A 115,343-nucleotide genomic window follows, 5' to 3' on the forward strand; every position below is an offset into this window, starting at 1 on the left:
GATGCCTGATAACACTTGATGACAACGGTCAAGCGTCAATGTGATTAAGCATTACTTTTCAAATACGCTAACATAGTGTCTGCATCTGATACTTCAAACGGGTCAGTCGGGCAGTTGTCGTCAAAACCAGCTTCTTTAAATACTTTTTTGATGGCTTTATTGTCGACATACATTGAATAACGCCATGAGCGCATACCAAAGCCAAGATTACTCTTATCAACAAGCATGCCCATTTTACGAGTGAACTCACCATTACCATCAGGAAGCAAGAAAACGTTTTCACGGTTTTGCTTTAGGCCCCATTGGTACATGACGAAAGCATCATTGACAGAAATACAAACGATTTCATCTACGCCTAACGCCTTAAACTCATTGTAAAGCTCTTCATAGCGCGGTAGATGGCTGGTCGAACACGTTGGCGTAAAGGCACCTGGTAATGAGAACACAACCACTTTTTTATTGGCAAATAACTCATTTGTGGTTAAGTCTTGCCATTTAAATGGGTTGTCTCCTCCGATAGATTCATCACGAACACGGGTTTTGAAAGTCACATCAGGTACATGGGTAATCATTATTTACTCCGATTTAGGTTATTGTCTTTTTGCTTTGTAAAATACTTCACTTATATGATAATAGTTATAGCAGTTCATAAGCAAATCTTTAAGCTTATATTCACTATATAAGCTATCAGAATAAATAGAAAGAGAAGCCTAATCCAAAAATAGACTGTGTGAGAATTTAAGTTTGTTATCGCTTAATCATAATATTAAACCACTTTTCATCTCTATCTGCTCTTTGGTCATTGGTAAGCCAAATTTTATCTTTGAACTCATGGTTGGTTTTTTGCTTGATAGTTTCCCAGCGTTTTTCATTCATATCGCAAAAAAAGCGGTTGTCTTTCACGTGCTCATTATCGCTATATTTAAAGGATGCGTAAAAAACTCCATCATCAGTTAGCATGTGTAGCAACCCATCTATTAATTCAGGCAGCTCCTTATAAGGTACATGGAGTAATGAGGCGCATGCCCAAATAGCGGTAAATTGACGTTGCCAGTTTTTTTGGATAATATCTTGAAAAGTAGCGCAGTGCCACTCAATCGTATCTTGATAGTCCATGCGCTTTTGAGCAGCCGCTTTTGCAAGGTCAAGTAATGCCGAGCTACTATCAATAGCAGTAACATTAAAGCCTAAGTTGGCAAAATGCATACTGTCACGACCTGAACCGCAGCCTAAGTCTAGTATATTTTGATTGCTTATTGGTCTGACAGGTAGATTATCTATAAAGGGTTGATATAGCAGACTCATATTCACATCGATGGTTTGCTCGATGAATGAGTGTGCATTACTATTATAAAAGGCTAGGGTGTTTGATTGGTTTATCATAGGTTATATATCGCTGTTTATTATCAGAAAAGACTACAGCCTTGTTGCTTAGGTTGCCAAACATGAATCAAACGTTCTTTTGAGAAGTTAAAGGACTTTTGCAAAAACTGTTGACGCATCTTTTGATTCTTACCCGTTTGATTGATTAAAGTCTCACGTAAGGGGTGGTGACTGCCAATCAAATATTCGTTGCGTATATGCAGTCTTGTTAATAATTCAATATTAGGTACTTGAGCAGATTTACCGTCTATACCACGGTTGCAATCAGAGCAAGCAAGCACTAGATTCCAAACGCCATCGACATTAACCGGACGACAGCAACCAGCGGTTGCTACTTGGGGTTTTAAAGTGTGTGGAAAGAAGTGGTCAACGTCTGCTAGCATCGGGTCATTAGGAGCAATACTGATTTCTTTAAAACAGTAAAAGCAGCGGCTTTTTTGATAACCGTTTAGGGCACCTCTTGAGCTGGTGATATCGATACGGCGATGTTTAGTATCTTGAGTAAATAGCTGCTTGGTATCTTGGTCAAATTCAACCGCAATTAAACCTTTACCAATATTGAGCTCCCAAGCTTTTTCCACCAAATTCCAACGTGATTCTGTCTCAAAATTCAAATTTTCAGCCGAGTGATCAAACACATAGAATAATTTAAATAAGTTATCTGTTAAACGTATACCTTTATTATGTTTACGCTCATCAATAAAAAACTCTTCATCAATCACATCATAAAACCGTTCTTGCACCGCTTTAGTATTGACCACATGAAATGCGTCCAAAACGTATTTAAATCCTTCTTTATTCGTGATATCAATGAGTTCGTCTTCGCTAATCTGATGATGGTTGAATTGAATGCAAGCATTGATAAACTTACCACTACCAAAAGTGCTTTGTTTAGGACTGTGTTTTAGATGTTCACACAGATGCATGGCGTAGGGCAGTGCCAAATCTTCTAATGAAATTAAATCAGAATCTCTTTCTAAGCTAACGTTGATCAGAGCTTTGGCAAGTGCGAATTTATAAGAAGCTGTATTTCTACCAAACAAAATAATCGCTCGCCAGTAGTTTTCTAGCGTGGCTTCAACGTCTATAAAGTTCATGAATGGCTCAATCTGTCGTTAATTAGAATGGACTGTACTGATAGTCGACTCTAATAGTACTATAACCTTAACGGTTGAAACGAGCTTTTGATTTAAGAAGTGGGGCACGGTTTGGGCACCGCACCGAAAATGAGCTTTTTGATTGAGTAGCTAAACTTAACTGGATTAGAAAAGATATTCCGAAATATCTTCTACAAGCCTTGAAAATTGGACAAAAAAAAGCCTCACCGCTCATATAAAGAGTAGTGAGGCTTTTTAAGTATTTGGAGCGGGAAAAGAGATTCGAACTCTCGACCCCAACCTTGGCAAGGTTATGCTCTACCACTGAGCTATTCCCGCTAATTATCAATTAACTATCGTCAGTTGATGAAGGCGTATTATACGCAGTTTTTCGAAGGTGTCAATACCTATCACGAAAAAAAGTAAAAGTTAGCACATTAGCTATGTCATCCGCCCCTCATCGTATGTTATAACAGATAGTTATATTCTACATTCCAAAAGCTTTGCATTGAATAAATAAGCTGGGATGCGGTTTATAGTGAACAACCATCATATACACCATTATCAATACTTATAATGATAAGTCATAAGGATAAAAAATGAGTCAACAATATACAATCGCTGATTACTTATTTGATCGTATCGCTGAAGCGGGTGCGACAGAAATATTTGGCGTGCCCGGTGATTTTAATTTAACGTTTTTGGATAACGTGATTGCTTCTGATAAATTGCGCTGGGTTGGCAACACCAATGAGCTAAATGCTGGTTATGCTGCTGATGGCTACGCACGCGAGCGTGGCTTTGCCGCTATGGTGACGACCTTTGGCGTGGGCGAGCTGTCGGCGATTAATGCCACGGCAGGCTCTTTTGCCGAGTATGCACCGGTACTGCATGTGGTCGGTGCTCCAAGCACGGCGTTACAAGATTCAAAACGCCGGATTCACCACACATTGGGTGATGGCGTATTTAATCATTTTATCAAAATGGTTGAACCCGTCACCGTCGCGCGCGCGCATATCACGCCTGATAACGCGGCCTCTGAGATTGATCGCGTCATTCGCTTGATTCTTAAAAAGCATCGCCCCGGCTATTTATTATTATCACCAGATGTGGCAAAAACACCGATTTATCCACCAACGACCAAGCTTGATGACAGCCAAGAAGATATTACTAGCCAAGCAGCATTGGCAGATTTTAAACAAGCATTGATAGATTTTTTACCTAATAAAACCACCACTTTGATGGCAGATTTGATGGTACATCGTTTGGGGTTACAAAATCAGCTAAAAGCCTTAATCGCTGATACCGACATTCCTTATACGACGTTATCATGGGGTAAAACCCTGCTTGATGAAAACAGCGAGCGTTGGGCGGGTACTTATGCAGGCGTGGCATCACGTCCTGTGGTTAAAGACGCAGTAGAAAATTGCGAATGCTTAATTAAAATCGGCGTGCAATATACCGATACTACTACTGCAGGTTTTAGCCAAGATATTGATGAAAAAGTCGTGGTCGATTTGCATTATGAGCGTGCGTCTATCAGCGGTCGAAATTTTGCACCGATTGCGTTAAAAGATGCTCTGCAAACCCTGCATGAAGTCATGACCTCGGGTATTGAGATTGTACCTAAGCAATTTTGCAAAGAGATGCAGCCCCATAAACAAAATGGCAAAGATGATGAGCCGATTCGCCAAGATGACTTATGGCATATCATTGCTGATGCACTTGATGATAAAAACCTTGTGTTTTCTGACCAAGGCACGGCGTATTTTGGTATCAGTGATGTGCGTCTGCCAGAAGGGGTCACGTCTTATGGGCAACCAATGTGGGGCTCAATTGGTTATACCTTGCCAGCGAGCTTGGGTGGTGCTATTGCCTCACCGCATAAACGTAGTATCTTACTGATTGGTGACGGCTCGGCTTTATTAACCATTCAAGAATTAGCGGTAATGATTAAAGAGCGCATCAATCCAGTCATTGTTCTGATTAACAATGACGGCTATACCGTTGAGCGGGCGATACATGGTGAAAACCAGCGCTACAATGACATTCCTAAGTGCGACTGGCAAATGATGCCAAAAGCCTTTGGTGCGACGGAAGAAAATAGCTTAATTATGAAAGTGGAAACCGCTGGCGAATTAAAAGCGGCGTTGAAAAAAGCGGCTGCCACCAAAGATAAGCTGGTGATGTTAGAAGTGATAGCAGATAAGCATGACATTCCACCATTATTGGCTGATATCAGCGCCGCCCTTAAACCTAAATAGCCTAAGTAATATGAAGGGTTTTAAATTAAAATAGATTAATACTTATTAATATTTTTATTCATTAAAACCATACATTAAAAAAGCTTATAAACAAATCCCTATTTGGCGTCATGCTAAATAGGGATTTGTTTATATTGTAGCATGGCAATTTTTATAACATTAATGATGTGTGTGGCTAAGGTTTTATGGCGCTAATGATTTATTATCGACCATTTTGCGTGGAGTATTCATTATCATGCTAAATTATGCGATTAACACGTGATAGGAGATAGGCCATCATGATTTGGCTAAAAATGCTTATTGGCGCTTTGATGGTATTACTGATTCAACTTTTTGCGCAGACGCGCTTCTTTTATTTGGCAGCCTTGGCACCGCTGTTTCCCACCTTTACCTTGATTAGCCATTTTATTGTTGGCACTGAGCGTAATCCTGCTGACTTAAAGGTGGCGTTGATTTTTAGTATGCTGGGTGTCATTCCGCATCTTATTTATACCTTGGTGGTGTTTTTTAGCATCAGTTATGTCAGTTTATATAAGGCGCTTTTATTGGGCGTGGTCGCTTGGACAGTGGCAGCGGCTATCTTAGTGATTGCATGGCAATATATTCAAGCTTAGTGGTGGTTGAAAAACGGCAATATTTTCTACTATTTGAACAATAGAGTAAAAGTGGCTTTTTATAAACTGATGTTTTAGAAGCTGATAAAGCAAATGAAACGATTAATAAATGATTTTAAGACGATTGCTATGAATATAGGTTCTCTAGCTTTGGTCAACGATGTTATTCTAAAGGACGGTTTTATTATTTTGTCTACAATATCAAACACGATGCTATCCGCCGCAAAATAAGGTCAATATCAATATAAAGGTTAGTACTTAGATCAATACTATCGCAATCATTCCACTCGTTATCACTGATAAAATAGGGCTTAAAAAAAGATGGATACCTTAAATATCCTGTATCTCGTAGGAGCAGTTTTAATTTTTGCCAGTATCATGGCAAGCACGTTATCGGCGCGTTTGGGCGTTCCTCTTTTGCTATTGTTTTTAGTCGTTGGGATGCTGGCGGGTGAAGAAGGCCTGTTAGGTATTGAGTTTTCTCAATACGGTCTTGCGAACTTTGTCGGGCAAGCGGCGTTGGCCTGTATTTTGTTAGATGGTGGACTGCGCACCTCTTTTAAATCTTTCCGAGTCGGGCTAAGACCAGCCATCACGCTTGCCACGTGGGGCGTACTGGCGACGGTCATGATACTGGGTGTGTTTGTCACGTGGCTACTCGATGTCGATTGGCGCTTCGGGTTATTGATGGCGGCTATTGTCGGTTCAACCGATGCGGCAGCGGTATTCTCATTGCTGCGTAATGGCGGGGTTAAGCTTAACGACCGCGTCCAAGCGACGTTGGAGCTAGAATCCGGTGCCAACGACCCGTTAGCTATTTTATTAGTGACAGGGTTGATTGCTTTAAATGTTGACCCTGCCGGACAGACAGTATTTGGCTTTTTAGGCTTGCTGTTACAACAGCTTAGCTTTGGCCTTGGTATGGGTTTGCTGTTTGGCTATTTATTGTCAAGGTTATTGCCCAAGGTACATCTGGCAGAAGGCATGTATGCCATCTTAATACTATCGGCTGGCTTGGCGGTGTTTGCAGCAACCAATTTAATCGGCGGTAGCGGGTTTTTAGCCGTTTATCTCACTGGGGTGCTGATAGGCAACCATAAAGTACGCTCAACCGAGCATGTCATGCGGGTGATGGATAGCTTTGCTTGGTTATCACAAGCGGTCTTGTTTGTGGTGCTGGGTCTACTGGTCACACCATCAAACGTGCTCAATGTTTGGTATTACTCGGTCGCCATTGCCGCCTTTATGATTTTGATTGCTCGTCCTATCGCCGTTTATAGCAGCGTCAAGCCTTTTAAATTTAAAGACAGAGAAATTGGTTTTATTTCTTGGGTTGGCTTGCGCGGTGCAGTGCCTATTACCCTTGCTATTTTACCGGTGATGGCGGGTATTGATGGCGCCTTTATGTTGTTTGATATTGCCTTTGGCGTGGTGGTTTTATCTTTAATTTTGCAAGGTACGACCATTCCCTTTATGGCCGATTTATTTAAAGTACGTATCCCCAATAATAAAGACCCCGAAGAAAAGCATGAGGTTTGGGTATCGGACAAAGCAAGCATTACGTTATATCAGTTCCAAGTAAAGTCAGGGGCGTTTGCAATCGGTCGCCATCCGATGGGCATCTCTAACCGCGTCAACCCTGATGAGATTAGTGTGTTTGCCTTGGTACGCGGGCAGCAGATTGTCATTGTCGATGAAAATACCAAGCTCAAATTTGGTGATAGCGTCTGGTATGCCATGCGCGGTAATCATGCCAGTCAGATAGCTAAGATTTTTAATGATACAACCTTAGACCGTAAAGCCATCGATGACTTTTATGGTGATTGGCTACTATCACCAAGTGTCAAACTGGGCGATTTGCCATTTTTTACCGGTGTTATGACCTCTGAATCTTTGGTCGATAAGTTAAAATCCAAACCAGAAGACCACGAAAAAAGCATGTGGGAGCAAACGGTTGCTGAATACGTCAAAGACAGCTTGGATATGGCGCCGGTATCGGGTGACACGGTGGCGATTAATGATGAATGGTCACTGGTTATCAAAGAAGTCGATGATAAGGGTAAGCTTAGAACCATAGGCTTAAAACGCGAAGAGCTACCCAAGGCGGGGTAGCTGTTTGCCATTGTTATTTATCGCTATTGTCTATACAAGGCTCGTGATTCTATAAAAGCCCAGTCATTTGCTGTAAAAAATCAGCGACGTGCTTATGTAGGTTTTCTCGATAAGCCCAATGATGCTTGACCTCGTAACTTGCCTCATTGGGCAACAGTATTTTCATCATCCCCATCTCTTCATAACGCTTTGCCAAGTCATTGGGCAAGTAGCCGACATGATGACCCGCCAAAATCAACTGCGCGGTCGCCTCCATATGGTAAGTGGTGGCGCTTAACGTTTTTGGGCGGACATGATTGATACTCAAATCGGTAATATAACCTCGTTTTATCCAAGGATAATTTTGTTCCAAATCCTCAAAGGTCAAACCTTCTGCCTCATAAAATAGCCGATGCTCGCGTCCGCAGCAGACGACCTGTTTTTCGATAAATGCGGGCTGAAAAGTCAATAGGGGTGGGAAGCTGCCAAAATAGCCCACGCCAATATCACTTTCATTGCTAAGTAACTTGTCGAGCATACTCTCAGGGCTTTGCACATCGATAGAAAAATGTATCAATGGATTATTACGATAGCTCGCAGCCAAGCACTGACGTAACGCATCATAAAAAACCGTCGGCATTTGATCGATAAGACATAATCGAATATGACCGCCGCGTACCGAATCTAATTGCCGAATATAATGCAGTTGATGTTGAAAGCTTGCCACCGCTTCGGTAAAACTTAAGCAAGCCTCGTAAACTGCTGCACCGTCCTCGGTGAGCTTAAAGCCCGCGCGCCCACGATGACAAAGTGTCATACCCAAACGATCTTCTAAATGGGTTAAATGACCGCTGATGACAGATGGCGTGACATTTAAGCGTGACTGCGCGGCGGTCACACCTTGACACTCCACGATGGCCATAAAGCTACGTAATGTTTTGATATCAATTTTTATTAATTCATCTAGCATCGAAAGTCATGTCCCCGTATCTATTGTCTTAACCGATTTTTTTATAAAACTTCTATAAATAACGAATAAATCAAAGTTACTACGAAAAATCAGAAGTTTACTTCTAAATTTTACCATGGTCTCGCCTCTGATATTTAGGTATTGTCAGAGCTATAGAAAAAGTGGCATAGATAAAAAGTAATATAGACAAAAAGTAATATAGACAAATTGTCTGTTTTGACCAATCGATACAAGGATGTGAGTGATGAAATTTAATCAACCATTAAGCGGCAACGATATGCCAAGATTTGGCGGCTTCGCTTCTATGATGCGCCTGCCAACCCAAGCCGATGCTGAAGGGCTAGATGTAGCATTTGTTGGGGTGCCTTTAGATATTGGCGCCTCAAACCGTAGCGGTGCAAGATTGGGACCGAGACAGATTCGCGATGAATCACGCATGATTCGCCCTTATAACGTCGCCACTCGCGCCGCTCCCTTTGAGTCCTTACAAGTCGCTGACATTGGCGACGTGCCTATCAATACCTTTAACCTGCTAAAAAGCATTGATATCATCGAAAAATTCTATACCGATAAAATCGTCAGTCATGGCGCTATTCCTTTAACGTTAGGCGGCGACCATACCATTGCCTTGCCTATTTTGCGTGCGCTTGCCAAAAAACATGGCCCTGTTGGTATGGTACATATCGATGCGCATGCCGATATCAATGATGAGATGTTTGGCGAAAAAATTGCCCATGGCACGCCGTTCCGCCGTGCTGTCGAAGAAAACCTCATTGATGGCAATCGCGTAGTTCAGATTGGCTTACGTGGTACGGGTTATAGTGCTGAAGAGTTTGATTGGTCAACCGAGCAAGGTTTTCGCGTAGTGCCTGCTGAAGAATGTTGGTATAAATCGCTGACACCTTTGATGGCAGAAGTGCGCGAAAAATTAGGCGCTGGCCCTGTTTATTTAAGTTTTGATATTGATGGTATTGATCCTGCTTTTGCACCGGGTACGGGAACCGCTGAAATCGGTGGCTTGACGTCAACGCAAGGTATCGAAATCATTCGCGGTATGCGTGGCCTTGATGTGGTTGGTGGCGATTTGGTAGAAGTGTCACCGCCGTATGACCCGTTTGGTAACACCTCGGTACTAGCCGCGAACCTGCTATTTGAGATGCTATGTATCCTACCGGGCGTGCGCTATGACGATAAGGTTAAAGCCATTTATTGAAAATAATTTATAAACCCAAATTGCTCTTTACAAGGAATTAAAGGTCAGTTTGGGTTTAGCTTGGATTTGATACTGAACGACTTATTTAATTGCTATTGAATTTTTTTAGGATGATTAACTCATGACGCATTCTCTACAAACGCCTTCTTCATTGCCAAATTCCGCGCCAACTGCCTCATCTCTAACTTGCGGTGAGCTGCTCGTACAGTGGCTAGAGTATTATGGGGTGGAGACGGTATTTGGTATTCCGGGCGTACATACGGTCGAGCTATATCGTGGCCTGCCCAATACCGATATTCGCCACGTGACACCGCGTCATGAGCAAGGCGCAGGCTTTATGGCGGATGGTTATTACCGCGCTTCTGGTAAAGTTGGGGTTTGTTTTATCATTACCGGTCCCGGCATGACCAATATCATGACGGCGATGGCGCAAGCATTGGCAGATTCTATCCCGATGCTGGTGATATCTAGTGTCAATAAAGTGCAGCATACCGGCAGCGGTGAGGGGCACTTGCATGAATTGCACGATCAGCAAGGTATGGTCAGTAAGGTTGCGCTCATGAGTAAAACGATTTGGCAGCCTGAGTCGCTACCCAAAGTCATTGCTGAAGCTTTTGCGTTATTTAATGGCGCGCGTCCAGGGCCGGTGCATATCCAGCTGCCCATTGATGTGATTACCGCCGATGCCAGTCATGTCGCCAAGCCGCCTAAGTTAAATAAGCTAAATAAGCTAGATGCTTCTCTAAACAGCCAATCTACTAATAATATTTTGACGCAACTACAAGCAAACAAACCGCTACCTCATCCTGCGCAATTGGATTTGATTATTGAGCAGCTTAAAAGCGCAAAAAATCCAGTCTTACTTTACGGCGGCGGCTGCGTTGATGTTAATCATGACGCACAAAAATTGGCAGAACTTATCGATGCGCCGACATTTTTGACCATTAATGCCAAAGGTTTACTGCCACCTGCTCATCCGTTGAGTTTGGGTAGCAATCAGTCATTGGACGCCGGTCGCGCCGTGATTAGCGAAGCTGATTTGGTATTGGCGATTGGTACTGAGCTTGGCGAGACTGATTATGACGTCTTCTTTAATGGTGGGTTCCAAATCAATGGCACGCTGATTCGTATCGACTGCGATGCTCAGCAATTACAGCGTCCGTTTAGAGCAGATATTGCGCTATTGTCAGATGCGCAAATGGCTATCAGCGGTTTATGTACGCGCTTAGAAAATCAACCGCTGAATCATCAAGCAGCACCGCGAGTAGCAAAGGTAAAGCAAGCGTTGATAGAAGAAATGACGCCAGATTTTTCTGGTCAAAACGCACTGCTACAGCTGATTCGAGATGAAGTAAAAGACGTCATTTTCGTTGGCGATTCAACCCAACCTGTTTATAGTGGCAACCTTGGTTTTGAGGCTTTAGCCACGCGTCGATGGTTTAACTCATCGACTGGCTTTGGCACTTTGGGTTATGGTTTGCCTGCCGCGATTGGTGCCATGATTGGCTCAAAAGCGCCAGTTATTAGTCTGATTGGCGATGGCGGCATTCAGTTTACCATCGCAGAACTAATTTGCGCCGCCGAGCTTGAGCTGCCATTGATTGTGCTGTTATGGAACAACCAAGGTTACGGTGAGATTCGCCGCTATATGGAAGAGGGTGGCCTGCCACTGATTGGGGTCAATATTAAAACCCCGCACTTTGAGCCATTAGCCGCAGGATTTGGGGCAGGTTATCGTCGAATCACCGCCAAACAGCAACTGCTAGACGCATTGCAAAAGGACATCAAAGGCAAGCAACCGATTATTTATGAGGTTGATGAAGCTGACGAATTTCTTCTTGAAATGGGCAAGACCTTTGCCTGTTTTAGCTGATTCAAGCATCATTTACACGAAAAATAACTAATAAAACGGCATTCAACTATTTGCTCAATTCGCTAAAACTAGGGATAGGTCAGACAGCGAAAGGAAGAAATTTGGCGATCGTCGCCTATCAAGGAGGATTAAATGACGAATTATATCGATAAGTCGCAGCAGCCGATTTTGGGAAATGACCCTGTCGATCTAGAAACGCCGCAAGGGGCGCAGTGGCAAGCATCCATGTGGAAGTTTTTGCTATTTTCAGCGCTGGGTATGGCATTATTTATTATACCTTTTCAGTGGGATGGCAAAATCACTATTTTATTGGGCGTATTAACCGATACCCTGCAAGCAGTGCTGGGAGGTTATGTTGTTTACGCGGTATTGGCAATTGTGACGACATCCTTTATTGGAGCGCTGGCAGTTAAGGTATTAAGACCCAATTTGCACGAAGGCTCTATGTGGGCAAAGCTTTTTGATGTGGACTGGTTTTGGCTTGGCGCGCGCTTTTTGGGCGCTTTGTTTGCATGGATGATTTACCTACAAGTTGGCCCTGAGTTTATTATTAACCGTAATACCGGCGGCGTGATTTTTGAAGACCTTATCCCTATTTTGATTCCTTTGTTCTTTTTTGCCATTTTATCTTTACCGTTTCTGACGGATTTTGGTTTGATGGAATTCTTGGGTACTTTATCCAGCAAAGTATTTGTTAAATTGTTTAAGTTACCTGGGCGCTCTGCGGTCGATGCGATGTCTTCTTGGTTTGGTGCCGCTTCCATTGGCTTGCTGGTCACCATGCAAGAGTACAATAAAAGCTATTATAGTCTGCGTGAGGCGGCAATTATTGCCACCACCTTTTCGGTGACATCCATCGCCTTTACCTATGTCGTTGCCAAAACCATCGGCGTCGATAATAACTTTGTTTTCTTTTATCTAACCATTGCGTTAACGGGCTTTATTGCCGCTATTATTATGCCGCGTATACCGCCGCTATCGCTAAAACCTGATACTTATCACTCTGGTAAAAGCATGCTGGATGAAGGTATTCCTGCTGAGTACTCTACCTACCAATGGGCGGTCAATCGTGCCGTTACGCGCGCGCATTCTATGCCAAGTTTGGGTAACGTATTCAAACACAGTTTAAAGAATTTATTTGATATCTACCTTGGCCTTATCCCTGTGATTTTCGCTATCGGTACCATTGGTCTTGGTTTGGCAGAATACACGCCGGTATTTAATTGGCTGTCGGCGCCGCTCGTGCCATTGCTTGAATTATTGCAGATTCCAGAGGCAGCAGAGGCGGCTCCAGCGATGATTATGGGCTTTGCCGATATGTATCTGCCTGCGTTGGTCGGTAAAAGTATCGAGAGTGAAATGACGCGCTTTATCGTTGGGGCTGCTTCTATTACCCAGATTATCTATATGTCTGAGGTGGGCGCGCTGATTTTGAAATCAAACATCAAGCTTAACGTGTTAGAGCTGTTTTTGATTTTCATCTTGCGGACGCTGATTAGCTTGGTGGTCATCACGTCAGTGGCGCATCTACTGTACTAAAACCTGCTGCTATATGACGCTAACGGCTATTGATTCTGATGTACAACGATACTACACCCTTAGTCGGTTTTGCCTTGATAAGGTAAAATCGACTGTTTAATTGGCAATATGAATAATAAATGAGCTTATCAATAAGCACCATTTAATGAAAATGACATTACTAATAAAGAGATTAAAAGGTCAGCGAAAATTATGGAAATGAATAATTCTACGTCTTTCACAAGAGATATCGCCATACAAACGATGCAAAATGAAGTTAGGTCAAATGCCGCCTATATCGATGGGGATTGGGTTACTATTGAAGCATCTGATTCAGCAGGTGAACATGCTTTATATGACCCAAGCTCAGGCGGGGTTATTGCAATAACTCGTTTGTGTAATAGCGCACAGGTAGAAAGCGCAGTTAATGCGGCGGCTCGTGCTTATCCGTCTTGGTCGCAAACCAGCGTCAATGAGCGGGCGCGTTATTTACAGGCTATTGCAGATACGATGGAGCAGCAGTTTGATAAGCTGGTTGGGCTGTCTGTATTGAATAACGGAAAGCCGATTGCAGAGGCGAAAATAGACGTTAGTGACGCCATTGCTTGTTATCGCTATTATGCCAATCTTATCAATGCGCAGACGACTTGGTCTGAGGTCACCACCAACGAGACAGGTATACGCTTATTAAAAACCTATGCACCCGTTGGTATTTGCGCCCTTATCGTGCCTTGGAACTTCCCGATGGTCACTACTGCTTGGAAATTAGCACCAGCATTAGCGGCAGGTTGCACCGTACTGTTAAAACCGTCAGAGGTGACACTACTACCGGAGTTGATGCTAGGCAATATATTGTCCGCTATTGAGCTGCCAAAAGGGGTGGTCAATATTCTACCGGGCGCAGCTGAAGTAGGCGCAGCGCTGACCAGTCACCCACTCATTGACAAGGTTTCTTTTACCGGTAGTAATATCGTCGGTGAAAAATTGATGCGCCAAGCAGCAAAAGGTATCAAGGATATCAGTCTAGAGCTGGGTGGTAAGTCCGCTATCGTGGTGTGCGCAGATGCTGATATTGATTATGCCTGTGATTTAATCATGGGCGGTATCTTTACCAATGCCGGTCAAATCTGTTCTGCAACCTCAAGATTGCTTGTCCATCAAGACATTGCCAAGTTGTTATTTGAAACACTGAAAACAAAAACAGAAGGTTTGAAAATTGGCGATGGTTTTGTTGCTGACACGCAAATAGGTCCATTGGTCAGTGCGCAGCAACTTGCGCAAGTCAAAAAATATATCGATATCGCGGTTGATGAAAATCTTAATTGCCTAACAGGTGGCGAGATACTAGAGCGCCAAGGATATTTTGCAACGCCGACCATTTATACGAATGTGCCAGTGAGCAGTCAGTTATGGACAGAAGAAGTATTTGGACCGGTATTGGTCAGTACCACCTTTGCAGATGATACGCAGGCGATTGAACTTGCCAATGATAGTAAGTATGCCTTGGCAGCAACTATTGTCAGCGCCAATGAGACTGCAGCGTTAGAGATGGCGCTACAAATCCAAGCGGGTCATATTTGGGTTAATGAGCAGCAAATTGTAGTACCTGAAGCTGGCTGGGGCGGGTTTAAACAAAGTGGCATTGGTCGCGAGTTGGGTACTGATGGCTTGTCTGCCTATCAGCAGAGTAAGCACGTTTTGCTACCGTCGTAATTGCTGATTTTAGCGCCCTATCATTTGAATCATTATAATTTGAATCGCTAGACTTTTCTGTGCATAGAGTGATTTTCTATTTCGCTAATAAAAATCCCCTGTTATAGATATTCTATACAGGGGATTTTGGTTAATGCTTAGCCATTAGCAATATGGTGAATAACTACTACCTACCACATTAAATCATCTGGAATGACATAAGCGGCATAAGGGTCATCTTCTGCTAGCTCAACCTCTGATTTGTCATTCGATACCACCATAAAGCCTTCTAGCTTGGAGTTGATGCGGTCAGCCAAGGGGCGCGGGAGCAGCGCGTAATCGTCTTCTAAGCGCGCAATCACCACATGACCTGCTACTATCTGATCATATAGCTTTTGGGTGATATAAATCTTTTTAATTTTAGCGTCGTCAACAAACTGATAGGTGACATCGCCTTGTGTCTCTGTGATTTGGTGTTGCTTAATCATCTGAATAACGTTGGCTCTTAGCATTTTTTCTTCTAAAAGTTGCTGTTTTTCCTGATTGAGCTTTTGGTCTTTTTCTATTTTTTTGGCTTGGGCTTCTGCCAAGGCTTTTTTAGCTTTAAGGTTTGATGCGTCGCCAGTACGCTTGGCATGCTGCGACTGTTTGCTGATTTTTTTGGCTTTTTTGCTATCCACCAATCCAGCTTTTAAGAGTTGTTCTTGTAGGGCATTTTTGGCCATGTCTGTATTACCTAAGTGAAATTGCCTAAATCTGAAATTATCTAAATTGTAGACTTTTAAAAAGTCATGGTAACAAATTTTGCCCAGACATGTCATCACATTGAGCGTGCTATTAATTATTTGACGTGGGACTCTAATAAGTGATGGTATAAATTTAGCGAGAGTTAGAATAAGTGTTTAGAATTAGATTTATTAAACCAATTTTTGGTCAATAAAAAAGGTTACCAGTTTCTTGAAAACCTCATATATTCAATAAGTATGGTGAATCTAAGATGAATTTAAGCTATAAATTCATCTTAGATAGTTCTATGGTTATATGGTAATTGACTCTCATATTTGACTTAGGCGGCCGATGTATCTAACTGCACTGCTTGTACTCGACTCTTTTTACCATCAACCGCAGCATTTAAGTTAACAAGGAAAATCGCAATAGCGGCAATAACACCGGGAATGGCGATAAATAAGAAGTTCGTTTGATGGCTTAGCTCAAGTGTCAGTAGCGCCCCAGTCAAGATAGGACCTACGATAGCACCAATGCGGCCGATACCTGATGCCCAGCCCATAGCCGTCGTACGTACAGCAGTCGGATAGTACTGAGCGACAAAGGTGTAGAGCAGTATCTGTGAGCCAATAGTGGTTGCTCCGGCGATCGCGATAAGAGTATATAGCACCACCTGAGGGCTATTGTAGCCAAGCAGTATCAACGACACCGCACCTAAAGCAAACATAACGGTTAAAACAGGTTTCAGGTGGAATCTATCAGCCAGCACACCGCCCCCGATTGCACCCACCATACCGCCGATATTGAGTGCAAATAAGAACAGCATACTAGCACCTAGCGAGTAACCGGCCTGAATCATAAGCTTTGGTAACCAGCTGGCGAGAGCATATACCATCAACAAGCACATAAAGAAGGCTACCCAAAACATAATGGTGGTAAAACCTCTGTTTTTTAGGAATAACGCTTTGATAGGAGCGTCATCGCCTTTGGTTGGTTCATCTAATATTAAGTTGGTTGAAGCCGTGATGGTCTCTTGTGGTGCAAGTTTGCGGACGATTTTTTTGGCTTCATCATGTCTTTTTTCTTTGACCAAATACATCAAAGATTCAGGCAGCATTTTCCAGATAATTGGCAATAGCAGGGTAGGTATTCCTGCAATATAAAACATAATCTCCCAACCGTAATCTACCACCAAAAACGATCCTAATAATGCTGATGCCATTCCGCCTATCGCGTAACCACTAAACATAATAGCGACTAGAGTACTACGAATACGCTTTGGCGCATACTCAGAGGTCAGTGCCACACAAATCGGCATTACGCCGCCGATACCAAGACCAGCAATGAAGCGTAAAGCAGCAAACTGCATCGGACCATTAGCAAAAGCACCGAAAAAGGTAAAGCTACTGAATAGACCAACGCAGATCATGATGGTCTTTTTTCGACCGATTTTATCAGACAAAGTACCAAAAATCATGGCACCAAACATCATGCCAAAGAGTGCTGCGCTAGCAAGAAAGCCTGCTTGTACCGCGGTCAATGACCACTCCTCCATGAGTAACGGTAGGGCCACGCCATAAATAATAAGATCATAACCATCAAAGATAATGATCAGTAGACACCAAAACAGTACCTTCCAATGAAAAGGAGCAAATTTGGCTTCATCAATAACTTTATTGATGTTTAAGGTTGGTGATTCCATTCGTATTTCTCCATGGGTAATATCTTTATAAGTGTCTAACAAGTTATTGTTTTCTAATGATCAAGTCAAAAACTATCTAAGTATTAGTTTATACCTAGAAGGTATGGCATTTTTTATTAACAGATAGAAGTATAAGAGTGTATAGATAGCTTTGATAAAAGAAGCAGAAAATGAAAAAGCGATTTTCTTTAAGCAAACGCCTTAATAACCAATCAGGCTACGGATATCCGTTATATTTATTTTTTATGAGAAAAATATGTGCTTATTATTAATAGCTAATATCTATTAATAGATAGGTAAAAAAAGATTGCTCATATATCTAAAAGATATATGAGCAATCTAAATGTAAAGAATAGCCGTCATACAAACACCGCCAACATTGCAAATGGCAGTGAGTGTATTTGGACAAAGGCCATAGCACCATTAATGTTTCAAATACTGTCGCACGAGTTGATTAAATGCTTCAGGTTGCTCAATATTTGAGATATGCGAGGCATCGATAGTAGCGAGCGTAGCGTTAGGGATGTGATCGACCATATATTGACCATCGGCAACCGTTGTCACTGGATCCTCAGAACCTGCAAGCACTGTGACAGGCACGCGGATGTTCTTTAACTGCTCGCGAGTATCAGCGACAGATAATGCCTCGCAGCAGCTGGCATAACCCTCGCTACTACCAGCTGCGAGAGCATCAGATAATGCTTTAACTACATCAGGATAATTATCGATAAAACTTGCTGTGAACCAACGCGAAGCAGCGGTAGCGGCGATAGGTTTTAGTCCTTGCTCACGTACCAATTGCGCGCGATCTACCCAAGCCGCCTCATTACCAATCTTTGCGGCGGTATTGCATAGCATCAAGTGATGGAAGCGCTCAGGATGATTGATAGCTAACCATTGACCAGTCATGCCGCCCATAGAGATGCCACAAAAAAATGCTTTATCAATGTTTAAATGATCAAGCAAATCAATCACATCTTGTCCAAGCTGATCCAAACTATAAGGACCTTTTGGTGCGGAAGACTTACCATGGCCACGGGTGTCATAGCAGATAATAAAATAATCGTTTTGTAAGGCATCGATTTGCGGCTGCCACATATGATAGCTGGTACCTAAAGAGTTAGAAAATATCAGAGCAGGATTGCTGTTATCACCAAAAGTGGCATAGTTTAGGGCAATTTCTTGGTTGTTAAATATAGGCATCATTATTATCCTTTTTAGTCCTGACGATGTCCGTGAAATAGTAATGGTGAGTGATTTAATTGATATTTATTAATAGTGCTGCTTAATTGTTAACAACCCGCTCAATAATCATCGCGATACCTTGTCCAACCCCAATACACATTGAGCATATGGCATAGCGCTTGCCAGTTTTCTCAAGTTGATTAAGTGCTGTTAAAATCAAACGTGCTCCTGAGGCACCGAGTGGATGACCAAGGGCAATTGCACCGCCATTAGGGTTGACGCGCTTGCTATCATCAGCTAACCCTAAGTCACGCGTACAAGCGAGAGCTTGAGCGGCAAAGGCTTCGTTTAATTCAATGACATCCATCTCATCAAGTGGCAGTCCAGTTTGCTTAAGCAGCTTTTTCATCGCTGGTGCTGGAGCAAAGCCCATAATACGTGGCTCAACGCCTACCGTAGTTGAGGCCACAATACGTGCACGCGGTTTTAGATTAAACTCTTTGACCGCTTGCTCTGATGCCACTAAAAAAGCCGCTGCGCCATCATTGATACCTGACGCGTTGCCAGCCGTCACGGTGCCATCTGAGGTGACGATAGGGCGCAGTTTGGTCAACTTCTCAAGTGTGGTATCAGCACGAGGGTGCTCATCGGTATCAATGATGACAGGCTCGCCTTTACGCTGCGGGATGCTGACTGGAGTAATCTCATCTTTGAAAAACCCTGCCTCTTGCGCCGCTGCGGTACGTTGTTGACTACGTAATGCAAATGCATCTTGGTCAGCACGATTGACATTGAATTGCTCTGCGACATTTTCAGCAGTTTGCGGCATGGTCTCCGTGCCATATAGCTCATCAAGCTTTGGATTGATAAAGCGCCAGCCCATCGTGGTATCTTCGAGCTTTTGACTACGACCAAACGCTTGATCTGACTTGCCCATTACCAATGGCGCACGGCTCATGCTCTCAACACCACCTGCAATAATTAGATGCGCTTCACCCGCTTTAATAGCGCGCGCGGCTATCGCTAACGCATCCATTGACGAGCCGCATAAGCGATTCACGGTAGTGGCAGGCACTTGATAAGGTAAGCCAGCTAGTAACGATGACATACGCCCGACGTTGCGATTGTCTTCACCGCTCTGATTAGCACAGCCGTAAATAACGTCATCTACTTGTACCCAATCGACATTGGCATTACGTTCCATTAACGCCTTGATAGGGATAGCTCCCAAATCGTCAGCGCGTATCTGTGCTAGAGCGCCGCCGTAGCGTCCAAAAGGGGTGCGAATGGCATCGATAATATAAGCATCATTTAAACCAGTGATTGAATCAGTCATCATCCTTGTCCTTTTTATTATTTTGAATTTGTAGCATCAATTAGCGTCGCACCCGTCAATGCTTGTAAGTCCGCAAAGCTTAAGCCATCGACCATTTCAGTGACGGCTAAACCTTTATCAGTGACATCAATGACACATAAGTCAGTATAAATACGATCAACACAGTTTTTGCCAGTCACAGGGTAGGTAAGCTTGCTAACGATTTTAGGGTCGCCAGTCTTGGTGGTGTGATTGGTCATCACAAAGACTTTTTTGGCACCGACGGCTAAATCCATAGCGCCGCCAACAGCCGGTATTGCATCTGTCGCACCGGTGCTCCAATTGGCTAGATCACCATTTTCAGCCACTTGAAATGCACCTAGTACGCAGATATCAAGATGACCACCGCGCATCATGGCAAAAGAGTCGCCATGATGAAAGAAGCTGCCGCCATCGAGCATTGTGACGTACTCTTTTCCGGCATTAATCAGCTCGGGATCCTCTTCACCTTTAGCAGGTGGTGGTCCAAAAGCTAATAAGCCGTTTTCTGAATGCAAAAAGACATCTTTATCATCCGGTAAGTATTGCGCAATTTTGGTCGGTAGTCCGATGCCTAAATTGACATAGGCACCATCTGGAATATCTTGTGCAGCGCGCTCGGCGATTTGATCGCGGGTCAAAACGGTGTAGGAAGTATGGTTCATGATTATGATCCTTATAATTAGCAGTATTAAGCGGTGGCTGTAGTAGCTGTTCTAGAAAGTTAAGCGCTAGCAGATTCAGTGCTAGCAGGCTGAATTTGCACCACATGCTGCACAAAGATACCCGGCGTAATAATGTGCTCAGGATCAAGCGCGCCAAGCTCAACCGTTTCGGAGACTTGGGCGATAGTAATATCAGCTGCCATTGCCATGATAGGACCAAAGTTACGGGCAGACTTGCGGTACACCAAGTTGCCCCAACGATCGCCTCTAGAAGCTTTAATTAAAGCAAAATCAGCCTTGATCGGATATTCAAGAACATAGTCTTTACCATCGATTTCTCGAGTCTCTTTACCTTCTGCGAGTAAAGTGCCAAAGCCTGTGGGCGTATATACCGCACCGAGCCCCATACCAGCTGCTTGAATACGGCACGCCAGATTACCCTGTGGTACTAGCTCCAGCTCAATCTTGCCAGCATGATAAAGCTCATCAAATACCCAAGAATCCGATTGACGCGGGAAAGAGCAAATGATTTTACGCACAGCACCCGTTTTTAAGAGCTTGGCAAGGCCATGGTCGCCGTTACCGGCATTATTATTAATGATGACCAAATCCTTTACGCCTAAATTAATAAGGCCATCAATCAGTTCAGCTGGTTGCCCTGCAGTACCAAAGCCACCAATCATGATGGTGGCGCCATCTTTGATTTGACTAAGTACGTCAGTGATATTTTTATCTGCTTTGTTAATCATGTTTATATCCTATAAAAAGTCATATGAGGTAGTGTCTTTAAGATTGATAAGCGGTGTACAGGTTGAGTCATTACTCTGACACTACTTAATTTTTTCGTAAGAGACTTGCTCTTAATTGGCTTCATTATTAGAGGTCGTTAATGAGATAGATGATGTTGGTAGTAGGCGTTTTTTGGTCAGAATATAGTGAGCAATCATGCCGATAACAATGCCCCAAAACACAGAGCTTAATCCCAAAAAGCTCATACCCGATGCTGTCGCCAAAAAGGTAATTAACGCTGCATCTCTTTGCTCATCATTTTTCATAGCAATGGTGATATTGGCAGAAATGGCACCGATTAATGCAAGGCCGGCTAGTGCCGCGACAAGCTCTTTTGGAAGCAAGCTAAATACCATCACGATACTGCCAGCAAATAAACCGCCAAATAAATAGAAGATGCCATTAGCGACACCTGCGATATAGCGCTTTTCCTTAAGTTCATGCGCATCTTTGCCAGTACAAAGCGCGGCTGTGATAGCGGCAAGTACGATAGTGATACCACCAACACATGCAACTGCTAACGAGGCGAGGCTTGTAACACTCACAATAGGCTTGGCTGGCGTGTCGTAACCGCTAAGATTTAAAATAGCCATACCGGGTAAAAACTGGCCAGTTAAGCTCACAAGGATGAGTGGTATAGCGAGGTTAAACGTTGAGTTCCACGACCATTCAGGGGCAATAAAAGTAGGTATGGTAACGGCTAAATCGAAATGGACAGGGTTCATTTTGCCAAGTAAGACGCTTAAGATAACACCGCATATCAATACCCAGATCATTGTATAGCGCGGCGAAAAGCGTTTGGCTAATAAGTAGCAACCGAGCATGCTAAAGACGATAAATGGCATGCTATCAGTGGCTTTAAATAATTCTAAGCCGAACTGAAATAGAATCCCTGCCATCATGCCAGCGGCAATACCGTTAGGAATCCATTTTAATATTTTGTCGAAGTAACCTGTCGCTCCAACAATAAATATGACAATCGCCGAGATGATATAACCGGCAACAGCTTCATTAATACTCATCTGTGGAAATAGGGTGACTAGTAAAGCGGTACCAGGGGCGGACCATGCTGTAATAACCGGTGTTTTATATTTAATAGATAAATAAATACCAGGAATGGCAGCACCGATGGAGACACCCCAAATCCAAGATGCCATCATGGCATCTGAGACTTGTGCGGCTTGTGCGGCCTGAAAAAAAATAATCAAAGGACCCGCATAAGAAATAAGAACCGCTAAGAACCCTGCAACCGATGCGGAGAGCGACCAGTCGTTTTTTAAGGTTTGGATTACAGAGGCCATATTGCTTCCTTGCAAATTAGCATTCGTTACGGGGTTGCAAATTAAGATGCATGCTACTAATTGGCAGATTTATTATTAGCCTTCGTCGCCACCGCCCACAGGAATGGTACTACCAGTAATATAAGAAGACTCATCGGATGCTAAAAACAAGATGGCATTGACTTGCTCATCAATCGTGCCGTAGCGTTTCATAAAGGTGCGATCAATGGTCTGATCAACCACCGCATTCATCCATGATTTTTCATCATCAGTTAATGGTTTGGCGTTACGTGGAATCTTTCTGGGTGGCGCTTCAGTACCGCCAGTTGCCACAGCATTCACACGGATACCATCGTTTGCATACTCAAAAGCGAGCGATGCGGTCATGGCGTTCACGCCGCCTTTCGCTGTCGAATAGGGTATGCGGTTGATACCGCGAGTAGCGATAGAGGACACATTAACAATAGTGCCTGATTGCTGTTTGACCATGGTTGGTAAAACAGCATGACAACACCATAATGTTGGAAATAATGAGCGGCTGATTTCCTTTTGGATTTCTGCTTCAGAGAAGCTGGTAAAAGGTTTCATCCATATTGCGCCGCCGACATTGTTGACCAATATGTCGATACGCCCATAGCTATCAAGTGCCTTATCAATAGCCTCTTTAGCACCTTGATGGGTTTCAAGGTCAGCTTGAATGGTAATTGCCTCTCCACCATCAGCGATAATTTCAGCCAGCACCTCTTCTACTAATGGAGAAAAGTCTGCCATGACGATTTTTCCGCCCTCACTTGCTAAGCGTAATGCGACTCCGCGCCCGATGCCTTGGGCGGCACCAGTAACGATACATACTTTATTATCAAATCTTTTACTCATGACAGTCTCCTAAAAATCTTGCTCATGCTTTGCTAGTAGAGTAATACGGCTAGGCTACGTTATTGTTCACTGGGCGTGAATTTTTCATAGTAAAAATTACTCGGTTTTAGATTGCTGCTGTCTAACCAGTTACTCACCGCATCCACCATCCCTAACGGACCACACAAGTAGACATCGACGTCACCATCGTTCAGCCACTCATTATCAACATGACCGGTAACATAGCCTTTACGCTCATGCTGGCTGTCTTCAGTGGCGACACAGGTGCGGTAGTCAAACCAAGGGTGGTTTTGTTTGACTTCTTCTAGTGTCTCAACTTCTATCAGATCAAAATCGTTGGTGACGCCGTAGACCATCCTGACAGGATGATGAGCACCAGACACCTCTAAACTTTTTAGCATCGATAAAAAAGGCGCGATACCAGTACCACCTGCTAGAAATAGGGTCGGGCGGATTAGAGGGCGCAGGTAAAAGCTGCCAAATGGACCCTCAAAATTAATCTCTTGACCTATAGTCGCAGTATCAGATAAAAAGGTGCTCATTTTGCCGTTAGGAATATTGCGGACGACAAATTCGGCCTGATTGGCACTAGGTATAGAGCTAAATGAATAGGAGCGTGTCTCGTTAGAGTCAGGAATACTGACATTGACATACTGGCCTGGCAAAAATACTAGTGCATCTGGATTGTCGACTTCGACGCCAAAGTGAATGGTAGATTCTGACAGTACATTCAGCTGTTGTAGTTTGCCTTTGAATACAGACTTGCCGACTTTACAGGCTTCAGAGGAGGTTGGTACTTTGATCACGCAGTCGCTTTCTGGAATCATCTGACAGGTGAGTACATACCCTTCAGCAGCTTCAGCTTCTGTCAGTGCATCTTCGATATACATATCAGGGTGCATGTCGTAGCTGCCAGATTCACAATGGCAACGGCAAGTACCGCAAGCACCATCAAGGCAATCCACAGGGATATTAAATTTTTGACGATAAGCGGCTTCGGCGACGGTTTCGTCGGCTTCACATTTGATGAAGCCTGTGACGCCGTCTTCGAACTGTAGAGCAATATTATATTCCATGAGAAATATCCCTTTTCAACACGTATTAATTAAAAGCTAGTGGCTAAATAATGAGTGAATAATGATTAGACGTGATAGACGTCCATGATTTGATGCACATAGTCGTCTTTTAAGACCACATACTTATCCAAAATTTTTGGTTGGTCTTGAGTCATGTCTATTTTGTACTGAGAGTAACCCCAATAGGTATTGGTCTCGTGATAGCGAAAGGACTTGTTGATCCAGTTGAAACGCACCGTCACAATACCGTCATTGTCTTCGAGCAATTCAATATTCGATAAATTGTGCGTGGTACGCGTATCAGGTATGGTCGCTGATGAGCGCTCAGTCTCGATGCGGAAGATGCGATCTTCAAGACCACGGCGATCCGGATAATAAATCAGCGAGATTTCTCGTTGTGGGTCGCTGATGAGTTGACCATCATCATCCCAACTTGGCATCCAGAAAGGGCAGTCTTCATCGTAATAAGTGAGCCATTCTTCCCATTTTTTCTCATCCAATAAACGCGCTTCACGGTATAGAAACTGTCTAATGTCTTCAATGTTAACAGTTGCATTTTTCATGATTGATATCCTTATTTTTTTGTCAGTTCTACAATAAATAGCAGAGTAATAATAAAAATGTATTAGTCGCTATTAGCACCGTGTAGCTGCTGCTCTTGCTCTAGAGCTTTTTTCATCTCTTCATGCCAGTAGCGATGTTGGACGGTATATAACCCTTCATCTTCAGTCTTAACACCACTCATCAAAGGTTTAAGGTCAATAGCGGCCGCGCCTTCATCTGCACCTTGAATCCAATGCTCAGAGCCTCGGCACATATCATTCCATTCAAGCTTGATACCGTTATAACCTTCTTGACACGAGCGGAACTCTTCTAAGTCATCAGGTGTTGCCATACCAGTAACGTTAAAGAAATCTTCATACTGACGAATACGGCGTGCACGTGCCTCATCGCTTTCGCCTTTTGGTGCGATACACCAGATACTGACTTCAGTTTTGTCAACCGCGATAGGGCGGAGCATGCGAATTTGTGAGCTGAACTGATCCATGATGTAGACGTTTGGATATAAGCATAAGTTACGTGAGCGCCCAATCATCCAGTCCGCCATGGCTTCACCGTAGCTGGCGACATACTCATCGCGATAAGCATAGTTTGGACGGTCTTGTGGGTTTTCCCATTGTGTCCATAACAGCATGTGACCGTTTTCAAAAGAATAAAACCCACCGCCTTGTCGACCCCATTTGCCAGCGTTCATGGCTTTGATATTGTCTTCTTTGACAGCTTCAGCTTCTTTACGGCGCGCAGTTGTCGCAGCGTAGTTCCAATGGACGGCTGATACGTGATAGCCGTCGGCACCGTTTTCAGCTTGCAGTTTCCAGTTACCATCAAAGGTATAGGTTGAGGTGCCGCGTAACACTTCTAGACCTTCTGGCGACTGATTGACAATCATGTCAAGAATTTTGGTAGAGCCGCCAAGCCAGTCTTCGATTGACTGAACATCATCATTTAAGCTGGCAAAGATAAAGCCTTTATAATTGGCCATCTTCACTTGTTTTAGGTCGTGTGAGCCTTCTTTATTGAAGCATTCTGGATAGCCTGCATGTCTTGGATCTTTAACTTTAAGCAGCTTACCTGAGTTGTTAAAGGTCCAACCATGGAATGGGCAGGTGTAAGTGGCTTTATTGCCTTTTTTATGTCGGCAGAGCTGTGCACCACGATGTGAGCATGAGTTAATCATGCAATGCAGCTCGCCTTCTTTATTGCGGGCAAGAATAACAGGCTGACGACCAATGTATGAGGTGTAGTAGTCGTTGTTATCAGGAACTTGAGACTCATGAGCCAAATATACCCAATTGTTTTCAAAGATGTACTTCATCTCAAGCTCGAACAACTCTTCGTTAGTGAAGGCGCTACGATGCAGGCGATAAATCCCTTTTTCACTGTTCTCTTCTAAAAAATCATCAATAGTGATGTCTGATCCTTCAGGTACTAGATTGATACGCTCGCTCATGGCTGCCTTCCTTGTATAATGACGGTATAAAATGAGATTAGAAGCTAACGTTTGATACGACAACTGAGGACATATCAAACGTAAGTCGCTAGTCGTTATTAATTAATGCTATTTAATATGAGTGCTCATTAACCTTGAGCACGGCGGCGTTCTACTTCGCTGCCTTGTATAGCTTGGTCAATGTCTTTTACTAAATGAAAGTCAAAGTCGATACTTGCGTAAGGCTTATCAAGCGCTTTTTCTTTTAGCTTGTCCGCGTCTTCGACCATCGTTACCTCTGGTACCAAGCCTTCGCGGCTTGCAAAAGCAAAGTCATCCCATAGGTACTCATCGCCATCGATGTTAATCTGCGTGGTCAGTTTGCGATGACCATCAGCACTGGCAAAGAAATGAATGTGAGCTGGGCGATGACCGTGACGTCCTAGCGCGCCCAATACCTTTTGCGTCATTCCTTCTGGTGGTACCGAGTAACCTAGCGGCACGATGCTGCGGAATGCATAATTTCCGTTTTCATCGGTAATGATGCTACGACGTAAGTTGAAATGAGACTGTGATTCATCAAAGAAAGAGTAGTTACCTAAGCTGTTGGCATGCCACACTTCAACTTTTGCATTTGGAAGAGGCTTTCCATCTTCACCATAAACAGTGCCTTGCATAAATAGCACGGTGCCATTGTCAAGGTCAGTGCCATCATCTAGACGCGCGAAGCCTTTTTCTTCTGGCGCACCAGCGACATAGAGTGGACCTTCAATAGTACGCACAGTACCACCGTCAAGACCGGCTGCTTTTAAATCCTCTTCAATCATTAAATCCATGAAGTGATCGAAACCCAAGCCTGGTGATAATAAACCAGCTTCTTTGCCCAAATCACCGATAAACTCAACGCCAGACCAATATTCATCTGCAGTGATTTTTAAGTCGTTAATGGTTTGCATAAGGTCGGTCACGATACGCAAGACAATCTCTTGTACGCGTGGATTGACTTGCTCAGGGAAGTCGATTTTGCCTTTGATGAACTGAGTGGCTAATGCTTCAATTTGGCTGCGTTCCATGTCTCTCTCCTTGTTGAGGACTGTTTTATTAAGGGGTAATTACAGTGAGTATTCTTACTCAGTTTTTATAGGTTCTGATATCAGCTGTACTGGCTTGCTTTAGCTGTCATCACTACGAACAGATGATGGATGACGTAACAATGGTGTCACTTCAACCTTCATGTACGGATAGAGCGGTAATGACATCATAATGTCGTGTAGCTCTTCATTACTCTCAACATCAAAGATACTGAAGTTAGAGTACTGACCGGCTATGCGCCAAATATGACGCCATTTACCTTGCTCTTGGAGCTTTTGTGATAATGCTTTTTCGGTGGCTTTAAGCTCGTTGACCTTGTCGGCGTCCATATCTGTTGGGATTAAGACATCCATTCTGACGTGGTATAACATAATTATTTCCTTATATTTGATGACGGGTAACTTTGTTAGCTGTTACAGTATTTCAGTTTGAGCATTAGTGGCAAATTGCGGCTTCGATGATTTAAGTGAATTATTTATTGCTTGTTTGGCGTAGTGATAGACTTTATCGCTATCTACTTCGATACCAAGACCTGCGCCCGTAGGTACATTTAAACCAAAATTTTGATAATCAAGAGGCTGTACTAAAACGTCTTCGGTTAATAGTAAAGGACCAAAAAGTTCTGTATCGAAATTTAAACTGGGATAGGTCGAGAATACATGGGCGGATGCGGCTGTACCGATAGGACCTTCAAGCATAGTGCCACCATAGAGCTCGATACCTGCTAGATGTGCCATTTGTCCGATTAAGCATGCTGCTTTTAATCCGCCTGCTTGATTGATTTTCACGGCAAAGACGTCAGCACAATGATCTGCTGCTAAGGTAAAAGCATTCTGAGCGTCTTGGACAATTTCATCCGCCATAATGGCCACATCAAAATGTTCGGTTAAGCGTTTTAGGGCGGCTTTATTGCGCATTGAGACAGGTTGTTCTATTAAATCAACGCCGCCAGCTTGCAATAGGTTAATACCTTGCATTGCTTCAAGCTCTGTCCATGCTTGGTTAACATCAACTGTAATGCGGCAATCAGGCAGCGCTTTTTTGATAGCCAATACGTGGGCAACATCATCAATAATCGGATTGCTACCGATTTTTAATTTAAAAATGCGATGGCGCTTTTGCTCAATCATGCGCTTAGCTTCGGCGATATCGGTCGCTGTATTGCCGCTGGCAAGCGTCCATGCCACTTCGATACGGTCACGAACACGACCACCAATCAGCTCACTTACTGGTAGGTTTAGGCGTTTACCTTCGATATCGAGTAGGGCAGTTTCAATCGCGCACTTTGCAAAGCGGTTGCCATTGATATGAAGACTTAGCAGCTGCATGGCTTTTGCTGTGCTAGTAGGCTGTTCTTTTAATAACAGAGGCGTAAAGTAGGTGTCGATATTAGTCTTGATGCTATGAGGGCTTTCTTCTGCGTAGCTTAGACCGCCAATGGTGGTTGCTTCACCCCAACCTTCATAGCCATCTTCTGTTTGAATGTGCACCAACACCAAAACTTGTTCGTTCATAACGGTACAAGCGAGCTTATGAGCTCTTATAGTAGGTATCGGTACCAATAAAGTATTAATTGAACGAATCATAACAGTCCCTATTAAGTTAATGCTGCTTCCTTATGCTTAATAAGAACTATAGTTGCTGTATAACGACATGTCTAAGACCCATTTAGTCTATTATTAATACCTTTTAGGTATTTTGATAACCAACCCGCACCATGTTATGTTCTTTAGGTATCGATAAGCTTATAGATCACTCAAGGAATAACATTCAATGGAATTGAGACATTTACGCTACTTTGTAGCAGTGGCAGAGGAAAAAAGTTTTAATAAGGCAGCAGAGCGTTTGTTTATTTCACAACCACCACTGAGCCGTCAGATAAAACAATTAGAAGAAGAGATAGGCGTCACGCTCATTGATAGGGACAATCGCCCTTTAAAACTTACTGAAGCTGGCGAGTTTTTTTATGATCATGCTCTGCAGATAATAAAGAAATCAGATGATCTGCGTGCTATGACTTTTCGTAAGGGTAATTTTGACAACTCACTCTCTATAGGTTTTGTATCGTCGATATTATATGGCATATTGCCAAAAGTGATTGCGCGCTTCAGAGAGGTCTATCCAAATATAGAAATTAAGTTATATGAGTTAAACTCTTGGCAGCAAACACAAAGCTTGGTAGAGGGTAAAATAGATGTTGGTTATGGAAGGTTATTATTCGAAGAGGCTTCTATTAGGCGATTACTATTAAGAGAGGAGAGCTTAGTTGTAGCTGTTCCTGTTAAACATCGTTTGGCACAAGAGAAGCAAAAGAGCATTCGTTTAATGGACTTAACCAATGAAAACTTATTGTTATATCCGATGGCACCTCGTCCTAGTTTTATTGACTATGTCTTAGAGTTGTTTGAGGCACGTAATCTAAAAGCAAACTATTTTACTGAGGTACGTGAGCTGCATATTGCGTTAGGGTTGGTAGCAGCAGGCGAGGGCTTGACTATCGTACCAAAAACGCTTGAGCATCTGCGGAGTCAGGAAGTGACTTATATTCCTTTCGAGGACGGGCTTTTAACCTCGCCTATTGTCATGAGTGTGAGACACTTTGACAAATCAGAGCTATTAAAAACATTGTTGGACGTGACTTATCAGATTTACGATGAAGAAGGGTTTGATTATAAGCGTGAGCAAATTTGAGCACACTCTGCACTCATTAAGAATCCTAATATGAACTCATAAAAGGGTGGTTTTATGCAAGAATTTCATTATAAAGCCTTACCAGTTGACGTTCATTTTGGCGTGGGAAAGTCAGCTGAAACCAAAGATATATTACTTCAGCATGGTTATCATAAGGTATTAGTGATTACGACAGCGGGTCAAGAAGAAGCGGGTCGTAAATTGGCAAAAGAACTACAAGAAATCTGTGTAGGCCTGTATCCGCATGCTGTCATGCATGTGCCAGTTGACGTGACAGATAAAGCAGTAGAATTTGCCAAAGAGAGTGATATTGATTGTTGTCTGGCTTTGGGCGGCGGCTCTACAATTGGACTTGCCAAAATAATTGCTTTAAAAACACATTTAGCTATCGTTGCCATACCGACTACCTATGCCGGTAGCGAGATGACAGCCATTTATGGTTTGACCAAAAACAATCTAAAAACCACTGGCAAAGACAGTCATGCCCTACCTAAGGTAGTGATTTATGATCCGAAGCTAAACCAAGCATTACCCGCTAAAATCTCAGCTTGCTCAGGTATGAATGCTATGGCACACGCTGTAGAAGCGTTATATGCTGAGGACAAAAACCCAATCATCAGCCTGATGGCGATTGAATCTATCAAAGCATTAAAGTCTTCCTTGCCTGTGATTGTCAAAGAGCTCACCAATATTTCAGCCCGCCAAAAAGCAAGCTATGGTGCATGGCTTGCGGGTGTTTGTCTTGGTTCGGTTGGTATGGCCATTCACCATAAAATCTGCCATACCCTAGGTGGCACTTTTAACCTACCGCATGCGCAAGCACATGCCATTACGCTTGCGTATTCAGTACATTACAATCGTAACGCTGATATTGAAGCGATGGATAGACTGGCAGAGGCTTTGGACGTCAGCAGCCGTGAAGAAGTTGGCTTGGCAATTTACCGTCTAAACCAGTCTCTAGATATTGAATTGGCTTTAAAAGATATTGGCTTGCCCAAAGAAGGCCCCGCTGATGTGGCAAGGATGGTGTGTGACAGCCCTTATTATAATCCTCGTGAATACAATTACGATGAACTAGAAGGCTTATTACAAAGAGCTTATAAAGGTTTGCCGCCTGCTTAAATATCATTATAAATCCGTAGATTTCAAAGTTGAACTACCTCAAAATTATCAGAGAGCACATATCAAACAAACAGGGTGCTGTGACAATATTATTCGCTAACAAATTGGCAAGTCCACTAACAACCAAATGAACTGCACTTGTATAAAGTAAGCCATCTCGCTGACAACGACTTTGCTGAGCTGTACACATAAGTAATTACCCATGCATACTCTCTCAGCAATTATTCAATCACGTCAGTCATTAACCCGTATTGCGTAGACCCGCTGCCAAAGCATTGATACTACGGATTAATGGATCTTCAACAGCAAGATCATCGTCATTATCTGTAGCGTCTTTTTGTCTGGCACGTTTTAACAACTCAATTTGGATGTAATTAATCGGATCTAAATAAGCATTTCGCCATTGTAGTGACGCGGCAAGGCTTTGCTGATGCGCCAATAACGATGTCTGATTAAGCAAAGAGTTCAAACCTGAGAAGGTTAGATGATGCTCATCGATTACCGCTTGCATAATCTTTTCACGTAATCCCTCATCTTCACATAACTGGCTATAAGCCTGAGCAATGCTCATCTCAGATTTGGTAAACGCCATTTCAATATTGCTAATAAATACGTTAAAAAATGGCCAGCAACTGTTCATCTCCCTCATTAAAGCTTCGTCTTCTTTAACGCTATGAAGAGCACTACCTACGCCATACCAAGCAGGCAGCGTAAAGCGCGCTAAAGACCAACCAAATACCCAAGGAATCGCCCGCAAGGTTGTCTTACTTGGCAGGCCTTTATTACGGTGCGCTGGGCGCGAGCCAATATTTAATAAAGAGATTTCCTGCACTGGCGTCACTTGTGAATAGAACTGATAAAACCCTTCGGTATGGTCCGTAAGCGTACGATAACTTTGTTCACCCGCATCTGCTAAACGTGCAAAGAGTGCTTCATAATTTGGTAGTTCAGGCGGTTGCACCACAAATCTTGTTGAGCACGCTTTAAGCGTACCAGTGATGCCCATGGTAAGCTCAAACACAGCAGTATCGGTGTTGGCATATTTGGCATAAAGGACTTCACCTTGCTCAGTGACTTTAATTTCTCCATGCAGTGTCCCTGCGGGCTGAGCAGCGATCGCCTTATGCGTTGAGCCGCCACCACGACTGACAGAACCGCCACGACCATGAAACAGGCGTGTTTTGACACCATATTCAGCAGCGATACGGTTAATGGTTTGCTGCGCGCTATAAAGCTGCCATGCAGACGTAATAATACCGCCATCTTTCGATGAATCTGAATAGCCTAACATGATTTCTTGGGTATTATCTGAGTGTTGTAGCAACCCTCGATACAGTGGGTTGTCCAACACGGCAGGTAAGATCTTATCGATATTTTTAAGATCTTCGATGGTTTCAAACAAGGGTGCGACGGGTAAGTCAGCAGACAACTGCCCCTTATCATCAATCTTACATAAGCCTGCAAAACGCATCAGTAGTAAGACTTCTAATAATTGACTGGCGTTGTTGGTCATCGAAATCACATAACTACCGAACGTGTCTTGTCCGACCAGTTTACGTAATGTGGCCACTGAGTTCATTAAAGTCAATTGTTCACGGGTTTTATCCGTTAAATTATCGGTATAGATGAGCGGTGTACCCGGCTTTGCAAGTAAACGCGTCAACCACTCTTGGCGCTCGGTTTCACCCAGAGTCTGATAGTCTGGTAAATTTGAGGCATTGGCGAAAATATCGGCGATCACTTCACTATGATAAGACGACTCTTGGCGGATATCGAGCGCTGCTAGATGAAAGCCGCAGGTTTTGACCAGACGAATCGTATCGAGTAATAGCCCTTCGCCATGAGCCTTGTCATGAGTATTGACACTTTTTCGAATGATGCGTAAATCTTCTAACAACTCTTGAGGGTTGGCGTAAGCATCGTGTGCGGCGTCGAGGTCTGTACCTTTGCTTTGAATATGACGATTGGTCGCTTTTATTTTGGCAAGAATAATCGACAACAATCTGCGGTACGGCTCATTGTTGTAATCGTCAGGATTATAATAAAATACTTTTTGATCGAGAGTGGCGTACGCTTTTATACGAGCATAAACGTCTGGCGCAATATTGATAATCGTATCGCTATGAATAAGTTCACGACGCAGTTTTTTTAGCAGTACTTGATAATGACGTAGCACGGTATCAGCATGCATCAATACCGCCATTTCTGTGGTGTCATGAGTGACAAAGGGATTGCCATCTCTATCGCCACCTATCCAAGAGCCAAAGCTCATGAAAGCAGGTAACGGGTAGTCTGTTAGCTCTGGATAGATATCAACAATGGCGTCTTTAATATTGCGATAAACCTTTGGAATGGCATTGAATAAACTGGCATTAAAATAATGCAGACCATTATTTATCTCGTCATAGACTAATGGCTTACGCGTACGCACTTCATCCGATGACCATAATAAATCAATCGTTTGCGCCGTTTTTTCTTTTGCTTGTTCGTAGGCAAAGCTGTCTTCTGCAAGATTGTTTAAGGCGTCGCTATGAGTAAATAGACTCTGCAATAGATTCATGGTCGTACGGCGGCGCGCTTCAGTAGGATGCGCGGTAAAGACAGGTATGAATTTTAGCTGTTCAATGAGCTCTTGCATTTGGGCAGGTTCAATATTGCGTTCGCGACATTCAAGCAAGGTGCGGCGAAACGAGCCTTCCCAGCTTTGATCGGATTGCATACGCAAGGCATGACGCTGCTCGCGTAAGTAATTTTCCTCACTTAGATTTGCTAAAAAGAAATAGATAGAAAAGCTGCGGATGACATTTTTTAAGGTTTGATTATCTAACGAGGCGATGAAGTCGATGAGTTGTTGTTTGTTCGCTTCGTTAGGCTCACGGCGTTGTTGAATAAAACCTTTACGCAGGGTTTCAATCGTATTAAGTGTTTCTTCGCCCGTCTGGCGAGAAATCGCATCTCCTAGGAATGAGCCTAATAAGCTGATGCGTTCACGTAATACGTCATTATTTATAGTCATCCTTAACCTTCTCGTTAAATTAGTGGGTGAAATAGTCGTGATAGGCTAATTTATATCGCAGTCTATTGTTTAAAACAATAGGTAAGACCATTATTTATGACCATGTTCATCACTGTAGCCTATCCAGAAGTCTGCATTATCCACGCCCGCCTTTCTAGGATCAAAGATAGGGTTAACCCCTAACTTCATCTGCGCATCGTAGTCTTTGAGCACCTTTAATGCAGTTTTGCTTAGGAGTAAAATGGCGATAAAGTTTAGGTAACACATACTGCCAAAGCCAATGTCGCCTAGCGCCCACATCATACCGACAGATTGGACACTGCCTGAGAAGCAAACAATTAAAAAAATCAGTTTTAGTAAGTGCTTAAGGATGGGGTAGCGCAATTTGTTATCCAAATAGACCAAAGTAGTTTCGGCAATATAGTAGTAGGCAATCAAACACGTGAATGCGAACAGGAAAATAGCAATAGCGACAAATCCACTACCGTATTGGCTAAAAACAGTAGATACCGCTGCTTGTGTAAATGCAGTGCCGGCCTCAATGCCAGGCATATTCTCGACCAGCGCCATCCCTTCTGGGGTAGTTACGTTATACATTCCGGTTGATAGAATCATCAAAGCGGTAGCGGTACAAACGAGTACGGTATCAATGTAGATAGAAAAGCTCTGTACCAATCCTTGCTTAGCAGGGTGAGAAACTTCTGCTGCGGCTGAGCTAAAAGTAGCTTCTCCAGCCCCTGCAACATTAGAGAATACAGCGCGACGTACGCCCCATGAGATAGCAGTACCGACCATGCCGCCGAATACAGCATCCATACCAAAGGCACTTTTGAAGATGAGCGCAAACATAGAAGGAATATTGTGAGCATTAAAGGCCAATACAATTACCATCATAACAATGTAGCCAATGGCCATTACGGGAACTACCTTGCCAGCGAAACTAGCGATACGCTTGACGCCACCAAATATGATGATGGCTAGCAGTATGACAATTATGATACCAGTCACAAATGGAGGGATATTAAATGCAGTGTTAAAAGAATCCGCGATAGTATTTGCCTGAACCCCAGGCACTAACACACCATAAGAGAGACAAGTCACGACAGCAACGACGATAGCAAAAGGCTTTAACTTGAGACCTTTTTCAATATAAAACGGCGAACCGCCTCGATATTGGTCGTCTACCTTATGCTTATAAACCTGTGCCAAAGTGGATTCAATAAAGGCACTGGCGCCACCTAAAACTCCCATGACAATCATCCAAAATACAGCCCCAGGGCCTCCAGCTGCTATAGCCGTTGCGACCCCTGCAATATTACCGACACCGATACGTCCGGATAGGGCCATACAGAAAGCCTGAAACGAGCTAACCCCTGCTGATGAAGTTTGTTTATCGAATAACAGTTTGATCATCTCTTTAAAATAGCGAATCTGCACAGCGCGGGTCATGATAGTAAAATAGATACCGACGCCTAGTGCAAGATATACCAGCGCGTCGCTCCAAATATACCCGACGATGGTATTAATGATGTTTTCCATAACTTTACTTCCTTGTAATGTTTTTGGCTACGCTGACATTAGTTCTTGGGACGTCCTTGCTTAATTTACCAACCAAATAGTTTTAGTTTGAGTGTATTGAGATAGTGCCTCAAGGCCATTGTCACGCCCACCGAAGCCCGACTGTTTATAACCACCAAAAGGCGTCGTAATATCCCCTTCAGAGAAGCCATTAATCGAGACGGTACCTGCTTTTATAGCGGCTGCAACACGGAAAGCACGGTGGATGTTTTGAGTATAAAAAGACGCAGCTAGGCCATAGCTACTTTGATTAGCAAGCGTGATGGCTTCTTCTTCAGTCTCAAAGCTGGTGATAGCGAGAATTGGACCAAATACTTCTTCCTTGAACAAGGTCATATCTGCGCTGACATTATCAAAAATGGTCGGTTCGATATACCAACCACTGCCAACTTCCTCATGAATACGCCCGCCTGCAATTAAATCAGCACCTTCGGTTTTAGCAGTATCAAGATAGGTAACTACCTTATCGAAATGTGCCTTTTCGATCATAGGACCAATAGCGACTTCGGGGTCATAGGGAAGGCCTACTTTCCATGATTTGAGCCCTTCTTGTAGCAGGCCCAGCAAAGCTTTCTTTTGGCTAGAGTGCACTATTAATCGTGAGCCACAGCTGCAGTTTTCGCTCATATTCCAAAAAGCCGCTGACAAAATATGCTCAACGGTTTGCTCATTGATGAGGGCATCGGCAAACACCACTTGTGGACTCTTACCACCACACTCTAAGACCACTTCTTTTAGGTTGCTTTGCGCAGAATATTGCAGAAATAATCGACCGACTTCGGTAGAGCCGGTGAAGGAAATCATATCGACATCCATGTGCTGCCCGAGTGCCGCGCCGACTTCTTCACCAAGGCCGCAAATCAGCTGTAAGGCCGCTTTTGGTACACCGGCTTCATACGCTAATTGCGTCAAGCGATAAGCTGATAGTGACGTTAGTTCGGCAGGCTTAACAATCACTGAATTTCCGGTTATTAGCGCTGGCGCGACCTTCCAAGCGTACATTTGTGCAGGGAAGTTCCAAGGTAATACTGCGCCAACCACTCCAATTGGTTCTTGTACGATAAGCCCTAGTGCATCAGATCCAGTAGGTGCGACCTTACCAAATACTTTATCAGCAGTTTCGGCGTACCATTCAAAGGTTTCGATCGTAGCGGGTAGATCGGTGTTGAGGCATTCTGTGATTGGCTTGCCTGCATCGACACAATCTAAGGCTGCAAGCTCATCAATGTTTTCATGCATTAACTGGCACCAGCGCTGCATTACAACTTTGCGCTCTGCAGGCGACATCCGACGCCATTCTCCATTATCAAAAGCATTACGAGCTGCAATCACCGCAAGGTCAACATCCTGATGATTGCCTTTAGCAATACTACCGATACAGTTATTGTCGATAGGACTATGGTTAGGCAGTGTAGCGTCTGAGACCTGCTCAGCGGCTATAAGATGGCCTGCCCAAAGTTGTTGTTTTTTTGAGAGTTCGAATACTTGCGCTGTGGTCATACTCATTAGACTGTCCTTTTATATAAAGTGGTATTGTCGATACGAAGATAGCTTAACGACTATGACAATAGCGTTAAGAACGTTTGGGTATCTTCATCTGACATGGGAATCAATGGTATACGTACAGATCCGACATCGATGGTACCGTTGATGCATCCGGCTTTAGCTTTTTGATTATAGTTGCCAGACTCCATAGAATGGATCGCAGGGTACATGTGAGTCATCAGCTCTTTAGCACGATTCCAATCGTTTTGTTGTGTCGCTTTAAATAGAGCAACCTGTTCACCAGGGAAAACGTTAGCCGCACCTGCGATCCAACTTTTTGCACCCCAAAAGAAGAAGTCAACCGGTTGATCATCACAACCACAAACTACTTCGAAATTGTCAAATTTTGCTTGTAGCATGCGCAGCGCATGGCTGAAATCGCCACTACTTTCTTTAATGCCTGCGATATTTGGGTGTTTGGCTAGATGAGCGACCGTTTCAAATTCAATGCTCACACCTACGCGCGCGGGAAAGTTGTACATAATGATAGGCAGGTCTGTCGCATTAGCGACTTTTTCGAAATGAGCGATAATACCTTCTTGATCTGGAAGGCTATAAGGATTGGCTGATAGCATTAAACCATCGTAGCCCAGCGCTTTTGCTTGATGTGCCAGCTCAATGGAATGATTAGTCGAAAGGCTGTTAATACCAGCGATTAAAGTGACTTTCCCCTTGGCAGTATCAGCAATAGTACTCAGGACGAGCTCGCGCTCTTCAGGTGAAAAAGTATAGTATTCGCCAGTGGTACCACAGGCTACGATACCGGTGACGCCTTTTTCTATAAAGACATTGACTAGTTTGATTAGAGTTTGCGTGTCAATATCACCATTGGCATCAAAAGGAGTAACGATAGGGACTAAAACACCATGAATGTTCATATAAATATCCTTATTTAATGATAAAAGTCGTTAGTAGGCAGCATGCCAATAGCGACAGTGAAGATTCTATGAATGATCATAGAAGTAAGGTCTTAATTATTTAAAACGATTTAAACGATAAGAAGCGGGGTCTATAATAGGAGTTTCATCGAAATATAAAGCTGTGATCATCTCGGCACTGACGACGGCTTGGGTTAATCCTAAGTGTTGGTGGCCAAAATTTAAAAGGACGGAACCGCACTTGTCGATAATGGGCAGCGAGTCGGCGGTCGAGGGTCTAAAACCCATCCACTGCGTGCCATTTTCACTATCGAGTGGGGTTTTTAGCATTGATTGTGCTTGTTTGAGCAACATTTGCGCTCGGATCATATTTGCCGGAGCCTCGAGCCCTGCATATTCTACTGTGCCTGCTAAGCGTAATCCTGTGTCCATGGGTGTCATTATAAATCGACGATCCATACTCGAAACGGGTAGGTTTAAGCGTGTGGTCTCGTTAGGGAGCATGAAGTGATAACCACGTTCCGTATCGAGAGGGACTGAGACGCCCGTTAACTGTTTGGCTAAAGCTTTAGAATGCGCGCCTGCCGCTAGCATGACTTTTTTGGCATTAATTTGTTGGTTGGCCGTCGTTAAAGTGAAGCCATCGGCTGTCACTTTCGCACCCAAAACACGGCAGTTTTCAAAGACTTGACCACCAAGCTGTCTGAATGTATCACTTAGTTTTTGAGTAATGGCTTCTAGATTAGTGATATGCCCGGTCTCTGGGAAAAACAAAGCACCCAGCTGGTTATCCTTTAACTCAGGCTCAAGGTTTAAGAGCGCTGTTTGAGAGAGCAGTTCGTTAGGCACGCCAATATCGTTAAGGCGCTTACCATGCGCTTTTAATTCGTACAGGCTAGTGTTCTTTTCGACCGTCAACAAAGATCCTTTTACCTTAATCCACGATGTTAGTTGCCATTTGTCGGCGAAATTCTGCCAAGCTTGTAGGCTTTGAGTATTGAGAGCTAATAGGGCTTGATGGCTATGAGCAAAAGGTTCTGGGCGCATATTTAGTAGCAGCTTAAAAGCCCATGGCATTAAGCGTGGTAGGTAGCGCCAGTCTATGCGTAGCGGTCCTTCAGGGTTTAATAACATGGCTGGTACATGCTGCAATATATTGGCATCAGCAATAGGAAAGACCTGCTCGGTGGCAATATGACCGGCATTACCATAAGAGGCCCCGCAAGCGACTTTGTCAGCTTCTAGGATAGCAACTTGTACTCCACGATCTTGCAGAGTCACGGCAGCGCATAAGCCAATGATACCGCCACCGATAATATGTAAATCAAACTCTTGATTGCCCATGCTGCTCTCACTTCCTTGTGATTATTAATATGCTGCGTCTTGATCGATCTAATACTGCTTTTAGTCCCTACTTAAAAATCTTATAAATGTCTCTTAGAAGAGGTTTGTAAAAGAACCAAAGCCGTTATAAAGAGATACCCCATTTAAATGGGTCGCTATCTTGGACAATTAGAGAGGTCTCTGCGCAGACATGAGCATAACCACGAATTGTAGGGATGATAGTATTGTCAGGATAAGGGTGAGAAACGGACTGATTTTCGCTAAACCTTTCAGCAGGTTGATAGCTGGCGCTAAATATACTACCGATAACGCTTTCTTGAACCCAAGTCTGCCCAGGAGCTAATAGGTTATCCGCTGCCAAACAAGCTAATTTGGCACTGGTACCGGTCCCACAAGGAGAACGGTCATAAGCGGCACCTGGGCATAAAACGAAGCTTTTGCTATTGGCGCTAGCGAGCTCACTCTGACCAAACAGCTCTATATGATCTATTTCGCCATTATTAGCGCCAGTAATGCCAGCTTCATGAAGTGCAGATTTGATTTGTAAGCTAAACTGGGTAAGCGATTGGACATTACTCGCTTTGATGGCTTGAGGATGCTCACTCACTAAAAAGAACCAATTGCCACCCCAAGCGATATCTCCATACACAGGGCCAATATTCGGGACTTGAACTGCGACTTGTTTTTGGTAGCGATAAGAAGGTACATTTTGTACACTACAACTGCCGTCTTCATGCAGAGTAGCTTTTACCAAACCAACAGTTGTCTCAAGGTAATGCTCGCCTGGAGTAATCTTTTTCTGATAAGCAAGTGAGGCAATTACACCGATAGTGCCATGACCACACATACCTAAATAGCCACAATTATTGAAGAAAATAACGGCAGCCTTGGCGCGAGGGTCAGTGGGCTCACACAGTAAAGCGCCAACAAGTACATCGTTGCCACGTGGTTCTAGAATGATGCTTTGGCGTAAATGATCAAAGTTTTGTTTAAAGTCGTGGAGTTTTTCTTGAATGGTATACCCATTAAGGTTTGGGAAGCCTTCGTACACCATGCGAGTAGGCTCACCGCCAGTGTGCGAATCAATGATTTTAAAATTAAAAAGTATGGCAGACATAATTAACTTCCCGATTCATCCATGAATTAAGGTGTGTTCGTAGCACTTAATTATTAATAAATAGTGCATAGATATAGAATGCCCCGTTTCGTAAAAGGGGTCTTGTTGTTTTTCCATGAATAAATGCGCATTTCTGCATAGGTTATAGAGCGATATAACGGTATAAAGGTCATATGTTATTAACCTAACGTGCTAAATAGTTATTAGGTTCTAGGGAAGCTCAGGGTAAAATGATTTTAAAGTTTATTTTTCTAATGAAGTATTTATGTACAGAGCCTAGATAGTAATAAGGTTTCTTTAAAATGTTTTTAGGGTTTAGCAGGAGAGCCCAAGAGAGGCTATATGGAAAATGTGCAAATGCTATCGTTAAGAGAGCCGACAAATGGATTGTCAAAACAGCTACAGGCTTATCGACCAAAAAACTTGCAGGAGTTTGTTGGTAACGTATCATTATTAATACCTTTGCTCGATACTATGGCGAACACGGTATTTTTTGTGAAAGACAGCCAAGCCTGTTATCAATTAGTAAGTAGGACACTGATTAAACGTAGTGGGCTCAAAGATAAAAAAGAACTTGTAGGGCTAACTTCAGAGCAAGTGTTTTCAGAGCCTCAAGGCAAAGATTACCTTAATCAGGATATGAAAGTGCTGAAAGAGGGCAGGGAGATTACTGATAGACTGGAGTTACATAGCTATGCTTCTGGACAGCTAGGGTGGTGTATCACACAAAAGCTACCGGTATATAATACAGAACGGCGTATTGTAGCAATGGTGGGCATATCGGTCGATATCGATGAAGATAATGAGCGAATATTGCGTAAGCACGCTCGCTTGGCAAGTGTAGAGGAGTATGTACGAAACAACATTGATCAAAAGATTCATATTGTGCATTTAGCGACGCTGGCGAATCTTAGTCAATCACAACTAGAGCGTACTTTTAAGGCAGTACTTAATATGTCGCCGATTCAGTTTGTACAAAAACTTCGTTTAGAGCATGCCATTCGTCTTTTGGCAGACCATAAGCTCACAGTGACGCAAATATCTTTAAATTGTGGTTATGGTGATCATAGTGCTTTTAGTCGGCAGTTTAAGCAATTTACTGGAATGTCACCTATTAAGTTTCGTAAGATGCATTTTAAAATATAGTGACCAAGGTTTTCCTTTCGTATCATATTACAGAATTTCATCTCAGTAATAGAAGGGTGAACAGGTATATCGAATTTTAACTCTTAGAAATCGTAAGTATGATGAAAATCTAAGTACGACTGGTTTTTTGTTTTATAAGACTGGCCACTATTTTATGTAGCGCAAGGTTTAGCTCTACTATAGGCTCACGTTTTACTATTAACCCAGAATATAATCATTGATGCCTCTGCTGAATTTAGAAATATCTTAGCAATTATACTTTTGGCATCCACTGCATTTTTAAGCCTCTGAAGAAACGTTCATTTCTTGGGTTAACATCTTTATCAATATTGACTTGATCATCGACTCCTTTCATCCACCTCTAGAGAAAACAACATTATTCCTAGGCAAATGTATAAGTAATCAAGTTTAGAGCCATGCTCACCCAAAATGATTTGTTATCTATTGTTAAGTATGGGCTGATGCTATGTATAATGCAGCACTAGCATCGTTTTCACTCATACGTCAATAAGAAGATTTTATTATGTCAAACAAGCGTCCATTATATATTCCCATTGCCGGACCCGCTCTATTAGAAACCGCCTTACTGAATAAAGGCAGTGCTTTTTCATCAGAAGAACGTGATAGCTTTAATTTAACAGGGCTATTACCTCACAACATTGAGACGATTGAGGAGCAGTCTCTGCGGGCTTATCATCAACTGCGCTCCTTTACTAGTGACATGGATAAGCACATTTACTTGCGTAATATACAAGATACCAATGAAACCCTATTTCACCATTTGATTGAGCAGCATATAGAGGAAGTCATGCCGCTCATCTATACCCCAACGGTTGGTCAAGCGTGTGAAAAATTCTCGCAAATTTATCGCCGTAAACGGGGCTTATTTATCTCATATCCTGAGCGCCATAAAATTGATGATATGCTGCAAAATGCCACCAAACAAAATGTCAAAGTGATCGTTGTCACTGACGGCGAACGTATATTGGGTCTAGGAGACCAAGGTATTGGCGGTATGGGCATTCCCATTGGTAAATTGGCTTTGTACACGGCTTGTGGTGGCATCAGCCCGGCTTATTGTTTGCCTATTTTGCTAGATGTTGGTACCAATAACCAACAGCTACTTGACGATCCTATGTACATGGGTTGGAGGAATCCACGCATCTCTGGCGATGAATATAATGAATTTGTCGATCTATTTATTCAAGCCGTTAAGCGTCGTTGGCCAGAGGTGTTATTACAATTTGAAGATTTTGCACAGGGAAACGCCACCCCGTTATTAAACAGATATCGCGACCAATTATGCTGCTTCAATGATGATATTCAAGGGACTGCTGCGGTGTCGGTCGGTGCTTTGATTGCAGCATGCCTAAATAAGGGTCAGAAACTAAGTCAGCAAAAAATAGCATTCTTGGGTGCAGGATCGGCGGGTTGCGGTATTGCTGAGCATATCATTCGCCAAATGCAGCGCGAAGGCTTAACGGAAGAGCAGGCTCGTAGCCAAGTATTTATGGTTGACCGTTATGGCTTGCTCACTGATAACATGACAGAACTACAAAAATTCCAAGAGCCACTCGTGCAAAAACAATCGGCTATTGAACATTGGGATAAAAGTCAGAAGCTCGGTTTAGCGCAAGTGGTTAAACAAGCAAAAATAACGGTATTATTTGGTGTTAGCGGACAAAAAGGTCTGTTTACTCAAGAGGTAATCGAATCTTTATGTGCTAATACTGAAAACCCAATTGTACTACCGCTTTCAAACCCGACGTCTCGTGTGGAAGCCACACCGCAAGAAGTGACGAATTGGAGCCGTGGTCGCGCCATTATCGCAACGGGTAGCCCTTTTGCTAATACCACTTTTAACGGTCAGTCTTTTGAAGTCTCTCAATGTAATAACAGCTATATATTTCCTGGTATCGGTCTCGGTGTTCTAGCAGCGCGAGCGACAGGTATCAGCGATAATATGTTGATGGCAGCAAGCCAAGCGCTTGCAGATATATCAATGGAGTACGAAAAAGCACCCGGTGCCATATTACCGCCTATTAAAGTTATTAAAGAGATCAGTGAAAAAATAGCTTATGAAGTGGCACTGCAGGCGGTTCAAGATAAGCTGGCACTACCTATCACGGCGGAGAACCTACAGCGCCGCTTAAAAGCGAATTTCTGGTTACCTGAATATCGCAACTATCGCCGTACTTCTTTCTAGTCTTTAGAAAGTATGTATAGATAAATGATGGATAGCTGGCTGGCTTTAGACTAACCAACGTAACCTTGGTTGGGCGTTAGCCAGAATTTGATAAATACGGTTGACCAGTTGTCGCTGAATTAATTTAACATAAAAAAAGCTGTTAGATCAGCAAGCATAATTGCATTTCTTTATAGTTATTAATTATTCATTCATTAAAATCGTAAAAGCCCTCTTCGCTATTTTATATAACGTAGAGGGCTTTTTAGTTTCTTAGGCAACTTTTTCATTATTCCGTATTATTTTTATGCCAACGTCATGGTATTGGTTTCTGTGCCAATTATCTGCTCTACAAAAATGGCAAACTCACTGATAACATGATTCGTTTCGTGTCCAAGACCTTGATGCACACTCATTAAATGCGTAAAACCATGGGGTGCGCCAAGGACGGTGTGAGTCCGCACGTTGATACCATAATCCTGTAGCTGCGCGGCATAAACCAGTGCTTCGTCATGTAAAATATCCAATTCAGCAGCCACGATATAGCTTGGACACATTTTTGTGTTATCACCATCCATGGGCGAGAGAAGTGCGTGCGGTTGTGTTAAGGCGCAATTTTGTAAATAAGCCGCATGAAACACTTCAACATCATTATAAGTTAGCATTAAGCCTTGTCCATACAACTTCCAGCTTGGATAGTCGGTTCCGATATCTGTGATCGGATATAACAATAGTTGTGCGAGTGGACGCGGTAAATGTTGCAATTGCTGAAAAATATCAATTGTGAAGTGATCAAGCGTATTCATATATTGCTGTTTATCAAAGGATGGTGCAACAGTGGCGTTGCTCACCTGTTGCGCGACCACTGCCGCAAGGCCACCGCCTGAGCTGTCACCCGTTAAGACGATACGGGATGACGACGCGCCAAGGGTATGAGCATGCTTAGTTAACCAAGTATAAGCCTCAAGACAGTCTCTAATAGCGGTGGGAGCAGGGTATTCCGGTGCTAGACGGTAGTCAACGCTGACAACTGCCCAGCTGGTTTGTGCACAAACGACATGACAAAATTCATGATCTGTATTGACATCACCGACACAGAATCCGCCCCCATGAAAAAACAGCATCACCACATTATCACAGTTTTTTTCAGGGTTATCGCCATTTCGTTCAGGGTTTTGAATGGTGCTAAACTCTGCTTGATAACAGCGAATAACCATATCAGCACCATCAGCGTTGGCAATAACCTTATCTTGCCAGCTCACCGCATTGCCGTTTTCTTTATGGTCATTGTTTTTGTTTTTAGCGTTGCTATCAGCATTTATTTGCTGCCATACGCTTGGAGATTGAATTGCGACCATCTCGGTTGCAAATTTTTTCCGTAACTGTATTAATTGCGTGGTTTGTATAGGCGGCTTGAGCTTGTGGTTCAAACCGATAATAAGTCTCATATGTGCATCAGCATGAGGGTACTGCTCAGCGGTAGGAGCCTTTAAGTAATGATTGATTCGCTCAATTAATGGCGTTGGTAGGTCACCTAATCCCTTTAATAAATAATGCAGCACATGGCGCTGATTGGTACGTTTAAGCGCAGTGGTTTCTACTATCTTTACTGCCTTTGTCAGCAATGCAATTAGGGATGATGTCGGCAATATTGTCATAAACCCCCTTATTCAATCAGAATTAACATTGGCTTTCATTTTATTATAAGGTAAGGATACCTACTGTCTATAAATAAAAATACCATTAAAGCAGCAGTATTGACAACGTCTCCTATTTCTATATGGTCCGCCATCTACCTATATGTTCTAAAAGCTCTAAAAACCCCATAAAAAAAAGGCTTGCCGCATCGCTGCGAACAAGCCTGATTTAATATGTGGTGGGCCCAGTAGGACTTGAACCTACGACCAAAGGATTATGAGTCCTCTGCTCTAACCAACTGAGCTATGGGCCCTAACGTTAGACGCACAATGATACCTGATTTTTCTAGATTTTCAAGTAAAAGATAGGAACTAATCAAGATATTTTCATGCAGCGCTACTTTCTATCAAATATGACCACCAGCCAATGTCAGGCTGCGACCGCCATCTACGGTAATTATTTCACCAGTGACGTAACTCGCGTTCGCCAGATAAAGCACACTATGCGCAATCTCGTAAGGTCTGCCTATCCGCTGCATGGGTATAGAATCGATGATGCTTTTTTGCTGCTGCTGGTCAAGCGCTTGGTCGCCATCAGCCTCAGGTAAGATGTTCACGCCAGGAGCGACGCCATTGACGCGTACCTCGGGCGCCATATCAAGCGCTAAAGACTGTACCATCATGCGATGCGCCGCCTTTGCCATATTGTAGATGGCATAATTTTTAAAAGGTTTGTTATGCGCATGGATATCAAGCAGGCTGATAATACAGCCCTGCTGTGTCCGTAGATAAGGATATAACGCTTGGCTTAATAATAAAGGCGCTTTGGCATTGGTTAAAAATAACTCATCCCATTGCTCAAGATTGATATGACCAAGCGGACTTGGATAAAAGCGTGAGGCGTTATGCACTAGGACATTAAGCTGCCCAAATGCTTGCACAATATTTTGAGTAAATTGCTGTAGCGTCTCGCTGTTATCAACAACCGACAAATCTGCAAGGACGACGACCGCGCTATCAGGACGACTGTGATTCAGCGCATCGGCTAGGGCATTGGCTTCTTGCTCACTATGATGACAATGGATAATGACACGGTAGCCTTGCTCATGGGCGGCACGAACAATAGCCGCACCAATACGCTTAGCACCACCAGTTACTAGCATTACTGGCGCTGAGGTATTAGAATCTTTTGGTTGGCTTAAGCTAAATTCTTGGTTCATATTAAAGGTATTTTCATTATCTAAATTGCTGGTTGAAAGTGCTTGTTTACAAGACAGGTGGTGCTTGTAAATGCTCAATTCTACGTTGTCGTAATGCTTCGCCAATCGCTGGACCTTTGAGGCTTTGGTCAATATCATCCATGCCGATTGCGTGAAAGCTGCCCAATGCCAGCATCATTTGGCGGTGCTGTATGGCCAGTTTTAAAACATGGCTTATGACCAAGAGCTGCGAGAGTTTGTCCGGCGCTTTATGAGCGCTACAAGCTTGAATAAGATCGATTTTCTCAGCGGCGCGCAGCTGGTCTATGATGCTAAGCTTTTGTGCTTGCTGCACAAATAAGGTGGCAAATTGGGTTTGCGCTTTTGGCACTTTTGCGCTGTTTCCAATCTCATTAATCCCTTTAACCGCAGTAGCTATGTTATTTGATGCTGTATTATCTGATTCTATGTTATCTGAATTCGAGTTTGTAGGTTTTAGAGCAAATAAATCTGTGTTGAGACTGGCCATTAATAAAGCCCAGCGCTGTGACAAATTTAATTGCATTTGACCGGCGAAATACAATGCGGTTTGTACAATCTCTCGTATTTGACCGTATTGAGCATGGCTCCAAACTTGATGTAGCGGGGTAAAATACTCTGTTAGCGCCCCAATCTCAAACAGCTGCTGCCAATATACTTGCGGCGACACTTGCATCATGGCACGGCTCGATTCTTGCCAAATGCGTTCACTACTTAAATGCGCAAGCTCGCCTGAGCTTACCAATTGACGCATCAATAGCAAGGTTTCATCGGCGATACCAAAGCCCAAATCATAGTAGCGTCCATAAAAGCGAGCAGTTCGCAGTACCCGTAATGGGTCTTCGCTAAAAGCGCTTGAGACATGGCGTAGGGTTTTACTTTTAATGTCCTGCAATCCGCCATAGTAATCAACGACTTTACCAGTGATGGGCGTGTCATCGGTAAGACTCTTGACTTCGATTGCCATCGCATTGACAGTCAAATCACGACGTTGCAAGTCTTCACGCAAGGTGACATCAGGGCTGGCATGCACACTAAAGCCTTGATAGCCCAGACCTTGTTTGCGCTCCGTACGTGCTAGGGCATATTCTTCACGGCTAACAGGGTGCAAAAATACTGGAAAGTCTGCGCCCACTTGTTGGAAACCTGCCGCCAGCATATCTGCGACAGTCGCGCCGACGACGACAAAATCTTTGTCTTTGATAGGACGACCTAACAGTTGGTCACGGACAGCGCCGCCGACGAGATACACTTGCATAATAGTCTCTTTTTTTATCCAGTATTTACTAAGTCGTTTTGCCAAAAAAAACCAGTCAACACTCGCTTAGGAGTATTGACTGGTTTTAGTATAGCAGACGGTTTCTATAAATAACTAACAGAAGACCGTCTTAGCTATGTGTTTATACGCTATATAAACAACTACTTCTGCTCATTGATTAAATCTTGAGCTTCAGTGACCGCAAGCGCTGTCATATTAACCACACGACGCGCTGTCGCTGATGGGGTTAGGATATGCACAGGCTTGTTAGCGCCTAGCAAGATAGGACCGATAGAGGCACTGCTGGTCGCCGTTTTTAGTAGGTTGAAAGCAATGTTTGCTGCATCAAGCGTTGGCAAAATAAGCAAGTTTGCTGAGCCTTTTAGGTTGCTTGATGGCAAGTCATTGGCACGGATATGCTCATCAAGTGCCGCATCACCTTGCATTTCACCATCGAAGTCAAAATCGACATTCATCTCTGTCAGCAGCTGATGTACTTTGCGCATTTTTACCGCGCTGGCACGGTCTGATGTACCGAAGTTTGAATGCGAAACCAACGCCACACGTGGCGTGATGCTAAAGCGACGTAACTGATCAGCTGCCAGTACCGTCATTTCAGCCAATTGCTCAGCCGTTGGGTCTTCATGGATATAAGTATCGGCGATAAAGATGTTGCGATCTTGCATCAAAACGGCATTCATCGCATAAAAATCACTGACGCCGTCTTTTTTGCCAATGACTCTGCTGACGTATTTTAGATGGAGCTGATAGTAGCTGAATGTGCCACAAATCATACCATCGGCATCGCCATTTTCAACCAGTAACGCACCGATTAAAGAGGTCTTACGACGAACATCACGGCGAGCAAGTTCAATGCTGACGCCATTACGTTTGTTTTTCTCGTAGTAGCCCTGCCAGTAGTCTTTATAGCGTGGATCATCATCTTGATTGATAATCGTGATGTTTTCACCATCTTTTAGGCGTAGTGCAAGTTTCTCGATGTTCTTTTCGATGACGGCAGGACGACCAACCAAGATTGGATATGCCAACTGCTCATCGACCACCACTTGTACCGCTAGCAAGACGTTGCTGTCTTCGCCTTCACAGTAAACAATACGTTTAGGGTCAGCTTTCGCGCGGGCAAAGATAGGCTTCATGACAAACGCTGAGTTATAAACAAACTCAGACAAGCGTTGACGGTAGGCTTTCATATCCGTAATAGGTAGCGTCGCAACCCCAGAATCCATCGCCGCTTTAGCAACAGCAGAAGCAATTTCGATGATTAAGTTCGGCTCCAAAGGTCCTGGAATCAAATATTCGCGTCCAAAGCTTGGCGTGCTCTCAACGTTTTTCACGTTGCTCATTGGCGTGGCTTCAACATGCGCCATGGCGGCGATTGCTTTTACGCAAGCAATTTTCATTTCTTCATTAACGGTCGTTGCCCCAACGTCTAACGCACCGCGGAAGATATAAGGGAAGCATAACGCGTTGTTTACTTGGTTGGGATAATCTGAGCGACCTGTTGCCATGATGACGTCTGGACGTACCGCATGGGCCAATTCTGGCATAATCTCAGGCGTTGGATTGGCAAGGGCAAAGACGATAGGGTCTTTTGCCATACGGCGAACCATGTCTTCGGTCAATGTACCAGGCATAGACAAGCCTAAGAACATATCGACATCATCCATCACTTCTTCGATGGTAGATGCAGTGGTATCACGGGCATAACGCTGCTTAGTCTCATCAAGGTTTTCACGGCTGGTAGTAATGATACCGCGTGAGTCTGATACCAAGATGTTATTTTTATCAACACCAAGCGCACAAATGATATCCAAACAAGAGATAGCGGCTGCACCAGCGCCTGAACAAACGACTTTAATTTCTTCAATTTTTTTGCCAGTGATGAGCAAAGCGTTTAGCATCGCTGCGGCAACAATGATTGACGTACCATGTTGGTCATCGTGGAATACTGGAATGTTCATACGTTTGCGCAATTCACGCTCGATTTTGAAACATTCTGGTGCTTTAATGTCTTCTAAGTTAATACCACCAAAAGTAGGCTCTAAAGAGGCAACCGCTTCGATGAACTTGTCTGGATCGTTTTGAGCAATTTCAATATCAAAAACGTCAATACCAGCGAATTTTTTGAATAGAACCCCTTTACCTTCCATCACAGGCTTTGATGCCAATGGACCAATATTCCCTAAACCAAGTACCGCAGTACCGTTGGTAATCACACCGACCAAGTTGCTACGAGCAGTATATTTAGCTGCTAAAGCTGGATCTCTTTGAATCTCAAGACAAGGTATCGCAACCCCTGGTGAATAGGCGAGCGCCAGATCACGTTGGTTGGCCAGTTGCTTGATAGGTGTTACTGAGATTTTACCCGGGCGTGGGAACTCATGGTAATGTAGGGCAGCTTGTTCAAACTGCTCTTTTTCCGTGGTAGGAGCATCCGTATTCAAAGTGATATCGTCATTCATAATAATTGCCATGGTTGGGATAATTGGAATAAAGTAAATGGGATAAAAAACTAACGTCTAAACCTCAAAACCATGAAAGATGACAATGAGGGTGCTTTTATACTAAAAAGGTCATGATTGGCGACTAGACATCAGGGTAAAAACAACAATCGTACAAAAACAGCTATTCTAGCATTATTGGCATTTAACTGCATAGTCAGCTCGGCTGAATAGTGCGAGCAATATAATAAAATGATATTCATTATTTCGCTGGTTGATGATGACAAATAATAGAGCGAAATATCAACCCTAGTTGCACCATGTTTCAAAATATTACAGAATAGCCGCTTACTCGTATTTTATTAAGAAGAGCAACTAATCGGCATCTGCGGCGCATGCGGAGCAGGTGGTAAGGTATCAAGTTCGGTGGCGATGTCTTGTACGCTATAAGGGGTAGCAAGCAATTCAAAGACTCGATTTAACTCATCAAACTGTTCTTGTTCCGCCGCCATGATAACGCGCTGCGCCATACTATTACGTAGCACATAAACCGGATTATTGCTGCGCATCTCCTCAATAGACGCCTCACTAGATAACGGCTGTAGCGCTGCCAAATACCGTGTTGACCAATCTTGCCAGACTTGCTGCGCCTCATTATTAAACTCAGCAGTCATTATTGTGAGCAGCTGCTGTTCATGAGGATGCTCGTTTGGTGCGACCAAACCCAATAGCGCGCGGAAACTATTGCTATAGTCGAGTAAGTTATCTTCTAACAATGTCAACCATTCAAAAGCGAGAGTCAAACTGTCTTTGGCATGCGGCAATCCCAGCTTACGGCACAGCCCTTGCTGATAATGCTGCATAAAAGTCGCTTCATACGGCGCTAGGCAATCAGCCAAGGTATCGCGCGTGACACCCTCTAGACGCATAAAATGCGGTAGCCAAATATTTAAGTTCCAATGCCCAATGGCAGGCTGATTTTGATAAGCATAGCGTCCGGTATGGTCGGAGTGATTGTTAATCCAAGCAGGATTAAAACGTTCCATAAAACCAAACGGACCAAAGTCTAAGGTGCTACCAGTAATAGATAAGTTATCGGTATTCATCACCCCATGCGCAAAGCCAATCAGCTGCCAGTCCGCAATCATACGTGCGGTACGCTCAACTACGGCTTGTAAAAATGCCAAGACTGGTGTTTCACTATCACGGCATTCTGGATAGTAAGTATCAATCATATAGTCGGTAAACTCGCCGAGCAGGTCAGGGGCAAAGCTGGCAATCCACTCAACATGACCGAAGCGAATGTGACTGTCAGCAACGCGCATCAAGGCTGCTCCCGCTTCCAGTCGTTCGCGGCGCACTTTGGTATCTGATACCACAAAGCCCAAGGCATTAGACGAGGGGATGCCAAGTTGGGTCAGCGCATGACCGCATAAATATTCGCGGATGGTACTACGCAGTACCGCGCGACCATCGCCCATCCGTGAGTAAGGGGTTAGACCAGCGCCCTTGAGATGTAAGTCCTGCAATTGGCCGTTATTATCGAGTACTTGTGCCATGAGTAAACCACGGCCATCGCCCAATTGTCCCGCCCATTGTCCAAACTGATGACCAGCATAGGCCATCGATAGCGGCTGAAACTGAGCTGGCACATATTGACCACCCAATATCTCAACCCAACGCGCCATTAAATCTTCATCATCAAGCCAGCCCAATTGCTCGGCAACTTGGGTGTTAAAGTGACCAGCGCGCGGATTGTCGAGCGGTGTCGGCGGCTGCTCATGATAAAGGCGGGTGTCTAATTTGACATAAGTATTTTGATAGCGCATAGCTGCCGTTCCAATATAGGGGAGTAGGTTAATAAGGTGGTAGATATCGATTGGTCGCTCTATAAATATAGATGCAAATAGTGAGTGCTGATATTCATGAACTCACTATACCATAGCCTTAATAATGCCGCGTTTCACTCTGTCCATCTCTTGTAATTAGTCCACGAATCATTACCATAAAAAAACCCCCTATCTTTACAGATAGAGGGCAGGAGAGACTGATAATGAAGGAGTTAAATCAGTAATCTTTATAAATACTTAAGCTGCTTTTGGGCTTTGACCGATAGAGCGAAACGCATTTTTTAGATTGCTGTTATGCGCCAGTATTTTTTGTTCAACCTTGGCATAATCCTGTTTTAGCGTTTCTTCAACTTCATGCAAGCGATCAGCAAATTCAGTCTTTTTCAGCTCAATGGTTTTGGCTTTTAGCGCTTGCCATTCTTCAACCGTCTGCGTAAAGGCATCGTATTCAAACTTAATACGATCTTGGAAACTCTTCATCGCATGAGGAATATCAAGTCCGTTTGCGGTGGCATTATCAATCTGCTGTTGGGCTTTCTTGAACTGCATTTGCACTTCAGCATGCTTGATGGTGGTGTCGTCAACCGTACGCAATTCACTCGTTAAACCAAGTTTAGATAGGCCAACAATCAACCATTTAGTTGGGTCATATTGCCACCATTTCACACCATTACGATAGTCGTATTGGAAGAAGTGATGATAGTTATGATAACCCTCACCCCAAGTAAAGATAGCAAGGAAGAAGTTATCACGCGCACTATTGGTGTCGGTATAAGGACGCGTACCAAACATATGGCATAGCGAGTTAATAAAGAAGGTAAAGTGATGGGTCAATACCAAGCGCAGTAGACCTGCCAAGATTAACGTACCCCAAACATCACCGATTAACCAACCAACCGCAGCGACCATCGCAACGTTGGTTGCCAATACCCATAAACCATAATATTTGTGCTGAATCTGCAGCACTTTATCTTTGGTTAAGTCAGGAATGTTTTTATAGTCAAAGCGCCCGCTAGGGTAATTACGTAGCATCCAGCCAATGTGGCTAAAGAAAAACCCACGCTGTGCTGAATAAGGGTCATCCATGCGATCATCAACATGACGGTGATGGGTACGGTGACCTGACACCCAGTCAAAGGCTGAGCCTTGAACCGCAAGGGTTGAGCCTAGCAATAGGAAGTTTTTTACCAAAGGATGGGCTTTATACGCACGGTGCGACAGTAGGCGATGATAGCCTGCGGTAATACTAATACCTGTCCAGACCATAAAAGCACCAAACACACCCCAAACAGGCGCACTAACCTGATGGGTCAGTAAGTACCATGGCGTAATGACTGCCGCAGCAATAGGCGTTGTAATAAGGAAAATCGCTGGTACCAAGTTTATCGGCGATTTTTGGAATTCAAGCTCCAGAGGATCGATGCCTTCATCGTTGCTCGCTGCATTGGCATTTTTATAGCCGCTGGTGGTCGCAAACTGCGTATCGGCAGCGTCGTCAGTTTTGCTTTTGCTAGTATCAAGCCACGTCTTTACGCGTAGTGCTTGAGTGCCAGCGTGCTGTATAAGCGTATCACCCGACTTCATGGCCAAACGTAAGCCCTTAAGTGGTAAGCCTATTACTTTTTTAGCAATCATGTAATATTCCTAACGGTATTAATTTTAGACCCCATATTACCTGAAAAGAAAGACAAAGTGAACAGTTATACACTAGAAAAATATTGCTAAATAACAATAACTTGTATGAGTTATGGAATGTATTATCGTAAATAACCCAAGACTTATCAGCAATTTAGTAAAAGTGTAAGTACGATGGTAGATATGTAGGGTATTAAACTATGGTAGTCATTAAAAAAGATGTTCATTAAAACAGGCAATCATTAAAAGAGGCGTAGGTTATATATAGGTAGCAAAAGGTTGCATGAGCATAAATAACCCCTTCTATCTATGAATAGATAGGTGATGTGAGCAAATAGGTTATGTAAGTAAATAAGTTGGATAGTCAGTGATAATGACATCGACTTGCCACGCGATCAATTGTTCAATCGTGTTGCTATCATTGACTGTCCACGCACTGATAGGCAAGTTATAACGATGACAGTGGGCAATGACTGCTTGATTCAGCAGCGGATAGTGAATACCGAGTTGCACACAGCCAAGTTGCAGCGCAGTATTAGATGCCGTGATCAAGGTTTCAGGCGTCCGAATCAATAAACCACGCGGTATATGCTGCAACAGCTTATTGCGTTGCAGTCCGGCGTGCAGCTCGACATCAAAGCTGGTCAACACGATAGGCAAGCTGGCAAGCGGACTATCGATTAGCTCGGTCATCAAAGCGTTAATTAGCTTGCGATAATCTGTGCGCTCATGAGTCTTAATCTCAAGCTCGATATAACTAAAGCCTTCTAATGCAGATGCTATATGCGCTAACGGCGTAATCTTATGGCCAGATTGCTTATGATCCAATTGCGAATAGCGCTCAATTTCAGCCAGGCTTAACTGATCGATACGTGATTGCTGCGCGCACATACGTTGTAAATTGTCATCGTGAAAGACCATTAAGTGACCATCCGCAGTCAACTGTACATCGAATTCCACACCGGCTAAGCCCGCCGTTTGCAGATTTTGCGCAAGCTTAAAACCTGCTACGGTATTTTCTACTGCTTCACCGCGCGCGCCGCGATGGCCTAATAAAAGCGTGTTTTTAAAATTTATCATTATCAATAACTATCAAATATTTTACCGCCATCATATCGCCTCTAGAAAACTGGGTCTAATAAAATATTTGCCGGATAGCAGATTCATCACTTATATGAGATGCGCCAATAACTTACGCCATTATTTCCCTAGGTATTTGTTGCGTTTTTGCAACCAAACCTCGATTTTAGCCCTAATGTTAGGCGTTATTTGTATATCGATAGGCTACACTGATGACCATTTAATTCAAACACCGTATAATAATGTGGTTTTCAAAACTTGCACGATGACTGTTAATTGTTACGATTGCTAATTGTTAGTTACGATTTTAGCGTGATGGTTTCAGTGTGAGTCTTTGAATGTTAAACAATGTCCATCAGTGGCGGTACGAATCAGTAAATTGGAGCAAAGTAAAGATGAGCGTAGCAAATAAGAGTTTGAGCAAATGGTATAAGGTTGCTGGTATTGGCATCGCCTGCAGTTTAGCGCTGGCTGGCTGTGACCGCTCAGAAAAAGAAGAGACGACGGAGACAGCAGAGCTAACCGAAGACACCACTGCTAGCGAAAACGCTGCTGCTACTGCGGTTAGCTGTGATGACCCAATGGTACAAGATCGCCTCAAATCCGCTTTAAAAAATACGCTCAATCAACAAGGACAAACGCTGGCTGCAAGCTACGCCAACGATGCTGAGATTGGTTTAAATGGCGGCGCTGTCACTGAGAAAACCAATGGTATCGTCATCGATGTCCAAAATGCCGCAGTTTTACAAGCAGCCAATGCCAATGGCATGACCACGTGTCAGGCGAGCGTCAGCATGACCTTGCCAAGTGAAGATTTATATCAAGCCAGCCAGCTGCAAGCGGCCAACAATCAGCCAAGCTTGCAGTCTCGTTTAGCCAATGACAATATCCGTATCAATAACAATATGCTAGTTGATGATGCCTTTACTTATGTCGTTGGTACGCAAGGTGGTCAAGTACGTACGCGTATCGCAGGGCAGCCGGCGTTGATTACGGTCGTATCAGAAGTGGTGGCAGGCTCAGTCTTTCAGTCGGCGCTAGAAGAGCAGCGTGCCCAGCGCGCTGCCCAGCAAGCTGAACGTCGCCGTCAAGCTGCGCAAAATAACAACGACAGCCAACCGCGTCAGCCAAGACAAGTCACGCCAGTAACTCCTGTGCGTCCAACTCAACCTGCTACGCCACCGACTGTGAAGCAAAGTAATCAAGATAGCAGCAGTCAAAGCTCTAGTAGTCAGAGTAGCAATAGTCAGAACAGTCAAAGCAGTAACCAAGCTGCCGCAACGCCTAGTACGTCAGCGCCTGTGACTCCAGCCACACCTAAGTCAGTACCTAAAGATGAAAGTATCGACATGGTGATTATTGAAGATAAAAACGCCACTTATTAATAAAATGTCAGTAGTTACTGTTTAAGCCTAGAGTTTGAAATAAAAACGCCCGCAACCATCGTAAGTTGCGGGCGTTTTGCTTGCTAGATTTAGTCTTTGGCTAATAATGTAAGGGTTAAGCTTACGCTATTTATTATCAGCGAATTTCTGTAGTACTTGACTGTCCCATAATACTTCAGAAACTTGCTCAGGGTCCGTACAGAAACGGGCGGCAACAAACAGCCAATCAGATAAGCGATTGATAAAGCTGACCGCCGTAGGACGGATTGCTTGTGGGCGCTGCTGTTGCAATAATACTGCTTGACGCTCAGCGCGGCGACAGACGGTACGTGCCACATGCAGTTGACTGACAAGCACTGAGCCTGTCGGTAAGATAAAATCTTTCAACGCTGGCAAGGTGCTATTCATCGCATCAATTTGCTGCTCTAACCAGTCGATATGGACGGCGCTCACGCCTTCATATTCTGGCATGGCAAGCTCGCCACCGATATTAAATAGCAAATGCTGAATAATCACTAACGCTTGCGCAAAATCGGCTTCTTTATTTACGTCAGTTGAAGTTTGCGTCAATTGCGCGCGGATTAAACCTATGTGTGAATTGAGCTCATCGATATCACCCATCACGCTAAATAGATTGTCCGCTTTACTCACGCGGCTGCCATCTGCCATGCCGGTGGTGCCGTCATCTCCGGTACGTGTATATATTTTGCTTAAACGATTGCCCATGTTTGCATCCTTAGCGGTCGGTGTTTTTTATCATTGCGAGTCTTAGTTGTGCGCTCATTGTAGTATTTTACGAGCATTTTCGCTAAGATAATGGGTTAAGTTTTATATTGCTGTGCTCCTTAGGGTCATAATCACGTTAAAATCTTTTATAGATAGACATTTTATGACCACGGAATCCAGTATGGATATGCTCGTTTATTTCTTATACTTTTAATCAAAAGGCTTTTCTACTATGACCACACCTCTTGCAGACGCTATGTCTCAGCTTGCCATTTACGACTCACTCACTGGGCGCAAGCAGTCATTCAAACCGCTTGTTGCGGGCAAAGTAGGCATGTATGTGTGCGGGATGACGGTCTATGATTATTGTCATATCGGTCATGCGCGGATGATGGTTGCCTTTGATATGGCGGTACGCTGGCTCAAACAATTGGGTTATGACGTTAATTATGTGCGTAATATCACCGATATTGATGACAAAATCATCACCCGTGCTGCCGAAAACGGCGAAGAGATTGGCGCATTAACCCAGCGTTTTATTGCAGCGATGCACGAAGACTTTGCGGCACTTGGTTGCTTATCGCCTGATGCCGAGCCGCGTGCGACCGACCATATCGATGAGATGCAGCAGATGATTGGCAATTTGGTCAGTAATGATTACGCTTACGCTGGCGATAATGGCGATGTCTATTATGCGGTCGATAGCTTCCCTGATTATGGCAAATTATCCAAGCGCAATTTGGACGATATGCAAGCGGGCTCGCGCGTTGATGTCGAAAATGACAAGCGCAATCCGTTTGACTTTGTCCTATGGAAAGCGGCAAAACCTGGTGAGCCACAATGGGCATCGCCATGGGGTCAAGGACGTCCGGGCTGGCATATTGAATGCTCGGCGATGTCGACCAAATGCCTTGGCAATACTTTTGATATTCATGGCGGCGGTCATGATTTACAGTTTCCGCATCATGAAAATGAGATAGCACAATCGGAAGCGGCGACGGGCTGCGAATACGCACGTAATTGGATGCACGTTGGCTTTATTAATGTCGATGGCGAAAAAATGTCCAAATCTTTGGGTAACTTTGCCACTATTCGTGACGTCATCAAGCATTTCCATCCTGAAACGCTGCGTTTTTTCTTATTATCGAGCCATTACCGCAGCCAAGTAAACTTCTCCGATAGTGCTTTAAATGAAGCCCATAATAGCCTAAGCAGGCTATATCAAGCGTTAAAAGCTGCTGAGCAACAAAAAGGGCAAGCGCTTATTATCAATGATGCGCTGATAACAGCTGCTTATGACAGTGCGGCGGGACAAGACTTTATTAAAGCCATGAACGATGACTTTAATAGCTCAACGGCTATTAGTGTATTGTTTGGCTTGGCACGTGATATCAATAAAGCGATTAAAGTGGAAGACGTAGAGGGTGCATGGCAATTGGCGCAGCAGCTTAAAGCCTTGGCGCAGACGCTAAATATATTGCAGCTGCCAGTACAGCAGTTTCTACAAGCGGTCATCGGTGAGGCGCAAGCAGACGGTTTAAGCGATGCAGCTATTGATGGATTAATCATCGAGCGCGCAGATGCCAAAACCAATAAAAACTTCGCCCGTGCTGATGAGATACGTGAGCAGTTAAAGAATGCTGGTATTGAGCTTGAAGACAGCCGCGCGGGTACGACTTGGCGCCGCGCTTAAATCATATTCTCTATATAACCAATTGTATTGATTAACAGTTTGCCCATAAATTAAGTCAGCTTAGCGCTGGCTTTTTTTTGCCCAGTGCATTAGCTTAATCCTATACTTAATGCAGCAGAGCCTTATCGTATGAAACACTCTCATTGGTCTTTGATTGTTAAAAACCTCCAAATTCTAAATACTGGCAATATTCGTGATGCTAATATTGTTGGTTTTGATAATTGGGAAAAATTTGAGACTTTCAAAAAACTTGAGAGTTTGAATATTATTATGGCGAATGGTAAAAGATTTAATAAGCATTTAAGTATCCGTCACTTTATTCTCAGCATGGCCGTTATTATCCTAAGCATTGTTTATCTGCCTGCTAATGCTGCCAGTACCGATAATACTGCGCCAGAAAACATCGTTGATTATGCCGAGCAACAGCTTGATAAGCTGAAAAGAGAAGGGGTTAGCGCCTCTGCTATTGCCGAAGAGATGATTAGTCCGCTTGAGAAAAAAACCGTGCAGCAAGCGGGCGTGCTACAAGGCGATTCTGGTCTGACGGGCGATTATAACGAAGGCTATTATGCATTAAGTACTCTCAATGCAGGCTTGCCGCCCTTATCTGAGCCACCGAATTTATCGACACCACTGGCAACGTTAGAGTTTTTTCAATCAGCGGTTATAAAGCAGCAGTATGACTTGGCCGCTTATGCGCTCAATATGAACTTGATTGATGAAAAGCGACAAAGCAGCCAAGCAATGGATCTAGTCAAACAGCTTGATTTTTTATTGGTAGAAAAAAAGCTTTATGTATTTGACAAGCTGCCAGATCGCCCAGATGGTTTGATAGAGCCGCCGCTTGGTAGCACGAATAGTATTCAAGGCATTCCTAGGCGTTCGATTCAATTAGGTTATATCGACTATCGCGAGCGCCGCATACCGATACATCTCGAACGCGTTCGCCTTGATGATAGCGCGCCTTTTTGGGTATTTTCTGCGCAGACGGTGGCCAATATCGATAAGCTATACGAGCAATATCAGCCGGCAAAGTTTGAGCGTTATTTGCCCGACTGGACCAAATTAAAAGTCTTTGGTATTGCGATTTGGGAATTTATAGCACTATTCCTATTCTTTTCTTTTACCATGGGTGCCGGTTGGCTATTAAGTAAAGCGGCCGGTAAACTGCTCAATTGGTATGTCTTGGATAAAGAAGGCAACCGACTTGGTACTGTTCATCACAACGGGGTGGAAGATTTAGTCAATAAACTGACCGTACCCTTAACTTTCACCATCAGTTTTTCGTCTGTTTATACCTTGGTATCAGGCGGCTTTCCTTATTTGGATGCCTTAGCGTCATCGACACGACCCATTATTTGGATTGGCTTGGTATTTAGTGCCATGTGGCTTGGCATTCGCGCCATTAATTTCTTTGCCAATCGTTATAAAGATTTGCAAATCGAAAATTTAAGCGAAGAGCAGTTTGATAAAGGCCGCCGCCGTCGCACTTATGTGTCTATCTTCCGCCGCGTTTTTATCTTTGTGATGATTTTAGGCGGAATTTGGATAGGGCTGAGTGAATTTACCAATATCGATGGTTTGGGTAAGACCTTACTCACTTCAGCGGGGATTGCCGGCGCGGTGATAGGTATTGCCGCCCAGCCCATTTTAGGCAATATCATCGCAGGGATGCAGGTCGCCATTACCCAGCCTGTGCGTATCGGCGATACGGTGATGATGGAGGGTGAATGGTGCACGATTGAGGATTTAGGCTACACCTATGCGGTACTAAAAACGTGGGATGAGCGCCGCTTGATTGTGCCTATGCGGCATTTTATCACTGAGATTGTCGAAAACTGGTCGCATACCGAATCGCATCAAACGTCAGTGATTTATTTACATGTCGATTATGGTGCTGATATTGACGCCATTCGACAAAAATACATCGAGCTGGTAAAAGACAATGCGCTATGGGACAGTGAAACTGAGCCTGAGCTGTTTACCGTTTCGGTATCAGAAACCACTATTAAGCTACGCTGTAGCCAAGCGGCTAATAGCCCTATTGATGCATGGACGCTTGAGTGTGAAGTACGTGAGCAGATGCTAGGCTACTTATATAACGAACAAAAAGAGTATTTACCGGCTGAGCGTTTGATTGTCAAAGCAGGTGATGGTTAAGTTTTTTGTTAAAGATTTAAATCTAATATTTTGGTCTATAACAATGCTATTCGATTGTATTTTAAGCTTCTTAAAGAGTGGTTTTATAAATAAGCAGGGAGGATTAATTAGGATTGTGGTTATAGCAAAATAAGCTGACAAATATGTTATGCGAAGGCTTGCCTTATTTGTTATAATATGGCGTTATTTTTAAGGGATAATTCAGTTATTAAGCATCGTTAATCAGACTTTAGGATGTTTAGAGGCGCTGTATTGGCAAATCTACTTACCCAATCGTTTTATTAGCGCTGATAAATAGATAACGTGCCGAGCGAATGTTGGTATTTAGTGTTTGTTCCTCATGGTTTTATCACAATCCGATGGCTTTATCTTCATTTGCATTTTAGCCGGCTGGTTTTGACAAAACATTCGTTTATCGACTTGATACTGCATTGCCCACCCATCAAAATAACCACCACTAGGGGTCTGTATGTTGCGAATTGTCGATGAAGCCTTAACCTTTGATGACGTTTTATTATTGCCAGCTTATTCTGAAATCCTACCAAAAGCTGCTGATTTAACGACCCGCCTAACCAAAAACATCACGCTAAACTTACCAATGATTTCTGCTGCGATGGATACCGTCACTGAGTCTGATATGGCCATTACCATGGCACAGCTTGGTGGACTGGGTATCTTGCATAAGAGCATGGATATCGATAAGCAGGCCATGCAAGTACGTCGTGTCAAAAAATTCGAAGCAGGTACGGTGGTTGACCCTATCACAGTTCATCCAGAGATGACGATTGGTGAGCTACTAAGATTGACCCAAGATAACAATATCTCAGGTGTGCCTGTGGTTGAGAAAGGCACTGATAAAGTAATCGGTATCGTTACCCACCGCGACTGGCGTTTTGAGACCAATTTATCATTGCCAGTCAGTCATATCATGACGCCAAAAGATCAGCTGGTTACCGTCAAAGAAGGGGAGAGCAATGAGAATATCAAAAAACTCCTTCATGAGCACCGTATTGAAAAAGTCATTGTGATTAATGATGATTTTCGTTTGCGTGGTCTGATTACGGTCAATGATTTTACCAAAGCAGAAAACAATCCCAATGCTTGTAAAGATGAGCACGGTCGTCTGCGCGTTGGTGCGGCTGTTGGTACGGGCGCTGATACCCAAGCACGTGTTGAAGCCTTGATTGCAGCTGACGTCGATATCATCGTTGTTGATACGGCGCACGGACATTCAAAAGGCGTAATTGATAAAGTTTCTTGGATTAAAAAGAACTTTCCAAACGTTCAAGTTATCGGCGGTAATATTGCCACTGGTGATGCCGCTTTGGCGTTACGTGATGCTGGTGCGGATGCGGTAAAAGTAGGTATCGGTCCAGGATCTATCTGTACCACGCGCATTATCGCTGGTGTTGGTATGCCACAAATCTCTGCGATTGATAGCGTAGCAAACGCGCTACAAGACAGTATTCCACTGATTGCTGATGGTGGCATTCGCTATTCAGGCGATATGGCAAAAGCCATTGCTGCTGGCGCGTCATGCATCATGGTTGGTTCATTGATGGCGGGCACCGAAGAAGCGCCAGGTGAAGTTGAGCTGTTCCAAGGTCGCTATTATAAAGCCTATCGCGGTATGGGTAGCTTGGGTGCGATGTCAGGTCAAAACGGCTCGTCAGATCGCTATTTCCAAGATGCCAAAGATGGTGTGGAAAAATTGGTACCAGAAGGTATTGAAGGCCGTGTCCCTTATAAAGGTCCAGTTTCTGGCATTGTCAATCAGATGATGGGTGGTCTGCGTTCATCAATGGGTTATACCGGCTGTGCAACCATCGAAGAGATGCGTACTAAGCCACAGTTTGTCAAAGTCACTTCAGCGGGTATGAAAGAATCACACGTCCATGATGTGCAGATTACCAAAGAAGCGCCTAACTACCGTGTCAACTAATAGCATTTTTAACGCTGCCTAAGTGCAAATTTCTGGCTTAGTAGCGTTGTCGTGACGTTGAGATACAAACAGCCAACAATGCCTTGTTATTGTTGGCTGTTTTTTTTGTAAAATACAAGATTGGATTAAGCGTATCTGTATCTACGGCTATGGGCTATGCCTGTACGCACGTCTGGTTTTTACTTTTTAACATTGAGGAATAATAATAATGAGCTACTTTGGCACTGATGGTATTCGCGGAAAATTTGGTGAGTTACCCATTACCCCTGATTTTATTTTAAAGTTAGGTTATGTCACGGGGTTGGTGCTGATAGAAAATAATAATAATCCTGCTCGTAAACCCAGTGTGGTCATTGGTAAAGACACGCGTCTATCAGGTTATGTGATTGAAGGGGCGCTGCAAGCGGGTTTTAATGCCGCCGGTGTCGACGTCCATATGCTAGGGCCGCTACCAACGCCTGCTATTGCGCATCTGACGCGTAGCTTTAATGCTGATGCTGGCGTAGTGATTTCAGCCTCGCACAATCCTTATTTTGATAACGGTATTAAATTCTTTTCAGGTGATGGCAAAAAACTCACCGATGAGCTGCAAAATGCCATCAACGATAAATTGACCGCCATTATGGCTGACTCGGGCAATAACGATGCTCTGATGCCTATTTTAGATCCAGCAAAATTGGGTAAAAACAATCGCATTAATGATGCTAAAGGGCGCTATATTGAGTTTTGCAAAGGCAGCTTTCCTTATCAATATGACTTGGACCATTTAACCGTCGTCGTCGACTGTGCCAATGGCGCAGGCTACAGTGTCGCCCCGCGCGTCATGCGCGAGCTTGGCGCCAATGTCATTGCGATTAATAACAAACCCGATGGTATTAATATCAATGCAAAGTGCGGCTCAACACATCCTGAAAGTTTGCAAAAAGCCGTACTCGAGCATGAAGCCGATGTCGGTATTGCCTTAGATGGTGATGGTGACCGTATCGTGATGGTCGATGAAGCCGGCGAGTTGGTCGATGGCGATGGTATTTTGTACGTGCTTGCTACCCAAGGTCAAACCAAAGCCAAAGGTGTCGTTGGGACATTGATGAGTAATATGGGCTTAGAATTGGCATTAAAAGACGCTGATATTGAGTTTACCCGTGCAAAAGTGGGCGATCGTTATGTAATGCAAGACCTTGAAGCCAATGGTTGGATATTGGGCGGTGAGCCATCTGGTCATATTTTATGCTTGGATAAAAGTCGTACCGGTGATGCCATTATCGCAGGTTTACAAATACTCGCAGTCATGCAGGCACGTGGTAAAGCGCTTAGTGATTTGACCGAAGGTTTTGAAGTATTACCACAAAAATTGGTCAATGTGCGCTTATCGCAAATGCAAGATCCGTTTGAACATGAAGAGCTTGTCAACGCTTTTGATAAAGCCCGCGCTACTTTAGAAGGTCGTGGTCGCCTACTTATCCGTCAGTCAGGTACAGAGCCGATGATTCGGGTCATGGTTGAGTCAGACGATGAGATAGAATGCGATGTGATGGCCAATGATTTGGCCGATAAAATCAAAACGGTTTTAGGCTAAACGTCTTAGTTAAATAGACTTATATTAATAATATTTGAAAGTTAGCGAGAAACAATCATGAGTATGGATTTTACCGATCAGCGCTTATCGTATGAGAAAGGGCAACTCGACCAGCAGTCAGTACCAGACTCACCATTTGAGCTGCTACACGCGTGGATGAATGAAGCGATAGCAGCAGAAGTGCAAGAACCTTATGCGATGAGTTTAGCGACGTGCGGCGCGGACAATAAGCCCAGCGTGCGTATCGTTTTGCTGCGCGAAATTACCGATAAAGGCATCGTGTTTTATACCAATTATGAAAGTGCCAAGGGCCAAGATATCGCCGAAAATCCCAATGCCGAAGCGCTGTTTTTTTGGCATAAGCTTGAGCGTCAAATCCGTATCAGCGGCAGTATTGCTAAAATAGACGCTACTAAATCAGCGGCTTATTTCCAAAAACGTCCGCATGATAGTCAAGTGGGCGCGTGGGTTAGCCAGCCGCAAAGTGGTGAGGTTGCCAATCGCGAGGTCATGGAGCAAACGTTTGAGCAGTTGCAAAATGATTATCCAGCAGACAGTCAAGTGCCAACCCCTGAGTTTTGGGGTGGCTATGAGATTACGATTGAGAGCATCGAGTTTTGGCAAGGCCGCGCCAATCGTATGCATGACCGCATTGTTTATACGCAAGATAAGAGTGGCACGGGCGACGCGGCAAAATGGACAACCAAACGCTTGTTACCATAAAATTAGCTCATTTAAGCTAAAATCTACTGAAAATAAGATATTGCAAAAATCAAAAAGCCTCTTTAAACCTAACACGTTAGGCATTTAAAGAGGCTTTTTTTGCGCTGATTTTTAGCCTAATTTCTTGCATTAATTTCTTGCATTAACTTTTTGCTTTGGTATCGACATTCACTGACACTGACATACCTGGACGTAACTGCGCAAGGTTAGGCTGGTTTTGGTCTAAATCAATTCTAACAGGAACGCGCTGGGCAATTTTGATATAGTTACCCGTCGCAGGGTTGGCCGCGCCTGCGCTAAATTCGCTGCCCGTTGCAGGCGAGATATTACTGACATGACCGCTAAATTTGGCACCGCCAAGGGCATCGACATGAATGGTAGCGGGCTCACCGATACGCATATTGGCTACTTGCGTTTCTTTAAAGTTGGCAATAATCCATACGCCTTTTGGTACGATATACATCAGCTGCGTACCAGCGCTCACGTATTGTCCTTCTTTGACACTGATTTGACTCAGCTGCCCAGATTCCGGTGCCTTAATAACGGTATTGTCTAAATTAATCTGAGCTTGCTTAGCACCGGCTTCTGCACTCTTAATATTGGCATCTAAAGATGAGCGGCTACCGCTGGTCTTCTCGCTTGCCTCACGAGCCACTTGTAAATTCGCTTCTGCTTGTTGCACGTTGGCCTGCGCTTTTGCAAGTTGCGCTTTGATATGCGCCACTTCTGCCTTTGAGACCGCGCCGATAGCGTCTAAACCTTGATAGCGTTTGACATCCTCACGCGCACTGTCGACGCTGACTTTAGCACTATATAAGTCCGCCTCGCGTGCTTCGATTTGCGCTTGGCTGCTTCCTGTATCCTGCGCATTACTAGCGCGATTGGTCACAGCGATTTCAATGTTTGCCTGCGCTTGCTCAAGCTGCTGCCTAAAAGTACGATCGTCTATTTTGATTAATAAATCACCTTCTTTAACATTGGCAAAATCCTCAACCGCCACCTCAGTCACGTAGCCAGATACTTGCGGACTGATAATGGTGGTTTGTCCTTTAATAAAGGCATTATTGGTCTGCTGGACCGTCGGGGTAAAAGGCGGCAGCTTCCAAGCGTACAAAATTAACGCCACGCCAATCAGAATCAAGGCGATTAGTATGCCTAAATTTAAATAAGATTTCTTCTTTGGCGACCAGCCGTCGCTGCTAGGAATCGGCTCCTTTGGCGGCATAGGCGGCATGGACGACTCATCACTGTCAGTAAGACTCTCATTAACAATACTCTCGTCATTAACAATACTTTCGTTATTTACGAGCCTGTCGTTAGCTGATTTATCTATATTGACCGCAGCACTTGGATGATTTGTTGTATTAGGAGCATGAGTGTCGTTGGTTAGCGCGTCAGAGGCAGGCTTAGGGTTTTGGTTAAGCTCATCAGATTTTTCTTGACTCATGCCGCGCTCCTAAAGTTTGAATAGTTATCATAAGTTTTTTTTGCATTTGTTAATATGTTAAGTGGCATTTTTAAATGAAGAAAATGCTTTAATTATTCGGGCTATTTTGCTTCGCGCATTTTTGCAATCGCTGCCAATTCTTTAGCCAATGGATTACGTTTATGGTAGCGATGATACAAGTAATTTAGTAATAAAATCAGCGTTGTGATGGAGGCGATAATTGCCATAAGAAAAAATAAATCAGCATAGGCGGCGACAGTCGCTTGGCGCTGAATACCTTGCAATACTTGTCCCATCGCTGCGACATTTGCTTGATTGGCATCCGTGATTTGGGTAGATAACATACGACCTGCGCCTGCAACTTGTGCCATTAAGGCCGGGTCGCCTAAATTAAACGAGCTGACCATATCAGCGTAGTGTATCTGTGTACGTATGGTGGTAAACGCTTGAATCGCTGCCGCGCCTGCAAGTCCGCCAATGGTCTGCGAGATGCTAAAAATAACCGAAAAACTTATAATGTAAGCAGGGCCGTTAGCGATAGCGCGAAACATCCCTTCAAAAACCATGGGACCCATAAAGTAAACGGCAGCAAAGGCAATCATAAATTGACTGACATAAAACATATAAGGGGCAGAATTTAGCGAAATATCTGTATCTAGCCAGGCGCCAACCGCAATCAGGGCGACAGCGAAAATGACTGGACGGCGTAAATCCATCGCATTGGTCCTAAAAATACTGATGACCAAGGCCAGAACGCTGGCGGCAAGTATCACCGCATAAAAGGTAATCAACTGATCATTTCCGTAGCCCAAATTGGCCAATAAACCTGCTGCACCGACATTTTGCTCGGATAATAAAATACGCATCACTGCACCCGTTATCGTAAAAGCGATGATATTGCGGCTACGCATCCAGCGCACTTGTAACATTGGGTTTTTACGGTGCGTTTCAATCCATAAGGCGATGCTAATCGTCACCACCGCGATGATGAGCGGATAGCTCAGCCAAGGCGTCGTCCACCACTGGATACGCCCTTGTACCAAAAAGACTGCCAAGGCTGCAAGACCGCTGGCAAAAAACGCAAAGCTTAAAAAATCCAGTTTTTCGAATACTTTTTCGGTATTGCCGGGTGGTAGCTCTAAGATATTAATCAGGGCAAAGCAAATCAGGGTTAAGCCCAATTCAAACAAAAATAGCGTTTCAAGCTGGCCGTCGGCCGCAAGATATGGCGAGATAATCCTTGAGAGAGGAATGCCAAATTGTACTAAGCCAAACCCCAAAATCAGACCGCTAATGCGTTTGGCGGTTGGCATACCTTGCAGGCAATAAAAAATAGCCAATACCGTCATGGCACTAGCAACCATACCGCTTAAGCCGCGGGCGATGATTTCTAGATAATAAGGCTCAATGATAATAGCGCTGGTGTCTAAGAGATGGCTACTGACCAACCATTGTAAACTGGTGGCCGCCAACAGTGAGAACAGGGTGATTTTGCTAAAGAGCGCCATACCAAATTGCTGACGGATTTTGTATAGCAGCACGGTGATACAAGCATTGGTCATATTATAGGCGACCGATATCCAGCCACCTTCGACTGGCGTCAAGCCCATTTCACCTTGGATTTGGGTCAGATTTGCCACCAATAAACCATTTTGAAAGCTGGCGGTGATGCCAATAAAAATACCAATCAATAGATAAAATACTTTGCGGCGCGTAGGATGGTCGGGTGTGGCGGGAGAACCCACCATAAAGGGTTGTTCGTGCGGTTTGAATTGGTATTCATTGCTCATTGTCTATCGCCACCTGCTAAAAGTAGAAAGATAAAGTGACATCGTAGGATTCCTAGACGAGTAATAATTGGACGAGCTATTATCAAATTGAGCCATAAGTGCTTCATTTAGTAGCTATAAATAGTAGCTATAAAAAATAAAAAATAAAAAATAAAAAACAGTCAAAGGACTGTTTGCATTATTTTATCATGATTTCAATTTGAGACTATTTAGTGATTGTACTTTTTTAGTTTAAAAAGGTGAGAGCGTCATAGTTATTTTTATGCTTAAAGATATAAATAATTCCACTTTTATTTAGAGTTTTTGCTCGAAGGTCTTCTTAGCTAAACTTATTTATGTAATTTAACAAATGTCGATTTTTTATAAATATGGCGCTTGACTGGGCTAGGCTCTGGGTACAAACTATGATGCTGATATATCCTCTTTTTAGAGGCATAATAACAGTATTATAAGAAATACAAGGTCGTATTCAATGGCCGTTACAAGGAAAGTAAAATGGATTTTGCCCACATTATTCCGCCGAAAGCTCCGAGTGCGTGGCTTGATATGGACGCGCTCGATCATAATATAACACTGGTCAACCAAAAAACTAAGTCTGTTCAACTACGCTTGGCGACCAAATCTATTCGCTCTATCGACGTTCTGCATTACATCAAAGACAAATCTCCTAACTTTATCGGCCTAATGTCTTATGCGGCCGACGAATCAGTATATCTGTTAGAAAATGGCTTTGATAATATTCTCTGCGCTTATCCAACTCTTGATATGGCGAGCGTCGCGGCAACGTTTGACTATACCAAACAGGGCGCGACCATGATTTGGATGGTTGATCGCCCTGAGCATGTTGATGTACTTAATGAAGTCGGCAAAATTCATGATGTTGTTATTGATGTTTGTCTCGATATCAATATGTCGATGCCGCTGCCAAAGCTCTATTTCGGTACCAAGCGCTCGGCATTGATGAGCATAAAAGACGTTAAAAAACTCCTAAAGCATATCAAAAAATGCCGCCATATTAATGTCAGTGCGGCAATGGGTTATGAGGCACAAATCGCTGGTTTGCCTGAGCATTTACCGGGTAAAGCCTTATTGTCGCCAGCCATCCGCTTATTAAAAAGCCGCTCACAAAAACAAGTTAGTAAACGTCGCTGCTCAATCGTTGAATATCTCAATAAACAAGGTTATACCTTGAAGCTCGTCAACGGTGGCGGTAGCGGCAGTATGGATTTTACTTCAAGCCAGCCTGAAGTGAGCGAGATAACCGTGGGTTCTGCGTATTATAAACCGGCTTATTTCGATTATATGGATAGCATGCATGAGTTTCAGCCAGCCGCTGGATTTGTGCTGCCCGTGACGCGTCAACCTGAAAAAAATGTCATCACTTGTCATAGCGGCGGCTTTATTGCCTCAGGTGCGGCAGGCGCGGACAAAGCGCCAGTGATACATTATCCAGAATATTTATCCTTATTAAACGATGAAGGCTTTGGCGAAGTACAAACGCCGATGGCCATCTCTAAAGCTAAAAAAGATGGCAACACACCTCGTTTTAGTATCGGTGATGTGGTTTGGTGCCGCCATGCAAAGGCAGGCGAGCTGTGTGAACATTTTAATGAGCTTATTTGTTATCGACACTCTGCTCAATCTACAACAGATGGTTTTGCAAGAAGCGAAGGAACGCGTCCAATAATAAATACAAAAACCAAAAACCAAATAATGACAACCTACCGAGGAGAGGGCAAATGTTTTCATTAAGACTGTGGCAAGGAAGCAATGAATGGCAAAATTGGGTCGGTTATGAACGTGCTACACCTGAGCAAAAACTTACTCCCTCATCGGTTGCAGAGCTACAAGATATCGTTAAAAACGCACGGGCAAATAAAAAGCGCGTTAGAGTCACGGGCGCGGCGCATTCGTTTAGTGGTTGCGCAAAACCTGAAGAAATTGCCGTCAGTCTGCATAATATGCGCGGTCTTATCTCGGTGGATAAAGAAGCGAAGCTTGCTACTTTACATGCTGGCACCTATTTATATGAAATTGGCGCCGCCCTTAAAGAGCATGGTTTGGCGTTAGAAAATATGGGCGATGTGCAAGCGCAAACTATCGCTGGTGCTGCCAGTACGGCGACCCATGGCACAGGAATTACTTTAGGCTCCATTGCCAATCAAGTAGTGACATGGGAGTGGGTCGATGGCAAAGGAGAAGTACATACCCATCATCGCGGCGATCCGAAAACCGATGAGTTAGGTAATGCCTTGCATGCAAGCCTTGGTATGCTTGGTATTTTTACCAAATTAACCCTTAAAGTAGTCGACCTATACGGGCTTAAAGAAGCCAATGAGGTGTTAGATTTTGAAGAAGGATTGGCGCGCTTTCATGAAACGGCGCATAGCCATCGTCATTTAGAATGGTTTTTATTTCCTGGTACCAATAAAATTCAGCAAAAGACGCTGTCGGTGATAGCGCCCAAAGCCATGACGGGCACGCAAAAGCTTAAAGACCATTTTGATAGCGTTGTTACCCTTAACGGCGCTTTTTATGTGCTGTGCGAGCTGGCACGTATGAAGCCGTCGCTGACCCAAAAGGTGAGTGAAATCTCCGCAAACTCTATCCCTAATACCAAGCGTGAAGGTTATAGCTATGAGGTGTTTCCGACACCGCGCGGCGTCAAGTTCAATGAGTCTGAGTACTTTATTAAGCTATCTGATTTTGATGAATGTATCTCAGAGGTCAATCATATTTTATTAAAAGACAATAAAGGCTCGCACTTTCCCATCGAAGTGCGCACGCATAAAGGCGAGACTGGTATGCTCAGTCCCACGCAGGGAGAGGATTGCGCGGTATTGTCCTTCCATGTCTATAAAGGCATGGACTGTGAGCCGTTATTTAAATGGCTATATGATTATATGAAAAAATGGCAGGGTCGACCGCATTGGGGTAAAGTAAATAAATTGAACCATGTGGAGCTACAAAATCTGTATCCAAAGCTCAATCGCTTTTTAGAGATTCGCCGAGAGTTTGACCCTGATAATGTCTTTATGAATAGCTGGCTTGAGCAAAAATTTTGTATTTAAAGTATTCATAAATGGCTTAAGTTTCAATCAGGCATAAAAAAACAGCTCTTTAAGAGCTGTTTTTTTATATTAAACAATAAAAATTATTTGGCTTAACGCTTAATCGAGTCATCATAATTGGCTTCCAAACGCATCGCACGCTGATAGCTATCTATACTCGCCAGTTGTAGCGCATATTGCTTGATATGCATATAGTCTTGTAACGCCCCACGATGCGCGAGCATGATTAAGTCAAACGCTAGCATAAAGTCAGCACCGCTTAATTTGTTGCCGATGATAAATGCTTTGTCTTTGACTTCATCATTTAAATAGCTCAGTACTTTATGCTTTTCTTCGCTGATATAACCCGCCAAGAATTCATTATCGCCAACGCCTGCTTTAGTGGTAAACAGTTCAAGCAGTAGCGGTAACATAAGCGAGCTTTCAGCAAAGTGAATCCACTGCAAGTAATGACCATACTCTGCACTATCGGTAGCAGGACGCAGGCGCTCGGGGGCAAAACGCTCAATCAACATCTCGATAATCGCCCCTGATTCGGCATAAAGCTCGCCATCCATCTCAATAACCGGAGACTTACCGAGGGGATGGATTGCTTTTAAACTGTCTGGTGCTAGATGCGTTTTGGTATCACGCTGATGGCTAATCAGCTCATAAGGTTGCCCCAATTCTTCTAATAGCCATAGCGTACGCAGTGAGCGCGATTGATTAAGATGATGTAAGCGAATCATGATATTAGCCTTTTTACGATGTTTTTATATTATGCTTGCAGCTTAGCAAGTAAACGTTTAGCGGCTTCTTCTGATGACGCTGGGTTTTGACCGGTAATCAATAGGCCGTCTTCAACGACATACGATTCCCAATCCGCGCCTTTTTCATAGTGACCGCCATTAGCTTTTAATACGTCTTCCAATAAGAAAGGTACGACGTCAGTCAGGCCAACACCTTCTTCTTCAGTATTGGTAAAGCCAGTGACTTTTTTACCTTTGACCAAATACTCGCCATCGATTTTGACGTTTTTAAGCGCGCCAGGAGAGTGGCAAACAAAGGCAACAGGCTTGTCTTGCTTAACAAAGGTTTCAATTAACTCGATAGATTTTTTATCAACTGCCAAATCCCACAATGGACCATGACCACCTGGATAAAAGACGGAGTCAAAATCTTCAGCTTTTACTTCAGCAAGCTTTTTGGTATTGGCAAGACGCTCTTGAGCTTCACTGTCTTCTTTAAAACGTTTGGTATCTTTGGTTTGTGCATCTGGCGTATCACTACTAGGATCAAGTGGTGGTTGGCCGCCAGCAGGAGAGGCTAGAGTAACATTGACACCAGCATCCAAAAAGGCATAGTAAGGGGCGGCAAATTCTTCTAGCCAAAAGCCGGTTTTTTTGCCTGTATCACCCAATTTATCGTGTGAGGTTAGTACCATTAAAATATTCATAATTGTCCTTATTTATTATTTGTATTGTTTGCTAGGTTTTAATACTAATTTAATACCAAGTTCAGATATGTCGTAGCCAGCTTTGCTAAAGCTATGCAAAGACCATGATAAAGCTATCTTTGCTAAAAACTGGCTGCTAACAGTATTAATGTTTTAAGCATTATTTTCAGTAGCTGTCTTAACGTATTATGTTGTTAAGTGGTTATCTGAAAGTTATTTAAAACTGGCTACTTTATACCTTTATATAAGTCGCTTGATATGAACTACTGAACGTCAGCAACTTTAACCACGGTTTTACCGAAGTTTTTACCCTCTAGCATGTCAAAGAAAGCTTGTGGTGCTTGTGCTAAGCCATCCACGATATGCTCTTTGGTTTTGACTTTACCTAACTCAACCCATTCGCCCATGGTTTTTAAGAACTCTGGGAAATGGTCGCCGTATTCTTCAAAGATGATAAAACCTTTGATGGTCAGACGCTGACTGAGAATATGACCCATCAACATACCTAGGCGGTCTTTGCCATCAGGAAGCTCGGTGGCGTTATATTGAGACACCAAGCCGCATACCGGAATACGTGCATGGGCATTTAATAGCGGTAATACGCCATCGAATACCTTGCCACCGACGTTTTCATAATAGATATCGATACCATCTGGGCAAGCGTTTTTAAGCTGCTCGGCAAAGTCGTCTGCTTTGTGGTCAATACAAACATCAAAGCCCAACTCTTCGACCGCATAGGCGCATTTTTCCGCACCGCCTGCGACACCAACGGTACGTAAGCCTAAATGATTACCGACTTGTCCAACCGTTGCGCCTACAGGACCAGTTGCTGCTGCGACGACTAAGGTTTCACCTTTTTTTGGTTTACCGATATCGGTTAAACCCATATAACCGGTGAAGCCTGGCATACCGAGGACACCAAGACCATAAGAAGGATTGGACATATTTTTATCAAGTTTTAGCACGCCTTCGCCATCACTGACGCTATAATCCTGCCAGCCTGAATTTGATACGACCAAATCCCCAACAGCAAATTTATCGATATTAGACTCGACAACTTGTGCAACCGTGCCGCCTAGCATGACATCGCCGACTTCTAATGGGTCAGCATAGCTTTTAGAAGCACTCATACGCCCGCGCATATACGGGTCAAGTGACATATATACGGTACGCAGTAGCATTTGCTTGTCGTTAGGAGTAGGGATGTTGCTAGTAGTTAGCTCGAAATTATCACTGGTTGGCGCGCCATTGGGACGGCTGGCAAGTTTGATTTGACGGTTTTGTTTTTGGTTTTGTTGGGTATTAAAATTATTATCAAAGCTCATGTTAAAGCTCCTTATTGTAGTTATTGGTTGTAGTTATTCATTTTCGTTTTAAAGTTTTAAAGTCAGTAGCCACGCCAAAGTGAATGGCTACCGATTGTTGTGACAATAAAAAGTTATAAGTTTTTTGACGATTAAGCTTTGCTGGTAACGGCGCGTTCTAAAATGCGGCGTGATACAGCTAAGTCATTTTTGCCATGTTCACCCAGTTTCACCATGTTATGTGCTTCAAGTTGCTTGATAATAGGGTCAATGGCTGACTCGGTTAATTCTGCATCTTCTAAGCTAACTGGCAATCCAAGCTCGCGGAAGAAGTTCTCAGTATGAACAATAGCAGTTTCGATGATGGTGTCATCGTCTAGTTGTGTACCGGTATCGTTATTATTGATACCCCAAACGTTACGCGCATACTGAAGCAGTTTGTCTTTTTTGCTGTCTTTAAGCTCGCGCAATACTGATGGCAGTACAATCGTTAGCGTACGGGCATGGTCAATTGCATGCAGTGAGGTCAGTTCATGACCAATCATATGCGTCGTCCAATCTTGCGGTACACCGGTACCAATCAGACCATTCAACGCCATGGTTGCTGTCCACATGATGTTTTTACGCGTTTCTAAATTCTCTGGATCTGCTTTGACTGCTGCGCCTTCTTCAATCAGAATTTTAAGCAAGCTCTCAGAAAAGGCGTCTTGAACTTTCGCATTAACTGGATAGGTGAGGTACTGCTCCATCACATGGACAAAAGCATCCGCAACACCGTTCATCACTTGACGTTCAGGTAAGGTTAAGGTTTTAGCAGGGTCTAAAATTGAAAATTTAGGGAAGGCAAGTGGATTACCAAACGGTAGTTTTGCTTGGCGTTCGCTATAATTAATCACGCCGCCTGAGTTCATCTCAGAACCGGTCGCTGGAATGGTCAGAACCGCGCCCAAATCAATCGCTGAATCGATATTTTTGCAATAACTGGTCAGCGCATCCCATGCTTTTTCACGAGAAACCGTACCATCGGTGCTGCCATCTTCAGTTAATGAAGAGATAAGCGCGACAAATTTACTGCCATCGATGACTGAACCGCCACCCACTGCTAGTAAGAAATCAATATTATGCTCGTTCACCATATCAGCGGCTTTTAGCAAGGTGGTGAATTCTGGATTGGCTTCAATACCACCAAACTCAAATACTTCACGTTTGCCATTTGCTGCTAGCGCATTCTTTACTTCATCTAACGTACCAGTACGCTGCGCTGAACCGCCACCATAAGTGATTAGCACGCGTGCCTCTGTTGGCACGAGCTCTGATAGTTGTTTGATTTGACCTTCGCCAAAGACGATACGGACGGGATTGTAATATTGAAAGTTATTCATAATATTCCTAGTTTCTAATGATAAAGAGATAAGTTGTGATGTAAGTGCTAATGAATGACGTCTTTTATATCGGATATGCGTCATAGCGATTATTGCCATCTGTGCGCATTGTACATGAATTAGACCGGTCGTCTAGTTATTTTTTTATTAATTTTACAAAACTATCGTATAACCGAAAGTTATCGGTATTTTATTGATAATTGCTTATTGGCGATTGAAAGCCCTCAATCAGCGTTATACGTTAGTGCTAACGGTTGGGTATTAACGAGAAGGTATTAATGGCTAGGTTGCTATGGTTAAGGGGATAGCTGGTAAGCTAAGGCGGTAGCTAGTAGCTCAGCATTAACAACCTAGATAGATAGTCGCGATATCAAGTTTATTGACATCGGTTTTAGGGTGCTGATTTTATTAGCATTAATTTTATTTACACAGCGTTTAGCGACCAAGTTGCGAGGTGGTCATCAGCCAAACTTCTGCTAATGGCGTATCGGTTTGACTGATCTTAGCGACTAAGCTGGCACCCAACCAAGCAAAATACCAACGCTTGGCCATACTTTCGGCGGCGATATTGTCAGGGTGAGGTATAGAACCATCTGCCCAGCCTGCTTTTATTTGCACAGCAATCCAGTTGATGGTTTGTTGATAACCGGCATACAGAGCCTTACGCATGGTTTCTGAGATATCAGCCACTTCCGCACTGAGCTTTACTACCAAGCATTTCTCATGGTCACAGCCCTTTTGCTGGGTGTCATACCAGTTTTGAAAATAGTTATAAATCTTTTGTTGGGCACTGATTTTTTCAGCAGTAATCGCCTCGAGGCGATTTTTATAGTTGTCAAAATAGTGCTCGATGATGGCTTCACCAAAGGCTTCTTTTGATGCAAAGTAATGATAAAAGGAGCCTTTTGGCACACCAGCGGTATCAAGTATTTGTTTGATACCGACTGCGGTAAAACCTTTTTGCGCAATGAGTTGATAGCCGATGGCTAACAGATGCGCTCTGGTATCTGATGGAGCAGTGGTTATAATAGCGGACATGAAGAGGATGTTCTCCTTAGATCTTTATTTGGTGATGTCTTTAAATTAAGTGAGATAAAGCAGGGCTTCAAAGGTAATTTTTTAATCGAAAGAAAAATAATAATTTTGAGTGTTACGTTTTTTCAACAATACTTAGTGATAAATGATTCTTGTTTTTATGCTGACTATGTTAGCATTAGACCAGTCGTCTAGCAAGTTACGTTTGTTATCGATGGTTAATGGCAAATGGTTATTTTACACGATCGTTCCATAAAACCATCATTTCCCAACATAACCATTGCACATAACTGTTTTGCAGTGTCCCTATTCCAAATGTAGCAGCTCGATGCTTTAATTAATTAAGTGTTTTAATGAACCAAACGTTTTAAATAACAAACATAAAATAAATAAGGATTATTATGTCAACCGATACTAAGAATACTCAGCAGAGCGTATATAGCGATTTTCATTTGCAATATATCGCAGGCTCATGGCAACAGGGTAAAGACGATAGCGTCAATACTGATGTCAATCCATATAATGGTGACACGCTGGTTGAGATTAAACAGGCGACGAAAGAGCAGCTTGATGAAGCCTATCAGGCAGCAAATGCGGCACAAAAACAATGGGCACAAAAGACGCCAGCTGAGCGTGCCAGTTTAATGTATAACGTCGTCAATGTCTTAGATCAGCGTCAAGACGAAATTGTCGATTGGCTCATCAAAGAGTCGGGTAGTACGCGTATCAAAGCAATGGTAGAGTTCGGTAGTGCGCGTGCAATTACCCTTGAAGCGGCCAGCTTCCCTAACCGTGTCCATGGTGAAATTCGCGCATCAAACACCCCCGGTAAAGAAAACTTCGTCTACCGTGAGCCAATCGGTGTCGTAGCCGTTATTAGCCCATGGAACTTTCCGCTACATCTTACCCAGCGTTCTATCGCGCCTGCATTAGCCCTTGGTAACGCGGTCGTGCTTAAGCCTGCAAGTGACACACCTATTACCGGTGGTTTATTGTTAGCAAAAATATTCGAAGAAGCAGGTTTGCCAAAAGGACTGCTTAACGTCGTTGTTGGGGCTGGTAGTGAGATAGGGGACGCCATCGTCACTCATGATATCCCAAGCTTTGTCTCATTTACTGGTTCAACCTCAGTCGGCAAACATATTGGCGAGCTGGCCAATGGTTGCGACTACATCAAGCAAGTTGCGCTTGAGCTCGGCGGTAATAGCCCATTTGTGGTATTAAAAGACGCCGATATTGAGCAAGCGGTAAAAGCCGCAGCCTTTGGCAAATTCCTCCATCAAGGTCAAATCTGTCTCGCTATCAACCGTATTATCGTTGAAGATGAGATTTATGATGATTTTGTTGAGCGCTTCTTAGCTCATGTTAAAACCTTAAACGTCGGTGATCCGAACAAGCAAGATACGGCAGTCGGTCCAATTATTAATGAAAAACAAGTCAAGTCACTGCAAGAAAAAATCGCTAAAGCACAGCAAGAAGGTGCCAAAATGATTTTGAGTGGTGAGATTAAAGGTCAGGTAGTACCGCCGCATATCTTTACTGAAGTGACGCGCGAGATGGACTTGTCGCGTAATGAGGTGTTCGGGCCATTGGTCGGGATTATTCGTGCCAAAGATGAAGATGATGCGTTATCGATAGCCAATGACTCCATGTATGGTCTATCTAGTGCGGTATTTACAGCAGATATGCAAAAAGGTTTGCGCTTTGCTCGCGGTATCAGAGCGGGCATGACCCATATTAATGATATCTCAGTCAACGATGAGAGCAACATGCCATTTGGCGGTGAGAAAAACTCAGGTATTGGTCGCTTTAATGGTGAGTGGATACTGGAAGAATTTACCAGAACGCATTGGATATCAATGCAAAACGAACCGCGTCAATATCCGTTTTAATCAGTGCATTCTAATCAACGCATTATGGATAAACGTACTTAGATGTAGTTAGATAAATGTTTCGATATAAAAAAAGACCGCCTGAATGGTGGTCTTTTTTTCTTATTTACACGCAATGATTCTAAAGTTTTATAGTTCTAATGTTATTTAGAATGAAAGCCTAGTAATGCTTCAATCTCTTCGATAGTCATATGTCGAACCAATGCTTGCTCTTCTACTGTCAGACGGTTGGTATGCTCTTTTATCATCGTATGGATGCTACGAGAGATCTCAGATGTCGTTGCATAATACATTTGCGGCTGTTCTTTGGTCAGTAGGGTCAAAAACCTATTAACGATTTTACGTTTTTCAATCGGTGCATGCGCTTCAGTCATGACAATCTCCTAAAAGTGAACCATTTACGCAGTCAAATTGACTGTGCTCATTACCTATGATGGTAATGGTGAGGGCAAATATCAAGCTATGTGTGACTTTAGAGTTTTATGCCGCTGTAAATTATAGAAGGTAAGTTATCGAATATCAGTTATCGAATATCAGTTATCGAACATCTGTTATCGAGTATAAGTTATTAAATACATATTGGGCTAAAATAACACTATCCATTCTAGCGCTTTATATCAATTATAGCTGTATATGATAACTGCTTTAATGAGTCACTACTTGAATGAATCACTACTTGAATAAACCATAGCAGTCATATAGTTTAGGTGGCATTATAATTAACATTCATATAAAATGAATCTTTAAGACATACCTTCTAACTTTTATTATAAGAAGTCTGCTATGCAATCAATTAATCTACCTAGCAAGCCACCAAGCTCGCCGCATCCCATACTCAATTTGAGCTTTCGGATATTTTTTAGCGCAGGGGCACTATTTGCCATTATAACCATGGCGTTGTGGGCATTTGTGTTTACCGGCCATACAGATATCGATGCGCAAACGTTGAATCCGCTGTATTGGCATGGTCATGAAATGATTTACGGCTATGCGCTGGCCATCGTGGCGGGATTTTTATTGACAGCGGTAAAGACTTGGACGGGCGTTATGATGCCGCATGGCTATAAGCTGCTCGGTATTTTTGTCTGTTGGTTGCTGGCGCGCTTGGGTTGGGTGGGATTTGGCTTAGGCATCACGATTGCTGGTAGCAGCGCGGCGTTACTATATGCGGCGGCGGTATTTGATTTATTGTTCATCGGCTCGATGGCTTTTGTGATTTTCCGTGCAGTATTACAAGTTAAGCAATATAAGCAAATGGGGATTTTAGCCAAGCTTGCATTATTAACAGTGGGCAATGCTTTGTGCTATTGGGGCATTATCAGCGCCAATATGAATCTGACCAAAGTTGGTGTTTATTTAGGTTTTTATTTGATTATCGGCTTGGTATTGACCATCGGTCGCCGCGTAGTGCCGTTCTTTATTGAGCGTGGTCTAAGTGTGGCAAATGCTCAAGGTGAAACCGAAGCAGTAACGGTACGTAATAATAAAGCGCAGGATATCGCAAGCTTATTGTTCTTTTTTGCCTTTTTTATCACTGATATGTTTTATCCCAATAAATACTTGCTGACCATCAGTGCACTTGGGGTGGCGGTGGTCAACATCGTACGCTTAGTTGGCTGGTATCATCGCGGCATTTGGCAAAAACCGTTACTATGGTCGTTATATATCGCCTTTTTAGGGATGTGTGTGAGCTTTGTATTGTACGCACTGCAGCCATGGTTAGGCTATAATCACAGCATTGCGGTACATGGATTATCGCTTTCCGGTATTGGCATGATGACGGTGGCGATGATGGCGCGGGTGTCACTCGGTCATACGGGGCGCAGTATCCATCAGCCACCCAAAATCGTCAATGCAATGTTCGTGCTTATGGTAGTGGCGTTTGTCAGTCGGGTATTTTTGCCATTAATCGATATGAGTCATTACTTATTATGGATTATGCTGGCACAAAGCGCTTGGATAGCTTGTTTTGCCTTGTTTTGTATCAGTTATTTGCCGATACTGGCACGCCCGCGACCAGATGGTTTATTTGGCTAATAAGGTGTTGAAACGGTTAAAATGCAATTGATTTAAAATTTAAGTCATTTAAACGCTAAACAGCTTTAAAAGTTAAACAGTTTAAAAGCTAAAGCGACTTAAAACATAGCATTATTTCACATTATAAAGTTAATAGTTATAACAACCATTGGAGTGCAAAAAATGCGACTGACCAACTATAGTGATTATGCGCTGCGCTCATTAATATATTTGGCGACCAAGCCTGAGCCGCACCTATTGGCAAATATTAGTGATATTGCCAACAGTTATCACATTTCTAGAAGTCATTTGACCAAAATTATTCATCAGCTCGGGCAACTTGGCTATATAGATAGCGTGCGCGGTAAAAACGGTGGGATTCGCTTGGCGTGTGCGCCAAAAGACATCAATTTGGGGGTGTTAATCAAACAGATTGAGCCTGATTTTAATTTGGTTGAATGTTTTTCGACCGATTTATTGATTAATCCTAAGCCTGACAATGCTAATTCTGACAGCTCTTTTAATGGTACTGATGATAATGCGGTTGCCAAAGATTTGTCTTTGACGCTGATTGATGAGGAAGCAAGTGCGGGGGTCAAGTCAGGCTGTATTATTAGTCCTGTCTGTCAGCTAAAACAGGTATTCTTTGAAGCGTTGACCGCTTTTATCAACGTCCTTGAGCGTTATACATTGGCAGATATTATCAGTAATGAGGCAGAGCTTGCGGAGTTATTGTTTTATAGAAATGGCCTAAATAGCTTTGTAAAATAGAAGCTTTATATAGTCAGTTCAAAATAAAAGCGCTACGTTATAGCTATGTGCGACTGGTATAAATTTTAAAGTGATTCTACGATATATAAAATCGCCACAAAAAAAGGCTGCCCCGCTAGTAATAGTATGGGCAGCCTTTTTTATTATCAATTTTTAAAGCATCTAAGCATCTAAGCGTTTAAGCATTTTCAAGCTTAGGACGGGCTTTATCAATGGCTTTTAATAAGGCTTTTTCAAACTCACCCTCTTTAAACTTCACTAAATAAGAATGCGCGGCACAGAAGTTACGTACCTCGCGCCATTCGTGCGCCAGATTGGTCGCCCAGTCGCAATACTGCTTGCCAGCATTAGGCTCATCTTTTAGTGCTTTTTTGGTCGTTGGGTGCAATAACAGTTCCGGTAGCACCGCTTCTAGTAATTTGGTTGGTGGACTCATAAAAGTATCATCGACGTGCAAGCTTTTACTGGCAGGATGGAATACCAACAGCGAGCCTGCATGAATCATCTCATTGGGCGAGATATAATGAATACCTTCTGACATAGAAAACTTCAGCTCAGGGTAGCGCTTGGCGACCGCATCGCTTTCGACCAAATCGTCTGCCCATTGAATTTCGGGGATTTTTTTATGATGACGGCTACTGCCATAAAAAGTTGCTTGCGGGAAATCCTTTGCCATTTGTGCGCAGTGGACAGTATGAAAGGGGTGGACATTGAGGACCGCTTCGACATCTTGCCCATTGTTGGTTAAGGCCATTACCTCAGTGCGTACGTCGCCGGTGAGCTCGTAGCTGTCTAAAAATATAAAGCGACCTGAGGCTAATTTTACAAGCGAGCACTGAGTGCCTATATTTAGCACCCCGCCTAAGCGAAACGTGCCACGAATATTCCAAAATCCTGCACCCAAATCATGTATTTTATCGGTCATTGATGCTTTTCCTTAATCGTTATTTTGTTAGTTTTCTAATTATTAGTAATAGCAATGAATTATGCATACGTTCTGATTATGGTTTTTTACGTGCGTAAAGTCTGTAAGGAAATAGATATCAGCCATATAGATGTGTAAATATTAAAAATTGGTTAGAGGACTGCCTTGACTGTAATGTAATTCAAAATAGCGTTCTGCTGAGATAACTTCTTCTTCCTTCTGTCTTTGCTGTCCTTGTTTGCTGTGTGCTTTACACTCCAGAGGCTGCGCAAAACTTATCCCAGCTGCCCTGTATTGTTTTTAGCTTAAATTGACTATACACAGTTTTTATAATCGTAAGCCGATATACGGGGGCTGTTGCCATAATTTTCATTGTTGCATAAAAATTTATCGAAGCGAGTATCACCATTTATGTAGCGATGCATCCAAGCAATACCTGGTTTACTGAGTAATATCTCGTTAAAGCGATAGCTTGGACAAAAGTGGCTGCCGTTTTTTATCTCAATTTTCATTTTTGCGCCAGCAGCATTATTATAAAACGGACTGCTGTACTTTTTATTAGAGGCAATGCGGTCATTTTGACAGGTAATAAATAAAGCAGGCGTGTCCATGTTGCCGTAGTCTTTATCATGATAGGGCGTTTGCGGAATAATGGCCCGAATGTCACTGCGCTTGGTCGCTAACTGCAGCGCGCCACCACCCCCCATTGACCAGCCGATAGCGCCCAAACGTGTGCTATCTATTTGCGCACCCACCGTACTATCGCTAAGAATATGATCGAGTGCGGCGCTCAACTGCGTCGCACGGCTATCGGGGTCATCATAAATAGAGTTGGTATCGATAGTAATCACCACAAATCCCCAAGATGCCAGACGCGGCCCCCACCATTTGATAGAGGCTTCATAAGACACATAACCGGGAATCACCGCGATACCGCCTAACAAACCGCAGTCACCAGCATTGGTTGGATAATGAATGGTTCCGCCGCCGAAGCCATTGGCTAGTTGCCGAGGAACAGATTTACTTGCCACCGTAAAAGGACCATTATCGCGCGTAGCTGACAGCTCAGCCGCTGTAATGACACTGTCAGGAATACAGTTTGAGGTAGGCGATGCTGATGTTGTCGTGGTTAAAGGTATTTTAGTTGCGGGCACTTTGGTTGCTAAGGTGGCGGTTGACAGCTCATTAATTGAAAGCTTTTCAATTGCTGGCTGTCTAATTGGGGTTATTTCTTCTGATGTGACCGCTGCCACATGCATAGAAACAATCAGTGCGCCTGTCGCGGCAATCAATCTTGGATAAATAGCGTTGTTTAACATGATAAAGGGTCTATTATTTGAGGTCTTTTTGTATGTAAGGTTTATTCTGTGCGTTACTTTATTCTATGCATTACTTTGTCAGGCTAGGGCTAAAGTGGCGATATCAATCATAAATAGCAGGGCAAAATAATAGTAGACAGTAATCTATTAGCTGTCAAAAATATTAATCACCTCTACAGTGTTAAAATCAGCCTAGCGTTTTAGGGTTGGAAAATTTGTCATTAAAAGCACTTGAATAAAAATCCTTTATTATAAATAACATTCATAAATAGCATCGCGAATAACACACCGAAACCTGAGTCTGGTATTTGCTGTGATAAACTCACAAATCATGCATCGTTTTATAGTCAGTCATAAGTTTTATTATTATAACGATTTCATGCTATCGCTTTATTTCTCTCACCTATGCCGTCTAGCTTCCAGCTAAAAAAGGCGTCCAATATAGTCAGTCATACTTTGAATAATAATATAAATAACAGTATAAATAGCGACATCAATGTCAATGTTGATGGCAGTGGCAAAGATAGCAGCGCTATCCGCCGCCATATTCAAACGCCCAATCAGCTACCTAAGCCGCCGCTGCCATTTGATGCGCCTTCATGGGTATTGAAGCTGACGATTGGCTTGATTGGGATGTTTGCTTTTTTGCAGGTCTATTCTATTCAGGCTATTTTGCCAGTATTGATGGTGGATATGTCCGCAACTGAGGTGCAGGCGGGCATGATTGTCGGCGCTACCATATTGGCGATTGCTATCATGTCGCCATTTTTGGGCATGCTTTCTGATGCCGTTGGTCGTAAGTCATTTATCGTTGGGGCGCTCTTGTTTTTAGCGATACCTACTGCGTTAATTGCCCAAAGTCCCAATATCGGCTGGATGGGCATGTGGCGGTTTATGCAGGGATTGTCTGTACCCGGTATTACGGTGGTGACGATTGCTTATATCGGTGAAGAGTTTGAGGGGCGCGCGGTCACTGAGCTGATGTCGTTTTATGTCTCAGGCTCGGTACTTGGCGGCTTTATGGGGCGTTTTTTACTGGGGCACTTGCATGAGCTCATTGGTTGGCGCGCCGGCTACTATGTAATGGCAGGTATGACGCTTGTCGGAGCGCTGTGGGTCGGTAAAATGCTGCCATCGTCACGGCACTTTGTTGCCAATCCCAATTTTCGCTCAGCCATGCAGACCCTTGGTGAGCATTTAGTAAATCGCTATGTCGTCACGTCCTGCTTGCTTGGTGCTTGTGTCCTGTTTTCTTTGGTTGGCTGTTTTACCTTTATTAATTTGCATTTGGCCGATACACCTTATGAATTAAGCACAGGTGCGCTTGCCAATATTTTTGCCGTGTATTTAATAGGGGTTATCATCACCCCATTATCGACGACGTTGCTACGCCGATTTGGCTCAGCGCGTACGGTTCGAGTAGCGATGGTTATCTCGATGCTTGGCGTGCTGTTAACATTGCTAACACCGCTTTGGGGAGTCGTGATAGGGCTTGCTGTTATGTCCACTGGCGTCTTTATTACGCAAGCTGCTACCATCAGTTATATCGCGGTCAATGTTAAAAAAGGACGTTCATTGGCGTCGGGCTTATATTATATGGGTTATTACGCAGGTGGCACGATGGGCGCATGGCTCTGCGGCATCGCTTATGCGCGTGGCCAATGGTCGCTGACGGTTTGGTTATTATTGTTTGTACAAGTGCTGGCGTTATTGGTTGCTAGCATTGGGATGGTCAAAACAAATCCTCGCGCGAATTAAGAGGATTTTTTGATAGCGTTTTTTGAGCGCCTATTATTAAGAAAATGATTCTTTTAATAAACTGGCTGTTAGTGCAGCACATTTTAATATAGCAATTTTTAGCACTATATCTTTTCACTTAATATGGCCTTGTCATAACATAATAACTCGTGTGTTTAAATGCCAATCAACGTACTGGCCATCGTATGCTACTTACGCAAGCACGCTTTACATAGCCTAGGTTTTTTCTTACTATCAATAGAGCTTATCAAGAATGACGATAAGTATTGCCATCCATTATAGCCACGCGTATATCGATAAAAATGCTCTGTTTTTATATGTTTTCTAAAATTTATTAATAGTGCTTTAAAATAATTAAAACCACCCACAAGGAAGTTAAATTTATGTCAAATATTTATCATAGTGCGCCGTCAGCCTACGATTATCCGCTAATCGTCAAGCAACTGTTAAATCGTGCCAAAACGGTATCGCTAGAGCAAGAAATCGTTTATGCCGATAAAAAACGCTTCACTTATAAAGAATTGTTTCAGCGTATCAATCGCTTAGCCAATGTTTTAGCAGATTTAAAGCTTGATGCGGGTGATGTGATTGCAGTCATGGATTGGGACAGTCATCGCTACTTAGAGTCATACTTTGCCATACCGATGTCAGAATATATTTTGCAAACCGTCAATATCCGCCTGTCACCTGAAAAAATCCTTTATACCATCAACCATGCTAAACCAAAAGTATTGCTGCTCAATTCTGAATTTGCGCCCTTGGTGAAAGATTATCAGTTTGAAAACTCCAGCATTGAGCATATTATTTGGCTTGATGACAATGGCGTGACGCATGAAGGCGTCTTTGGCGGCAATCAAAATCGCGTCACCGGTGAATATGAAGCGCTCTTAGATGCCGCTAGTAGCGAGTTTGAATTCCCAGATTTTGATGAAAACACCATTGCCACCACCTTCTATACTTCAGGCACGACCGGCGATCCAAAAGGGGTGTTCTTTAGCCATCGTCAATTGGTATTACATACGCTGACGGAAGCGGCGACACTAGGTATGCTGCCCAACAAGCAGGGCGTCAGTTACGGCGATGTGTATATGCCGATGACGCCGATGTTCCACGTTCATGCGTGGGGTTTCCCGTTTACCGCCACTATGGTTGGTCTAAAACAAGTCTATCCAGGTCGCTATGCGCCCGATGTATTGATGGATTTAATCATCAATGAAAAGGTCAGTATCACCCATTGCGTACCAACGATTTTGCAGATGGTACTCAAAGAAGCGCAAGATCGCGATGCCAGTTTTAATGGGTTAAAAATGATTATCGGTGGCTCTAAGCTGACCGAAGGCTTAGCAAAAGCAGCATTGGCGCAAGATATCGAAGTTTATACTGGCTATGGTATGTCTGAGACCGCACCTCTTATTAGCTTGACAGAATTTAGCCTCAATGAGCCTGAAATGTCTGCAGAAGAAGATATCGCCCGCCGTTGTATGACCGGTAAGCCGGTACTGATGGTAGACGCTCAAGTATGGAATACTGACAATGAATCTGTCGGTATGGGTAAAGACAATACGGGCGAGTTGGTGCTGCGCGCGCCTTGGTTAACGCAAAGCTATCTGAAAAACGACGATGCGGGTAAAGAGCTGTGGGAAAATGGCTATATGCATACGCAAGATATCGCCTATATCCAGCCGGATGGTTATATTAAAATTACCGATCGTCTAAAAGACGTGATTAAATCAGGCGGTGAGTGGATATCGTCATTAGAGATTGAGACGATTTTATCTTTACATCCAGCGGTGGCTGACGTGTCAGTGATTGGTGTGCGTGATAAGCAGTGGGGCGAGCGTCCGCTAGCCTTGATTGTGCTCAAACCTGCTTGCCAAGATACCAGCGCCGATGACATCAAAGCGATTGCCGAGCAAGCTGTTGAGCGCGGTATTATTCCTAAGTATGGCGTGCCAAGTCAGTTTAAATTCGTCGATGAGCTACCAAAAACCTCGGTAGGGAAACATGACAAAAAAGTCATGCGCGAGATGTATGCCAATCAAACAGAGATGTAATCGCTTAGAGTGGTTAACTTTTAATGCGATTATGGCTAGCAAAATATCAAGTAGCTGACACGCTTAATAGTTGACCTTTATCATTAGCTCTGCTACATTTTAAACCGATACATAACGTATCGGTTTTTTAGTTCTGGCAGGGATAGCCAGTTTTATATTATGATATTATTGAATAAGAGCGTATCTTATAAAGCATCATATTATGAAGTTATATCTTATAACATCGCTTCTTATAACATCGCTTCTTATAACATCGCTTCTTATAACATTGCTTTTTATAAAAACTTACAGCATTACCCATCGTTTACGCTAAGGACAGCCATTATGAACGAGCAAGCTAACTCTCAAACCAGCAATCAAGCTGTGAATCACAATAATAATCAAAGCTTCAATCAATCCTCTAGCCAAAATTCTCAAGCGTCATTTGATAGCAAGCAAACCTTTGCAGATATTTATCAGTCCTCCATTGATAATCGCGAGCAGTTTTGGGCTGAGCAAGCCAAGCGCATTTATTGGCATAAAGAGCCTGAGCAAATCCTTGATGACAGCAATCTGCCGTTTGCTCAGTGGTTCGTCGGCGGTGAGACCAACCTTTGTTATAACTGTGTCGATCGCCATCTTGCAGAGCGCGCAGAGCAGGATGCTTTTATTTGGCTATCCTCTGAGATTAACCAAGAATTAATCGAAACCTTTCCTACCGTCGTCGATGCTTTTAAAGATTTGGGCAATAACGTTGAGCTTTATACCGACTATACCAAGCGTCGCCTGACTTATAATGACCTTTATAAAGAAGTCAATTACTTTGCCGATGTACTGCAGCGTCATGGTATCGGCAAGGGCGATCGTGTCATCATTTATATGCCGATGATTTTAGAAGCGGCTTATGCCATGCTAGCCTGCGCGCGTATCGGTGCCGTACATTCGGTGGTATTTGGTGGCTTTGCTGCCCATAACTTGGCCATTCGTATGGATGACGCCGAAGCAAAAATGGTCATCACTGTCGATGCGGGTCTACGTGGCGGTAAGGTTGTTAATTATAAGAGCCTCGTCAATCAAGGCATTGAGCAAGCAACTCTCAAGCCTGAGCATGTACTAGTCGTCAATCGTGGTGTATTGCCGTTTGAGAAAAAAGCTATCGATGTCGATTATGCAACCCAGCGCCGTATCAGTTGTGAAGCCAATGCGATTGTTGAGCCAGTCTGGTTAGAGTCCAATACGCCATCTTATTTGCTTTATACCTCAGGTACTACTGGTACACCAAAAGGTGTGCAGCGTGATACCGGCGGCCATGCAGTGGCGCTAACGACGTCTATAGATTATATCTACGATGGCAAGGCGGGCGAGACCTTTTGGGCGATATCTGATATCGGCTGGGCGGTTGGGCATTCTTATAGCATTTATGCGCCATTGCTCGCTGGCATGACCAGTGTGATGTATGAGGGCTTGCCACATCGTCCAAACCCAGGTATTTGGTGGCGGATTGTCGAAGCAAATAAAGTGAATATTCTATTTACCGCACCGACGGGTGTGCGTATGCTGAAAAAACAAGATGAGACATGGATGACGCGCTATGATGTCTCTAGCCTTAAGTCATTCTTTTTAGCAGGTGAGCCACTTGATGAGTCAACAGCCAATTGGCTGACCAAGCATTTAGGGGTGCCAATTTTAGATCATTATTGGCAGACAGAATCTGGTTGGCCAATTTTGAGCAATACGCCCAAATTTAATCATAAACCGCACAAACAAGGCTCGCCCGGTTATCCGATGTATGGCTATGATGCCCACGTCATCAATGAAGAAACCGGCGAGCTTTGTAAAGCTGGTGAAAAGGGCTTACTCGCCATTCGCGCTCCACTGCCGCCTGGTTGTCTCACGACTGTATGGCGTAATGACGAGCGCTTTATCAGCAGCTATTTTGGTCTGTTTGATGGCAAGCACTACTCTACATCAGACTATGCAGTGACCGACGACGACGGTTATTTTTATATTTTAGGACGCACCGATGATGTGATTAATGTCGCCGGTCATCGTATTGGTACGCAAGAGATTGAGGAAGCCATCAGTACCCATCCAGAGATGGCTGAATGTGCGGTCGTGGGTATCAAAGATCAATTAAAAGGCGAGTTGCCGATTGCTTTTTGTGTGCTAAAAGACCATGAGCAAGTGGCGACGACAGAAAACCGTTTCCGTATTGAGCAGCAAGTGATTGGTGCGGTAGTAAAATCCTTGGGCGGTATCGCTCGTCCAGCCGCGATTTATTTCCCGCAAGCATTACCCAAAACGCGCTCTGGCAAAATCTTACGCCGCGCTATTCGTGCTTTAGCAGAAGGTAATGAGACGGGAGATATGTCAACGCTTGATAACCCAACAGCGATTGATGCGATTAAGCAGTCGATGAAAGACTATTAATCTAATAGCGTATTAATTGAAAAAAGCCATGTATCTTAATATCGAAAAGCTCATGTACAATCATGGGCTTTTTGCTTTTTAGACTTATAAGATTTATAGATGGCTACAATCGTAAATAAAAGTTTAATAAACCACTTGACCCTAAAATTGATTTATTGCTATAGTCAATAATGATACGAAATAAATCATTTTAAAAATTAAGTTTGATTGATAAAAACTTATCGTTTTTATCTCTTTTTTGAATACTAGGACACCATAAAAGGGTAGTCTCGCAAACAAGATAAGGATATCTTATGCACCACGTTAAACAGCTCATCAATGGTCAATTCGTTGATTCTAATACCAGTGAATGGATTGATATCACCGATCCCGCCACGCAAGAAGTCATCGCTAAAGTCCCGCAAACCACTGACGATGAAATCAATCAAGCCGTCGCTGCCGCCCAAACAGCCTTTCAGACATGGCGCAAAACGCCAATCACCACGCGTGCGCGTATCTTTTTAAAGTATCAAGCACTCATACGCGATCATATGGATGAGCTGGCAGAAATCCTGACAGCAGAGCAGGGTAAAACCATTGCTGATGCGCGCGGTGATGTATTCCGTGGTTTAGAAGTGGTTGAGCATGCCGCAGGTATTGGCAATCTGCAAATCGGCGACTTCGTTGAAAATGTCGCCTCAGGCGTTGATACCTATAGTATCTGGCAGCCATTGGGCGTCTGTGCTGGTATCACGCCGTTTAACTTCCCAGCGATGATTCCACTATGGATGTTCCCAATGGCGATTGCCACGGGTAATACATTCATTCTAAAGCCTTCTGAACAAGACCCGATGGTGACTATGCGTCTGGTTGAGCTTGCCGTTGAAGCGGGCGTACCTGAAGGTGTACTCAACGTCGTACATGGCGGCAAGGCGACGGTTGATGCAATTTGTGATCACCCAGATATTAAGGCGGTTTCATTTGTTGGCTCTACCAACGTCGGCAAGCATGTCTATGAGCGCGCTAGTCAATCTGGCAAACGTGCCCAGTGTATGATGGGTGCCAAAAACCATGGCGTTATCCTACCTGATGCCAATAAAGAGCAAACACTCAATCAGCTAGCGGGTGCTGCATTTGGTGCTGCCGGTCAACGTTGTATGGCGCTGTCAGTCGTGGTGCTAGTTGGTAAAGCAGGTGAGTGGGTTGATGATATTAAAGCTAAAGCAGAAGGCTTAGTGGTTTCAGCAGGTAAAAATGACAAGGATTTAGGTCCGCTCATTTCACCTGCCGCAAAAGCCCGTGTTGAGCATCTGATTGGTACTGGGGTAGAAGAAGGGGCAAGTTTAATATTAGATGGTCGCGGTATCACGGTTGAAGGCTATGAAAAAGGCAACTTCGTAGGACCAACTATCTTTGATAACGTCACCGCTGATATGCAAATTTATCAGCAAGAAATCTTTGGGCCTGTTCTGTGTATCATGCGTGCAGCTGACCTTGATGAGGCGATTGAGCTGCTTAATGCCAATCCACATGGTAATGGTACGGCGATCTTTACTCAGTCAGGCGCTGCTGCGCATAAGTTCCAACAGGATGTGCAAGTAGGTCAAATCGGTATTAACTTACCAATTCCTGTGCCACTACCGATGTTCTCATTCTCAGGCTCACGTGCTAGTAAGCTTGGTGATCTCGGTCCTTATGGTAAGCAGGCAGTACAGTTCTATACTCAAACTAAGACGGTGACTGCACGTTGGTTTGATGATGAGGCAAGCCGCGGTGTCAATACCACTATTTCAATGTAATCGTTAATCCAATATATTGGCAGCATAGCGACAGTCTTACTTAATGTTTTTTAGCAAAAGCATAATTTATGATTGTCGTTATAGCGCTGCTATACTGTATAACCAACACGGTTTAAACCACAGTAGACTGACGGCTTATAACCTTCTCTCCACCATATTTGCTATGCAAGCACAAGGATGACCCTATGGATTTCTCATTGACCGAAGACCAAATTGCCTTTCGCCAAACCGCTCGGCAATTTGCTCAAAAAGAGCTAAAGCCAAACGCGGCTGAATGGGATCGCACCTCGCACTTTCCAATTGATGTGATTAAGAAATCAGGTGAGCTTGGCTTTTTGGGGTTATATACCAATCCTGACTATGATGGTTTAGGGTTACCACGCTTAGACTCTGCCATGGTGTTTGAGGAGCTGGCATGGGGTGATACGGCAGTCGCTGCTTATATGAGTATTCATAACATGGCGAGCTGGATGATTGGTGAATATGGTAGCGATGCTTTGTGTAAAAAGTATTTACCCAATATGGTCAGCGGTGAGTGGCTTGGCAGCTACTGCTTAACTGAGCCGAATGCCGGTTCTGATGCCGCCTCATTACGCACCAAAGCCGACAAGCAAGGCGACTATTATGTACTCAATGGCGAAAAAACTTTTATCTCAGGCGCAGGCTCGACTGACGTATTAGTGGTCATGGCGCGTACAGGCGGTGCAGGCCCAAAAGGGGTTTCAGCATTTGTGGTAGACGCTGACAGCGCTGGTATCGAATATGGTAAAAACGAGCATAAAATGGGCTGGAAAGCGCAACCAACCCGTACCATCAGCTTTAAAGATGTCAAAGTACCAGCAGAAAATTTAATCGGTGAAGAAGGCCAAGGTTTTCGTATTGCGATGAAAGGCTTGGATGGCGGTCGTATCAATATTGGTATCTGTGCGGTAGGTACGGCGCAGTCAGCGCTAGAGACAGCGACCAATTACGTGCAAGAGCGTAGCCAGTTTGGTAGCCCGATTGCCAGCTTACAATCGGTACAGTTTAAGCTTGCTGATATGCTCACACAAACTATTACCGCGCGGCAAATGCTTTATTTAGCAGCTAATAAAGTCGATAACAATGACTCGCAAGCATCTACTTACTGTGCGATGGCAAAGCGTCTCTCAACGGATCTTTGTTTCGATGTTGCCAATGAAGCCTTACAGTTGCATGGCGGTTATGGCTATCTAAATGAGTATCCGCTTGAGCGCCATGTACGAGACTTGCGTGTGCATCAGATTTTGGAAGGCACCAATGAGATTATGCGAGTGATTGTCTCGCGTCAGCTTATGCAAGATGATGCACTGAGTCAATTGCGTTAATCGTAGTACGTAGCTATTTTATGACAATACTTTTATAGCAATACTTTAAGTTCGCTATGGTTTTCTATGGCTATTTTACCTAGCGTCTCACCAATAAATCGTACCAAATTCAGATAAAATAAAGGATTATTTATGACGGATTATACCAATCTCAAGTTATCAATTGACGGTCACATTGCTACCGTAACACTGAATAACCCACCAGCTCATACGTGGACGATGGACAGTCTGCCAGCGCTCAAACAGCTGGTCACTGACCTGAATGCAAATGATGATGTTTATGCCTTAATCATTCATGGCGATGGTGAGAAATTCTTTTCAGCAGGTGCGGACTTAAATAATTTCTCAGACGGTGATAAAGGCCAAGCAATCAGCATGGCCATCGCTTTTGGTGAAGCGTTTGAAGCACTATCAGCGTATCGCGGTGTCAGTATTGCAGTCATCAACGGCTATGCGATGGGCGGTGGACTTGAGTGTGCGCTGGCCTGTGATATCCGTATCGCAGAAGCGCATGCACAGATGGCCTTACCAGAGACCGGCGTGGGTTTATTGCCATGCGCGGGCGGTACGCAGAATCTGCCTTTACTGGTTGGTGAAGGCTGGGCGAAACGTATGATATTGTGCGGTGAGCGCATCGATGCCGATACTGCATTACGCATTGGCTTAGTCGAAGAAGTTACGGCAAAAGGTGGCGGTTTACTAGCGGCGCAAGCGCTAGCGCAAAAAGTCGCTAAGCAATCACCTGTTGCCGTCAGTTACTCTAAACAGCTTATCCAAGCCGCAAGAAACACCCCGCCTGCACAAAACCTTATCCATGAGCGCGAAGCTTTTGTTAAGTTATTCGACACCAAAGATCAGCGTGAAGGTGTGCAAGCGTTCTTAGAAAAGCGTAAACCCAATTGGCAAAATAAATAGGCCAAATTAAATCAGGCTTAGCGCTAATATTTTTCCTTTTAATTTTTAGGTTACTTTTATGACAGCAGCGACGACAGCGACGGACGATACTAATAATCAAAATCCTGTAGAAAACATCACACAAGAAGCGCCAGTATTGTTCAATACTGAGCCGACAGAATGTGGCTATCTTATTGGAATAATGACGTTAAATACACCCAAATCTCTCAATGCGCTCAGTGTCGAGATGTGTCAGTTATTAGCCCAGCAGCTAGAGCAGTGGCAAAATGACGATCAGATAGTGGCATTGGTATTAAAAGGAGCAGGAGAAAAGGCGTTTTGTGCCGGCGGTGATATCCGTAAGCTGTATGACAGTATGTCTACCAGTGCGCCGCTACCGAACCCTTATGCGACAGAGTTTTTCGGTCATGAGTATCGCCTTTATCGGCAGATGCATTTTTATCCAAAGCCGTTAATCCTCTGGGGCGACGGCATTATTATGGGTGGCGGCATGGGTTTGATGGCAGGTTGTAGTCATCGTTTGGTCACTGAGTGCACCCGCTTTGCCATGCCAGAAGTGACTATTGGACTGTTCCCAGATGCTTCTGGTAGTTGGTTTTTGCAGCGTATGCCAGCTAAAACAGGTTTGTTCTTAGGGCTAACAGGTGCGATGTGTAATGGCAATGACGCTTTATTAGCCAATCTTGCAGAGTATGCCGTTGCCAGTAGTGAATATGATGCCGTCATACAAGGTTTAAAACAGAGTAATTGGCAAGGAGCAGCAGGTAGTACCGATAAATGTCACAACGATAGTGCCTACAGTATTGTTAGCCGTGCATTGGCAGCGCAACCAGTAGCAGAATTGCCTGCAAGTAAGCTTGCGACATATTGGAAACCTATACAGCAGTTGATGAACAGCGGCGGACTGGGAGATATTGATGCACTTCTACAAAGTGACGAAGCGCTTGCAAAGCTAGATACAGACTTTGCAGCAGACAGCTGGACGCAGCGCGCAGTAGATACGTATCGACATGGCTGCCCAGTTACCGCTGCTTTGACCTATGCGCTTTATCATAAAGTGACTGATTTGTCGCTAGAGCAAGTCCTGTATTTAGAGGCCAACGTAGCGGTGCATTGTGCGGCCAATCCTGATTTTAAAGAAGGCGTACGTGCGCTACTGATTGATAAAGACCGTAATCCGCAGTGGTCACGTTCACTGGCAGACTGTCTCAGTAGCGAAGGGCAGGCGTATATACATCAGCACTTTGTGAATCCTTATGCTAAAGGTGAGCATCCTTTAGGCGATTGGTTGGGTGAAGACGCTTTAGGCAGCCAGCTTGTACGCTAAGAGCTTATCGGCTCATTATAAGAATCAGGTATAAATTAAAAAACGTTAAACTATGTGTAGCACTGTCTGCATAAGCAATCATCAAGGAGCGATGAGATGGGAACAAAGGATTCAGGTTTAAGCAATAAAGAGTCAAACAATACTGCCAAGCCAAATATAGCCTTTATTGGGCTTGGCAATATGGGCGCACCGATGGCAGAGAACTTACTAAAGGCAGGTTATACGCTATCGGTTTATGATTTATCTGCGGAGGCGACCGCGCGCTTGCAACAAGCAGGTGCCAGTGTGGCTGCTAGTCCTAAAGATGCTGCAAGCAATGCACAAGTCGTCATTAGCATGTTGCCTGCGGGCAAGCACGTCCATTCTGTCTATCTAGGAAATAATGGGGCTGAAGGCCTACTAGCAGAACTGCCCAAAGGCACATTGGTCATCGATAGCAGTACCATCGCTGCAGCTGATGCAAGATTGGTAGCAGAGGCAGCAAGTAAGCTTGGCATAGACTTCTTAGATGCGCCAGTCTCCGGCGGTACAGGCGGCGCCATCGCTGGTAGTTTAACCTTCATCGTTGGTGGCAGCGACGATGCGTTCGCCAAAGCTGAGCCGATACTAGCCGTCATGGGCAAAAATATATTTCATGCTGGCGAGCACGGTGCTGGACAAGTCGCGAAAATCTGCAACAACATGCTGTTAGGCATTCTAATGGCGGGAACGGCAGAGGCGATTAATTTAGGGGTTAAAAACGGCCTCGACCCTAAAGTGCTGTCAGATATTATGCTACAAAGCTCAGGTCGTAATTGGACGTTAGAGGTCTATAATCCTTATCCGCAAGTGATGGAAAATGTACCCTCTAGCAATGGCTATAAAGGTGGCTTTATGAGTAAGCTGATGCAAAAGGATTTAAACCTTGCAATGCAAACGGCTAAGGATACCGATGTTGAAACGCCTATGGGTGCCAAAGCGACGGAGCTTTACGAAGCACATACGGTAGAAAATGGCGATAAGGATTTTTCTAGTATTATGGCGCGTCATGACAGTTCAGTATTGTCTTAACGCCCTAAAAGATTAAAATTATTAATCGATTTTGAATAGAGTGCGTTTGCTAATTGTCGTCATTCTATTAACAAAGCATAAAAAAGGTCTGCGCTAGTTTTATAGCGCAGACCTTTTTGTGTTCGATCATATTTTTTCTTAATGATACAGGCCCTAGTTTTGCAGCTCATACACCAAAGCTTGAATATCCTGCGCAGCTGTTTGCAAGCGCGGCACATGCTCCAGTAGCTCATCTAATGACACGCGGATGGTTGGGGCGTGAATATATAAAGAAGCCAAATAGCGTGATTTTTTATCCAGTACCGGTACCGACACGGCTACCATCTCTGAGATAAACTCTTCATTGTCGATACCGATACCGGTCTCCGCAATACGATCAAGCTCGGCATTTAACGCATCAATATCCGTAATCGTATTTTTGGTAAATTTATCTAGTGGTAGTCCTTGCAGTATTTTAGCGCGGCTGGTCGCCGATAACTGGCTTAAATAAAGCTTACCGGTGGCCGTACACCACATCGGTGATTTTGCGCCGACAGGGAGATAAATCTGTAACGGTAGCGAGGTCTTAGCACGATTGGTATACATCATGTCCATCTGATAAGGAATGGCGATACCACAAGTCTCTTCAATCTCATCAACCAATTTGTGCAAAATTATTTGGCGCTCATTAAAGAATTGACGCTGCTGCCAAAGCTCGACGCTCAAATTACGTACCCGTTTGCCAGGAATAATACCGCCACCAATATCAACCGTAACAAACCCTTCATCGACCAAATTTTGAATCAATCGATGAATGGTCGGTTTTGGGATATCAAGCTCTTGCGATAGCTCAAGTGGCGAGAGGGGCTTTGAAGCGTAAGATACGGCTTCGATAATCTCTAACACACGGGTAATCGACGATACTTTAGGCATATAGATGGCTCAATAAGAATGATAAAAATAAAGCAGAAAACAAAAGACGCTGTAATTAGTTAGCTAAAGACCAGTAAATTCAAAGTCTAAAAGCAACTTTATGACTAAGACTAATTTAGCATATTATCGCGCTTAGACAAGCTTATATCTTATTAAATATAAACACATTTATCTACCATACTGCTATTTATACTAAGTATTAACTAACAGCTTTCTAAATCATCTGGTTTTTAAGTTGTTTGGCTTCTAAATTATCAGTGATTAGGTAATGTTAGATACGTTAACTCACAAACCACAACAAACTGTAGTAATAAACTCTATAACTGTAATTGAGTTAAAGTGTGACATAGGTCATTATACTGACATGTTTTGTAATACCTTTACATGAGCGTTAAGCGATTCAATATTCGTGTTTGTGCTATTCAGTTGCTTTGAGAGTATTGTGTAACAGGAAAGCGAAGTTTTGCGGATTGGTGTAGCAATTATTACAATATCTATGCAATCTTTACATAACGGCAAATAAAAAGCGCATCCATGGGGGTGACTTTTCAAGCCAAAATTGTTTTAATCTGCTCAACAAAATGGTTGTTTAAAAAAAGCTAAATTATCATTTTTTTACGGGCGAGTTATTTCACACTTTAGGAGAGTATTCTATGAAACTTATTAAATTAACGGCAATCTCTGCTGCTGTTTTAGCATCAAGTGCTGCATTGGCAGCTGAGCCAGTTATCGTTGTTGACGGTAATGAAGCAGTTGTATACGAAGCTGAGCCAGTAGCTGTTGCTTATCAAGCACAACCTGGTTATGCGTATGATGCTGACGCTGGTGTTGTAGGCAACACACTTGGTGGTACTAAAGGTTTCTTCAAACAAGTAGTAAACCCAGCATCTGTGAGTGCTGAAGTTGGTACTTTAGGTTATGGCGCTAACATCGGTTGGTCTCTAAACGAGAAAACTGAACTACAAGCTGGTTGGGCAGGTGGCGATGTTGCTGATCTATTCGGCGGTGACTTTGATGCAAACGATGTAAACTATGAAGTTGATTCTGATTTTAGCAACCCATACCTAGGCGTACAATTACGTCCTACTGGTAACTGGTTCACAATGGGTGCTGGTATCATCGTTCCTGATAATAGCTTTGATGTAACTGCTAACCCTAATGGCGGCGTTTATAAAGTTAATGGCGTGAAATATAATGCTGATGACGTAGGCGTTCTTAAAGGTAGTATGGATCATCGCAACAAGCTAGCCCCTTATGCTACTATCGGTTTCCGTCCTAATATTACCAACAACTTTGGTTTGTTTGGTGAGATCGGTGCTGCATACATGGGTCAAACTGATGCAAATGTTACTGCAAGTAAGTCAGGTCCAGTACGTGTAGAAGATGGCATTAATCCTGGTGGTACTGTTGTACCAGGACTAACTCCTGGCCAAGTAGCTAATTTAGCTAAAAATGAGCTTGAAGATAAAGATTGGTTAGAGTGGATGCCAATTGTTAAAGTTGGTGCAACTTACCGCTTCTAAGCTAATCACAGTCTAAAGACTGTTTTTAGAAGATAAGTAGTAATAAAAAAACGATCCTGAAAAGGGTCGTTTTTTTTGTCTAAAATAAAGTCAAAATGATGTGCCTGCATTAAATACTTTTTAATAGACAATCACAGTCTGCTGCTCAGGTAATAAGACGAGATAGTAACCGGTTTTATCATCGTTAAACGCTAACAAAGGTAGCTGTGCCTGTGCTTCGATACCGTTCACTAAACCAGTAATGAGATGGGAGTAATCCATACCTAACCCTTGCGCAAGTTTATACTGATGAATCTTGATAAAACACTCTTTTATTTGCCATAGTAACTTAGCAACAGTATCACGTTGCATAAAAGTTAGAGCTTGTAAGATAGCAATCTCATTAGTATGGTAAAAGCGTTTTGCCACCCGCCACTCAACGTTATTGGTTTCTATATCGATGCCTGCCGATCGATGACAACTGATAACAACCGCAACTTTATTATCTAACCCGTTAAAAGATTTTTCTCCACTCGGCTGAGTAGAATTATTTTGACTGCTTGCCCCAGTATGACTAAAGCACACATAATATTGGCTGTTAACAAGTCGATAGGGGAAGCTTACGTCATCCAAACTGTCAATAATACTTAGCTTGTTAAGTAGAGATTGTAATAACAGGCGTACACCAGCACGTTGCTGCTGGCGCTGTTGATAAGCGATTTTGCGCGCGGATAGAGAAACGTTAGAAATATGGTAGTGCCAAGTAATATGACTGAATTTATCAGTGTTGATATTCGATACGTTTGCGTTAAATAATGATGGTAAATTATCGAATAAGTGCAAAGACTCTAGAGGGCAAGACGCAGTTACCTGAGCCGTCGCGCACCACGTCGTGGAATCAAGTTGACTGTATTGAATATTATGTAATTTTAAGGTTGGCATCATTTATTTATAGTAAAGGCTATTAGCTTAAAGCTGTTGAGAGATAGGTTTCTTCGTATTTTTATGTAGATAAAGTCTACAGTTTGTCAGAATATAAACCACTTTTAACCATTCATTTTAGCGTAGCAGAATGCAAAAAGCCCAACAATATATTTGCTGGGCTTTTTGTTACTCATTAATTTAGGCTAACAAAGTCTTATCAAAAGCGATTAGTAAGACAATTCAGCACGGCGATTTTGTGCATAGGCATCTTCAGTCGTACCGGCTGCTGCTGGACGCTCTTCACCATAGCTGATGACACGGATGTTATTTACCGCAACACCTTGGGCAGCAAGATAATCACGTGCAGCTTGGGCACGGCGCTCACCTAGGGCGATGTTATATTCACGGCTACCGCGCTCATCAGTGTGACCAGCGATAACAACACCAGCGTTTGGATTTGAGCTTAGTAGACCGGCATGTTGGTTTAATACGCCAGCCGCTTGTGAGGTGATTTCACTGCTATCAAAGGCAAAGTATACAACTGCTTGCAGGTTCTCAGCACCAGTAATAACAGCATTTGAGTTACCGACGATAACCGCGCCGTTATAACCCGCTTGACCACCTGGGATACCTAGTGGGGCCACGACAACTTCTGAAGTCGCGCGTTTGTTGGCACAACCTGATGCCAATACCACAGCACTTGATAATACTGCTAGAGCAGCGATTTTTGAAAAACTGGTTGACATAATGAGCTCCTAAAATTTTAATGACATTTGTTGTTGTAAACTGCTTTTGGTAAAACTTAGGCAATTGCTATCTACCATATACTAAATGTTACTTTATGTAAGTAGTATTACTGTAAATAATTCGAGAATTTACATATACCTATCCGATATTTTACCAACGGTTCTTACCCCAGTTTTCAGGGTTCGCCCAGTAATCAGCATTGAGCCAATTTGGCAACTGCTTATAATCGTACAAATTAAACTGCCAAAGTGTGGCGGATATGGGCGACGATACCTTCAATGAAGAAATTTCTCTTTGATGAGTGATATCCTTGTCTAAAGATGCTTCGCTCAAAATATCGAACGGTGTCAAACCGTAAGCGCGCAAATCTATTGCCTTATCAAGCACGATAAGTAAATGGGCAGCATAGATGTCCCGATAGCGCATGAGTAGGGGGATATACTGTTGTAGTAATTCTGCCGATAAGGTAGGTAGCCAAAAGCAGGCCAAATTATAACGCTCAGGCCGCGCTTGTTGGGTAAGCTCGGTTAAAGTCGCTATAGGCGATGCTGTCATTTCATCATTGTTTTCATCGTTCTTATAGAGACTATCAGGCGCGCTGCTTTTTATAATGGCAATGCTATCTCTAAGTTGGGCTTGCAGATTTAAGCGTTCTTGCTTATCTGGTACGACCCACAATATTTCACCCTGATGATTATCGACAGAGGTTAGTTGCTCAGTTACTTGGCTTTGCGTCGGTGCGGCTAATGAAGGTAGTAACGCCTCAATATAAGCACTTAATAATGGTAAAGTAATATTTGAAGCATCAGTCGTCATAAGGTTGGTCGTTTAATTGGTAGTCAGGTTAGCAATCAGCCTATTAAATCATGTTAATAGACATTATCCAATGATTAACTGCTGTGATTGATAAAGGGGATAGTGATTAATAAACGAATAAAAAGGCGAGCGGTTCATGCTAGCCATGACTACTACCTGAGTAATAAATGCTAAGCTGGTTTTTATTCATCCTCGCACTTGAAATTTGGTGGTTTAGGGCAATGTAGCTAAGTGTTGTAAGCTTTTTATCATAAATAATAATAGGAACTTCCATGTCCACCACTGAAACCGCTGCTCAAATTATCAATCCTGACATGCCAGATGTGCCATCACATGCTCCAACTAAAATTCATTTAAAAGATTATAGACCATCAAGCTTTGATGTCGAAACCGTTGATTTGGATATTAAGCTATTTGATGATCATGCCATTGTAGATAGTACTTTGGTGATGCAGCGTCAGACTGACGGCGACTTGGTGCTGTATGGCGAAGCGCTTGAGCTGATGTCTATTAAGCTTAATGATGAGCCGCTTGCTCGTAATCGTTATACGCAAGCTGAGGGCACACTAACCATTACCGATGCGCCAAAAAATACCAAATTACAGCTGCAAGTACGCATCCATCCGCATACCAATACGGCGCTTGAAGGCTTATATATTGCCGGTAGTGGTGACGATACCATGTTTGTCAGCCAGTGTGAGCCAGAGGGCTTTCGCAAGATTACCTTTTATCCAGACCGTCCTGATGTGCTCGCGATATTTACCACACGCTTAGAAGCCGATAAGCGTTTTCCAACGCTACTGAGTAATGGTAATTTGCTCGAAGCGGGTGAAGTATTGGATGCACCTGAGCGTCATTATGCGATTTGGCAAGACCCGACCAATAAGCCAAGCTATTTGTTTGCTTGCGTTATCGCTGACTTGGATGTATTGACTGATAGCTATACGACGAGCGAAGGGCGTGAGGTAATGCTTGAGCTCTATGCGAAGTCTGAAGATATCGATAAATGTGCTGTCGGTATGCAAGCTTTAAAAGACTCCATGCAATGGGATGAGGTCAATTATGGTCGCGCTTACGATTTAGACCGTTATATGATTGTGGCGGTTAGCCAGTTTAATATGGGCGCGATGGAAAACAAGGGTTTAAATATCTTTAACACCGCTTGTGTACTGTCTAGCCCTGAGACCACCACAGATTCGCGCAGCTTTAGTGTCAAATCTATCATTGCCCATGAATACTTTCATAACTGGACGGGCAATCGCATTACGTGCCGTGATTGGTTTCAGCTGTGTCTAAAAGAGGGCTTTACCGTTTACCGGGATCAATCGTTTTCAGCCGACCAGCAATCAAGTGCCGTCCAGCGTATCGATGATGTGGCAACCTTGCGCGCGCATCAGTTTGCTGAGGATGCAGGACCGTTAGCGCACCCTGTACGCCCTGAAAGTTTCGTTGAGATTAATAACTTTTATACCACCACTGTCTATGAAAAAGGTGCTGAAATTGTCCGTATGATTGCCAATACGTTAGGGCCTGATAACTTCCGTAAAGGTACGGATGAGTACTTCCGTCGTTACGATGGGCAAGCAGTAACAGTTGAAGACTTTTTATCGGCGCTTAGTATTACCGATAGCAAAATTGAAGACTTTATCGACTGGTATCGTCAGCCCGGTACGCCAGTGGTCTCTGGTCACCAAAGTTATGACAGCGCGACGCAGACATTGACTATTACTTTGAGTCAGCAAACCCGTCATGTTGCAGGCTTTGATGCACCAAAACCATTGCCGATACCTGTAGCGACCGCGCTATTTGATAAAGATTCTGGTGCTATCGTCGCCGAGCGTATGTTGCTGCTCGATCAAGCCACACAAACCTTTACCTTTGAAAATGTAGTAAGCGAGCCAGTAGTATCCTTGCTACGTGATTTTAGCGCCCCAGTACAGCTCAATTATGATTATCAAGATGAAGATTTGGCGTTTTTGCTTCAATATGAGAACAATGGCTTTAACCGCTGGCAAGTGACGCAAATGCTCGTCAATCGCATTTTACTGCAAGGTCAAGGGGCGAAAAGCAGTCCTGAGATATATCTGCAAGCAGTGGCGCAGACCTTGCCGGAATTGGCTGCTAGTGATGCGATGTTGGCGGCGCGTTTGCTTGATATCCCATCTGCACCAGAGTTGGCATCTGCTATTCATAAAGATTACGATCCAGAGCTGGTAAAAGCACAGCGTGAAGGCTTATATCAACAGCTGGCAGAGGCGCTAAAAGATCAATGGTCTGAGCTTTATAAGCAGCTACCGATGCAGGCTTATGAAGACAGTGCCGCCGCTCGTGGCACCCGTGCTTTACGTAATGTGGTACTCGATATGGCATTGACCGCCAACGTTACTGGTGCTCCTGAATGGGCGCAGCAGCAGTATGATAATGCCAGCTGTATGACAGAACGTTTTGGCGCGTTAAAAGTGATGGTCAATCATCAACTGGCAAATGCTGATGCCTATTTGGCGGACTTTTATAAGCGCTTCCAAAATAATGATTTGGTTATTGATTTATGGTTCAGTGTGCAAGCCTCTGCTGACACGGTCACACCTGATACTATTAAATTCTTACTTGCGCATGCAGATTTTGATTGGAATACGCCCAACCGTGTACGCTCAGTCATCAGCGCCTTTACCTCGCAGCCAACGGTCTTATGGACGGCAGAAGGGTTAGATATTTATATCGCTGTGATTAAAAAGCTGGATGACGCCAATCCTGTGTTAGCATCGCGTTTATTACAAGTGCTGGCACGTTGGAATACCTTGGCTGAACCACGTCGTCAAATGGCGCATGAGCAGTTACTTGAACTGCAGAAGCAAGCGACTTCTAAGCACGTAATTGAAAGCTTAAACAGTGTTTTAGGGTCAGCGAGCGAGTAGGGTGAGTTAAATGACTCTATAACCATAAACTAAATTATTTTATAAGAAAAAGCCCGTCCGATATTATTATCGGACGGGCTTTTTTATGAAACGCTTAATAATGCTTAAAAAACTTAATGACGTTTGCTTATGGGCAATTGTTATTAAAAATTAACGATTTGGTAATACGTCTTTAACCATATCACGTAGATTGCGCATGGCAGTGACCGTACTATCCCAATCTAAGCAACCATCGGTGATAGATTTGCCATATTCAAGTTGGCTCAAATCAGCCGTCAGCTTTTGATTGCCGCCTTTTAAATGGCTCTCAATCATCAGACCGATGATAGACTTATTACCGTTTTTGATCTGCTCGGCAACGTTTTGGATGACCATTGGTTGCAGATACGGGTCTTTACCTGAGTTGGCATGGCTTGAGTCAATCATAATCTTACTATTGGTCTTGCCTTTAGCCAGCTCGTTTTCTACTTGCGCAACAGCGGTTTCATCATAGTTTGGCTTGCCATTACCACCGCGTAGTACCACGTGTGCGTAAGGATTGCCTTTTGATTTGATGATAGAAACTTTACCATCTGCTGATAAGCCAAGGAAGCTATGACCTTCTTTCACTGCTTGCATGGCATTAACAGCAACCGTCATACCGCCATCTGTACCATTTTTAAAGCCAACTGGGCACGATAAGCCTGAGCTCATTTCACGATGCGTTTGGCTTTCGGTCGTACGCGCGCCAATCGCTGACCAGCTAATCAAATCCTGCATGTATTGCGGCGTGTTTGGGTCTAATGCCTCAGTCGCACACGGCAGACCTTTTTCGTTCAAATCAAGTAGTAGCTTACGGGCAGTGCGCAGACCTTTTTCGATATCAAAGCTGTCGTTCATATCAGGGTCATTAATCATGCCTTTCCAGCCAACCGTGGTACGCGGCTTTTCAAAATAGACGCGCATCACAACGAAGATGCTGTCTTCAATCTCTTTTGCCAATACGGCTAAGCGATCGGCATACTCGTGGGCGGCTTTAATATCGTGAATAGAGCAGGGGCCAATAACCACAAATAGACGCTTGTCTTTACCATCGAGGATATCTTGGATGGTATTGCGACCTTTTAGAACCGTGTTATAGGCGTCATTCGACAAAGGGAGCTCAGACTTTAGCTCAGCGGGAGTGATTAAAGGAATGAATTTTTCAATATTCACGTCGTCAATATCTGCATTATGGATAACTGGTGTTGTCATGGTTATATATCGTCTAGCTGATTTATAGGGATATTCATTATGCGGACAAAAGCGCCGGTTGACAAGGGCAGTCGCACAGTTAATTGACTGCTAACTGGAATACTGAGGTTAAAACTTCGTTATCATTGCCGAGTCTGAGCTATATGCTGGGGTTAATAGGTATCAAAATTAGGTGTTAAAATGAAAGTTAATTTTGTCTGTGCTAATGAATAAGCGTTATGCTTTTAGACAGTAATTATCGAGCTTTTATTGGCTAATTTAGCTATTTTAAGCACTGTCACGTATGATGAGCTTATAAACAACCGCATTTAAGACTTATAAATTGAGCTTGAGCCTAATAAATGCTGCTAAGGTGGCTTTTAATAGGCATCTTATGAGCGATTTCATATACTATATTTTATAATATTCATATTGTGTTTTTTGTCCTATTTTAACTGTACTGCTTTGATGGTACTAACTTGATATTGAGAGCTTGTCATGACAGATTCTGCTACGCCTCACCAACCTTCTGATTTAACGTCAGCGCCTGATGGCTATAATGCTTATGAGGCAATGCCTGCTGTGACGGGTGCGCCACTGGTCATAGGGATTGTCGCTGGTGAAGTGTCAGGGGATAGCTTGGGTGCAGATTTTATGCAGCAGATGAATAACCTGCGCGATGATATCATTTGGGTTGGTGTTGGCGGCGCAAAAATGAAAGCGCAAGGGCTACAAAGTATTTTTCCATTATCGCGCTTGGCAGTCATGGGCTTGGTAGAAGTGATGGCGCAATTGCCTGATTTGCTTAAAGCGCGGCGTGAATTATTAACGGCCTTTAAAGCCGCCGATATTGATTGGTTTATTGGCATCGATGCGCCTGATTTTAATCTCAGAGTGGCGAAGAAATTAAAGCCGCAAGGGGTGTTTTGCGTACAATATGTCAGCCCTTCTATCTGGGCATGGCGTGAGGCGCGTATTCATAATATCAAAGCGGCGACCAATTTGGTGCTTTGCTTATTTCCATTTGAGCTGCCGGTTTATGAGCGTCATAATCATCCGGCGATATGTGTCGGTCATCCGCTACTACGAACCATTGATCAGACGCTACTTGAGACGCCAGTCAATCAGCGCCGTAGCGAGTTGGTCTGGCATAATGACGGCTTGCAGCAATTTTTTATCGACCGTTTTGATGATGTCAGCCAGCTTATCTGTGTCATGCCAGGCTCGAGACGCGGTGAAATTACAGCAATCTTGCCGCTCATGCTCGATGGTATCCAAAAGCTGATTTTATTAGACCCAAAGCTGTGTTTTATCATTCCAACGGTCGATCAAAATCATCAATATATTGTGCAAGATGTCATTGATAAGCGCTCAGAGCAGCTGCGCGCGGCGATTGTGGTGGTCTATGATGACAGTCAGCCAACCTTTAGTCAGCAAGCGATGGCGGCATCAGACATGGTGATGCTGGCATCGGGTACTGCAACCTTGGAAGCCATGTTGCTTGAGCGGCCTATGGTGGTGATTTACCAGTTAAATCAGCTGACCTATCAGATTGCTAAACGTTTGGTTAAAGTGCCTTATGTCGGTTTGCCTAATATTTTGGCAGATAGCGCGATTGTGCCCGAGCTTATCCAAGAGCAGGCAAGTGGTGATAACATCTGTCGTACCGTGATGCGTCTGCTGCAGCCTCGCGCCTATGCTGAGCAATTAAAGGCGCTCATTGATACCAAGCATCTATTACAACAGCAGAGCAATCATGACCCTGCTAATAGCGTGATTGAACAGTGGTTTTTGCAGGATAATCACCAATCCCAAGTTCAATAAAGGTAAGTTCCCTAAGCATAATTAAACTAGCTTCAATATCATTTGCATCACTCTTAAATTTTTTAATAAATAAGACAGTACAATTTTATGAGTAACACACCTTGCAGCGCAAATCCTTTCACGCCAATTAGCATCTGTATCGAGCAAGTAGATATTAAAGGTCAATACATTCAACTGGCGGCTCCCATACATTTATTAGGTCAAATAAATTTATTTGAATTGCTGGCGCAATATCCGATAAATGAAGAGCGCGAACAAGCACCTATACAAATTGGTGTAGACGAAGCAGGGCGCGGACCTCTGCTAGGCAGTGTCAATGTTGCTGCTGCAATATTACCTGCTACTTGGTCAGGGCTAATCGAGGACGCGCCACTCAAAGGTACGCCATTATCTATATTGACGGATTCTAAGCAGCTGAGTGAAAAAAAACGCGACATTCTTTATTCATTGGTTCAGCAATATGCCGTCGGTCACATCGTCGCTGATATACCGGCAGCGGTCATCGACCAAGTTAATATTTTGCAAGCAACGATGCTGGGTATGCGCCTATGTACTGAGGTTTTGTTAGAAATAGTTGCCAAGCATCTTAATACCGGTGATAAAAGGCAGTTTGAGGTATTGATTGATGGCAATCGCTGTCCGGATTTGGATTATGCAAGCCTTGCTAAATCAGGCATAGAGCGTTCAGTCATTGACTGCCAAGCGTGGGTAAAAGGCGATGCGCGTCATACCAGTATTGCGGCCGCTAGTATCTTAGCTAAAGTTAGCCGTGATAAAACTATGTATGCGCTTGATACTGAATATCCTGAATATGGAATTGCTAAGCATAAAGGCTATCCGACGCGCGCCCATACGGAAGCTATTTCAGCTCATGGTGTGTTAGCCGCGCATAGACGTAGCTTTGCACCGGTAAGAAAAGCGCTTGAAAACGTAACGCATACCGAGAGTGGCAATAGGTAAGTGGTTAAGATATTTAGAAAATAGCCTAAGCAAATCTATTAGATAAATAGCTATCACTCAAATATAAAAAACCACCTATTTAATAAATAGGTGGTTTTTAGTCCATTATTCAACAGTTAGGTTCTATTAAGGCTTAAAGTTTAATAACTGCTTAAAAAGACGAGTTGGGCTGCTGTAAAAACGCCTCTTCTTCGAGAGTTGATTCACGACCCAAGGTCTCATTGCGGTGCGGATAACGGCCAAACTTATCAATAATGTCTTTGTGGCGACGCTCAAAGTCTAAAGTGTCGGCATCGTTTAGTTGCTCAAAAAGTGGTAGATAACGTTTATGAATCATCGCTGATTCAGAATGCATAAACGGCATAATAATAAATTTACGCCACGGTGTTGGTAGAGTATCAAAATGTGGCTGCCCAATGGCTTCTTGTGCCAATACCAACGCCATACCATCTTGAGCAAACGCGCATGCTTGCTCGCGACATAAATTACGCGAAAACTGATCTAAGACAATGATTTCAGCCAAGCGTCCCGCCAACGCTGTGATTGAGCTGTTACTATCGGCTGGCGCGTCTGCAATGCGCCACGTGACGCATTCGCCTTGTTTTGCGGCTTGCCAAATCTTGCCAAACTTATCATTTATCTGCTTATCAAAGTCATCATTTTGCGCAAACCAGTATGGCTCATTGTCTTTGTCAAACCAAAAATCCAACACGGCACGCGCCTCTGAATCAAGATGCTCTAAATTTATATTTTTGAGCTCGAGTGACGATAAATTGGTATGGCTTTTTGAGGTAGAATAATCGGTTGAGAGTGACATAAGCTATTCTAATTGTGATGAATTTATACTACTATAGCGCACTTATTTGGCCCTGTCATTTGGCCTTGTCACAATGTGTGATAACGTGTCATGACTGTATCACAGTGCGCCATTAAGCCATCGTTAGCATTAAGCTATTATCGCCGTATATTGTTAAAGCTATTAGGTTATCTCTTATGAACTCAACACCAGCTGTCTCTCTTGCCGCGCTGAAAACGCCTTACTATTTGCTTGATGAAGCGGCGATTGTCGCAAATATGCAGATTATCGCTCGTCTGTGCGAGCTATCGGGCGCCAAGGCTTTACTCGCGCTCAAATGTTTCGCAACTTGGGGTGTTTTTGATGTGATGGAACCCTATTTGCATGGCACTACCTCGTCTTCATTGAATGAGGTGCGATTGGGCTATGAGACTTTTGGTAATAATAATGCCGATAATGAAGACGATAACAAAGATAAAAAAGAAACCCATGCCTACAGCGTCGCTTATAGCGCGGATGAAATCGACGAAGTATTAAGTTATGCAGATAAAATTATTTTTAATTCTATCTCGCAATTAAATGCGTTTAAAGATCAAGCAGCAGCAAAAAACATCCCAGTTGGATTACGCTTAAATCCAAAGACCAGTAATTCATCGTTTATTATCGCTGATCCTGCTCGTCCTTTTAGTCGCCTTGGTGAGCATGATAAAGATAAGATTGCAGCGGTACTTGTTGATATCACTGGGGTTATGATTCATAACAACTGTGAAAATGACAGCTTTGAGGCATTTAGTGCAAGCTTGGCCGATATTGAAGCTAGATTTGGTGACGTCTTAGCACAGCTTGAATGGGTGAGTTTGGGCGGAGGTATTCATTTTATCGCGCCTGATTATCCATTGGAAAAATTGGCAGACAGATTAAAAGGCTTTAGCGAAAAATACGGCGTACAAGTTTACCTTGAGCCGGGTGAGGCGAGCATTCATGGCGCTGGCTCATTGGTGACGACAGTATTAGATACCATGCACAATGAAAAAAATCTAGCCGTTGTTGATGCCTCTATCGAAGCGCATATGCTTGATTTGCTGATTTATCGTGAGTCGGCGCCTATAGCGTCTATTAATGGTGAGTTCATGGCTATTGCACCTGTTAACAAAGACCAAGTAGATGATGCCGTCGATAACACCATTATTTACGGTCGTTCTTGCTTGGCGGGTGATATTTTTGGCGAATATATTTTACCTAGCAATTTACAGATCGGCGATAAGATTGCGTTTGGTAATGCCGCAGGCTATACCATGGTGAAGAAAAACTGGTTTAATGGCGTTAATATGCCTGCAATTGTTATCCGTCGTCTGGACGGCAGTATCGATATTCAGCGCGAGTTTGATTATCAAGATTATAAGGCGAGTTTGTCATAACGCTGTTATGCTTGGCATTATTAAATCATACTGCCAAACAACTATCTAGAAATGAGGGTTGGTCTTGAATTTTCTAAGTTATGTTGTAATTTTTGCCGAAAAGTAAGTAAAAATTGTTATAATTGCCACTGGCAAAGGCAGTCGGATTTGTCTAACGGGTGCGTGGGTTTTCCTCGGTCTTCCTTTTTAATTCACGCATATCATTCACTCGTTTCTGTTTTGCATAGCCAATATCAATGGTATCGACAGGGACACAAAGGAGGATTGTTCTTTGAACACAAACCAACAAGCTAAGTCCAACAAAAAAGATGTACTTATCATCGGCGCAGGCGGCGTTGCTCAAGTGGTCGCGCATAAATGTGCGATGCATAATGATGTGCTCGGCGAGATTCATATCGCCTCACGTACTAGAGATAAGTGCGATGCCATCGCCCAAAGCGTTAAAGACAAAGGTAGCTTTAAGCAAGCTGCTGTCTTGCATACGCATCAAGTCGATGCCATGGATAGCCAAGCGCTGATACAACTGATTCAAGATACTGGTGTGCAAATCGTTATCAATGTCGGTTCGGCATTTGTAAATATGACGGTTTTGGAAGCTTGTATTGAGACGGGTACTGCGTATATTGATACCGCTATTCATGAAGATCCGCGCAAGATTTGCGAGACGCCGCCATGGTATGACAACTATGAATGGCAGCGTAAGCAGCGCTGTGCGGACAATAATGTCACGGCAATTTTAGGTGCAGGATTTGATCCCGGCATGGTCAACGCCTATGCGCGCCTTGGCTATGACATGATGGATGCAGGTTCTGTGACTGATATTGACATTATCGATATCAATGCGGGCAGCCACGGTAAGTACTTCGCCACCAACTTCGATCCTGAGATTAACTTCCGTGAATTTACTGGTACGGTTTATTCTTGGCAGGACAGTAAGTGGCAGTCGAATAAGATGTTTGAAGTAAAGCGTACCGATGATTTGCCAGTCGTTGGTGTGCAAAACAGCTATTTAAGTGGTCATGACGAGATTCATTCTTTATCGGCTAACTTAGATGTGCCAAACATCCGCTTTTGGATGGGCTTTGGTGAGCATTATATTAATGTTTTCACCATGCTACAAAACCTAGGTTTATTGTCTGAGCAGCCGGTGATGACTGCGGAAGGGCAAGAAGTGATACCGTTAAAAGTGGTCAAAGCCGTGCTACCAGATCCAAGCTCGCTTGCGCCAAACTATACCGGCAAGACCTGCATTGGTGATAAGGTTAAAGGCAAAATCAACGGCGTTGATACCGAGGTATTTATCTATAATATCTCAGATCATAAAGAAGCTTATAATGAGGTCGGCAGCCAAGGTATCTCTTATACTGCTGGCGTGCCACCTGTCGCTGCTGCGATGTTAGTCGCAACTGGTGAGTGGGATGCGGGCAAAATGGTCAACGTCGAAGAGCTTGATGCCAAGCCATTTATTAATCTATTGAATAAGATTGGCTTGCCAACGCGTATCAAAGATAGCGAAGGCGATAGAGCATTAGAGTTCGATATTTAGTCAGTAAGTTTATCTAATAAAAAGCCTATCTTTTAAAGATAGGCTTTTTTTATGTTTGGTTGTAGTGTGACTTTACGGGAAGGTAAAGGAAGCTGATCCTGCCATGCGCTTTATCTACTCAACTGGGCGGGGCGCACCCTACGGCCTAAACAAATCATCACACTTTTTACTATGCTTCCCGAGGATTATACTTCCTCAACGCCGCAATACGGTCATCCAGCGTTGGATGTGAGCGGAAAAGGTTAGCGATACTAAAGCCAGTAGATTGCCCAGACGAGATTGCAAATGCTTTCATGCTCTCTGGCATTTGATCTGGACGCTGTTCAGAAGGACGCAAGGCATCAAGTGCACTAATCATTTTGTCACGGCTGGCAAGCTTTGCACCCATCTCATCAGCGCGGAATTCACGTAGACGTGAGAACCACATAACGATGGCAGACGCCAAAAATCCAAGCAAAATATCCATCACGATACTCGTCACAAAGTAGCCAATGCCGGGGCTATCACTGGTATTTTTAAAGACAGTACGGTCGACGAAGCTGCCGATAATGCGCGCAAAGAACATCACAAAGGCGTTTACCACGCCTTGAATGAGAGCAAGCGTCACCATATCGCCGTTGGCCACGTGACCGATCTCATGCGCCAATACTGCTTCTACTTCATCTTGATTCATATTCTGCAACAGACCAGATGAAACCGCGACCAGCGCTTTATTTTTATTCCAGCCAGTTGCAAACGCGTTCGGCTGGGAATTATTAAAAATTCCCACTTCTGGCATACCGATATTTACCGCTCGTGCTTGTTTAGCGACGGTATCTACCAGCCATTGTTCCGTGGCGTTGCTTGGCGTTTCAATAACCACTGTCCCCGTTGATCTTTTAGCCATCCATTTTGAAATAAATAGCGAAACCATCGAGCCAACCATGCCGTATATACCGCACATAATGGCAAGGCTGGTGTAATTTAGCCCGCCTGCGCCATGTACGCCACCAATCCCAAAAAATCTGGATAAAATACCAAACACGATGCTAAATACCACAATGACCGCTAAGTTGGTCAACAAAAACAATCCGATACGCATCATGACGCTAACTTCCTCATTAAATTCAACGACAGTGTTAGGAGCAATTCCTTTACCGTAATAAAGACTAAAAATTAAACAGAGGACAATTATAACCTTCTAGAAGTAATATAGGCGCCAATTCTAATATGAATAGTCACTTAAAACTTGTAAAGTAGGGGCAATAGCGGCGTAAAGTATTTAACTGATGAAAAGTAAAAGACAGAAAATTAAAAAATAATCAGTACTATGATAAGTAATTAACCGCTCATATATCATTTAATCATATATAAGGTTTCATTATGAACGCTCTAGCGCTTAAAGTACCACCAGTAGCACAAGTCATTATTACCGCTGCTGCCATGTATGGCGTCTCTAAAATGGTTCCTGCTTTGACGTTCTCACTCAACGGCTCAACTGCACTGGCAGTGGGTTTGGGTGTGATGGGAATGAGCTTAGGTGTCATGGGTGTGACGCAATTTAAAAAGGCGCAGACCACACCCAATCCGCAGGCGCTTGAGAAAGTATCTAGTTTAGTAACCAGTGGCATATATCGATATAGTCGCAATCCTATGTATTTAGGCTTGGTGCTTATCTTATTAGGCTGGGCATTCTATCTGTCGCACTTTCTAGGGTTTGTGTTATTGCCCGTTTTTATACTTTATATGACACGTTTTCAGATACAGCCAGAAGAGCAAATGATGGCACGAAAATTTGGTAAAACTTATCAAGCATATCTAAATAAAGTGCGGCGCTGGATTTGAGGTATAGTAAGTAAAGAGAGTTATTATGCATAAATGATCGATTAAATCAGGAAGATGACGTCATGGAAATGAAAAACATACCTTTTGCTACTACCGACTGGACGACAGTAGAAGCTGTGGAAATCAAAGGCGAAACGGGTACAGGATATTGGAAGACTCGTGAATTTGATTCTATCAATGTGCATATGGTTGAGTATTCTGCAGGCTACCTTGCCGATCACTGGTGCGATAAAGGGCATATTTTGTTTTGTATTGAGGGCGAGCTAAACACCGAATTAAAGGATGGGCGTACTTTTACCTTAACAGCCGGTATGACTTATCAAGTAGCGGACAATACGATTGCACATCGTTCATCAACGAAGACAGGCGCTAAGCTATTTATTGTTGATTGATATTGGCGGTAACCTCATAAAGCTATAAAACCATAAAGTTATAAAAAATAACAGCGAGAATATAAAATGCAGCTAGAAATCAATGTCATTGATGCTTTTACGGATACGGTTTTTAAGGGCAATTCAGCGGCGGTTATCATTACAGATGATTGGTTAAGTGATGATTTGATGCAATCGATTGCCTTTGAGAACAATTTATCTGAGACGTCCTTTATTGTTCTCGATGATGACGGCATTTATCATATCCGCTGGTTTTCACCATTGACTGAGATTGCATTTTGCGGTCATGCAACCTTGGCGTCAGCTTTTGTGTTATTTAACAAAAATCCTAGTATAGAAACCATTAATTTTTCCGCCAAAGCGGTTGGTGTTTTAACTATCGTGCAAACAGACGATGGCAAAATACAAATGGATTTTCCTAATACTAAGCCTGAAAAGGTCAAAGATATTCCCGAGAGTTTGCTGGCAGGATTGTCTATTGCACCAGTCGAAGTTTATAAAAACACCCAAGCATATTTTGTGATTTATAATGCTGAAGCAGATGTCCTAAACGTAGAGCGCGATAACGAGCGACTAAAACAGCTTGCGCCATTAGATGTAGTGGTCACCTGTCAGGCTACCTCTGCTGACCACAAAGATTACGATTTTATCTCACGTTATTTTTGGCCAGCCAATGGTGGCGATGAAGACCCAGTGACAGGCTCGGCTCATACTGCTTTAGCACCATTATGGGCGGAGCGTTTGGGTAAAAATGAATTGATTGCTTATCAAGCATCAAAACGAGGCGGTATTTTAGACTGTGTCGTCGCAGGTGACAGAGTAATGATTTCTGGCAATGCCGTACAGTATATGACAGGATTTATCACCGTTTAGGAGTAGATGGTTTTGACTGAGTTAAAAACCGTTGGATTGTTTGCGCTGACCGCATTGGCAGAGATAGCAGGCTGCTATTTGCCTTATTTATGGCTGCGAGAAGGTAAGTCGATTTGGCTGCTTGTTCCGGGTGCGCTAAGTTTAGTTGCTTTTGTTTGGCTATTGTCTTTGCATCCAACCGCAGCTGGTCGAGTTTATGCCGCTTACGGCGGTGTTTATAT

General features: G+C 43.5%; 89 protein-coding genes and 2 tRNA genes (1 of these 91 cut by a window edge). 40 read left to right on the forward strand and 51 right to left on the reverse strand.

All coding sequences use genetic code 11. The features are described from left to right. Positions 1-44: 44 nt before the first annotated feature. The 4 genes from JMX50_RS07040 to JMX50_RS07055 all read right to left on the reverse strand — a co-directional run bounded on the left by JMX50_RS07040 (position 45) and on the right by JMX50_RS07055 (position 2,819). Positions 45-572, reverse strand: coding sequence for a peroxiredoxin (locus tag JMX50_RS07040; protein WP_201629001.1), 528 nt, complete (start codon positions 570-572; stop codon positions 45-47). 175 nt (positions 573-747) lie between these two features. Further along, a complete protein-coding gene (locus JMX50_RS07045) occupies positions 748-1,383 on the reverse strand; it encodes a class I SAM-dependent methyltransferase (protein ID WP_201629002.1) in 636 nt (211 codons plus the stop codon). 23 nt (positions 1,384-1,406) lie between these two features. Beyond that, the gene (locus JMX50_RS07050; RefSeq protein ID WP_201629003.1) at positions 1,407-2,480 is read right to left on the reverse strand and encodes an HNH endonuclease domain-containing protein; all 1,074 of its coding nucleotides are present in this window, start codon (positions 2,478-2,480) and stop codon (positions 1,407-1,409) included. Positions 2,481-2,744: 264 nt separating this feature from the next. Beyond that, a tRNA-Gly gene (locus tag JMX50_RS07055) sits at positions 2,745-2,819 on the reverse strand. A gap of 260 nt (positions 2,820-3,079) precedes the next feature. Here JMX50_RS07055 and JMX50_RS07060 point away from each other — a divergent pair. The 3 genes from JMX50_RS07060 to JMX50_RS07070 all read left to right on the forward strand — a co-directional run bounded on the left by JMX50_RS07060 (position 3,080) and on the right by JMX50_RS07070 (position 7,470). Further along, positions 3,080-4,744 (forward strand): alpha-keto acid decarboxylase family protein, encoded by a 1,665-nt coding sequence (locus tag JMX50_RS07060; RefSeq protein WP_201629004.1) that lies wholly within the window; start codon positions 3,080-3,082, stop codon positions 4,742-4,744. Positions 4,745-5,022: 278 nt separating this feature from the next. After that, positions 5,023-5,358: a GlpM family protein gene (locus tag JMX50_RS07065; RefSeq protein ID WP_201629005.1), complete on the forward strand. Its 336-nt coding sequence runs from the start codon at positions 5,023-5,025 to the stop codon at positions 5,356-5,358. 321 nt (positions 5,359-5,679) lie between these two features. After that, complete coding sequence (locus JMX50_RS07070; protein ID WP_201565298.1) at positions 5,680-7,470, forward strand: potassium/proton antiporter; 1,791 nt, start codon at positions 5,680-5,682, stop codon at positions 7,468-7,470. Between the two features lie 49 nt (positions 7,471-7,519). Here the strand turns inward: JMX50_RS07070 and JMX50_RS07075 are convergent, their stop codons facing one another. Continuing rightward, on the reverse strand, positions 7,520-8,419 hold the full coding sequence (locus JMX50_RS07075) for a LysR family transcriptional regulator (RefSeq protein WP_201629006.1): 900 nt from the start codon (positions 8,417-8,419) through the stop codon (positions 7,520-7,522). 244 nt (positions 8,420-8,663) lie between these two features. Here JMX50_RS07075 and speB point away from each other — a divergent pair, with 244 nt between their 5' ends. The 4 genes from speB to JMX50_RS07095 all read left to right on the forward strand — a co-directional run bounded on the left by speB (position 8,664) and on the right by JMX50_RS07095 (position 14,736). After that, entirely contained in the window at positions 8,664-9,632 is a 969-nt protein-coding gene (gene speB / locus JMX50_RS07080; protein WP_201629007.1) for an agmatinase, read from the forward strand. A 121-nt stretch (positions 9,633-9,753) separates the two neighbouring features. Further along, positions 9,754-11,505: a 5-guanidino-2-oxopentanoate decarboxylase gene (locus JMX50_RS07085; RefSeq protein WP_201629008.1), complete on the forward strand. Its 1,752-nt coding sequence runs from the start codon at positions 9,754-9,756 to the stop codon at positions 11,503-11,505. Between the two features lie 132 nt (positions 11,506-11,637). Then, complete coding sequence (locus tag JMX50_RS07090) at positions 11,638-13,044, forward strand: YjiH family protein (protein ID WP_201624530.1); 1,407 nt, start codon at positions 11,638-11,640, stop codon at positions 13,042-13,044. 192 nt (positions 13,045-13,236) lie between these two features. Continuing rightward, positions 13,237-14,736 (forward strand): aldehyde dehydrogenase family protein, encoded by a 1,500-nt coding sequence (locus tag JMX50_RS07095; RefSeq protein ID WP_227670959.1) that lies wholly within the window; start codon positions 13,237-13,239, stop codon positions 14,734-14,736. A gap of 170 nt (positions 14,737-14,906) precedes the next feature. Here JMX50_RS07095 and JMX50_RS07100 read toward each other — a convergent pair whose 3' ends face one another. The 14 genes from JMX50_RS07100 to JMX50_RS07165 all read right to left on the reverse strand — a co-directional run bounded on the left by JMX50_RS07100 (position 14,907) and on the right by JMX50_RS07165 (position 29,036). Next, positions 14,907-15,440, reverse strand: a complete 534-nt coding sequence (locus JMX50_RS07100) for a DUF2058 domain-containing protein (RefSeq protein WP_201629009.1) — start codon at positions 15,438-15,440, stop codon at positions 14,907-14,909. A 341-nt stretch (positions 15,441-15,781) separates the two neighbouring features. Further along, positions 15,782-17,143, reverse strand: coding sequence for an aromatic acid/H+ symport family MFS transporter (locus JMX50_RS07105; RefSeq protein WP_201629010.1), 1,362 nt, complete (start codon positions 17,141-17,143; stop codon positions 15,782-15,784). A gap of 423 nt (positions 17,144-17,566) precedes the next feature. Then, entirely contained in the window at positions 17,567-18,346 is a 780-nt protein-coding gene (gene pcaD, locus JMX50_RS07110) for a 3-oxoadipate enol-lactonase (RefSeq protein ID WP_201629133.1), read from the reverse strand. Positions 18,347-18,428: 82 nt separating this feature from the next. Further along, positions 18,429-19,664, reverse strand: a complete 1,236-nt coding sequence (gene pcaF, locus JMX50_RS07115; protein WP_201629134.1) for a 3-oxoadipyl-CoA thiolase — start codon at positions 19,662-19,664, stop codon at positions 18,429-18,431. Between the two features lie 17 nt (positions 19,665-19,681). Further along, complete coding sequence (locus JMX50_RS07120) at positions 19,682-20,347, reverse strand: 3-oxoacid CoA-transferase subunit B (RefSeq protein WP_191691239.1); 666 nt, start codon at positions 20,345-20,347, stop codon at positions 19,682-19,684. A 59-nt stretch (positions 20,348-20,406) separates the two neighbouring features. Beyond that, the gene (locus tag JMX50_RS07125; RefSeq protein ID WP_201571629.1) at positions 20,407-21,096 is read right to left on the reverse strand and encodes a 3-oxoacid CoA-transferase subunit A; all 690 of its coding nucleotides are present in this window, start codon (positions 21,094-21,096) and stop codon (positions 20,407-20,409) included. 111 nt (positions 21,097-21,207) lie between these two features. Then, a complete protein-coding gene (gene benE, locus JMX50_RS07130; RefSeq protein ID WP_201629011.1) occupies positions 21,208-22,437 on the reverse strand; it encodes a benzoate/H(+) symporter BenE in 1,230 nt (409 codons plus the stop codon). A gap of 75 nt (positions 22,438-22,512) precedes the next feature. Further along, a complete protein-coding gene (locus JMX50_RS07135) occupies positions 22,513-23,292 on the reverse strand; it encodes a 1,6-dihydroxycyclohexa-2,4-diene-1-carboxylate dehydrogenase (RefSeq protein ID WP_144296328.1) in 780 nt (259 codons plus the stop codon). Between the two features lie 59 nt (positions 23,293-23,351). Then, the gene (gene benC / locus JMX50_RS07140) at positions 23,352-24,368 is read right to left on the reverse strand and encodes a benzoate 1,2-dioxygenase electron transfer component BenC (protein WP_201629012.1); all 1,017 of its coding nucleotides are present in this window, start codon (positions 24,366-24,368) and stop codon (positions 23,352-23,354) included. A 65-nt stretch (positions 24,369-24,433) separates the two neighbouring features. Further along, the gene (benB, locus tag JMX50_RS07145; protein ID WP_020443471.1) at positions 24,434-24,931 is read right to left on the reverse strand and encodes a benzoate 1,2-dioxygenase small subunit; all 498 of its coding nucleotides are present in this window, start codon (positions 24,929-24,931) and stop codon (positions 24,434-24,436) included. Between the two features lie 62 nt (positions 24,932-24,993). Continuing rightward, positions 24,994-26,379 carry a benzoate 1,2-dioxygenase large subunit gene (gene benA, locus JMX50_RS07150; protein WP_201629013.1) on the reverse strand — a complete coding sequence of 462 codons (1,386 nt, stop codon included), beginning with the start codon at positions 26,377-26,379 and terminating at the stop codon, positions 24,994-24,996. 128 nt (positions 26,380-26,507) lie between these two features. Continuing rightward, positions 26,508-27,431, reverse strand: coding sequence for a catechol 1,2-dioxygenase (catA, locus tag JMX50_RS07155; protein ID WP_149408309.1), 924 nt, complete (start codon positions 27,429-27,431; stop codon positions 26,508-26,510). A 99-nt stretch (positions 27,432-27,530) separates the two neighbouring features. After that, entirely contained in the window at positions 27,531-27,821 is a 291-nt protein-coding gene (catC, locus tag JMX50_RS07160) for a muconolactone Delta-isomerase (RefSeq protein ID WP_011513602.1), read from the reverse strand. Between the two features lie 42 nt (positions 27,822-27,863). Next, complete coding sequence (locus tag JMX50_RS07165) at positions 27,864-29,036, reverse strand: muconate/chloromuconate family cycloisomerase (protein ID WP_201629014.1); 1,173 nt, start codon at positions 29,034-29,036, stop codon at positions 27,864-27,866. Positions 29,037-29,223: 187 nt separating this feature from the next. On the opposite strand from JMX50_RS07165, the gene JMX50_RS07170 reads away from it, so the two are divergent. Both JMX50_RS07170 and JMX50_RS07175 read left to right on the forward strand, forming a co-directional pair. After that, positions 29,224-30,141 carry a LysR family transcriptional regulator gene (locus JMX50_RS07170; RefSeq protein WP_201629015.1) on the forward strand — a complete coding sequence of 306 codons (918 nt, stop codon included), beginning with the start codon at positions 29,224-29,226 and terminating at the stop codon, positions 30,139-30,141. Positions 30,142-30,195: 54 nt separating this feature from the next. After that, positions 30,196-31,263 carry a maleylacetate reductase gene (locus JMX50_RS07175; protein WP_201629016.1) on the forward strand — a complete coding sequence of 356 codons (1,068 nt, stop codon included), beginning with the start codon at positions 30,196-30,198 and terminating at the stop codon, positions 31,261-31,263. Positions 31,264-31,504: 241 nt separating this feature from the next. Here JMX50_RS07175 and ppc read toward each other — a convergent pair whose 3' ends face one another. The 6 genes from ppc to JMX50_RS07205 all read right to left on the reverse strand — a co-directional run bounded on the left by ppc (position 31,505) and on the right by JMX50_RS07205 (position 40,741). Continuing rightward, positions 31,505-34,279 (reverse strand): phosphoenolpyruvate carboxylase, encoded by a 2,775-nt coding sequence (gene ppc / locus JMX50_RS07180; RefSeq protein WP_201629017.1) that lies wholly within the window; start codon positions 34,277-34,279, stop codon positions 31,505-31,507. A gap of 90 nt (positions 34,280-34,369) precedes the next feature. Then, entirely contained in the window at positions 34,370-35,818 is a 1,449-nt protein-coding gene (locus JMX50_RS07185) for an alanine/glycine:cation symporter family protein (protein ID WP_201629018.1), read from the reverse strand. Between the two features lie 60 nt (positions 35,819-35,878). Then, on the reverse strand, positions 35,879-37,363 hold the full coding sequence (locus JMX50_RS07190; protein ID WP_201629019.1) for an aldehyde dehydrogenase: 1,485 nt from the start codon (positions 37,361-37,363) through the stop codon (positions 35,879-35,881). 53 nt (positions 37,364-37,416) lie between these two features. Then, complete coding sequence (gene dapA / locus JMX50_RS07195; protein ID WP_201629020.1) at positions 37,417-38,280, reverse strand: 4-hydroxy-tetrahydrodipicolinate synthase; 864 nt, start codon at positions 38,278-38,280, stop codon at positions 37,417-37,419. Positions 38,281-38,376: 96 nt separating this feature from the next. Next, positions 38,377-39,624 (reverse strand): NAD(P)/FAD-dependent oxidoreductase, encoded by a 1,248-nt coding sequence (locus JMX50_RS07200; protein WP_201629021.1) that lies wholly within the window; start codon positions 39,622-39,624, stop codon positions 38,377-38,379. A 124-nt stretch (positions 39,625-39,748) separates the two neighbouring features. Continuing rightward, the gene (locus JMX50_RS07205) at positions 39,749-40,741 is read right to left on the reverse strand and encodes a proline racemase family protein (protein WP_201629022.1); all 993 of its coding nucleotides are present in this window, start codon (positions 40,739-40,741) and stop codon (positions 39,749-39,751) included. Between the two features lie 342 nt (positions 40,742-41,083). On the opposite strand from JMX50_RS07205, the gene JMX50_RS07210 reads away from it, so the two are divergent. Then, on the forward strand, positions 41,084-41,887 hold the full coding sequence (locus JMX50_RS07210) for a helix-turn-helix domain-containing protein (RefSeq protein ID WP_201629023.1): 804 nt from the start codon (positions 41,084-41,086) through the stop codon (positions 41,885-41,887). A 523-nt stretch (positions 41,888-42,410) separates the two neighbouring features. Further along, positions 42,411-44,093, forward strand: a complete 1,683-nt coding sequence (locus JMX50_RS07215; RefSeq protein WP_201629024.1) for an NAD-dependent malic enzyme — start codon at positions 42,411-42,413, stop codon at positions 44,091-44,093. Between the two features lie 284 nt (positions 44,094-44,377). Here JMX50_RS07215 and JMX50_RS07220 read toward each other — a convergent pair whose 3' ends face one another. From JMX50_RS07220 to JMX50_RS07255, 8 genes are all read right to left on the reverse strand, one after another. After that, positions 44,378-45,730, reverse strand: coding sequence for an alpha/beta hydrolase (locus tag JMX50_RS07220; RefSeq protein ID WP_201629025.1), 1,353 nt, complete (start codon positions 45,728-45,730; stop codon positions 44,378-44,380). A 216-nt stretch (positions 45,731-45,946) separates the two neighbouring features. After that, positions 45,947-46,023: transfer RNA gene (locus JMX50_RS07225), tRNA-Ile, on the reverse strand. Positions 46,024-46,116: 93 nt separating this feature from the next. Then, positions 46,117-46,929 carry a pteridine reductase gene (locus tag JMX50_RS07230; protein WP_201629026.1) on the reverse strand — a complete coding sequence of 271 codons (813 nt, stop codon included), beginning with the start codon at positions 46,927-46,929 and terminating at the stop codon, positions 46,117-46,119. A gap of 46 nt (positions 46,930-46,975) precedes the next feature. After that, positions 46,976-48,205: a tRNA nucleotidyltransferase gene (locus JMX50_RS07235; protein WP_201629027.1), complete on the reverse strand. Its 1,230-nt coding sequence runs from the start codon at positions 48,203-48,205 to the stop codon at positions 46,976-46,978. Between the two features lie 161 nt (positions 48,206-48,366). Continuing rightward, complete coding sequence (locus JMX50_RS07240) at positions 48,367-50,688, reverse strand: NADP-dependent malic enzyme (protein ID WP_201629028.1); 2,322 nt, start codon at positions 50,686-50,688, stop codon at positions 48,367-48,369. A 341-nt stretch (positions 50,689-51,029) separates the two neighbouring features. Beyond that, a complete protein-coding gene (locus JMX50_RS07245; protein ID WP_201629029.1) occupies positions 51,030-52,496 on the reverse strand; it encodes a protein adenylyltransferase SelO in 1,467 nt (488 codons plus the stop codon). A gap of 258 nt (positions 52,497-52,754) precedes the next feature. Further along, complete coding sequence (locus tag JMX50_RS07250) at positions 52,755-53,930, reverse strand: acyl-CoA desaturase (protein ID WP_406947528.1); 1,176 nt, start codon at positions 53,928-53,930, stop codon at positions 52,755-52,757. Positions 53,931-54,491: 561 nt separating this feature from the next. Continuing rightward, positions 54,492-55,232 carry a glycerophosphodiester phosphodiesterase gene (locus JMX50_RS07255; RefSeq protein ID WP_201629030.1) on the reverse strand — a complete coding sequence of 247 codons (741 nt, stop codon included), beginning with the start codon at positions 55,230-55,232 and terminating at the stop codon, positions 54,492-54,494. A gap of 395 nt (positions 55,233-55,627) precedes the next feature. Here JMX50_RS07255 and JMX50_RS07260 point away from each other — a divergent pair, with 395 nt between their 5' ends. Then, the gene (locus tag JMX50_RS07260; RefSeq protein WP_201619380.1) at positions 55,628-56,617 is read left to right on the forward strand and encodes a hypothetical protein; all 990 of its coding nucleotides are present in this window, start codon (positions 55,628-55,630) and stop codon (positions 56,615-56,617) included. Positions 56,618-56,743: 126 nt separating this feature from the next. Here the strand turns inward: JMX50_RS07260 and JMX50_RS07265 are convergent, their stop codons facing one another. Beyond that, complete coding sequence (locus tag JMX50_RS07265) at positions 56,744-57,343, reverse strand: cob(I)yrinic acid a,c-diamide adenosyltransferase (protein ID WP_201629031.1); 600 nt, start codon at positions 57,341-57,343, stop codon at positions 56,744-56,746. Between the two features lie 232 nt (positions 57,344-57,575). Between JMX50_RS07265 and cysS the strand changes: the two genes are divergently transcribed. From cysS to pdxH, 5 genes are all read left to right on the forward strand, one after another. Next, complete coding sequence (gene cysS, locus JMX50_RS07270; RefSeq protein ID WP_201629032.1) at positions 57,576-59,036, forward strand: cysteine--tRNA ligase; 1,461 nt, start codon at positions 57,576-57,578, stop codon at positions 59,034-59,036. Positions 59,037-59,165: 129 nt separating this feature from the next. Then, entirely contained in the window at positions 59,166-61,196 is a 2,031-nt protein-coding gene (locus JMX50_RS07275) for a mechanosensitive ion channel family protein (RefSeq protein ID WP_227670960.1), read from the forward strand. 469 nt (positions 61,197-61,665) lie between these two features. Further along, entirely contained in the window at positions 61,666-63,138 is a 1,473-nt protein-coding gene (gene guaB / locus JMX50_RS07280; protein WP_201565811.1) for an IMP dehydrogenase, read from the forward strand. 208 nt (positions 63,139-63,346) lie between these two features. Continuing rightward, the gene (gene glmM / locus JMX50_RS07285) at positions 63,347-64,714 is read left to right on the forward strand and encodes a phosphoglucosamine mutase (RefSeq protein WP_201629033.1); all 1,368 of its coding nucleotides are present in this window, start codon (positions 63,347-63,349) and stop codon (positions 64,712-64,714) included. Between the two features lie 63 nt (positions 64,715-64,777). After that, entirely contained in the window at positions 64,778-65,437 is a 660-nt protein-coding gene (gene pdxH / locus JMX50_RS07290; protein WP_201542509.1) for a pyridoxamine 5'-phosphate oxidase, read from the forward strand. 142 nt (positions 65,438-65,579) lie between these two features. Here pdxH and JMX50_RS07295 read toward each other — a convergent pair whose 3' ends face one another. After that, positions 65,580-66,884 carry an HlyD family secretion protein gene (locus JMX50_RS07295; RefSeq protein ID WP_201629034.1) on the reverse strand — a complete coding sequence of 435 codons (1,305 nt, stop codon included), beginning with the start codon at positions 66,882-66,884 and terminating at the stop codon, positions 65,580-65,582. A gap of 101 nt (positions 66,885-66,985) precedes the next feature. Continuing rightward, positions 66,986-68,674, reverse strand: a complete 1,689-nt coding sequence (locus JMX50_RS07300) for an MFS transporter (RefSeq protein ID WP_193030353.1) — start codon at positions 68,672-68,674, stop codon at positions 66,986-66,988. A gap of 495 nt (positions 68,675-69,169) precedes the next feature. Here JMX50_RS07300 and JMX50_RS07305 point away from each other — a divergent pair, with 495 nt between their 5' ends. Beyond that, positions 69,170-70,426, forward strand: a complete 1,257-nt coding sequence (locus JMX50_RS07305; RefSeq protein WP_201629035.1) for an alanine racemase — start codon at positions 69,170-69,172, stop codon at positions 70,424-70,426. Beyond that, the gene (locus JMX50_RS07310) at positions 70,414-71,745 is read left to right on the forward strand and encodes a D-arabinono-1,4-lactone oxidase (protein ID WP_201629036.1); all 1,332 of its coding nucleotides are present in this window, start codon (positions 70,414-70,416) and stop codon (positions 71,743-71,745) included. The genes JMX50_RS07305 and JMX50_RS07310 overlap by 13 nt, the downstream gene beginning before the upstream one ends. 92 nt (positions 71,746-71,837) lie before the next feature. On the opposite strand, the gene JMX50_RS07315 is transcribed toward JMX50_RS07310, so the two are convergent. The 5 genes from JMX50_RS07315 to JMX50_RS07335 all read right to left on the reverse strand — a co-directional run bounded on the left by JMX50_RS07315 (position 71,838) and on the right by JMX50_RS07335 (position 76,904). Then, the gene (locus JMX50_RS07315; RefSeq protein ID WP_201629037.1) at positions 71,838-72,473 is read right to left on the reverse strand and encodes a glutathione S-transferase family protein; all 636 of its coding nucleotides are present in this window, start codon (positions 72,471-72,473) and stop codon (positions 71,838-71,840) included. Positions 72,474-72,502: 29 nt separating this feature from the next. Beyond that, on the reverse strand, positions 72,503-73,180 hold the full coding sequence (locus JMX50_RS07320) for a type 1 glutamine amidotransferase domain-containing protein (protein ID WP_201629038.1): 678 nt from the start codon (positions 73,178-73,180) through the stop codon (positions 72,503-72,505). 263 nt (positions 73,181-73,443) lie between these two features. Then, positions 73,444-74,505, reverse strand: a complete 1,062-nt coding sequence (locus JMX50_RS07325) for an NADP-dependent oxidoreductase (RefSeq protein ID WP_201629039.1) — start codon at positions 74,503-74,505, stop codon at positions 73,444-73,446. A 131-nt stretch (positions 74,506-74,636) separates the two neighbouring features. Further along, positions 74,637-75,866, reverse strand: coding sequence for an iron-containing alcohol dehydrogenase (locus tag JMX50_RS07330; protein WP_201565825.1), 1,230 nt, complete (start codon positions 75,864-75,866; stop codon positions 74,637-74,639). Positions 75,867-76,301: 435 nt separating this feature from the next. Continuing rightward, the gene (locus tag JMX50_RS07335; RefSeq protein WP_201610635.1) at positions 76,302-76,904 is read right to left on the reverse strand and encodes a TetR/AcrR family transcriptional regulator; all 603 of its coding nucleotides are present in this window, start codon (positions 76,902-76,904) and stop codon (positions 76,302-76,304) included. 398 nt (positions 76,905-77,302) lie between these two features. Here JMX50_RS07335 and JMX50_RS07340 point away from each other — a divergent pair, with 398 nt between their 5' ends. Beyond that, complete coding sequence (locus tag JMX50_RS07340) at positions 77,303-78,793, forward strand: aldehyde dehydrogenase family protein (RefSeq protein WP_201629040.1); 1,491 nt, start codon at positions 77,303-77,305, stop codon at positions 78,791-78,793. A gap of 143 nt (positions 78,794-78,936) precedes the next feature. On the opposite strand, the gene JMX50_RS07345 is transcribed toward JMX50_RS07340, so the two are convergent. Beyond that, entirely contained in the window at positions 78,937-79,167 is a 231-nt protein-coding gene (locus JMX50_RS07345; RefSeq protein WP_201565831.1) for a hypothetical protein, read from the reverse strand. A 409-nt stretch (positions 79,168-79,576) separates the two neighbouring features. On the opposite strand from JMX50_RS07345, the gene JMX50_RS07350 reads away from it, so the two are divergent. Together JMX50_RS07350 and JMX50_RS07355 are read left to right on the forward strand one after the other, a co-directional pair. Beyond that, on the forward strand, positions 79,577-80,830 hold the full coding sequence (locus JMX50_RS07350; protein WP_201629041.1) for an NnrS family protein: 1,254 nt from the start codon (positions 79,577-79,579) through the stop codon (positions 80,828-80,830). Between the two features lie 162 nt (positions 80,831-80,992). Next, positions 80,993-81,580 carry an Rrf2 family transcriptional regulator gene (locus JMX50_RS07355; protein WP_201629042.1) on the forward strand — a complete coding sequence of 196 codons (588 nt, stop codon included), beginning with the start codon at positions 80,993-80,995 and terminating at the stop codon, positions 81,578-81,580. Positions 81,581-81,758: 178 nt separating this feature from the next. Here the strand turns inward: JMX50_RS07355 and JMX50_RS07360 are convergent, their stop codons facing one another. Both JMX50_RS07360 and JMX50_RS07365 read right to left on the reverse strand, forming a co-directional pair. Beyond that, on the reverse strand, positions 81,759-82,505 hold the full coding sequence (locus tag JMX50_RS07360; protein ID WP_201629043.1) for a hypothetical protein: 747 nt from the start codon (positions 82,503-82,505) through the stop codon (positions 81,759-81,761). Between the two features lie 314 nt (positions 82,506-82,819). Next, the gene (locus JMX50_RS07365) at positions 82,820-83,824 is read right to left on the reverse strand and encodes a dienelactone hydrolase family protein (RefSeq protein WP_201629044.1); all 1,005 of its coding nucleotides are present in this window, start codon (positions 83,822-83,824) and stop codon (positions 82,820-82,822) included. Positions 83,825-84,436: 612 nt separating this feature from the next. On the opposite strand from JMX50_RS07365, the gene JMX50_RS07370 reads away from it, so the two are divergent. The 8 genes from JMX50_RS07370 to mmsB all read left to right on the forward strand — a co-directional run bounded on the left by JMX50_RS07370 (position 84,437) and on the right by mmsB (position 96,461). Continuing rightward, positions 84,437-85,582 (forward strand): MFS transporter, encoded by a 1,146-nt coding sequence (locus JMX50_RS07370; protein WP_201610850.1) that lies wholly within the window; start codon positions 84,437-84,439, stop codon positions 85,580-85,582. A gap of 383 nt (positions 85,583-85,965) precedes the next feature. After that, positions 85,966-87,636 carry a fatty acid--CoA ligase gene (locus tag JMX50_RS07375; protein WP_201629045.1) on the forward strand — a complete coding sequence of 557 codons (1,671 nt, stop codon included), beginning with the start codon at positions 85,966-85,968 and terminating at the stop codon, positions 87,634-87,636. A gap of 324 nt (positions 87,637-87,960) precedes the next feature. Beyond that, positions 87,961-90,045, forward strand: coding sequence for a propionate--CoA ligase (locus JMX50_RS07380; RefSeq protein ID WP_227670962.1), 2,085 nt, complete (start codon positions 87,961-87,963; stop codon positions 90,043-90,045). A gap of 293 nt (positions 90,046-90,338) precedes the next feature. Beyond that, entirely contained in the window at positions 90,339-91,823 is a 1,485-nt protein-coding gene (locus JMX50_RS07385) for a CoA-acylating methylmalonate-semialdehyde dehydrogenase (protein WP_201629046.1), read from the forward strand. A 185-nt stretch (positions 91,824-92,008) separates the two neighbouring features. Continuing rightward, on the forward strand, positions 92,009-93,169 hold the full coding sequence (locus tag JMX50_RS07390) for an acyl-CoA dehydrogenase family protein (protein WP_201629047.1): 1,161 nt from the start codon (positions 92,009-92,011) through the stop codon (positions 93,167-93,169). 132 nt (positions 93,170-93,301) lie between these two features. Then, entirely contained in the window at positions 93,302-94,084 is a 783-nt protein-coding gene (locus JMX50_RS07395) for an enoyl-CoA hydratase (protein WP_201629048.1), read from the forward strand. 58 nt (positions 94,085-94,142) lie between these two features. Beyond that, entirely contained in the window at positions 94,143-95,411 is a 1,269-nt protein-coding gene (locus tag JMX50_RS07400; RefSeq protein ID WP_201629049.1) for an enoyl-CoA hydratase/isomerase family protein, read from the forward strand. 96 nt (positions 95,412-95,507) lie between these two features. Further along, a complete protein-coding gene (gene mmsB / locus JMX50_RS07405) occupies positions 95,508-96,461 on the forward strand; it encodes a 3-hydroxyisobutyrate dehydrogenase (protein WP_201629050.1) in 954 nt (317 codons plus the stop codon). A gap of 153 nt (positions 96,462-96,614) precedes the next feature. Here mmsB and JMX50_RS07410 read toward each other — a convergent pair whose 3' ends face one another. Next, positions 96,615-97,373 (reverse strand): IclR family transcriptional regulator, encoded by a 759-nt coding sequence (locus JMX50_RS07410; RefSeq protein ID WP_201629051.1) that lies wholly within the window; start codon positions 97,371-97,373, stop codon positions 96,615-96,617. A gap of 653 nt (positions 97,374-98,026) precedes the next feature. On the opposite strand from JMX50_RS07410, the gene JMX50_RS07415 reads away from it, so the two are divergent. After that, positions 98,027-98,896 (forward strand): hypothetical protein, encoded by an 870-nt coding sequence (locus tag JMX50_RS07415; RefSeq protein ID WP_201625615.1) that lies wholly within the window; start codon positions 98,027-98,029, stop codon positions 98,894-98,896. A 120-nt stretch (positions 98,897-99,016) separates the two neighbouring features. Here JMX50_RS07415 and JMX50_RS07420 read toward each other — a convergent pair whose 3' ends face one another. From JMX50_RS07420 to JMX50_RS07430, 3 genes are all read right to left on the reverse strand, one after another. Then, positions 99,017-99,820, reverse strand: coding sequence for a 4'-phosphopantetheinyl transferase superfamily protein (locus tag JMX50_RS07420; RefSeq protein ID WP_201629052.1), 804 nt, complete (start codon positions 99,818-99,820; stop codon positions 99,017-99,019). Positions 99,821-100,026: 206 nt separating this feature from the next. Then, positions 100,027-100,545 carry a peptidoglycan-associated lipoprotein Pal gene (gene pal, locus JMX50_RS07425; protein ID WP_183618461.1) on the reverse strand — a complete coding sequence of 173 codons (519 nt, stop codon included), beginning with the start codon at positions 100,543-100,545 and terminating at the stop codon, positions 100,027-100,029. 151 nt (positions 100,546-100,696) lie between these two features. Next, positions 100,697-101,362, reverse strand: a complete 666-nt coding sequence (locus tag JMX50_RS07430) for a DUF6231 family protein (RefSeq protein WP_201629053.1) — start codon at positions 101,360-101,362, stop codon at positions 100,697-100,699. Between the two features lie 272 nt (positions 101,363-101,634). On the opposite strand from JMX50_RS07430, the gene pepN reads away from it, so the two are divergent. After that, positions 101,635-104,277, forward strand: a complete 2,643-nt coding sequence (pepN, locus tag JMX50_RS07435) for an aminopeptidase N (RefSeq protein WP_201629054.1) — start codon at positions 101,635-101,637, stop codon at positions 104,275-104,277. A 150-nt stretch (positions 104,278-104,427) separates the two neighbouring features. On the opposite strand, the gene JMX50_RS07440 is transcribed toward pepN, so the two are convergent. Beyond that, entirely contained in the window at positions 104,428-105,510 is a 1,083-nt protein-coding gene (locus JMX50_RS07440; protein WP_201619352.1) for a 3-deoxy-7-phosphoheptulonate synthase, read from the reverse strand. Positions 105,511-106,062: 552 nt separating this feature from the next. Between JMX50_RS07440 and lpxB the strand changes: the two genes are divergently transcribed. Next, positions 106,063-107,313, forward strand: coding sequence for a lipid-A-disaccharide synthase (lpxB, locus tag JMX50_RS07445; protein WP_413786827.1), 1,251 nt, complete (start codon positions 106,063-106,065; stop codon positions 107,311-107,313). Positions 107,314-107,400: 87 nt separating this feature from the next. Then, complete coding sequence (locus tag JMX50_RS07450) at positions 107,401-108,273, forward strand: ribonuclease HII (protein WP_201629056.1); 873 nt, start codon at positions 107,401-107,403, stop codon at positions 108,271-108,273. Between the two features lie 151 nt (positions 108,274-108,424). On the opposite strand, the gene JMX50_RS07455 is transcribed toward JMX50_RS07450, so the two are convergent. Beyond that, positions 108,425-109,090, reverse strand: a complete 666-nt coding sequence (locus JMX50_RS07455) for a DUF924 family protein (protein WP_201629057.1) — start codon at positions 109,088-109,090, stop codon at positions 108,425-108,427. Between the two features lie 176 nt (positions 109,091-109,266). Here JMX50_RS07455 and JMX50_RS07460 point away from each other — a divergent pair, with 176 nt between their 5' ends. After that, the gene (locus JMX50_RS07460; RefSeq protein ID WP_201629058.1) at positions 109,267-110,487 is read left to right on the forward strand and encodes a carboxynorspermidine decarboxylase; all 1,221 of its coding nucleotides are present in this window, start codon (positions 109,267-109,269) and stop codon (positions 110,485-110,487) included. Between the two features lie 271 nt (positions 110,488-110,758). Continuing rightward, entirely contained in the window at positions 110,759-112,033 is a 1,275-nt protein-coding gene (locus JMX50_RS07465; protein WP_201629059.1) for a saccharopine dehydrogenase family protein, read from the forward strand. Between the two features lie 169 nt (positions 112,034-112,202). Here JMX50_RS07465 and htpX read toward each other — a convergent pair whose 3' ends face one another. Beyond that, positions 112,203-113,117, reverse strand: coding sequence for a protease HtpX (gene htpX, locus JMX50_RS07470; RefSeq protein WP_201629060.1), 915 nt, complete (start codon positions 113,115-113,117; stop codon positions 112,203-112,205). 278 nt (positions 113,118-113,395) lie between these two features. Here htpX and JMX50_RS07475 point away from each other — a divergent pair, with 278 nt between their 5' ends. The 4 genes from JMX50_RS07475 to JMX50_RS07490 form a co-directional block, all read left to right on the forward strand. Further along, positions 113,396-113,857, forward strand: coding sequence for a methyltransferase family protein (locus tag JMX50_RS07475; protein ID WP_201629061.1), 462 nt, complete (start codon positions 113,396-113,398; stop codon positions 113,855-113,857). A gap of 62 nt (positions 113,858-113,919) precedes the next feature. Then, a complete protein-coding gene (locus JMX50_RS07480) occupies positions 113,920-114,249 on the forward strand; it encodes a DHCW motif cupin fold protein (RefSeq protein ID WP_201629062.1) in 330 nt (109 codons plus the stop codon). 66 nt (positions 114,250-114,315) lie between these two features. Next, positions 114,316-115,122, forward strand: coding sequence for a PhzF family phenazine biosynthesis protein (locus JMX50_RS07485; RefSeq protein ID WP_201629063.1), 807 nt, complete (start codon positions 114,316-114,318; stop codon positions 115,120-115,122). 12 nt (positions 115,123-115,134) lie between these two features. Further along, positions 115,135-115,343, forward strand: the 5' portion of a protein-coding gene (locus JMX50_RS07490) for a YnfA family protein (RefSeq protein ID WP_183618447.1). Its footprint extends 124 nt past the window's final position; 209 of the gene's 333 nt are visible here — the first part of the coding sequence; the start codon lies at positions 115,135-115,137; its stop codon lies off the right edge, out of view.

The organism is Psychrobacter maritimus, assembly GCF_904846345.1.
Classification (GTDB): Bacteria; Pseudomonadota; Gammaproteobacteria; order Pseudomonadales; family Moraxellaceae; genus Psychrobacter; species Psychrobacter maritimus.

What these genes read in the sequence shown, in the direction of transcription:
- pepN (WP_201629054.1), top strand. Translation starts at nt 101,635, where the DNA reads ATGTCCACCACTGAAACCGCTGCTCAAATTATCAATCCTGACATGCCA.
- benA (WP_201629013.1), bottom strand. Translation starts at nt 26,379, where the DNA reads ATGAGCGAGCGTATCAATCTAGTACCTGAAGGATCAGACATCACTATT.
- JMX50_RS07480 (WP_201629062.1), top strand. Translation starts at nt 113,920, where the DNA reads ATGGAAATGAAAAACATACCTTTTGCTACTACCGACTGGACGACAGTA.
- pdxH (WP_201542509.1), top strand. Translation starts at nt 64,778, where the DNA reads ATGGATTTTACCGATCAGCGCTTATCGTATGAGAAAGGGCAACTCGAC.
- JMX50_RS07230 (WP_201629026.1), bottom strand. Translation starts at nt 46,929, where the DNA reads ATGAACCAAGAATTTAGCTTAAGCCAACCAAAAGATTCTAATACCTCA.
- JMX50_RS07050 (WP_201629003.1), bottom strand. Translation starts at nt 2,480, where the DNA reads ATGAACTTTATAGACGTTGAAGCCACGCTAGAAAACTACTGGCGAGCG.
- JMX50_RS07265 (WP_201629031.1), bottom strand. Translation starts at nt 57,343, where the DNA reads ATGGGCAATCGTTTAAGCAAAATATATACACGTACCGGAGATGACGGC.
- JMX50_RS07090 (WP_201624530.1), top strand. Translation starts at nt 11,638, where the DNA reads ATGACGAATTATATCGATAAGTCGCAGCAGCCGATTTTGGGAAATGAC.
- JMX50_RS07095 (WP_227670959.1), top strand. Translation starts at nt 13,237, where the DNA reads ATGGAAATGAATAATTCTACGTCTTTCACAAGAGATATCGCCATACAA.
- JMX50_RS07075 (WP_201629006.1), bottom strand. Translation starts at nt 8,419, where the DNA reads ATGCTAGATGAATTAATAAAAATTGATATCAAAACATTACGTAGCTTT.
- JMX50_RS07040 (WP_201629001.1), bottom strand. Translation starts at nt 572, where the DNA reads ATGATTACCCATGTACCTGATGTGACTTTCAAAACCCGTGTTCGTGAT.
- JMX50_RS07330 (WP_201565825.1), bottom strand. Translation starts at nt 75,866, where the DNA reads ATGAATAACTTTCAATATTACAATCCCGTCCGTATCGTCTTTGGCGAA.
- JMX50_RS07320 (WP_201629038.1), bottom strand. Translation starts at nt 73,180, where the DNA reads ATGAATATTTTAATGGTACTAACCTCACACGATAAATTGGGTGATACA.
- JMX50_RS07105 (WP_201629010.1), bottom strand. Translation starts at nt 17,143, where the DNA reads ATGGAATCACCAACCTTAAACATCAATAAAGTTATTGATGAAGCCAAA.
- JMX50_RS07400 (WP_201629049.1), top strand. Translation starts at nt 94,143, where the DNA reads ATGACAGCAGCGACGACAGCGACGGACGATACTAATAATCAAAATCCT.
- benC (WP_201629012.1), bottom strand. Translation starts at nt 24,368, where the DNA reads ATGGAATATAATATTGCTCTACAGTTCGAAGACGGCGTCACAGGCTTC.
- JMX50_RS07350 (WP_201629041.1), top strand. Translation starts at nt 79,577, where the DNA reads ATGCAATCAATTAATCTACCTAGCAAGCCACCAAGCTCGCCGCATCCC.
- JMX50_RS07060 (WP_201629004.1), top strand. Translation starts at nt 3,080, where the DNA reads ATGAGTCAACAATATACAATCGCTGATTACTTATTTGATCGTATCGCT.
- JMX50_RS07240 (WP_201629028.1), bottom strand. Translation starts at nt 50,688, where the DNA reads ATGAATGACGATATCACTTTGAATACGGATGCTCCTACCACGGAAAAA.
- pcaD (WP_201629133.1), bottom strand. Translation starts at nt 18,346, where the DNA reads ATGCCTATATTTAACAACCAAGAAATTGCCCTAAACTATGCCACTTTT.
- JMX50_RS07135 (WP_144296328.1), bottom strand. Translation starts at nt 23,292, where the DNA reads ATGAGTAAAAGATTTGATAATAAAGTATGTATCGTTACTGGTGCCGCC.
- JMX50_RS07360 (WP_201629043.1), bottom strand. Translation starts at nt 82,505, where the DNA reads ATGACCGATAAAATACATGATTTGGGTGCAGGATTTTGGAATATTCGT.
- JMX50_RS07395 (WP_201629048.1), top strand. Translation starts at nt 93,302, where the DNA reads ATGACGGATTATACCAATCTCAAGTTATCAATTGACGGTCACATTGCT.
- JMX50_RS07210 (WP_201629023.1), top strand. Translation starts at nt 41,084, where the DNA reads ATGGAAAATGTGCAAATGCTATCGTTAAGAGAGCCGACAAATGGATTG.
- JMX50_RS07450 (WP_201629056.1), top strand. Translation starts at nt 107,401, where the DNA reads ATGAGTAACACACCTTGCAGCGCAAATCCTTTCACGCCAATTAGCATC.
- JMX50_RS07475 (WP_201629061.1), top strand. Translation starts at nt 113,396, where the DNA reads ATGAACGCTCTAGCGCTTAAAGTACCACCAGTAGCACAAGTCATTATT.
- JMX50_RS07385 (WP_201629046.1), top strand. Translation starts at nt 90,339, where the DNA reads ATGCACCACGTTAAACAGCTCATCAATGGTCAATTCGTTGATTCTAAT.
- JMX50_RS07260 (WP_201619380.1), top strand. Translation starts at nt 55,628, where the DNA reads ATGAGCGTAGCAAATAAGAGTTTGAGCAAATGGTATAAGGTTGCTGGT.
- JMX50_RS07300 (WP_193030353.1), bottom strand. Translation starts at nt 68,674, where the DNA reads ATGAGCAATGAATACCAATTCAAACCGCACGAACAACCCTTTATGGTG.
- JMX50_RS07175 (WP_201629016.1), top strand. Translation starts at nt 30,196, where the DNA reads ATGCAAGAATTTCATTATAAAGCCTTACCAGTTGACGTTCATTTTGGC.
- JMX50_RS07220 (WP_201629025.1), bottom strand. Translation starts at nt 45,730, where the DNA reads ATGACAATATTGCCGACATCATCCCTAATTGCATTGCTGACAAAGGCA.
- JMX50_RS07365 (WP_201629044.1), bottom strand. Translation starts at nt 83,824, where the DNA reads ATGTTAAACAACGCTATTTATCCAAGATTGATTGCCGCGACAGGCGCA.
- lpxB (WP_413786827.1), top strand. Translation starts at nt 106,063, where the DNA reads ATGCCTGCTGTGACGGGTGCGCCACTGGTCATAGGGATTGTCGCTGGT.
- JMX50_RS07340 (WP_201629040.1), top strand. Translation starts at nt 77,303, where the DNA reads ATGTCAACCGATACTAAGAATACTCAGCAGAGCGTATATAGCGATTTT.
- JMX50_RS07295 (WP_201629034.1), bottom strand. Translation starts at nt 66,884, where the DNA reads ATGAGTCAAGAAAAATCTGATGAGCTTAACCAAAACCCTAAGCCTGCC.
- pcaF (WP_201629134.1), bottom strand. Translation starts at nt 19,664, where the DNA reads ATGACTGATTCAATCACTGGTTTAAATGATGCTTATATTATCGATGCC.
- JMX50_RS07100 (WP_201629009.1), bottom strand. Translation starts at nt 15,440, where the DNA reads ATGGCCAAAAATGCCCTACAAGAACAACTCTTAAAAGCTGGATTGGTG.
- JMX50_RS07315 (WP_201629037.1), bottom strand. Translation starts at nt 72,473, where the DNA reads ATGATTCGCTTACATCATCTTAATCAATCGCGCTCACTGCGTACGCTA.
- JMX50_RS07125 (WP_201571629.1), bottom strand. Translation starts at nt 21,096, where the DNA reads ATGATTAACAAAGCAGATAAAAATATCACTGACGTACTTAGTCAAATC.
- cysS (WP_201629032.1), top strand. Translation starts at nt 57,576, where the DNA reads ATGACCACACCTCTTGCAGACGCTATGTCTCAGCTTGCCATTTACGAC.
- JMX50_RS07185 (WP_201629018.1), bottom strand. Translation starts at nt 35,818, where the DNA reads ATGGAAAACATCATTAATACCATCGTCGGGTATATTTGGAGCGACGCG.
- JMX50_RS07045 (WP_201629002.1), bottom strand. Translation starts at nt 1,383, where the DNA reads ATGATAAACCAATCAAACACCCTAGCCTTTTATAATAGTAATGCACAC.
- JMX50_RS07120 (WP_191691239.1), bottom strand. Translation starts at nt 20,347, where the DNA reads ATGAACCATACTTCCTACACCGTTTTGACCCGCGATCAAATCGCCGAG.
- JMX50_RS07460 (WP_201629058.1), top strand. Translation starts at nt 109,267, where the DNA reads ATGAACTCAACACCAGCTGTCTCTCTTGCCGCGCTGAAAACGCCTTAC.
- JMX50_RS07235 (WP_201629027.1), bottom strand. Translation starts at nt 48,205, where the DNA reads ATGCAAGTGTATCTCGTCGGCGGCGCTGTCCGTGACCAACTGTTAGGT.
- JMX50_RS07345 (WP_201565831.1), bottom strand. Translation starts at nt 79,167, where the DNA reads ATGACTGAAGCGCATGCACCGATTGAAAAACGTAAAATCGTTAATAGG.
- JMX50_RS07390 (WP_201629047.1), top strand. Translation starts at nt 92,009, where the DNA reads ATGGATTTCTCATTGACCGAAGACCAAATTGCCTTTCGCCAAACCGCT.
- JMX50_RS07065 (WP_201629005.1), top strand. Translation starts at nt 5,023, where the DNA reads ATGATTTGGCTAAAAATGCTTATTGGCGCTTTGATGGTATTACTGATT.
- JMX50_RS07275 (WP_227670960.1), top strand. Translation starts at nt 59,166, where the DNA reads ATGAAACACTCTCATTGGTCTTTGATTGTTAAAAACCTCCAAATTCTA.
- JMX50_RS07245 (WP_201629029.1), bottom strand. Translation starts at nt 52,496, where the DNA reads ATGCGCTATCAAAATACTTATGTCAAATTAGACACCCGCCTTTATCAT.
- htpX (WP_201629060.1), bottom strand. Translation starts at nt 113,117, where the DNA reads ATGATGCGTATCGGATTGTTTTTGTTGACCAACTTAGCGGTCATTGTG.
- JMX50_RS07410 (WP_201629051.1), bottom strand. Translation starts at nt 97,373, where the DNA reads ATGCCTAAAGTATCGTCGATTACCCGTGTGTTAGAGATTATCGAAGCC.
- JMX50_RS07205 (WP_201629022.1), bottom strand. Translation starts at nt 40,741, where the DNA reads ATGTCTGCCATACTTTTTAATTTTAAAATCATTGATTCGCACACTGGC.
- JMX50_RS07165 (WP_201629014.1), bottom strand. Translation starts at nt 29,036, where the DNA reads ATGATTCGTTCAATTAATACTTTATTGGTACCGATACCTACTATAAGA.
- JMX50_RS07325 (WP_201629039.1), bottom strand. Translation starts at nt 74,505, where the DNA reads ATGAGCTTTGATAATAATTTTAATACCCAACAAAACCAAAAACAAAAC.
- dapA (WP_201629020.1), bottom strand. Translation starts at nt 38,280, where the DNA reads ATGAACATTCATGGTGTTTTAGTCCCTATCGTTACTCCTTTTGATGCC.
- JMX50_RS07085 (WP_201629008.1), top strand. Translation starts at nt 9,754, where the DNA reads ATGACGCATTCTCTACAAACGCCTTCTTCATTGCCAAATTCCGCGCCA.
- JMX50_RS07200 (WP_201629021.1), bottom strand. Translation starts at nt 39,624, where the DNA reads ATGGGCAATCAAGAGTTTGATTTACATATTATCGGTGGCGGTATCATT.
- JMX50_RS07335 (WP_201610635.1), bottom strand. Translation starts at nt 76,904, where the DNA reads ATGTCCGCTATTATAACCACTGCTCCATCAGATACCAGAGCGCATCTG.
- pal (WP_183618461.1), bottom strand. Translation starts at nt 100,545, where the DNA reads ATGTCAACCAGTTTTTCAAAAATCGCTGCTCTAGCAGTATTATCAAGT.
- JMX50_RS07190 (WP_201629019.1), bottom strand. Translation starts at nt 37,363, where the DNA reads ATGAGTATGACCACAGCGCAAGTATTCGAACTCTCAAAAAAACAACAA.
- JMX50_RS07375 (WP_201629045.1), top strand. Translation starts at nt 85,966, where the DNA reads ATGTCAAATATTTATCATAGTGCGCCGTCAGCCTACGATTATCCGCTA.
- JMX50_RS07420 (WP_201629052.1), bottom strand. Translation starts at nt 99,820, where the DNA reads ATGATGCCAACCTTAAAATTACATAATATTCAATACAGTCAACTTGAT.
- catC (WP_011513602.1), bottom strand. Translation starts at nt 27,821, where the DNA reads ATGTTATACCACGTCAGAATGGATGTCTTAATCCCAACAGATATGGAC.
- benE (WP_201629011.1), bottom strand. Translation starts at nt 22,437, where the DNA reads ATGGCCTCTGTAATCCAAACCTTAAAAAACGACTGGTCGCTCTCCGCA.
- ppc (WP_201629017.1), bottom strand. Translation starts at nt 34,279, where the DNA reads ATGACTATAAATAATGACGTATTACGTGAACGCATCAGCTTATTAGGC.
- guaB (WP_201565811.1), top strand. Translation starts at nt 61,666, where the DNA reads ATGTTGCGAATTGTCGATGAAGCCTTAACCTTTGATGACGTTTTATTA.
- JMX50_RS07215 (WP_201629024.1), top strand. Translation starts at nt 42,411, where the DNA reads ATGTCAAACAAGCGTCCATTATATATTCCCATTGCCGGACCCGCTCTA.
- JMX50_RS07355 (WP_201629042.1), top strand. Translation starts at nt 80,993, where the DNA reads ATGCGACTGACCAACTATAGTGATTATGCGCTGCGCTCATTAATATAT.
- benB (WP_020443471.1), bottom strand. Translation starts at nt 24,931, where the DNA reads ATGAAAAATGCAACTGTTAACATTGAAGACATTAGACAGTTTCTATAC.
- JMX50_RS07485 (WP_201629063.1), top strand. Translation starts at nt 114,316, where the DNA reads ATGCAGCTAGAAATCAATGTCATTGATGCTTTTACGGATACGGTTTTT.
- JMX50_RS07430 (WP_201629053.1), bottom strand. Translation starts at nt 101,362, where the DNA reads ATGACGACTGATGCTTCAAATATTACTTTACCATTATTAAGTGCTTAT.
- JMX50_RS07305 (WP_201629035.1), top strand. Translation starts at nt 69,170, where the DNA reads ATGGATTTTGCCCACATTATTCCGCCGAAAGCTCCGAGTGCGTGGCTT.
- glmM (WP_201629033.1), top strand. Translation starts at nt 63,347, where the DNA reads ATGAGCTACTTTGGCACTGATGGTATTCGCGGAAAATTTGGTGAGTTA.
- JMX50_RS07310 (WP_201629036.1), top strand. Translation starts at nt 70,414, where the DNA reads ATGTTTTCATTAAGACTGTGGCAAGGAAGCAATGAATGGCAAAATTGG.
- JMX50_RS07170 (WP_201629015.1), top strand. Translation starts at nt 29,224, where the DNA reads ATGGAATTGAGACATTTACGCTACTTTGTAGCAGTGGCAGAGGAAAAA.
- mmsB (WP_201629050.1), top strand. Translation starts at nt 95,508, where the DNA reads ATGGGAACAAAGGATTCAGGTTTAAGCAATAAAGAGTCAAACAATACT.
- JMX50_RS07440 (WP_201619352.1), bottom strand. Translation starts at nt 105,510, where the DNA reads ATGACAACACCAGTTATCCATAATGCAGATATTGACGACGTGAATATT.
- JMX50_RS07380 (WP_227670962.1), top strand. Translation starts at nt 87,961, where the DNA reads ATGAACGAGCAAGCTAACTCTCAAACCAGCAATCAAGCTGTGAATCAC.
- JMX50_RS07255 (WP_201629030.1), bottom strand. Translation starts at nt 55,232, where the DNA reads ATGATAAATTTTAAAAACACGCTTTTATTAGGCCATCGCGGCGCGCGC.
- JMX50_RS07070 (WP_201565298.1), top strand. Translation starts at nt 5,680, where the DNA reads ATGGATACCTTAAATATCCTGTATCTCGTAGGAGCAGTTTTAATTTTT.
- JMX50_RS07455 (WP_201629057.1), bottom strand. Translation starts at nt 109,090, where the DNA reads ATGTCACTCTCAACCGATTATTCTACCTCAAAAAGCCATACCAATTTA.
- JMX50_RS07415 (WP_201625615.1), top strand. Translation starts at nt 98,027, where the DNA reads ATGAAACTTATTAAATTAACGGCAATCTCTGCTGCTGTTTTAGCATCA.
- speB (WP_201629007.1), top strand. Translation starts at nt 8,664, where the DNA reads ATGAAATTTAATCAACCATTAAGCGGCAACGATATGCCAAGATTTGGC.
- catA (WP_149408309.1), bottom strand. Translation starts at nt 27,431, where the DNA reads ATGGAACGCAGCCAAATTGAAGCATTAGCCACTCAGTTCATCAAAGGC.